At 50.9% G+C, this 115,343-nt stretch carries 97 protein-coding genes and 1 pseudogene (2 of these 98 cut by a window edge); 80 read left to right on the top strand and 18 right to left on the bottom strand.

Going from position 1 to position 115,343, the window contains the following annotated elements; translation table 11 throughout:
• The 3 genes from NYE33_RS24175 to NYE33_RS24165 form a co-directional block, all read left to right on the top strand.
• Window positions 1-444, top strand: the final stretch of a protein-coding gene (locus tag NYE33_RS24175; RefSeq protein ID WP_042137032.1) for an NUDIX hydrolase. The gene continues 468 nt to the left of window position 1, outside the view; the window shows 444 of its 912 coding nt (coding positions 469-912); its start codon lies off the left edge, out of view; its stop codon occupies window positions 442-444.
• Window positions 445-646: 202 nt separating this feature from the next.
• Complete coding sequence (locus NYE33_RS24170) at window positions 647-1,060, top strand: bacteriohemerythrin (protein ID WP_336100633.1); 414 nt, start codon at window positions 647-649, stop codon at window positions 1,058-1,060.
• 67 nt (window positions 1,061-1,127) lie between these two features.
• On the top strand, window positions 1,128-1,544 hold the full coding sequence (locus NYE33_RS24165) for an HIT family protein (protein ID WP_042137034.1): 417 nt from the start codon (window positions 1,128-1,130) through the stop codon (window positions 1,542-1,544).
• 40 nt (window positions 1,545-1,584) lie between these two features.
• On the opposite strand, the gene NYE33_RS24160 is transcribed toward NYE33_RS24165, so the two are convergent.
• On the bottom strand, window positions 1,585-2,187 hold the full coding sequence (locus tag NYE33_RS24160) for a hypothetical protein (protein WP_341067947.1): 603 nt from the start codon (window positions 2,185-2,187) through the stop codon (window positions 1,585-1,587).
• 234 nt (window positions 2,188-2,421) lie between these two features.
• Between NYE33_RS24160 and NYE33_RS24155 the strand changes: the two genes are divergently transcribed.
• The 7 genes from NYE33_RS24155 to NYE33_RS24125 all read left to right on the top strand — a co-directional run bounded on the left by NYE33_RS24155 (window position 2,422) and on the right by NYE33_RS24125 (window position 10,025).
• On the top strand, window positions 2,422-3,612 hold the full coding sequence (locus NYE33_RS24155; RefSeq protein WP_340948948.1) for a metallophosphoesterase: 1,191 nt from the start codon (window positions 2,422-2,424) through the stop codon (window positions 3,610-3,612).
• Window positions 3,613-4,528: 916 nt separating this feature from the next.
• Window positions 4,529-5,071, top strand: coding sequence for a MarR family winged helix-turn-helix transcriptional regulator (locus tag NYE33_RS24150; RefSeq protein ID WP_341067946.1), 543 nt, complete (start codon window positions 4,529-4,531; stop codon window positions 5,069-5,071).
• Window positions 5,072-5,073: 2 nt separating this feature from the next.
• Window positions 5,074-5,910, top strand: a complete 837-nt coding sequence (locus NYE33_RS24145) for an SDR family oxidoreductase (RefSeq protein ID WP_336100640.1) — start codon at window positions 5,074-5,076, stop codon at window positions 5,908-5,910.
• A gap of 84 nt (window positions 5,911-5,994) precedes the next feature.
• Entirely contained in the window at window positions 5,995-6,672 is a 678-nt protein-coding gene (locus NYE33_RS24140) for a response regulator transcription factor (protein ID WP_341067944.1), read from the top strand.
• A 17-nt stretch (window positions 6,673-6,689) separates the two neighbouring features.
• A complete protein-coding gene (locus NYE33_RS24135) occupies window positions 6,690-8,054 on the top strand; it encodes a sensor histidine kinase (RefSeq protein ID WP_341067941.1) in 1,365 nt (454 codons plus the stop codon).
• Between the two features lie 172 nt (window positions 8,055-8,226).
• On the top strand, window positions 8,227-9,351 hold the full coding sequence (locus NYE33_RS24130) for an ABC transporter permease (protein ID WP_341067938.1): 1,125 nt from the start codon (window positions 8,227-8,229) through the stop codon (window positions 9,349-9,351).
• Window positions 9,348-10,025: an ABC transporter ATP-binding protein gene (locus NYE33_RS24125; RefSeq protein WP_042137046.1), complete on the top strand. Its 678-nt coding sequence runs from the start codon at window positions 9,348-9,350 to the stop codon at window positions 10,023-10,025. Before NYE33_RS24130 ends, NYE33_RS24125 begins: the two co-directional genes overlap by 4 nt.
• A 121-nt stretch (window positions 10,026-10,146) precedes the next feature.
• On the opposite strand, the gene NYE33_RS24120 is transcribed toward NYE33_RS24125, so the two are convergent.
• Complete coding sequence (locus NYE33_RS24120) at window positions 10,147-10,569, bottom strand: VOC family protein (RefSeq protein ID WP_042137047.1); 423 nt, start codon at window positions 10,567-10,569, stop codon at window positions 10,147-10,149.
• 294 nt (window positions 10,570-10,863) lie between these two features.
• Complete coding sequence (locus NYE33_RS24115) at window positions 10,864-12,039, bottom strand: YARHG domain-containing protein (protein WP_341067935.1); 1,176 nt, start codon at window positions 12,037-12,039, stop codon at window positions 10,864-10,866.
• A 389-nt stretch (window positions 12,040-12,428) separates the two neighbouring features.
• On the opposite strand from NYE33_RS24115, the gene NYE33_RS24110 reads away from it, so the two are divergent.
• The 9 genes from NYE33_RS24110 (at window position 12,429) to NYE33_RS24070 (ending at window position 28,697) form a co-directional block, all read left to right on the top strand.
• Window positions 12,429-13,637 carry an IS110 family transposase gene (locus tag NYE33_RS24110; RefSeq protein WP_042138433.1) on the top strand — a complete coding sequence of 403 codons (1,209 nt, stop codon included), beginning with the start codon at window positions 12,429-12,431 and terminating at the stop codon, window positions 13,635-13,637.
• Window positions 13,638-14,226: 589 nt separating this feature from the next.
• Window positions 14,227-16,479 carry a hypothetical protein gene (locus NYE33_RS24105; protein WP_076248365.1) on the top strand — a complete coding sequence of 751 codons (2,253 nt, stop codon included), beginning with the start codon at window positions 14,227-14,229 and terminating at the stop codon, window positions 16,477-16,479.
• A 158-nt stretch (window positions 16,480-16,637) separates the two neighbouring features.
• Window positions 16,638-19,640 carry a glycosyl hydrolase gene (locus tag NYE33_RS24100; RefSeq protein WP_341067932.1) on the top strand — a complete coding sequence of 1,001 codons (3,003 nt, stop codon included), beginning with the start codon at window positions 16,638-16,640 and terminating at the stop codon, window positions 19,638-19,640.
• A 142-nt stretch (window positions 19,641-19,782) separates the two neighbouring features.
• A complete protein-coding gene (locus tag NYE33_RS24095; protein WP_042137054.1) occupies window positions 19,783-20,745 on the top strand; it encodes an ABC transporter permease in 963 nt (320 codons plus the stop codon).
• Window positions 20,746-20,821: 76 nt separating this feature from the next.
• Complete coding sequence (locus NYE33_RS24090; protein ID WP_341067930.1) at window positions 20,822-21,721, top strand: carbohydrate ABC transporter permease; 900 nt, start codon at window positions 20,822-20,824, stop codon at window positions 21,719-21,721.
• 72 nt (window positions 21,722-21,793) lie between these two features.
• Window positions 21,794-23,437: an extracellular solute-binding protein gene (locus tag NYE33_RS24085; RefSeq protein ID WP_340945943.1), complete on the top strand. Its 1,644-nt coding sequence runs from the start codon at window positions 21,794-21,796 to the stop codon at window positions 23,435-23,437.
• Window positions 23,438-23,575: 138 nt separating this feature from the next.
• Complete coding sequence (locus NYE33_RS24080) at window positions 23,576-25,141, top strand: response regulator (RefSeq protein WP_340945939.1); 1,566 nt, start codon at window positions 23,576-23,578, stop codon at window positions 25,139-25,141.
• Between the two features lies 1 nt (window position 25,142).
• Complete coding sequence (locus NYE33_RS24075; protein ID WP_340945936.1) at window positions 25,143-26,861, top strand: cache domain-containing sensor histidine kinase; 1,719 nt, start codon at window positions 25,143-25,145, stop codon at window positions 26,859-26,861.
• Window positions 26,862-26,903: 42 nt separating this feature from the next.
• Window positions 26,904-28,697 carry a glycoside hydrolase family 36 protein gene (locus NYE33_RS24070; protein ID WP_340945934.1) on the top strand — a complete coding sequence of 598 codons (1,794 nt, stop codon included), beginning with the start codon at window positions 26,904-26,906 and terminating at the stop codon, window positions 28,695-28,697.
• A 110-nt stretch (window positions 28,698-28,807) separates the two neighbouring features.
• Here the strand turns inward: NYE33_RS24070 and NYE33_RS24065 are convergent, their stop codons facing one another.
• Window positions 28,808-29,683, bottom strand: coding sequence for a LysR family transcriptional regulator (locus tag NYE33_RS24065; RefSeq protein ID WP_076248358.1), 876 nt, complete (start codon window positions 29,681-29,683; stop codon window positions 28,808-28,810).
• Between the two features lie 221 nt (window positions 29,684-29,904).
• On the opposite strand from NYE33_RS24065, the gene NYE33_RS24060 reads away from it, so the two are divergent.
• Window positions 29,905-30,969, top strand: coding sequence for a YeiH family protein (locus tag NYE33_RS24060; RefSeq protein ID WP_445669791.1), 1,065 nt, complete (start codon window positions 29,905-29,907; stop codon window positions 30,967-30,969).
• Between the two features lie 37 nt (window positions 30,970-31,006).
• Here the strand turns inward: NYE33_RS24060 and NYE33_RS24055 are convergent, their stop codons facing one another.
• Together NYE33_RS24055 and NYE33_RS24050 are read right to left on the bottom strand one after the other, a co-directional pair.
• Complete coding sequence (locus NYE33_RS24055) at window positions 31,007-31,861, bottom strand: SDR family oxidoreductase (RefSeq protein WP_042137066.1); 855 nt, start codon at window positions 31,859-31,861, stop codon at window positions 31,007-31,009.
• A gap of 138 nt (window positions 31,862-31,999) precedes the next feature.
• Window positions 32,000-32,677: a GntR family transcriptional regulator gene (locus NYE33_RS24050; protein WP_039292670.1), complete on the bottom strand. Its 678-nt coding sequence runs from the start codon at window positions 32,675-32,677 to the stop codon at window positions 32,000-32,002.
• A 210-nt stretch (window positions 32,678-32,887) separates the two neighbouring features.
• On the opposite strand from NYE33_RS24050, the gene uxaC reads away from it, so the two are divergent.
• Window positions 32,888-34,297: a glucuronate isomerase gene (gene uxaC, locus NYE33_RS24045; RefSeq protein WP_042137067.1), complete on the top strand. Its 1,410-nt coding sequence runs from the start codon at window positions 32,888-32,890 to the stop codon at window positions 34,295-34,297.
• 428 nt (window positions 34,298-34,725) lie between these two features.
• On the opposite strand, the gene NYE33_RS24040 is transcribed toward uxaC, so the two are convergent.
• The gene (locus tag NYE33_RS24040) at window positions 34,726-35,559 is read right to left on the bottom strand and encodes a helix-turn-helix domain-containing protein (protein WP_305954236.1); all 834 of its coding nucleotides are present in this window, start codon (window positions 35,557-35,559) and stop codon (window positions 34,726-34,728) included.
• Between the two features lie 159 nt (window positions 35,560-35,718).
• Between NYE33_RS24040 and NYE33_RS24035 the strand changes: the two genes are divergently transcribed.
• From NYE33_RS24035 to NYE33_RS23985, 11 genes are all read left to right on the top strand, one after another.
• The gene (locus NYE33_RS24035) at window positions 35,719-36,882 is read left to right on the top strand and encodes a Gfo/Idh/MocA family protein (RefSeq protein WP_042137069.1); all 1,164 of its coding nucleotides are present in this window, start codon (window positions 35,719-35,721) and stop codon (window positions 36,880-36,882) included.
• Between the two features lie 70 nt (window positions 36,883-36,952).
• Entirely contained in the window at window positions 36,953-37,729 is a 777-nt protein-coding gene (locus NYE33_RS24030; RefSeq protein ID WP_042137071.1) for a sugar phosphate isomerase/epimerase family protein, read from the top strand.
• Entirely contained in the window at window positions 37,726-38,814 is a 1,089-nt protein-coding gene (locus NYE33_RS24025) for a Gfo/Idh/MocA family protein (protein ID WP_042137072.1), read from the top strand. Before NYE33_RS24030 ends, NYE33_RS24025 begins: the two co-directional genes overlap by 4 nt.
• A 38-nt stretch (window positions 38,815-38,852) precedes the next feature.
• Complete coding sequence (locus NYE33_RS24020) at window positions 38,853-39,878, top strand: Gfo/Idh/MocA family protein (RefSeq protein WP_076248346.1); 1,026 nt, start codon at window positions 38,853-38,855, stop codon at window positions 39,876-39,878.
• Between the two features lie 173 nt (window positions 39,879-40,051).
• Complete coding sequence (locus NYE33_RS24015) at window positions 40,052-40,633, top strand: TetR/AcrR family transcriptional regulator (RefSeq protein WP_052421865.1); 582 nt, start codon at window positions 40,052-40,054, stop codon at window positions 40,631-40,633.
• A 22-nt stretch (window positions 40,634-40,655) separates the two neighbouring features.
• Window positions 40,656-41,090, top strand: a complete 435-nt coding sequence (locus NYE33_RS24010; RefSeq protein WP_042137076.1) for a GNAT family N-acetyltransferase — start codon at window positions 40,656-40,658, stop codon at window positions 41,088-41,090.
• Between the two features lie 95 nt (window positions 41,091-41,185).
• Complete coding sequence (msrA, locus tag NYE33_RS24005) at window positions 41,186-41,698, top strand: peptide-methionine (S)-S-oxide reductase MsrA (protein WP_039292646.1); 513 nt, start codon at window positions 41,186-41,188, stop codon at window positions 41,696-41,698.
• 345 nt (window positions 41,699-42,043) lie between these two features.
• Window positions 42,044-43,402 carry a glycoside hydrolase family 64 protein gene (locus tag NYE33_RS24000; protein ID WP_042213531.1) on the top strand — a complete coding sequence of 453 codons (1,359 nt, stop codon included), beginning with the start codon at window positions 42,044-42,046 and terminating at the stop codon, window positions 43,400-43,402.
• Window positions 43,403-43,479: 77 nt separating this feature from the next.
• Entirely contained in the window at window positions 43,480-44,670 is a 1,191-nt protein-coding gene (locus NYE33_RS23995; protein WP_042137080.1) for a cell wall-binding repeat-containing protein, read from the top strand.
• An 85-nt stretch (window positions 44,671-44,755) separates the two neighbouring features.
• Window positions 44,756-45,514: a response regulator transcription factor gene (locus NYE33_RS23990; RefSeq protein WP_076248338.1), complete on the top strand. Its 759-nt coding sequence runs from the start codon at window positions 44,756-44,758 to the stop codon at window positions 45,512-45,514.
• Entirely contained in the window at window positions 45,504-46,889 is a 1,386-nt protein-coding gene (locus tag NYE33_RS23985; RefSeq protein ID WP_076248336.1) for a sensor histidine kinase, read from the top strand. Before NYE33_RS23990 ends, NYE33_RS23985 begins: the two co-directional genes overlap by 11 nt.
• Here the strand turns inward: NYE33_RS23985 and NYE33_RS23980 are convergent, their stop codons facing one another.
• Together NYE33_RS23980 and NYE33_RS23975 are read right to left on the bottom strand one after the other, a co-directional pair.
• Window positions 46,890-47,567 (bottom strand): DUF1796 family putative cysteine peptidase, encoded by a 678-nt coding sequence (locus tag NYE33_RS23980; RefSeq protein WP_042141169.1) that lies wholly within the window; start codon window positions 47,565-47,567, stop codon window positions 46,890-46,892.
• Between the two features lie 231 nt (window positions 47,568-47,798).
• A complete protein-coding gene (locus NYE33_RS23975; RefSeq protein ID WP_042137086.1) occupies window positions 47,799-48,284 on the bottom strand; it encodes a DUF6803 family protein in 486 nt (161 codons plus the stop codon).
• A 120-nt stretch (window positions 48,285-48,404) separates the two neighbouring features.
• On the opposite strand from NYE33_RS23975, the gene NYE33_RS23970 reads away from it, so the two are divergent.
• From NYE33_RS23970 to NYE33_RS23930, 9 genes are all read left to right on the top strand, one after another.
• Window positions 48,405-49,070, top strand: a complete 666-nt coding sequence (locus tag NYE33_RS23970) for an HAD family hydrolase (protein WP_341067921.1) — start codon at window positions 48,405-48,407, stop codon at window positions 49,068-49,070.
• Between the two features lie 454 nt (window positions 49,071-49,524).
• Window positions 49,525-51,438: a threonine--tRNA ligase gene (gene thrS, locus NYE33_RS23965; protein ID WP_042137090.1), complete on the top strand. Its 1,914-nt coding sequence runs from the start codon at window positions 49,525-49,527 to the stop codon at window positions 51,436-51,438.
• A 44-nt stretch (window positions 51,439-51,482) separates the two neighbouring features.
• Window positions 51,483-52,079, top strand: coding sequence for a GNAT family N-acetyltransferase (locus NYE33_RS23960; protein WP_076248334.1), 597 nt, complete (start codon window positions 51,483-51,485; stop codon window positions 52,077-52,079).
• Between the two features lie 243 nt (window positions 52,080-52,322).
• A complete protein-coding gene (locus NYE33_RS23955; RefSeq protein WP_042137094.1) occupies window positions 52,323-53,828 on the top strand; it encodes a hypothetical protein in 1,506 nt (501 codons plus the stop codon).
• Between the two features lie 11 nt (window positions 53,829-53,839).
• On the top strand, window positions 53,840-54,598 hold the full coding sequence (locus tag NYE33_RS23950) for a DUF6063 family protein (RefSeq protein WP_336100199.1): 759 nt from the start codon (window positions 53,840-53,842) through the stop codon (window positions 54,596-54,598).
• A complete protein-coding gene (locus NYE33_RS23945) occupies window positions 54,585-59,075 on the top strand; it encodes a hypothetical protein (protein ID WP_341067919.1) in 4,491 nt (1,496 codons plus the stop codon). The genes NYE33_RS23950 and NYE33_RS23945 overlap by 14 nt, the downstream gene beginning before the upstream one ends.
• Before the next feature lie 35 nt (window positions 59,076-59,110).
• Window positions 59,111-59,944, top strand: coding sequence for an aldo/keto reductase (locus NYE33_RS23940; protein ID WP_156118783.1), 834 nt, complete (start codon window positions 59,111-59,113; stop codon window positions 59,942-59,944).
• A 126-nt stretch (window positions 59,945-60,070) separates the two neighbouring features.
• Window positions 60,071-61,660 carry a TPM domain-containing protein gene (locus NYE33_RS23935; protein WP_336100196.1) on the top strand — a complete coding sequence of 530 codons (1,590 nt, stop codon included), beginning with the start codon at window positions 60,071-60,073 and terminating at the stop codon, window positions 61,658-61,660.
• Window positions 61,661-61,854: 194 nt separating this feature from the next.
• A complete protein-coding gene (locus tag NYE33_RS23930; protein ID WP_341067918.1) occupies window positions 61,855-63,324 on the top strand; it encodes a TPM domain-containing protein in 1,470 nt (489 codons plus the stop codon).
• A 117-nt stretch (window positions 63,325-63,441) separates the two neighbouring features.
• Here the strand turns inward: NYE33_RS23930 and NYE33_RS23925 are convergent, their stop codons facing one another.
• Window positions 63,442-64,293: an aldo/keto reductase gene (locus tag NYE33_RS23925; RefSeq protein ID WP_341067916.1), complete on the bottom strand. Its 852-nt coding sequence runs from the start codon at window positions 64,291-64,293 to the stop codon at window positions 63,442-63,444.
• A 168-nt stretch (window positions 64,294-64,461) separates the two neighbouring features.
• Between NYE33_RS23925 and NYE33_RS23920 the strand changes: the two genes are divergently transcribed.
• A complete protein-coding gene (locus NYE33_RS23920; protein ID WP_341067915.1) occupies window positions 64,462-64,911 on the top strand; it encodes a MerR family transcriptional regulator in 450 nt (149 codons plus the stop codon).
• 73 nt (window positions 64,912-64,984) lie between these two features.
• Window positions 64,985-65,554 carry a dihydrofolate reductase family protein gene (locus tag NYE33_RS23915; protein WP_042137106.1) on the top strand — a complete coding sequence of 190 codons (570 nt, stop codon included), beginning with the start codon at window positions 64,985-64,987 and terminating at the stop codon, window positions 65,552-65,554.
• Window positions 65,555-65,699: 145 nt separating this feature from the next.
• Here NYE33_RS23915 and NYE33_RS23910 read toward each other — a convergent pair whose 3' ends face one another.
• The 3 genes from NYE33_RS23910 to NYE33_RS23900 all read right to left on the bottom strand — a co-directional run bounded on the left by NYE33_RS23910 (window position 65,700) and on the right by NYE33_RS23900 (window position 67,939).
• A complete protein-coding gene (locus tag NYE33_RS23910) occupies window positions 65,700-66,068 on the bottom strand; it encodes a VOC family protein (RefSeq protein WP_042137108.1) in 369 nt (122 codons plus the stop codon).
• 131 nt (window positions 66,069-66,199) lie between these two features.
• Window positions 66,200-67,150, bottom strand: a complete 951-nt coding sequence (locus NYE33_RS23905; protein ID WP_336100192.1) for a helix-turn-helix transcriptional regulator — start codon at window positions 67,148-67,150, stop codon at window positions 66,200-66,202.
• Between the two features lie 27 nt (window positions 67,151-67,177).
• Complete coding sequence (locus NYE33_RS23900) at window positions 67,178-67,939, bottom strand: DNA/RNA nuclease SfsA (RefSeq protein WP_341067912.1); 762 nt, start codon at window positions 67,937-67,939, stop codon at window positions 67,178-67,180.
• A gap of 214 nt (window positions 67,940-68,153) precedes the next feature.
• Between NYE33_RS23900 and NYE33_RS23895 the strand changes: the two genes are divergently transcribed.
• From NYE33_RS23895 to NYE33_RS23775, 25 genes are all read left to right on the top strand, one after another.
• Window positions 68,154-69,275 (top strand): phosphodiester glycosidase family protein, encoded by a 1,122-nt coding sequence (locus tag NYE33_RS23895; protein WP_341067911.1) that lies wholly within the window; start codon window positions 68,154-68,156, stop codon window positions 69,273-69,275.
• A 118-nt stretch (window positions 69,276-69,393) separates the two neighbouring features.
• On the top strand, window positions 69,394-70,326 hold the full coding sequence (locus tag NYE33_RS23890) for a LysR family transcriptional regulator (RefSeq protein WP_039291538.1): 933 nt from the start codon (window positions 69,394-69,396) through the stop codon (window positions 70,324-70,326).
• Window positions 70,327-70,341: 15 nt separating this feature from the next.
• Window positions 70,342-71,457, top strand: a complete 1,116-nt coding sequence (locus NYE33_RS23885; RefSeq protein ID WP_341067908.1) for a 5-methyltetrahydropteroyltriglutamate--homocysteine S-methyltransferase — start codon at window positions 70,342-70,344, stop codon at window positions 71,455-71,457.
• Window positions 71,458-72,310: 853 nt separating this feature from the next.
• Entirely contained in the window at window positions 72,311-73,864 is a 1,554-nt protein-coding gene (gene lysS / locus NYE33_RS23880) for a lysine--tRNA ligase (protein ID WP_341067907.1), read from the top strand.
• A gap of 94 nt (window positions 73,865-73,958) precedes the next feature.
• Window positions 73,959-74,678 (top strand): YebC/PmpR family DNA-binding transcriptional regulator, encoded by a 720-nt coding sequence (locus tag NYE33_RS23875; protein WP_039291545.1) that lies wholly within the window; start codon window positions 73,959-73,961, stop codon window positions 74,676-74,678.
• Window positions 74,679-74,817: 139 nt separating this feature from the next.
• Window positions 74,818-74,997 carry a hypothetical protein gene (locus NYE33_RS23870; protein WP_042137123.1) on the top strand — a complete coding sequence of 60 codons (180 nt, stop codon included), beginning with the start codon at window positions 74,818-74,820 and terminating at the stop codon, window positions 74,995-74,997.
• 191 nt (window positions 74,998-75,188) lie between these two features.
• Window positions 75,189-75,623 carry an NUDIX hydrolase gene (locus NYE33_RS23865; protein ID WP_076248310.1) on the top strand — a complete coding sequence of 145 codons (435 nt, stop codon included), beginning with the start codon at window positions 75,189-75,191 and terminating at the stop codon, window positions 75,621-75,623.
• Window positions 75,624-75,745: 122 nt separating this feature from the next.
• The gene (locus NYE33_RS23860) at window positions 75,746-76,510 is read left to right on the top strand and encodes a TSUP family transporter (protein ID WP_042137127.1); all 765 of its coding nucleotides are present in this window, start codon (window positions 75,746-75,748) and stop codon (window positions 76,508-76,510) included.
• Between the two features lie 23 nt (window positions 76,511-76,533).
• Window positions 76,534-76,977, top strand: a complete 444-nt coding sequence (locus NYE33_RS23855; RefSeq protein WP_179093642.1) for a GNAT family N-acetyltransferase — start codon at window positions 76,534-76,536, stop codon at window positions 76,975-76,977.
• Window positions 76,974-78,146: an alanyl-tRNA editing protein gene (locus NYE33_RS23850; RefSeq protein ID WP_341067905.1), complete on the top strand. Its 1,173-nt coding sequence runs from the start codon at window positions 76,974-76,976 to the stop codon at window positions 78,144-78,146. The genes NYE33_RS23855 and NYE33_RS23850 overlap by 4 nt, the downstream gene beginning before the upstream one ends.
• Window positions 78,147-78,276: 130 nt before the next feature.
• The gene (locus NYE33_RS23845; protein WP_042137130.1) at window positions 78,277-79,848 is read left to right on the top strand and encodes an ABC-F family ATP-binding cassette domain-containing protein; all 1,572 of its coding nucleotides are present in this window, start codon (window positions 78,277-78,279) and stop codon (window positions 79,846-79,848) included.
• 136 nt (window positions 79,849-79,984) lie between these two features.
• Window positions 79,985-82,336, top strand: coding sequence for an ABC transporter permease (locus NYE33_RS23840; RefSeq protein WP_341067904.1), 2,352 nt, complete (start codon window positions 79,985-79,987; stop codon window positions 82,334-82,336).
• Window positions 82,337-82,383: 47 nt separating this feature from the next.
• Window positions 82,384-83,160, top strand: a complete 777-nt coding sequence (locus NYE33_RS23835; protein WP_042137133.1) for an ABC transporter ATP-binding protein — start codon at window positions 82,384-82,386, stop codon at window positions 83,158-83,160.
• Between the two features lie 22 nt (window positions 83,161-83,182).
• Complete coding sequence (locus NYE33_RS23830) at window positions 83,183-83,863, top strand: response regulator transcription factor (protein WP_042137134.1); 681 nt, start codon at window positions 83,183-83,185, stop codon at window positions 83,861-83,863.
• Window positions 83,850-85,136 (top strand): HAMP domain-containing sensor histidine kinase, encoded by a 1,287-nt coding sequence (locus tag NYE33_RS23825; protein WP_341067903.1) that lies wholly within the window; start codon window positions 83,850-83,852, stop codon window positions 85,134-85,136. The genes NYE33_RS23830 and NYE33_RS23825 overlap by 14 nt, the downstream gene beginning before the upstream one ends.
• Before the next feature lie 214 nt (window positions 85,137-85,350).
• The gene (locus NYE33_RS23820; protein WP_341067902.1) at window positions 85,351-88,059 is read left to right on the top strand and encodes a KAP family P-loop NTPase fold protein; all 2,709 of its coding nucleotides are present in this window, start codon (window positions 85,351-85,353) and stop codon (window positions 88,057-88,059) included.
• Window positions 88,060-88,350: 291 nt separating this feature from the next.
• Window positions 88,351-89,193, top strand: coding sequence for a GNAT family N-acetyltransferase (locus NYE33_RS23815; protein WP_341067900.1), 843 nt, complete (start codon window positions 88,351-88,353; stop codon window positions 89,191-89,193).
• 35 nt (window positions 89,194-89,228) lie between these two features.
• A complete protein-coding gene (locus NYE33_RS23810) occupies window positions 89,229-89,408 on the top strand; it encodes a hypothetical protein (protein WP_042137137.1) in 180 nt (59 codons plus the stop codon).
• A gap of 390 nt (window positions 89,409-89,798) precedes the next feature.
• The gene (locus tag NYE33_RS23805) at window positions 89,799-90,782 is read left to right on the top strand and encodes an aldo/keto reductase (protein ID WP_341067899.1); all 984 of its coding nucleotides are present in this window, start codon (window positions 89,799-89,801) and stop codon (window positions 90,780-90,782) included.
• 9 nt (window positions 90,783-90,791) lie between these two features.
• Window positions 90,792-92,750: a translation factor GTPase family protein gene (locus NYE33_RS23800; protein WP_341067896.1), complete on the top strand. Its 1,959-nt coding sequence runs from the start codon at window positions 90,792-90,794 to the stop codon at window positions 92,748-92,750.
• A gap of 15 nt (window positions 92,751-92,765) precedes the next feature.
• Window positions 92,766-93,167, top strand: coding sequence for an NUDIX hydrolase (locus NYE33_RS23795; RefSeq protein ID WP_341067894.1), 402 nt, complete (start codon window positions 92,766-92,768; stop codon window positions 93,165-93,167).
• Between the two features lie 182 nt (window positions 93,168-93,349).
• A complete protein-coding gene (locus tag NYE33_RS23790) occupies window positions 93,350-93,775 on the top strand; it encodes a DMT family transporter (RefSeq protein WP_042137145.1) in 426 nt (141 codons plus the stop codon).
• Window positions 93,776-93,806: 31 nt separating this feature from the next.
• Complete coding sequence (locus NYE33_RS23785) at window positions 93,807-94,505, top strand: Crp/Fnr family transcriptional regulator (RefSeq protein ID WP_042137147.1); 699 nt, start codon at window positions 93,807-93,809, stop codon at window positions 94,503-94,505.
• 48 nt (window positions 94,506-94,553) lie between these two features.
• Window positions 94,554-95,048 (top strand): DMT family transporter, encoded by a 495-nt coding sequence (locus tag NYE33_RS23780; RefSeq protein WP_042137149.1) that lies wholly within the window; start codon window positions 94,554-94,556, stop codon window positions 95,046-95,048.
• A gap of 144 nt (window positions 95,049-95,192) precedes the next feature.
• Entirely contained in the window at window positions 95,193-95,333 is a 141-nt protein-coding gene (locus tag NYE33_RS23775) for a hypothetical protein (protein WP_341067892.1), read from the top strand.
• Window positions 95,334-95,692: 359 nt separating this feature from the next.
• Here NYE33_RS23775 and NYE33_RS23770 read toward each other — a convergent pair whose 3' ends face one another.
• Window positions 95,693-96,739 carry an anthranilate phosphoribosyltransferase gene (locus NYE33_RS23770; RefSeq protein WP_341067891.1) on the bottom strand — a complete coding sequence of 349 codons (1,047 nt, stop codon included), beginning with the start codon at window positions 96,737-96,739 and terminating at the stop codon, window positions 95,693-95,695.
• 12 nt (window positions 96,740-96,751) lie between these two features.
• Complete coding sequence (locus tag NYE33_RS23765) at window positions 96,752-97,348, bottom strand: ANTAR domain-containing response regulator (RefSeq protein ID WP_039291592.1); 597 nt, start codon at window positions 97,346-97,348, stop codon at window positions 96,752-96,754.
• A gap of 342 nt (window positions 97,349-97,690) precedes the next feature.
• Between NYE33_RS23765 and nirB the strand changes: the two genes are divergently transcribed.
• The 5 genes from nirB (at window position 97,691) to NYE33_RS23740 (ending at window position 102,624) form a co-directional block, all read left to right on the top strand.
• Entirely contained in the window at window positions 97,691-100,117 is a 2,427-nt protein-coding gene (gene nirB, locus NYE33_RS23760; RefSeq protein ID WP_341067890.1) for a nitrite reductase large subunit NirB, read from the top strand.
• A gap of 18 nt (window positions 100,118-100,135) precedes the next feature.
• Entirely contained in the window at window positions 100,136-100,447 is a 312-nt protein-coding gene (gene nirD, locus NYE33_RS23755) for a nitrite reductase small subunit NirD (RefSeq protein WP_042141172.1), read from the top strand.
• A 29-nt stretch (window positions 100,448-100,476) separates the two neighbouring features.
• Entirely contained in the window at window positions 100,477-101,346 is an 870-nt protein-coding gene (locus tag NYE33_RS23750; protein ID WP_341067888.1) for a formate/nitrite transporter family protein, read from the top strand.
• Entirely contained in the window at window positions 101,343-102,110 is a 768-nt protein-coding gene (gene cobA, locus NYE33_RS23745) for a uroporphyrinogen-III C-methyltransferase (protein WP_042137158.1), read from the top strand. The genes NYE33_RS23750 and cobA overlap by 4 nt, the downstream gene beginning before the upstream one ends.
• Before the next feature lie 193 nt (window positions 102,111-102,303).
• The gene (locus NYE33_RS23740; RefSeq protein ID WP_341067886.1) at window positions 102,304-102,624 is read left to right on the top strand and encodes an iron-sulfur cluster biosynthesis family protein; all 321 of its coding nucleotides are present in this window, start codon (window positions 102,304-102,306) and stop codon (window positions 102,622-102,624) included.
• Between the two features lie 71 nt (window positions 102,625-102,695).
• Here NYE33_RS23740 and NYE33_RS23735 read toward each other — a convergent pair whose 3' ends face one another.
• Window positions 102,696-103,454, bottom strand: a complete 759-nt coding sequence (locus tag NYE33_RS23735; RefSeq protein WP_039291601.1) for an SDR family oxidoreductase — start codon at window positions 103,452-103,454, stop codon at window positions 102,696-102,698.
• Between the two features lie 137 nt (window positions 103,455-103,591).
• Here NYE33_RS23735 and NYE33_RS23730 point away from each other — a divergent pair, with 137 nt between their 5' ends.
• Complete coding sequence (locus NYE33_RS23730) at window positions 103,592-104,977, top strand: sedoheptulokinase (RefSeq protein ID WP_042137162.1); 1,386 nt, start codon at window positions 103,592-103,594, stop codon at window positions 104,975-104,977.
• Window positions 104,978-105,080: 103 nt separating this feature from the next.
• Window positions 105,081-105,998 carry a class I SAM-dependent methyltransferase gene (locus NYE33_RS23725; RefSeq protein WP_341067885.1) on the top strand — a complete coding sequence of 306 codons (918 nt, stop codon included), beginning with the start codon at window positions 105,081-105,083 and terminating at the stop codon, window positions 105,996-105,998.
• 27 nt (window positions 105,999-106,025) lie between these two features.
• Here the strand turns inward: NYE33_RS23725 and NYE33_RS23720 are convergent, their stop codons facing one another.
• Window positions 106,026-106,667, bottom strand: coding sequence for an AAA family ATPase (locus tag NYE33_RS23720; RefSeq protein ID WP_042137166.1), 642 nt, complete (start codon window positions 106,665-106,667; stop codon window positions 106,026-106,028).
• Window positions 106,667-107,304: pseudogene (locus NYE33_RS23715) on the bottom strand (LysR family transcriptional regulator). The gene NYE33_RS23720 and the pseudogene NYE33_RS23715 overlap by 1 nt, the downstream one beginning before the upstream one ends.
• Before the next feature lie 428 nt (window positions 107,305-107,732).
• Here NYE33_RS23715 and NYE33_RS23705 point away from each other — a divergent pair.
• The 5 genes from NYE33_RS23705 to NYE33_RS23685 all read left to right on the top strand — a co-directional run.
• A complete protein-coding gene (locus tag NYE33_RS23705) occupies window positions 107,733-108,212 on the top strand; it encodes a GNAT family N-acetyltransferase (RefSeq protein ID WP_341067883.1) in 480 nt (159 codons plus the stop codon).
• A gap of 157 nt (window positions 108,213-108,369) precedes the next feature.
• On the top strand, window positions 108,370-108,822 hold the full coding sequence (locus tag NYE33_RS23700) for a MarR family winged helix-turn-helix transcriptional regulator (RefSeq protein ID WP_340945840.1): 453 nt from the start codon (window positions 108,370-108,372) through the stop codon (window positions 108,820-108,822).
• Window positions 108,823-108,951: 129 nt separating this feature from the next.
• A complete protein-coding gene (locus NYE33_RS23695) occupies window positions 108,952-109,992 on the top strand; it encodes a (Fe-S)-binding protein (RefSeq protein WP_341067881.1) in 1,041 nt (346 codons plus the stop codon).
• A gap of 198 nt (window positions 109,993-110,190) precedes the next feature.
• Window positions 110,191-114,135 (top strand): discoidin domain-containing protein, encoded by a 3,945-nt coding sequence (locus NYE33_RS23690; RefSeq protein ID WP_341067880.1) that lies wholly within the window; start codon window positions 110,191-110,193, stop codon window positions 114,133-114,135.
• A 189-nt stretch (window positions 114,136-114,324) separates the two neighbouring features.
• Window positions 114,325-115,343 carry the 5' portion of a peptide ABC transporter substrate-binding protein gene (locus NYE33_RS23685; protein WP_341067877.1) on the top strand. It continues 544 nt past the right edge of the window, so the window shows 1,019 of its 1,563 coding nt (coding positions 1-1,019); the start codon lies at window positions 114,325-114,327; its stop codon lies beyond the right edge, outside the window.

The raw sequence follows: 115,343 nt of genomic DNA, 5'->3' as shown, positions 1-115,343 counted from the left end.
GAGACCCGCCGCGAAGATTTGGAGCAGGAGCAGGGTATCCGGCTGGAGACATTTGTGGAGATTATTCTGCAGAATGAACAGGCGAGGCTCAGCGGTGTGGTCAAGCTTACCGAAACCATCCGGGGCCATGTCCGCCATCTGGACCGTGAGATTGTCCGGAGCTCGGGATTCTCTTTTGACCATCTGATGATGGTACAGGCTGCAATCGAACGCTTGCGCGGCAAAGCTGAGTATACCGATATTGTGTTCAATCTGATGCCGCCGCTGTTCACCTTGTCCGAGCTTCAGCGTGTGTATGAAATCATCCTTGGCAAAGAGCTGCTCGCCGCCGCATTCCGCCGCAAGATTGCTGAGCGGGTAATTGAGACGGATGAGAGTACCCGCGATGCCGGACACCGCCCATCGAAGCTGTACAGATACAACCTGGAGTGGAATCTAACTTGAGAAGGCGAAATACAGGCTCGTATATGAACAGGTTAATGACTTAGCTATATCGTACTCCTTCCATAACAAACTGCAACGCCAATTCTGCAGAAAGTTGTTTTCTGCTGTCGTGTGATGTTGTTAATAGAAGTTTTATGCGGAAAAGCGGACAATGAATTATGCTTTTCATTATGTAATTTATGGAAAAGGGTAAGGTGAGTCAATGATTAACTGGAAGGATTCATATGACATCGGAGTAGAGAAGATTGACTGCCAGCACAGACAGCTGCTTGTGAAGCTGAATGACTTTTTTGAAGCGTGTAGCAACCAGCAGGGCAAAGAGAAGATCGAAGAAACACTGAAGTTCCTTAAGGACTACACCGTGGAGCATTTCGGCAGTGAAGAGCAATTGATGAAGGACATCGACTTCCCTGAACTGACAGAACACCAGAAGACGCATGCTGAATTCGTACAGACCGTTCTGGATCTGGAAGAGAGTATTAAGACCAAAGGGGTATCCGTATTGTCAACAATCAAGCTTAACCGTACTTTGACTGACTGGCTGATTAATCACATTCACAAATGTGACAAGCTGATCGGGGACTGTATCGCTGCAAAAGGTAACAAAGCCGTTTAACTACATAATCCGGAACACGAAGATGCCGCAGGGCATTTTCTTTTTTTAGAGGGGAGAGAGGCGCAATATGGAATGCCTGGGATGCAGAATCGCTAATGGTATTGAACCAGACCTGAACATTATTTTGGAAAATGAACTTATCACTTGTGTACTTGATATCGCTCCGTTCAATGAAGGGCATACCCTGATTCTTCCTAAAAAACATTACCTGGATACCGACGAGCTGGACCCGGAAACCGCGCATGCGGTTACGGATGCTTCGCAGAAGGTTACTGCGCTGCTCAAAAGCCTGTACAAACCGGACGGAATCAGAATTTGTGCTGACGGCGGTAAATTTAATGATCTGACCCATTACCATATGCATGTTGTTCCACGCTACGAGGGTGACGGATTGGCCTGGAGTGAGCCCTTGCATCCGGATGGTGCAGAGACACGGCTAAAGGAGACTAAAGCGAAAATTCTGAAAGCGTTAAGTGAAGTATAAATGGAGCCTGTTGGGCTCTTTTTTACTGTGCGTACACAGCTTAATAATCTTCCAGCAGCAATTCTTTATCCTCAGGCAGAAGTTTTGCAGCAAACGCTGACGGATCTTGTTTGGTGTGCTCGATCGAATCAACAACCCAAGTATTATTGCTGTGTGTATAGCTAATAATCATTACTCCATCATCGTCTAGCTTATGTTCACTCGTTGCCACCTTTTGCTGATCAGAGTAATTAAACTCCATGAAGTAGGGATCAATTTTTCCCACATCGCTTACTGTACTTTCTCCGATGGTGATCTTGCTGAAGCTATCCAGACTTAACAAATGCGTTAATCTCCATACGTCAGAAACATAGCTGCTGCTCATGTACATTATAAAGATATGACTGCCGTCAGAAACATTTCGTATTTCATAGGAATAGCCTTTCATGCGTCTGGTAATATCGGCTTTTCCCAATTGCTTCTCAATTTCTGCCTTATGAAATGCAAAAGACATGCTCGAACGAATGGAATAGGGGATATTTGAAACGGAGCTTTTGTTAAGGTCTATTGGAGTGGTTTGTATATTTGCACTTGAATCACTGCCGGTTAATACGACAATCAGAATTAATAATGAAATGAATAGAGAAATCTTTGAAAAAGCCATAAACGAAATCTTAAAAGAGTGATCCAAGGAAATCCTCACCTTTCTCCCGCTTAACGTAAATAGTTACTCAAGTGTTACATAGAACGGATTCGTTTTTATTCAGCTAAGTTCCTGCATGTGTCTAAGATTTTTCATAGTGGCGGAGCACAATTTATACCTCACTAATACTTTGTGATATGATCTGAAGTAGATATTATAGAAACTTACCTTAAGGGAGTGAATAGGGTGAAAAACATGCGCATGCTGGCTTCGGGAATTATCATGCTTCTTGTGCTTGGACTTGTTAATTTCTACATTGGATGGCATCTGTGGGTTCTGCTCCAGGAATGGCTGCCGGGTATTCATGCTGCTGCTTACTGGCCTGTCTTTCTTGTGATTGCCTTCTCTTATATTATTGGCAGAGTTCCGTTGCCGAAGGCGCTTAAGCCGGTTGGCCGGTTGTTCAAGGTGGTCGGGTCCTATTATTTGGCCTGTATGGAGTTTGCCGTGATTCTGCTGCCGCTGACCGATCTGGTATATGGAGTGCTGGCGCTCACCGGTGTGGGCCTCTCGGCGTTTGTTACCGAAGCTGGAGCTACTGTGCTGGCACTGCTTGCCGTATTCCTGCTATGGGGTTCACGCAATGCCTGGAGTACAGTGGTGCGGAGCCACAGACTGAAAGTCGATAAGTCTATTGGAACCAGCGTTCCGCTGACGGTAGCTGTCGCCTCTGACCTGCATCTGGGCAACATTGTCGGGAACCGCCATTTACGCCGGATGGTCACGGAGATTAATGCGATGAATCCCGATATCGTCCTTCTGGCCGGAGATGTGCTGGATGACAGCATTGAACCTTTTATCCGCAATGGAATGGACCAGCAGCTGAAGCAGCTTAAGGCACGTTACGGGGTCTATGCTGTGCTGGGGAATCATGAGTATTATGGCGGTTCGATTGCGCAGTACACTGAAGTGATGAATAACATCGGCATTAAAGTTCTGCAGGATGAGGTTGTGGAAACCTCGGGAGTATACGTTGTGGGCCGCAAAGACAAGACGGCGGAGGCGATGGAAGCGGGCGGACGGCTCAGTGTAGAGGCTCTGCTGGACGGACTTGACCGCACGAAGCCGATTATTATGATGGATCATCAGCCGACCGGCTTCGAGCTTGCTGCGCGGGCTGGCGTGGATGTACTGCTGTCGGGACATACCCACCGCGGGCAGATTGCTCCGAATCACTGGATTACGAGACGCCTGTTCGAGCTGGACTGGGGTTATCTGCTCAAAGACAAGCTGCATGTCATTGTCTCCTCCGGCTACGGAACCTGGGGACCGCCAATCCGTCTGGCCAGCCGCTCTGAGCTGATCAAGCTGGAGGTTGTTCTGGAGGGTAGTATGAGCTACAACGAAGAACCAGTGACTTCAACAGCTAAGGCGGTATTGATCTAACGATTGTCTAGTGGAGGCAACATAATTGTACGTGAGTCAGCTACTGTGTTCTGTACCATTTACTGGAACTGTACCATCTATCGGATCTTAATCATCTACCGTGACTTGTACCATCTATCGGATGTGTACCATCTACCGTAACTTGTACCTTTTGACGTACTCCGTGTGCCTTCCGCCATGCCCCCTACCTTCGATTGAAGGATAGGGGGTTTTATATTATGCGAAAAACGGAACATAGCAGGCCTGATCCGATCAAGCAGGGAAATCCTGCAGAAAGTACAACAATTCAAATTCGATCTCGCTAATTTACCGGGAATCTTGCACAAAATACAACAATTCAGTCGGGTAACCCGCTGAATCGTAAGAATTGTTGTAAAAAGTACAACAATAACCAATTTTACAAGTTAATATAGGATAAATCTTGCATTTAGTACAACAATCCAGGCTTAGTCCGGTTAAGTCACCAGTAATTCTGAGCAAGAACGAATGAATAACCAAACGCATGTCCAACCGAATGCCTAAACCAACCGAGTACTGAAATCGTATGATCAAACAAGTATCAAAACTGCATGTCCAAACGCACACCTAAATGCACGCCTAAATGCACAGTTAAACGCACACCCAAACTATGTGTCTTTAAAATGGCTTTTAGTATAAACCCACACCTGCCGGGGGTGCTCTGATGGCAACATTTTGACAATATGAGCTGGTTGAGTTATTCTCTACATAAATATAGTTAAGCTATTAACTAAATTGAGGTTGCGGCGTTAAGAGGCGTTAAGCGGTGTTATGTCTCGTTAAGGGGCGATGTTTCCGTTAAGTGGGGTTATGTCTCGTTAAGTGGTGTTATGTCTCGTTAAAGAGCGATATGGACAAAACTTTGAATGATAGAATGGGTGATCAAATGGGTGAGCGGATGAATAAACCAGCCGACGAACTATTGAACGGACTGATGGATGATTCTATGAATGGACTTATGAATGATCGGATGGATGCACGGATGGATGCTTTGCAAAAGTATGTGCTGGAGCTGCCGCTCCACAATGAGGTTTTCTTCGCTATGGTGGGAGCGACAGCCCATGCAGTAGCCGTATCCGAGAAATACTGGCAGGCTCAAGGGCTGAACGGGGCAAGAATCCGCGTACTGGTAGAGATTGCGAAGCACGGGGGAGCGATACTCCCTTCGCTGCTCGCAGAGAGAATCGGTGTAACCAAAGCCAATATCAGCCTCCTGCTCACTCCGCTGGACAAAGACGGTTATATCTCCCGTGCGGATCATGCCAAGGATGGACGCAAGACGGTGATTTCGATTACTGAAGCTGGCCGGGCCTTGCTGTCTGAACAGCTGCCTGGAAACCGGGAAGCTGTTGCCGGCGTGATGAAGCGTCTGGATGATACGGAGCTGCACCAGCTGCTGGGTCTGCTGAACAAATTGAGCGAACATACAAGGGAGAGATAATAATGAAGATTATGATTACTGGCGCCACCGGACAATTGGGAAGTCTGATCATAGAAAATTTGCGCAGCCGTATCCCCGCAGAACAGGTTGTAGCCGGAGTACGGAAGCTTGAGCAGGCGGTGTATCTCCGGGAGCAAGGCGTAGAAGTCCGTTATGCCGATTACGATGTGACGGAATCGCTGGATGAAGCCTTTCGCGGAATTTCCCGGCTGCTGCTAATCTCCAGCTCGAATACGGATGACACCGTCCGTCTGATCCAGCACAAGCGGGTTGTTGATGCTGCTAAGCGAAGCGGTGTCGGGCATATTCTCTATACGGGTTTTGCTTTTCCCCGGCAGAGATCTGAGCAGAGCAATCCGGACAATGTGCACACGCTAACCGAACAGGTGATTATAGAGTCCGGACTGGAATATACTTTTTTGCGCAATGCCTTATACATTGATTTCGTAGGAGTGCTGGGGCTGAAGGAAGCACTGTCCAGCGGGGAATTGATAACCGCTCCGGGTGAATGGAAGTTCAATTCGGTAACACGTGGAGATCTTGCGCTGGCAACTGCGGCTGTGCTTAGTGAAGGTGAGGCAGGCAATCATATTTATGAGCTGGCCGCTGCACGTACCTGGGATTTTACAGATCTGGCTGAAGTATTAACCGAGGTTGCCGGGAAGCCGGTAGTACACCGTCAGGATACCGCAGCTCAGCACTGGATCTATGCTTTTATGAGCAAGCTGGATACCTCATCCACTTCAGGAGATTTGGAACGGCTAATGGGGCGTCCTGTCACACCGCTGAAGGAGAGCATTATGCCTTTTATTGAGCTGCCGGAAGAACGGATAATGTAGAAATGGACTAAGGCTTGTCTCGAAACTGGTTTGTTGCTAGTATGATGTCATTGAATTCGGCAAGCCCGGAGGGAGAGCTTACAGTTGAAAAAGATTATAGTAGCCGACGATGATGTCCATATCCGCACGCTGCTGCGGCATGTCTTGACGAGAGAGGGGTATCATGTCCTGGAAGCCGACGACGGCCGGGAAGCGGTAACCCTGATGCAGGAGCAGACAGTGGATCTCGCGGTGGTGGATGTGATGATGCCGCACATGGATGGTCTGGAGCTATGCTCGTACATAAGGGAAACTTACGATATTCCGGTGATCCTCCTGACGGCCCGCCAGCAGCTCAGCGACAAGGAGCAGGGGTATCTGCGCGGGACGGATGATTATGTGACCAAGCCTTTTGAACCGGAGGAGCTGCTGTTCCGCATTAAGGCACTGTTCCGCCGTTATTCGATTGCCTCTGACGACAAAATCCGCCTGAACTCACTGGTGATTGACCGTAAGAATTATGAGATCAGTGACGGGAATGAGGTGCTTTTGCTGCCGGTGAAGGAATTCGAGCTGCTGGCCCAGCTGGCGCAATATCCCGGACGGCTGTTCTCGCGCAGTGAGCTGATCGAACGGGTCTGGGGTGCGGATTATGAGGGGGATGAGCGGACGGTGGATGTGCATATCAAACGGCTGCGCCAGCGGTTCAGCGACTACCAGAATGATTTCACGATCCGCACCGTACGCGGGATTGGCTACAAAGTGGACATGGTGAACACATGAGATCGCTGTATGTAAGAATGAGTATTGTGTTCTGCTCGGTTATAGTGATCAGCAGTGTACTGGGGTTCCTCGTTTCCAATCTCTATTATCAGGCCAAAATCAAACCGCAGAACGATGCCAAGCTGACCAAAATGGCCATAGGCTTGCAGCAGTTCATTCAGGACCACCCGGATGCGGTGGAAGAGTATCTGCTGAGTACAGCCTCGTTAGGCTACAAGATGTATCTGTCCAATGACAACGGCGATGAACAATTTTACGGCCAGCCTTTCCGCAAAAATGACCTGCAGGAGGGGGCGCTGCAAAAGGTGCTGGCGGGGGGGATTTACCACGGAGTCGGTAATTTCCCCAGCTCAGCGTTTATCACCGGCTTCTTCGATAATCAGCTCAGTAATTCGATAGGTGTACCTGTTCAGATCACCGGACAGACTTATGCATTGTTCATGCGTCCGGATGCTGAGGTGCAGTTTGGCGAACTGCGGATCTTTTTTGCCGTGCTGATTGGCGTCATTATCTTATTCAGCCTGTGGTTTATGCTCATTACAGTATTCCATGTGGTGAAGCCCATAACGCGGCTGACCGAGGCTACGCTCAAAATATCCAAAGGCAGGTACGATATCAAATTATATACCGCCCGTCGTGATGAAATCGGCCAGCTGGCCTCCCATTTCATGACGATGAGCCGGGAGCTGGAACGGACAAACCGGGCGCGTCAGGAATTTGTCGCCAATGTCTCGCATGAAATTGAATCCCCGCTGACGTCCATCCAGGGTTTTGCCCATGCGCTCAAAGACGGTGCGCTGCCCGAACCCCAGAGGCTGGAGTACCTGTCGATCATTGATGAAGAGAGCCGCCGGCTATCCGTGCTCAGCAAGCAGCTGCTCACCTTATCCTCACTCGACTATGAAGAACATGCCCTGCAGAAACGAAGCTTCGACCTCCGTGCCCAGCTCCGCCAGGTCATGCAGATTATGGAATGGCATCTTACAGAGAAGGAGCTTGCGGTCCGGCTGCACGTAGCTGACATTACACTGGAAGGCGACCCTAACCTGCTCTATCAGGTATGGATGAACCTGGTCACGAATGCCGTGAAGTATACTCCGGCGGGCGGCACAATCAGCATAGCGGCACGTGCAGACGATCATACGTGCACTGTAACGGTGACGGACAACGGTGAAGGGATTCCTGCGGAGCAGCTGCCGATGATCTTCGACCGGTTCTACAAAGTGGATCAGGCGCGCACCCGTGACAGCAACAGCAGCGGGCTGGGGCTGGCCATTGCACAGAAGATTATTCAGGCTCATAACGGTACGATCGAGGCGGCAAGTACAGTTGGAGAAGGGACTACCTTTACAGTCTCCCTGCCCTGCCACAATACAGATTGAGCAGAGGTATAGTAACAGATGAAAGCAGCGGAAGTCCAACATTCACCGCAGTTGCGCTTAGCATCAGTTATGGAAAGTCTATAGTTCAATCTGTATAATGTAATTCTTTATTCATACTCCGTTCATTTTCATCCTCTAAACTGTGGATATACAGATTAGAAGGAGTGGTTATATGTTTTTGGCTTTACGGGAGATGAGGCACTCCAAAGCACGCTACAGCCTCATAATGGTGATTATGCTGCTGGTTTCGTTTTTGGTTCTGTTCGTAACGGGCCTGGCCAGAGGACTTGCCTATGCGAATATCTCGGCACTGGAGAATATGCCTGCGAATTATTTTGTCGTGCAGAGCGACGCTGACCATACGTTTAGACGTTCACAGTTAGGCGAATCGGAGCTTGCAGCAGCCCGTGCGGTAGCCGGGGAGGCGAAGGCAACTCCGCTTGGCGTGCAGACCAGTACTATTACTGCTGCCGATGCGGATGTGAAGGCGGACATTACTTTTTTTGCCATAGATATGGCGGGTATGCTGGCTCCTGAAGTGACGGAAGGTGCTGGAATCACCAATGAAGTTCAAGGGAGTGCCGTGGTAGATTCGAAGCTGGAAGAGTCCGGTGTCACGATCGGCAGTACAATAAGTGATCAGGCAACAGGCATGAGCTGGACGGTTAGCGGTTTTGTGAAAGACAGCTCTTACAGCCACACTCCGGTTGTATATATTAACCAGCTGGATTGGCAGGCCATGAAGCAAGGGGCGGTTCAGAGCGGCAGCTCAGACAGCACAGGCAATGCTCCTTACAACGTTATCGCGATAAAAGTATCTTCTGCACAGGCATCTGAAATTGCCGGACAGCAGCAGGCGGTAGAGGTGATTACCCAGAAACAGGCGATTTCCAGTGTCCCCGGATATGCGGCTGAACAGAATTCACTGCTTATGATGATAGCCTTTCTGTTCATTATTGCTGCAGTTGTACTTGCCGTATTCTTCTACGTCATCACAATCCAGAAGACCAGCCAGTTCGGTATTCTTAAGGCAATGGGTACCAAAATGTCCTATTTAGCCTGGAGCGTAGTCGGCCAAGTCCTGATTCTGTCTGTAGCCAGTCTGGCACTGAGCCTGCTGCTTACGTTCGGAATGAATATGGGGCTGCCGGATGCGATGCCGTTCCAGCTGGACGGGCAGACGATGATTCTGACCAGCCTGCTGTTCATCGGAATGTCGCTGCTGGGTTCACTGATTTCTGTAGCAAGAGTAGCCAAGGTGGATGCCTTGGAAGCGATAGGGAGGACTGGAGCATGAGTGCCAAATTAATCATGAAGCAAGTGACCAAAACCTACGGGGACGGAGACGGGGCAATGACTGTTTTGAATAACCTGGATTTTACGGTGAACGAGGGTGAATTCGTAGCAGTACTGGGGCCTTCGGGGTCCGGCAAAAGCACTTTTCTCTCTGCCGCCGGTGCTCTGCTCACCCCAACAAGCGGGGAAATCTTCATCGATGGTGAATCGCTGCGTGACAAAGACAAAGGGGCTTTGACGGAGCTGAGGCTGCAGAAGATCGGCTTCATGTTCCAAAGCGCACAGCTGCTGCCTTTCCTGAAGGTGGAGGAACAGCTGCTCTATGTTGCCAAGCTGGCTAAGCTCACCACGAAGGAAGCCAAGGTTCGGGCAACCTATCTGCTGAAGCGTCTGGAAATCTGGGAGCGGCGCAACCAGTATCCCGAGCAGCTGTCCGGCGGTGAGAAGCAGCGTGTGGCCATTGCCCGGGCGTGGATGAACAAACCGGCTATCCTGTTCGCAGATGAGCCGACAGCGAGTCTGGATTACAGCCGCGGAAGAGAAGTAGTGCGGATGATTGCTGACGAGGTGCGGAGCGAAGGCAAGGCAGCCGTCATGGTAACGCACGATGACCGCATGCTGGAGTGGTGCGACCGTGTGCTTCATCTGGAGGATGGCGTGCTGGTTCAAGTTTAGGTTAGAACTGAAATGGTAGTCGAGACTGAATCCTGGTAACGGGGTTCAGTTTTTGTTAGTTAGGAAATTGGATGATCTTCGTTATTAGTGAAACTCTAGAAGAACTCTAAATGAAAAGATATCACCGAACTCGTTTGGAAATCGGATGATCTTCATTCATTTCCAGTAGGTCCCACAAATTACCGTATAAATCTTTGAATACAGCAACTATTCCATAAGACTGTTCTTGGGGCTCTCTAACAAATTCTATCCCCCTGAGAACCATTTCATTATAATCTCTCCAAAAGTCGTCGGTGTTTAGAAATAGGAATACCCGGCCACCAGTTTGGTTGCCAATAAACAGCTCTTGTTCAGGTTTTGATGCTCTAGCAAGTAAAATCGTAGTGCCGACAGAACCCGGAGGGGAAATCACTACCCACCTTTTATCTTGCTCTGGCTGATAGATATCTTCAACTAAGGTGAAATTCAACTTTCTTGTATAAAATTCTATCGCTTCATCATAATCTTTAACCACCAAAGCAATATGTACAATGGACTGAATCATTTCTAAATCATCCTCCAATTCAAGTAGTATTATCTTATTACATCGGGAAGAAGTTAATCAAACTATCCTCCGCCCGTCATTTGTCTAACCTTCTGGAATAATAATGAACTTGGAAGAGTTAAACGGCCCGTTCTTTGAACAAAGGGAGCTGACCATGTTGATCGGCTGCCTTCTGTTATTGAGCTAACGTTCTCCGTTAGTTTAACGGTTGATTCTCGTCAATCCGTCACCAGTGAGATTAAATAAATGTTCATCTCTACTTGTAGCAACGGGTCCTATGCCGAAATACTCCGTCTAATCATATAATATTAGCCCGTCAAAAAAAATACTATAGTCGACGTACTCATCACCCGTGGTGTACCAGACTTCCTTACCCGTGCTAGTCTGAAGCTTGATATGGCCCTGCTTGTCGTCACCCAGGAATTTCACGTTGTCTCCTGCTTCCAGGGAAAAGGCTTCGTCCGTGCCATCTTTATGAAACTGCACGGCAATTTCCTTTTTGATCGTTAAAGGCGTCGGTGGTTCCATCGGATAAAAATCCTGTTGCTCTTCATGGAGAGAATGTTCGGCATCCAGACGGAATACCAAATTACGGAACCAGGTCTGAAAGTTATTGCTTTCTTTTGCGCTGACCACTCTCCCATGGCCGTCATACATTGAGCTGTGTGCCGAGAAATCGGGAAGCTCACCTATTTGCTTGAGGGTTTCGCCGTCATAGGCATAGAAAGATGTTGATCGTAAAGAGACCATCTGCGAATCCATTTGAAGTGCAATCTCGAAATATGGATCGTCAATATCCAGATCGACAATATCCACATAAGGAAGCAGCTCACTGTCCACCTCCATCGTGATGTTATTCACTTTCAGCTTGAAGACCCCTAATTCCGTTTCCGGCGGTATTAGCTGGATATCTTCTTCACGACCATCTCCGTTCAGATCCACTTTCATCTTCTTCTGTTTAAAGCCCGAATCACCTATGTAACCTCGTAAATGGACGTCATCTGTATGAGAAGGTTCGAGCTTATAGCCAGCGTATTTGGCTTCGTAGTCACGAAGTAGCGCAACGTTCTGTTTCTCAATCGGGCTAAGATGCTCCTTGTAGGCAGAGTCTGCATGATACCAAGGCTTGGCGGCAAAGTAGTCCTTCAAATCCTTCTGTTTAAATACATACCCGTGCCTTGCAAATATCTCGTTGCGCGCAAGCTTCAGAATACGGTTGTCCAGACTGCCGATCTTTTCAGGGGACAGCAACGCATTCGAGCTGTCTTTCAAAATATACTCCCGTATTGCAAGTGCAACAGTAGAAGGAGCCGCAGTTGACTCTTTTGCCGCAACTAGATCACTGACCGCTCCTTCAGCGGCTTTCTCTTTTTCCGCATAAGTACAGCCAGAAATGATTAATGACAGGGCAATTACCCCATATGTAAGCCGAAACTTCCGAAAATCCATTTTGTTGACCCACTTCGTCATAGGAATTTGATTTGATAATCGCATTTAAATATACCATAAAGTGGTATTTAGCGTATAGGAAAATGAGCCTTCCACTTCTGAGAAATCCGCGAATGTTTGTATCGCCTTTTGATTTGAATGTTCGCTATCCTGCCCGTTCGTATTATGAGATCAACCAGTTCTTTCTGGTTGATCCTTTTTTCATTTGCATAGAGGATTAAAGTAGCCTGGTCGAACGTACCTGCCCGTGGGACTTGATCCCGAGCGCTATAATGTTCACCCTACTTGTCATGACCATGATTGAGGCTGGTTGGGACGTAAGATCCCGTATAACAAGCGATGCTATGGAGCGACAAGAAGAACCGTAGGGATGCCGGTGAATTTAAACTTACAGGGAGAGATGAGATGAAATGAATCCAGTTGTCGGTCTAGATATTTCAAAAGAAGAAAGTCATGGACAAGCCTTTTTAGCGCGCGGAAAGCTCTTCAGAGGGACATTCCACTTCGAGCACACTCGTGATGGCCTAGCAAATCTACATCAAGTTTTAAAGGACGTTGAATCGGTATCCAAACAACGTCCTTTGCTTATTCTAGAAGCAACAGGACATTACCAAAGCCCTGTTGTTCAGTTCTTAGAGGAACATCACTATATTTACATTGTCATTAACCCGCTAATCTCCAATCGGCTTAGAAAGTCTCAGCTTCGTAAAGTAAAGACGGATGCTGCTGACGCTTACCTATTGGGTGAGTTGTACTACAGGGAAGAGTTTGAACCTTTTAAGAAAAGAGGTGTGCAACTTCTCAATCTGCGCTATCTTACAAGGCAATATGAGACTCTTTCAAAGATGTGTGTATCGACTAAACTGCAATTCCAAGCTGTTTTAGATCAGGTTTTCCCGGGTTATAAAGGCGTGTTTGGAGCTATGTATTCCGGTGTTTCACTGCGGTTTTTAAGTGAATTCCCAACCTCATATTTAGTTTTACAGACGGATGAAGATACACTTAGAGCTAAGATGAAAGAACTGCTTTCTTCGAAACGGGGGCGTTCAGAGGACTGGATTAACCAACGGGTTCAACGATTAGTAGATGCGGCAAAACAAAATCCATTTCAGCAAACCATGTATGCAAGTCATTTAATCAATATGAGAGTTCTTATTACCCTTATTCTTCAATACCAAGAGCATCTTGCTGAACTGGAACAGAACATAGATGCTCTGGCTGAAGAAATTGAAGAGTATGAATTAATTCAGTCGATTCCCGGGATTGGGCATAAAATTGCTGCAACAATTTTATCCGAAATAGGAGAAGTCGAACGATTTGATCATCCTAAGAAGTTAGTCGCCTTCGCAGGCATTGACCCGAGTGTCTTTGCTTCCGGTAAGTTTACAGCGACTCGAAACCGAATCACGAAACGTGGTTCCAGGCAGCTGCGTTACGCACTGGTGATGGCTGTTCAGTGTGGACTTATACGCTCCCGAAATATGCGAATCAAAGCGTTCTATGAACGTAAGAGAGCTGAAGGAAAACCACATAAAGTAGCTCTAATCGCATGTGCAAATAAACTCGTCCATTGGCTCTATGCGATCTTAAAAAATAAAAAGGAATTTCGTCCAATTTAAAAAATATTATTGGCATAACCTTCCAAGACACAAAGAAAATTGGAGGGTTTTTTGGCATGCCTCATTTTAACTATACCACATGATTTAGAATCACTTTACTGGTAATGTTGACAAGCTATTAGCTGGTATAGTCTAATGAAACACCTGCCCGGGGCGATGTATGCGAAAAATTGAATACAATGTGCTTCTACGAAGGTAATCGAGCCAGATGTATGCGAAAAACCGAATATAATGAGCTTCCGTTAAGGTAACCGGGCCAGATGTATTCGAAAAACCGAATACAATGAGCTTCCGTTAAGGTAACCGGGCCAGATGTATTCGAAAAACCGAATACAATGTGCTTATACGAAGGTAACCCGGCCAATGTATGCGAAAAACCGAATACAATGTGCTTCCCCGGATGCTGCTCCCTAATAAGTCTGAATGACAGTAATGTAAGGTGAACTTGCCCTTGAATTTGGAAAAGAAGCAGCTTTGTACTGCGATTCACATTCCTTGTTCAGCGGTAGATATCGTTGCTGCCGGGGATGCCGCTCTGGTCAGCTCCAAGTTATGCTTAGAAGAACTGGAGCGAGGGGGAGAAGCTGACATGGGAAATTCATTGAATCTGCCAGGTGTCTTGCTGCCGGCGGCGCTGGGCGGAGGCGGTTATATTACCGGCCTGCTGCAGCATCCGGCGGACAACCGTGTATTATATGCCCGCTGTGATGTGGCGGGCGTCTTCCGCAGCAGTGATGGCGGGGAGAGCTGGGAGACCCTGAACCGGGGGATGACCCAGGCTTACCACCATCAGGTGCAGAGCTTTGCCATTAGCTGTCATCACCCGGAGGTGATGTTCCGCTGCTGCGGCGAAGTGAGGAGCAGGACCTTCTACGGCGCGGTGCACAAATCGGCAGATGGCGGGAACAGCTGGTATGAGGTCTGCGGCGGGATGGGCTTCTACGGCAACGGGCCGACCCGGATGTACGGGGAGGTCATTGCCGTAGATCCCTTTCATCCCGGTATTGTAGCGGCCGGAGGGTATACCGGCGGACTCTGGATCAGCAGGGATGAAGGAGAGAGCTGGGAGCAGAGCAGCCTTCCGGAGGAGCGTTTCGGGTGTGTAGCTTTTCACCCGGATCAGCAGGGTATGTTATATGCCGGAACGATCAGCGATGAGGAGCTGAATATGGATTATGCCGATCCGGGGGAGTACGGCATATTAGGACTGCTGCAGGACCGCCCGCGGGGGAAGGCGGGCAGGCTGTATCTCAGCTGTGACTCGGGACAATCGTGGGAGCTGCTGGTTGAAGGTCCCAGCTTTGCCGGGCTGTCATTCGACAGCCGGGACCCGCAGCGGCTGCTGGCCGCCTGCATCTGGGGCGGCATCAAGAGCAGTGCAGACGGAGGGCAGACCTGGCAGTCTGCCGGAGAAGGTCTGCTGAAGGGAGAGCAGCGGTACGGGACCCTTGTCCAGGATTGGCATGTCCCGGAGCGCTGGTATACAGCACCTGATCTGCGCCCGCAGATGCAGGACATCCCGCCGATACCGCTGTATGTTACAGACGATGGCGCGGAGCGGTGGAGACTGCTGCATCATCACAGTGATAATGATTTAAGCGGCTTTCCGGCATACATGGACAGCTTTAACGGAGGTTCACGGGCTTCTGCTGCCGGCTGGGCGATCTCTAAGATTATCGTAGACCGGTTCACACCAGGCCGCCTCTATCTCTGCAACTGGTATGGGGTAGCCTACAGCGGAGATGGCGGAATGACCTGGCGGGCCGGGCAGTTCCGGGGGCTTGAGACCACCTGCATGGAAGCGGTGGTAGCAGATAAGCTGCAGCCCGGCAAGTTCTGTGTCACCATGGCGGACCATTCTCCGAAGGTGACCGAGGATGGCGGTCTCTCCTTCCGCAATCTGCCCGGACTGTCCGGCTATTCCGGAAGCTCTGCGGCTGTTAATTCCGCAGCAGATCCGGGATTGTATCTGTACGGCCTCATCGGCCACGGCAATACAGCCTGTATCGCTGTATACCACGATGGTGAAGACCGTGCCCGAGCAGCTTTAACACTGGGTCCCGGGTTATTCGTGCAGGCTTTGCGTGAGGACGGCAATCAGCCGGGCACCTATTATGCCTATGTGGACGGGGCAGTCAGTGCAGGCGCAGGAATCTACCGGTCGCGGGACGGCGGCACTTCATGGGACCGCACAGCTTTTCGGCCTCCGGCTTATGTGGAGACACTTCCGCATCAGAAGCGCTGGATTGAAGCCGAGCTGCTGTCCGTTGTAGTCTATCAGGTTAAGAATGCCTGCGGGTCCAACCAGCTCATGGATACGAATCCGCATCTGGCAGGACAGCTAATTGCCGGAGAAGCCACGGAGGGGATTTGGCAATCCTCAGACCATGGGGACACCTGGGATTTCATAGGAGAGGGGCTTCCTTTTCAGCATGGCGGCCCGGCTTCAATACTGAGCGCAGTGGCGTACTCCCCCTCCTGTCCGGGGACAATCTATGCGGGGTTTATTTCGGAAGGGCTATGGCGCAGCAGTGACGGCGGACAGAGCTGGCACAAGCTGTTTCCGGTTATGGCAGGCAAGCTCTTCAATGTATCAGCACTCTGTGTTGGGCGGGGTGAACACGGAGAGGATGTGCTGATATCGGCCAGCGAACCGATGGTCCGGTCCTCCACAGAATCTGAAATGGCCTGGAGCCGGGATGGGGGAGATACCTGGGAGGAGTGGGAGCATGCCCCGCTTGGAGCTGTCCGCTGGAAGGGGATTGCGCTTGATTGTGAGGTCAGACAAGTGCTTGCCGTCACCTGCGGCAACGGTGCTTTCCGCGGGACAATCAGCCTGTAGCGGGTATTGCTGCTTTTAACTGCGTTGTCATTGCTGAAACACAGTTTTCGTTGCTGCGGGTTCTTGTTGAGTCTCAAGGAAAACGCTTACATTTGATGGGCCGGACGATGTAATCATCGAATATAATCCGGCTCTATTCAAATGGAGGACTGAACAAAGTGGCTGCACGAACGAGCAAAAAATGGTTGCATGGTTGCCTGGCCCTCGCTCTGTTTGTTGCATCAATTCTCCTGCCGCCAGCGGTATCTTATTCGGCAGGGGAGAATCTGCTTGGAAATCCCGGCTTCGAAGCGGGAGATGTGTCGTGGGAGAAATGGGGGAGTCCGGTGGTGACAACCGCCGAGAAGCATGGTGGCACGAAGAGTCTTCAGGTGAAGCGGAATACAGGCGGGGCATCTGCGTCCGTAGCAGTGCAGGAAGGTAAAACCTACAGGGTAGGCTTGTGGGTCAAATTCGCAGGAACGGGAGTGACGAGTGCGGCGATCGATCTGGATGCCTTCGGCAGTCAGCAGACGAAGCAATATCTCTATTTCTCCGGTTCGACCCAGTGGGAGTATAAGCAGCTGCTGTACACACCGGCTCCCGGGGTGCAGTACATCCGTTTCTCCTTCTGGAACAGCACCAGCAAAGATTACTATATTGATGACGCTTTGATCCGGGAGAATGTTGACATTGAACGGCCGTCAACTCCCGGAACCTGGACAGCCGAGCATGAGCCGGATTCACTTAAGCTGACCTGGGCGGGCTCTACAGATGATATGGCGGTCGAATCTTACCAGCTGTCTTACAAAAAAACAGAAGACTCCGGCTGGAATACCTTATCGGTTCCCCATCAGGAGACCGTCACATCATACACCTATACTTTGCAGAATCTTGATCCATTCTCTGTGTATGCCATTATGCTGCGTTCCAGAGATACGGCCGGCAATACTTCCGGTGCTGTGATGGGGATGGAGGCGACACCGGGAGTGAATCTGCTCACTAACGGCGGTTTCGAAACAGCTTCGATCAGCCCGTGGACCGAAACGGGAACAGTGCAGACAACAACCTACGGAACATACGCTGGACAATATGCGGCGCGCCTGACGGGCAATTCGGCAATCAGAAGCGAGGAGATTCCTGTGGACGGGGAGGGCTCTTATCTGGTTTCCTACTGGACCAGGTCAGCAGCTGTACCCCCGCAAGCATCTACCGTAAGCCTCAGTGTCTATCAGGAATCCTCTGAAACTGAGCATCCGCTGATCACAAATACTGCTTCGGTATGGGCACGCTCGGAGAATCAGCTGCGGACAACAGGTACCACCGAATATATGCAGCTGACAGCAAAGAATCAGACAGGGACGGATCAGTTCCTGGATCAGGTATATATCGGCAAGCTGCCGGAGCTTCCAGAGGACCTTGCACCTGGGGCGCCAGCAGAGTTTACCGTGAACCGTGCTGATGGGGTGTCCGCAGATCTGGAGTGGCTGGCAGCTACGGGTCCTTTTGGTGTGAAGAATTATAGCATTACCTTCAAAAAGGCGGCGGATACTGAATGGAGCAGTATAACGGTGCCTTATGTTCCTGGTCAATCCTTGTATGCCTATAAGCTGGAAGGTCTGTCACCTGAGAGTCTCTATGAGGTGAAGGTGACAGCAGTCAGCGAAGGGACGGCAGTGTCGGCGGCGAGTTCACTGGAGCTCACTACCGGCAAGATGTTCCCGGTGAATCCGGGAGCGTCGGAGGAAGCGGCAGCACTTCTGGACCGGCTCTATGCCACGGTTGGCAGCGCCGTGTATACAGGCCAGCATAATTATTATGAAGCGCCATCCCTTTGGTATGATACGGCAGCAGAATTAACCGGATATTATCCGGCGATCTGGGGTTCGGATTTCGCCTATTATACCGGCGGGGATTTCAGCGCCCTGCGCCAGGCCATGATTGACGAGGCTATCAACAAAGGTCATACGGGCAGCATTATTACCCTGACGTATCATGAGCCCCGTCCTATGGATTCTGCCACCGCCGGATGGGAAAGTGTCACAGGAGATGTAACGGCAGCTCAGATGACGGAGATTGTTACTCCGGGGACTGTACTCTACAATCAGTGGGCTGCTCAAGTGGATGAAGTTGCAGGATATCTTGCCCAGCTGAGAGACGAAGGCATTCCGGTGCTGTGGCGGCCTTATCATGAGATGAATGCCGAATTCTTCTGGTGGGGCGCGCGGCCGGAGCTGTTCAGGCAGCTGTGGGACAATATGTATGACCGTTTCACCCATCTGCATGGTCTGGATAATCTGATCTGGGTATGGAGCCCGAATGCCGAGAGCTCATGGGCCTATGATTCTGCTCCTTATTATCCCGGTCATGATGCCGTAGATGTGCTGGCGATGGATATCTATAACAACGATTACCGGGATACGTATTACAACAAGCTTGTGCAGCTTAGCGGCGGCAGACCGATTGCTATAGGAGAGAACGGGGAGCTGCCGGACATGGATATGCTAATGGAGAAGCAGCCCCGGTATGCGTATTTCATGACCTGGTCACAATATTTGACCGACAAAAATTCACTCAGTGCCATTCAAGCGCTCTATAGCAATCCGCGTGCACTCCATAACGGCGAAACAGGCAACGGCCCGTATGTACCGCCGCCTGCGGACAGTTATCTCATTGATGATTTCGAACAGTATGGCAGCTCGAACAGCAGCCTGCGTGCCAAATGGCAGCGGAATGTCTCCGGTAACCTGGCAACGGTCACGCTGGACACTTACCATCTGAACAGCGGTACCTACGGGCTTAAGCTGGACTATACGGTAGGCAATCCCGGCTATGCGGGGTTATACCGCAGCATGGGCAAGGAATGGCCGGGGATGGAAGCCATCTCCTTCTGGCTGCAGCCGGATGGCTCGAACCGGCAGCTTGCGGTTCAGTTTCATGAGACGAACGGTGAGGTATGGGAAGCGAGTATTCCGGTTCAAGGCACAACTCCAGTGCTTGTTAGCATTCCTTTTACCGAATTCCTGCGGCCCGGGTGGTCTACCGGCGGCAACGGCGTCATCGATCTGGGTTCCATTAAAGAGTTCGCCTTCTATATTGCCCAAGGCAGCGGGACACAGGGAAGCGGAACACTGTATATAGACGATGTAAAAGCTATCAAATTGCCCGTGGAGGAAGAATAAGCCCACTCTAACTAACTCTAACTAACCAAAGTGAACCCTAAAAAAATCTCCGTTGCTGGACCACAGTTTTCGTTGGCTGCGCTACTGGTAGCTCCTTCCTGGAGATCATAGAATGAAGGTGTAAAGCAAAGAAACAGGAAGGATGACCAATGTGGAAATCGAGCGGAGATTGCCCGTCCGGAAGAAAGGAAACGCAGTATCCTGGTGGAATAACTGGATCAGACAATGGGATCTTCAGCTGATGGTAGTGCCTGCTTTGATCTTCATCTTTATTTTCAGTTACCTGCCCATGTACGGAGTTCTAATGGCTTTCCAGGATTATCAGCTGTTCGGCGGATTTTTACACAGCCCATGGGTGGGCCTGAAGCATTTCGAGGCTTTCTTCAATTCCCCGGACTTCTGGAGAGTCATGCGCAACACGATGGTGATCAGTCTGCTGAAGCTCTGCTTCGGCTTCCCGGCACCGATACTGCTGGCGCTGATGCTGAATGAAGTCCGGAGTATGATGTTCAAGCGGGTCGTGCAGACCGTCAGCTATCTGCCGCATTTTCTCTCGTGGGTGATCGTCGGCGGTTTCGTAGGCTCGATGCTGTCGACTGATAATGGAAGCGTTAACATGCTGCTGATGAGCCTGAATCTAACATCTGAACCGATCAGCTTTCTGTCTGTGCCGGAGTATTTCTGGGGTATTCTCGTAGGGACGGGGATGTGGAAGGAGATGGGGTTTGCCGCCATTGTCTATCTGGCTGCCATTGCCGGAATTGATCCGCATCTGTATGAAGCCGCTTCCATCGACGGGGCGGGGAGATTCAAGCAGATCCAGCTGATCACACTGCCTTGTATCCGGCCGGTCATTATCATCTTCATGATTCTGGCGGTGGGCAATATTCTTAACGCCGGGTTTGAAGATATTCTCATTCTGGCCACGAATCCGATTCTCCGTGATGTGTCGGATGTGATCGATACCTATGTGTACCGGATGGGGATTCTGAATAACCGCTTCTCATACGCGGCAGCAGCAGGGTTGTTCAAGGCAGTTGTCAGTGTAACACTGCTGGCGCTGGCCAATAAGGCAGCCAGAAAAATGGGCTCCAGCCTATGGTGAGCGAAGCAGCATCAAAGCAGTATAGATGCAGAAATGTTCATGAAATCAGACGCTGCGGGGAAAGGGGTTACAGGATATGATGAAGCTGTCAACGGGGGATAAAGTGCTGCAGCTGTTCATTTATATCGTTCTGATCCTGCTGGGCTTCGTCACCCTGTATCCCTTCTGGAATTCCCTGGTTATCTCCTTCAATATGGGCTCAGATACATCGCTGGGCGGCATCACGTTCTGGCCCCGGGTCCCAACGTTTGATAACTATGAGGTTGTCTTCCAGGACAGCCGGATCGGGCAGGCGTTCATGATATCCATTCTGAGAACGCTAACCGGGACGATCCTGTCCGTGCTGTTCACAGCCATCCTGGCTTACGGGCTATCGCGTCATGAGCTGATCGGGCGCAGGTTCTATATGGTCTTCTGCATTATTACAATGTATTTCAGCGGCGGCTTAATTCCTACCTTTCTGCTGCTGCGGGAGTTTGGCATGATGGACACCTTTTGGGTTCTCGTTATTCCCGGGTTAATCAGTGTATATAATATGATTATTTTTCGGACCTTCTTTCTTGGCCTGCCGGCGGGACTGGCGGAGTCGGCACGGATTGACGGCTGCAACCATATCGGTGTGCTGATCCGTATCATCCTGCCTATATCGGGTCCCGTTGTGGCCACCCTGTCCCTTTTTACCGCCGTCTATCACTGGAATGACTGGTTCTCAGCCAGCATTTATATTAACGACCCCAGCCTGATTCCGATCCAGACGCTGCTGAAGCAGATCCTGAGCTCCAATATTGTGACTGATCAGCTTCAGTCCGTCGGCAATGCAGCAGCCCAGGACCGTCTGGCTCTGGTGCAGTCTGTCACCACCAAGTCGCTGATTATGGCTACCACTATGGTGGCAACGCTGCCAATCATTATGGTGTATCCGTTTCTGCAAAAATATTTTGTCAAAGGGGTACTCATCGGTTCCTTGAAAGAGTAGCGCAGATTTCTTGAACTCACATGTAGAGAGGGGTTACTTAATTTGAAACGGACGACCAAACGATGGACACAAATGACGGTTGTATTATGCACGGTGCTGCTGATGGCCGGGTGCGGCGGAGGGAATAACGCAGCAGTTCAGAGTACGGCAGAACCCGGTAAAGAAACGGCGGCAGCCACTGCTGCAGCGGAAACGGCGGTACCCGCAACTTCGGAGGAGCCTTCCACAGACGAAGTAAGTACAGTGAAGCCGGTAACCTTCAGCTATTACAGCAATTATGACTGGGATACTACTGAGCAGTGGGGCGCCGACTCAACCACACGCTGGATTGCCGATACCCTGAAGGTCAACATGACTCCCGTTCAGTCAAGCGGCGCTGCCGAGACGAAGTTCAGCACCATGATTGCTTCAGGCAGTCTGCCGGATGTCATTATGACGGACCGCGGTGCAAGTGTCGAGCGTCTGCGGCAAGGCGGAATGCTGGTGGCACTGGATGATTATCTCGACAAATATCCGAATCTTAAGAATAACGCCGGGGAAGCCACACTCGGTATGCTCCGCTCAGACGACGGCAAGCTGTACCAGTTCCCGAACTGGTATACCTCAAGCCCCAACGGCAACGGCGGATGGATCATCAACAAGAAAATTTATAAAGAGCTGGGCTCGCCGAAGCTGGAAACCTTTGATGATCTGTATGCCTATCTGAAGCTGGTGAAGGAGAAATACAGTGATGTTGTTCCCCTCGAGGTTGGAGCCAAAGGCCGGGGCATTGATACCATGTATGGCGGATGGGCGGAGAACAAACCTTATCTGACGAGAGCTAATCCTGTAGGCAATGAACTGAAGCCGATCTTTGAAGATCCGATTTTCATTGAGAACATGCAGTATGCCAGCAAGCTGTTCCGCGACAAGCTGATTTCACAGGACGTATTCACACAGACCGGAGACCAGATTAACGAAAAGCTGAAAACGGGCCGCGTTGCAGTATACGTGGATGGCGATGTGGTCAATCCGGGCCGGGGAGCGGACGGTGCCCTGAAGGCAACCGATCCGGAAGCGGGCTACGAGATCATCTGGCCGATCCACAAAGCCGGCCTGGATGCCACCAAAATCACTCCGAATAATTACAATTCCCTCGGCTGGAATGTGCTCGTGATTACGAAGAATGCCAAGGACCCTGAAGCGATCTTCTCATACCTGGACTGGTTGACCGGGGAGGAGGGCCAGCGTATTATCAACTTCGGACGTAAGGGGCTCTACTGGGATGAGACTGACGCAGATGGAGTACCGATTCTGAATGCCGGGGGACTTAGCACAGAGCAGGCAGGGAAAGACAAGGAAAGAATCGGCCGCTTCAACTGGGTAGGCAACACGACATTCATCGATCAGACCAAAGCCAAGATGGATGCGCAGCTGCCGGCTGACAAGCAGAACTGGACAACGCTGGCCCAGCAGAAAGTGACCTGGAAGACTTCCCGGAACTTCACGGAATTCGTGAACCTTGATCCGCTTCCGGATTCGGAAGAAGGAACCATTGCTACTGCCGTTAACGATATCTATCAGGAGGCATTTGCCAAGACGCTGTATGCCAAGAGTGATGAAGAGGTGCTGAGCCTGATTAACCAAGCGAATGAAGACGCCTCAAAAGCGGGTTACGGCAAGCTGCTGGCGTACCAGACGGAAAGATGGCAGAACAACCTCAGCAAGATGAAATAACAATAGAGTCTGCCTGGGGCGTGGGGTATACTGAAGCCAAGTATACCCCATTATTTGGGAAGGGGCTGCCTTCCGCCTTATGGGGATAACCTCCGCTCTTGCGCCTTGGCAGCAAGCGGGTCCGAAGGAGGGGATGGAATGTATAAGGTGCTGCTGGTTGACGATGAGCTGCTGGATCTGAAGGGTCTGCAATACTTCATGAACTGGGAAGACATGGACATGGAAGTGTGTGCAGCCGCAAGCAGCGGCTTCGAGGCGCTTGAAGTGCTGGAAGCGCAGCAGGTGGATATTGTCGTCACGGATATCAAGATGCCGATTATGACCGGGATGGAGCTTGCCCGCAGAGCACTTGAGCTGAATCCGAAGCTGAAGATAGTTTTTGTCAGCGGCTATGAGGATTTCCAGTATGCCAAGCAGGCCATTTCCATGAGTGCCTGCGGTTATGTTCTGAAGCCTGTGGACGATGAGGATATGCGGCGGACGTTGATTGATGTGAAGGAGGCCCTGAACAAGGAACGGGCGCATAGCCATCTGGAGCATTATTTCTCGGAGTCGGAACCCCTGCTGAAGCGTGAGCTGTTCATGCAGCTTCTCGATGGAACACCGGATGAGGACCGGGTATTGCCGCTGCTTCAGCGCATGGGGATTGCTTGGCAAAGATCCCGCCTGTACACCGCTCTGCTGGAACCGGATGACCTGGCCTGGAAGCTGAACGGCTATAGTGAGGAGGCCCAAGCGGCAATAGAGCGGCAGCTGAGCCTGTCTGTTGAACAGTTCTGTGCGATGGAACGGATTCAGGTCTGCAGACTGGATCAGTTCCATTTTGCTCTAATCCTTGAAGAACGTGTTGACCATGGACGGTTAAGGGAATTCATTCATCATGCGGTCAGCGGAACTCCGCTGACAGTGACCATTGGAGCAGGACCGCTGGTGAACAGTCTGAAGGAGCTGCATTACTCCTTCCAGCGGGCCAAGGAAGCCCTTGGATTGAAGCTGTTCCTGGGCAAAGGCAAGCTGATCCTGCACACGGATGCCAGAGGGCCGGTTACGGCTGAAGCCAAGGATCTTGATGATATTCTCCAGGCCTTGTTTCAGGCCATGTCCTCTTACCGGCTGGTTGATATCGACGATTGTAATGAGGAGCTGTTCGTGTGGGTAGGTCATATGGAGACCAAGCTGGAGATCTATCAGCTGTTTCTGCATGTGGTGTCGAAGCTCGATGCCTATTTGCATACGATTAATGAGGACTTCTACGAGGTGCTCGGACTGGACCGGAAGCATCTGAGCATTCTCTATCATTTCGAGACTACCCAGGATATGAAATCCTGGCTGCGCCGCCGTATGTTCGAGCTGTCGGAGCATTTGCAGCGCAAACGGCAGGGCAAGAAACGCAAGCTCGTGCAGGAGATTGAAGCTTATATAGAGGAACGTCTGGAGCACAACGTGATGCTGCGGGATGCTGCCAATCATTTCTCCTTCTCGCCTAATCATCTGGGGCAGATTTTCTACGAAGAGAAGGGAATTTATTTCTCCGATTATGTCTCTTTAAGACGGCTGGAACGGGTGAAGCTGCTGCTTGGTGACCCGAAGCTTAAGGTTTATGAAGCTGCCCAGCGGGTCGGCTATAAGAATCTGTCCCATTTCAGCAAGCAATTCAAGGATTATTACGGAGTCAGCCCGGGTGATTATAGGAGACATCTGTAATATGCGGCGCAGATGGAGTATGCCTTACGGATACAAGCTGATTCTCCCTTATGTGGTCTGCCTGCTGCTAGCTGTGGGTACAGTGGGCTTGTTTGCTTACAGTCATTCCGTGAACTCGCTCAAACAGAAGACGCGCGAGAACATCCAAGGCACACTGCAGCAAATGCGGGATAACATCACCTACCGTACGGATAATATTGAACGTATCTCCAGCACTCTCTATTACAACTTCAATCTGCAAAGTGCACTGCGGCGTTATGAGCAAGGCTGGTACAGCTATGAGACGATGACTAAGACTCTCATGCCTACGCTTGAGAATCTGCTTAATTACACGGCAAGCAATGTCGGGTTATCCCTGTACCTGGAGAATGATTCTATTCCTGAACTATACTACAGCGAGATTGGACCCAATCCGCTGCTCTCGACCAAGCGGTATGAGATCTTTCATCTGCAGAGAATCCGGGGAGAAGACTGGTATCATGACCTTGTGGCGCCGGAAGCTAAACCGGGTGCCGGTCAATGGCGTCAGATTCTGCGCGATGAAGAGAACAGCAATATCTCACTGATCCAGAGGATGGATGATATCCAGAAGCAGCGGAGCATCGGTCTAATCCGGGTAACGGTGCAGATGCGGGATCTGCTGGATTCGGTGGATTACCGCAAGATCGGCGAATATGCCACCCTTGTGGTGACCGACCGCAGCGGCAGAATGGTGCTGGAATCTTCGCCGGAGGGTGCGGAAGCCGCCAGCCTGCAATCCGCCGGCAACCTGCTGCAACTGAGAGAGCCGCTGGAAGGCATCGGCTGGGAGCTGCAAGCCTATATTCCGAACAGCCTGTTCGATGAAAGTGCAAGCGAAGTGCGGAGAATGACACTGCTGGTCTGTCTGGCCAGCGCACTGGTTCTGGCCTGTCTCGGCATCGGAGTATCCAGCTATTTCTCCCGGCGGATTCAAAAGATCGTCGGATCGCTGAACGCTTTTCACGATGGAGACTTTCACAAGAGAATTAAGTATAAGGGCAATGACGAACTGGCACAGATTGCCGTAGCCTTCAACCGGATGGGCAGCAATATCGAAGAGCTGATTCACAAGAATTATGTCGCCAATCTTCAGAAAAAAGAAGCGGAGCTGGAATCGCTACAGGCGCAGATCAATCCGCATTTCCTCTACAATACACTCTCCTCGATCAATCGTCTGGCCCAGTTCGGAGATATTCAGAAGCTGCACACCCTTGTTCAGGAGCTGGCCAAGTTCTACCGTTTGTCTTTGAACCGGGGCGGAATTATCACAACCGTGGGCAATGAAATTGAGCATGCCAAAGCTTATATTGCCATTCAGGGCATCAAATACGGGGAACGGATGTCGGTATATTACGATATTGACCCCGGGGTGCTGGAGTATGCGACGGTGAAGCTGATTCTGCAGCCGATGATTGAGAATGTGCTGGAGCATGCCTGGTTCGGCAGCACCATCGGAATCCGGCTGGTGGCGGAGAAGAGGGAGGACAGCATCATATTCAAGATTATAGACAATGGGGTAGGCATGAATGCGGATACCATCCGGCAGATTCTGGCCCCTGAGGGGACCCGGATCGGCTACGGCATCCGTAATGTAGATTCCCGGATTAAGCTGCATGGCGGCAGTGAATACGGAGTGCTGATCGCCAGCCGTTCCGGAATCGGCACCTGTGTGCAGATTTCTATTCCCTGCCGGTTATAACCGTATAAGCAGTCAATCGGCTACAAAGGAGCTTGGACCGTATTGAAGACCATTCACACAGGAGATTACGAGATCCTTCTTGAAGGAAGCAGTCCGGACTTTCAATCTCAGCTTCATGTGGAGCATGGAGTAGATGGCGTTGCCTACGCCATCCTGACACTCAGTGCTCTCGTTCCGGCAGCTCCCCCCAAGCTAACCCTTCGCTGGAGCTGCCAGGCTATTGATATTCAAGGAATGTGGCATCCGGCAGCGGAACGAAACAGGGGACTGATTCCCGACTGGCGGGAGGGGTTCCTGTCCAGATCCACTTTCTCTGCACCAGTTGTCAGCCTGTATGGCAGCAGGGGGAACAATGTTCTGACCTTTGCCTGCTCAGACGTCTTGAATCCGCTGGAGCTGCGTGCGGGGCTGAATGAAGAAACGTCCAGCTTTCAATGTGCTGTAACGTTGTTCGCAGGCGATGTCTCTCCCATAACACATTATGAGCTCATCCTGCGGCTGGATTCCCGCAGCGTTCCTTACTATGAAGCACTGGGCGCAGCGGGGAAATGGTGGGCAGGCTTGAAAGGGAGTGAGACGTCCCCGGTTCCTGATACCGCAAGGGAGCCGGTGTATTCCACCTGGTACAGCTTCCATCAGCAGCTGAAGCCGGAGATCTTAGAGCTGGAGTGCAGACTCGCAGCTGAACTGGGCTGCGGCGCGGTAATTGTGGATGACGGCTGGCAGACGTCAGATGAAGCCCGGGGGTATGCATATTGCGGAGACTGGAAGGCCAGTCCGGACAAAATCGCGGATATGCAGGCACATGTTGCCCGTGTTCATAACCTTGGCATGAAATACCTGCTGTGGTATGCCGTGCCGTTCATCGGCAAGCATAGTGAAGCCTGGCTGCGCTTCAAGGATAAGTTACTCTACTATAGTGAGAGCTTCGGAGCAGGCGTGGCCGATCCCCGTTATCCGGAAGTCCGGGAATATTTAATTTCCTTATATGAGCAGGCATTGCTGGATTGGGATCTGGACGGCTTCAAGCTCGACTTCGTGGATAGCTTCTATACGGCCCGGGAGGCGGCGGACCAGAAGGATGACGACTGGGGCAGCCGGGATACAGGCTCGGTTCCGGAAGCCGTCGATCTGTTGTTAAGCGGAATCCTCTCACGCTTGCGGCAGCTGAAGCCGGATATTATGATCGAATTCCGCCAGAATTATACCGGACCGCTGATGCGCAAATACGGCAATATGTTCCGGGCAGCAGATTGTCCAAACGATGCACTTCAGAACCGGATGCATACAATCGATATCCGGCTGATCTGCGGGGATACCGCGGCACATGCCGATATGCTGATGTGGAATCCGGAGGAACCGGTCGAGGCAGCGGCATTGCAGTTCATTAACATTCTGTTCGCTGTGCCGCAGATATCCGTCCGGCTGGATACTCTGCCGGAGCCGCATAAGGCTATGCTGGGCTTCTGGCTAAGCTTCTGGCGCGGGCACCGGGATGTATTGCTGGACGGAACATTGGAGCCGGTGAGTCCCGAGCTGCTGTATCCGCTTGTCATCGCCCGGACCGCGCAGAAGTGGGTGTTTGCCGCTTATCATGATACAGTAATCCCTTTAGCAGGGGATTTGCCCGGGCTGGTTCTGGTAATCAACGGGACGCTGAACCCGCGCCTGGTACTGGAAATGGACCGCGATCCGGGTCTGCTTCTTGTGAATATCCTCGGCTGCCGGGGAACGGTTGTAGCGGATCACAGGCTGCTGTGGAATAAAGGAGTGCATGCACTAGAGGTGCCGCCGGCAGGGGTAATCATGATTCGGCCTGCCAGAATAGCTGAATAATTAATCTTACAAGACGCCTGGTCCCCCACACATATTCCAGTGGGGGGGCCAGGCGTCTTGAAGCTGTTCTGGTCTGGCTACTGCCAGCTGATTAATGGGAGCAGAGTAAATCAATCCAGCAGCTTCCCGATAAAGACCCGCATAGCCAGTGTATCTGGAGCATGCTTCTGCCGGATGATCCGGAAATCCCTTTCAGTCAGCGTATGCCTGATTCTTAGTTCACTTAATTCGCCGCTGGCCAGCTCTTTGCGTACAATCCATCTGGACAGCAGGGACAGTCCAAGTCCGGCGCTGACCGCTTCCTTGACACCCTGACTGCTGTTGAATACATAGGAGCGTTTGACCTGAATACCTGATTCCTGCAAAAAACGGTCGCTGAAAGCCCGGGTGCCGGAACCCGGTTCCCGCAGCACCCAGACTTCATTATGCAGCATCTGATCCTCTACAGCGAGTTCACTGCTTAGCGGGTGAGCGGAGGGCGCGACCAGAATCATCTCGTCCTTCATATACGGGATAATGGACAGATCAGAGCCCGACGTTTCACCTTCGATGAAGCCGATATCCAGCCGGTTAGACCGGACCGCAGCAATAATCTCTTCCGTATTGCCTATGGTGACCTGGAGACTGACCAGCGGATATTGCCGGGCGAAGTCGGCCAGGCGGGCCGGGAGCACATATTCCCCAATTGTGAAGCTGGCTCCGATCTGCAGGGTGCCGGTCACTTCGTCCTGCAGCAGCCGGATTTCCCGGCCGGCCTCTTCATAATGCATGAGCATCTGTTTCGCATGCTTATATAGAATGGCTCCGGCTTCAGTAAGACGCACTTGCTTGGGGGAACGGTGCAGCAGCTTCACTGCGAATTCGTTCTCCAGATTGCGGATATGCAGGCTGACTCCGGGCTGGGAGAGGTTGAGCAGCTCGCCCGCCTTAGAGAAATGCTGCTGCTCTACTACGGTAACAAAAACGCGGAGCGCATCAGTAATCATAATAATCCCTCATTTATTGAAGATGGATGTAGCTGTAATTACGGTTTTTTACTATTTTAACATAGTGAATTCGCCTAAGCATAAGTATTAATAATGATTGAAATAGCAAACCTGTATTTCACATTCCGTAAGCATGCTTATATAGTAAAGCTATAAAAGCGGTGTTATAACGAAGTAGTGAATGGGGCGCGGGACGGATGAATGGAAGCGGAAGTTACAGATTGCAGCGGAGTAATCATAGATATGTCTACTTTGCCGGCGGGATTGTTGTTACACTCACTCTGGCGGTTGCGGCGAAATATTTAGCCATGCTGCCGGTCATCGGCATTATGGGCCAGCTGGTGCTGGCCATTCTGCTGGGGATTGGCCTCAGAGCAGTAGCCGGTGTTCCGGAGCAGGCCATGGCAGGCGTACGGTTCTCGGGCAAAAGACTGCTCAGAGCAGGAATCATTCTGCTGGGGATGAGACTAAATCTGGGGGATATCGTACAGGCGGGTCCAAAAGTGGCCGGGATTGCTGCTATTAACCTGGTGTTCACGCTGTTCACTGTGTATGGTTTGGCGCGTTGGCTGAAGATGGACAGAAGACTGGGGCTGCTGACCGCGTGCGGAACAGCCATCTGCGGCGCAGCAGCAGTAGCTGCCATTGCCCCGCAGATCAAAGCGACAGACAACGAGACGGCAGTAGGAGCGGCAACAGTGGCGATTCTGGGAACTGTTTTTACACTTGTATATACGATTCTATATCCATATATGGGCTTAAGCGCTTCGGGATACGGAATCTTCGCAGGAGCAACCCTGCATGAGGTGGCACATGTCATCGCTGCAGCCGTACCTGCCGGGCAGCAAGGCTCCGATCTGGCAGTACTGGTGAAGCTGACGCGGGTAGCAATGCTGGTTCCGGTCGCTCTGATTCTGGGCCTGATAGAAGGCCGCAGGGAGCGGAAGCTACACCACCGCATGAAACTGTCCAATGGAGCAGAAGGATATGCCGCCGAAACGGAAGGAAACCGGGAGCGCAAGAAGCTCCCGGTCCCCTGGTTTATTGCAGGCTTTCTGTTGATGAGCGGCATTAATACACTTGAGGTCATCCCTCAGCAGCTTGCGTCAGACATGATCACGCTTGCCTATCTGCTGCTGGCCATGGCGATGGCGGGACTTGGACTCGGGATAGACCTCAAGACCTTCAGCAGCATGGGGCGTAAGCCGGTAATCGCCGGATTCATAGGTTCGGTATTCATGTCGCTGCTCGGATTTGGGCTGGTACATTGGTTGGGATTATCTTAGTCCAGTGGAACGGAACACATCACATCATAGATCACGCTCAAACCCCTGAGTAAGCCATGAATCCGCCGTCCACAGGCACGGTGATTCCGGTGACGAACCCCGACATTTGCTCATCTGCCAGCCAGAGCAGGGTGCCGAGCAGATCCTTGGGCGTACCGAAACGGCGCATCGGGGTTTGGGAGATGATTTTGCGGGAACGTTCTGTCAGCTCTCCATTACTGTCCACAAGCAGCTGTTCATTCTGAGCGGTTACGAAGAAGCCCGGGGCTATAGCGTTAACCCGTATTCCCGCGTCTGCCAGATGGACGGCCAGCCATTGCGTGAAGTTGTTAATCCCCGCCTTGGCAGCACTGTATGCCGGAACTTTGGTCATTGGCGAAGCGGCACTCATGGAAGAAATGTTGATTACCGTTGTTCCGGTTCGCCCGAGCATCTGCTTGGCGAAGATCTGGGTCGGAATTAACGTTCCGGTCATATTTAAATCAAGGACATTGCGGAACCCGCTTACAGACAGATCGAAGAAGGAGACGATATCCGGATTCTCCAGGTCTCCGTCCGCGAAGGTCTCATGGGTCGTAATTGCCGAAGGCTGATTACCGCCGGCCCCGTTAATTAATAAATCACAAGGCCCCCAGTGCTTCAGAAGTTCATCGGCTGCCTGCTGCACATTGCTGGAATCCATAACATCACAGGCCAGGGAAAGTGCTTGTCCTCCGGTTGCAGTTATCTGCGCAGCCAGAGCGGCGCCTTTGTCCGCAGTGCGGTTCAGAATAGCGACCCTGGCGCCTTGACGGGCTAATTCCAGGGCCATCACGCTGCAAAGTGCGCCGGCTCCTCCGGTAATCACGGTGATTTTGCCTGCCAGTTGAGGCTGTAATGCCAACTCAGACATAGGTATCCAACCCTTCTCTAATGTAAGTATGATCCTAAGTAAGGACTAAGTCTGTTTACTATCGGGCATCATTACCCGCCGGGCGGGGCTTCTATTCAGTTCCCCGGATTCCTTGTTAAATGGACGGCAAAGCCGTTTCTACTTGTAGTACTGCGGGTATTTCTCCATCAGCATCTCCTGATCGGCAATGGTTAATGCCATATGCTCCTGCATCATATGATCACCCTGCGAAACATCATGTGTCTGAATCGCTTCATAGAGGCAATAATGCTGCTGATACAGATGCTCCCAATTATGATCTGCCGTAAGCTTAAGCATCCGGCTGCGGTTCAGATGGACCTTGATCTGCTGGACTACTTCCCAGGTATTCTTCTTGCTGCAGCCTGTAAAGATCAGATGATGAAATTCTTCATCCAGCATGAACATTTCCTTATAGTCCTGATCTTCAATGCAGAGTCTCTGTTTATCCAGATTCGCCTTAAGATCTATAAGATGTTTGGCCTGAAAAGAGCTGCAGGCCTCGCGCATAACCGCCCGCTCCAGATGCTCGCGCATGAAGCGGGCTTCTTCGACGAGGCCGGAATCAATAAGAGAGACAACCGTTCCGCGCTGGGGATAGACATCGAGCAGGCCCTCTTGGGCCAGCCGGACGAAGCTCTCTCTGACGGGAGTGCGGCTAACATTGAATTTAAGTGAAATTTCTTTCTCCGAGATGCTGGTGCCGGGAGGGAGCTCCAACAGCAAAATCTGATTCTTCAAAGAACGATACACGATGTCCCGTGTGGAAACCGCTTGTGTACCGATAATGTATTCCATCGCGTAGCCCTCCTGTTAAGTTGTTCAGAAGCACTACCATACTACCATACAAGTATGGTAGTATGGTAGTGCAAACAGGCAGAAACGGCTAATACCGTCCTTACCAGGACAAATTTCCGCTTCTGCGGAAAAGATAAGAACGTTATATTGCGAGTAGCTTATACATTCTTATCTTCTAAAATACGGTATGACGAAAGGCTGGAGAACACATTGAGTACCTCACCTTTTATTCATGAAGATTGGCTGCTCCTGAACAAAAGTGCACAAACCCTGTACCATGACTATGCTCAAAAAATGCCGATCTACGATTTCCACAGTCATCTGAATCCTCAGGAGATCAGCAGCAACCGCAAGTTCCGCAATATCGCCGATCTGGCGTTATCGGGGGACCATTACAAGTGGCGTGCGCTGCGCTGGCTCGGCATCGATGAACAGCTGATTACCGGGAACGCTCCGGACAAAGACAAATTTATGGTCTGGGCGCGTTCAGTACCCGAGATGCTGGGCAATCCGCTGTACCATTGGACACATCTGGAGCTGAAGCGCTATTTCGGCATCGATGAGCTGCTCTCGGCCGATAATGCGGAGAGCGTCTGGGACCGCTGTAATGAACAGCTGCAAGGAGACGGCATGACTACACAGGGCATCCTTAAGAAGCAGAATGTTGACGTCGTCTGCACAACGGATGATCCGGCTGATTCCCTGGAGCATCACATTCTTATTAAGAACGACAGTGCACTGGAGACCGTTGTTGCTCCAACCTTCAGACCGGACCGGGTGCTGAATATCCGCGATGAAGGTTTTGCCGGCTACGTTGCCACGCTCAGTGAAGCCAGCGGAATGGAAGTTCACTGTTATTCCGAATTCATGAAGGCTGTGACTTCGCGGATCGATTATTTCCACAAGCATGGCTGCCGTCTGTCCGATCAGGCCTTCGGTGAGCTTCCGCACGCACATTCAACCGAACATGAAGCAGCTTACATATTTGCCCGTGCCTTCAAAGGCGAGGAGATCAGCGCCCAGGAGGAACAGAAGTTCCAGAGCTACACACTGCTCAAATTAGGCCGGCTGTATCACGAGCGGGGCTGGAGCATGCAGCTGCACATCGGGGCGCTCCGTAATAACAACTCACGGATGTTCGATGCGCTCGGCAAGGACAGCGGGTTCGATTCCATTCTGGACTTCAATATGGCCCGCAGCCTGAATGCCTTGCTGAATGATCTGGATGCCAGCGGACAGCTTCCGAAGACCATTGTGTATACGCTGAATCCGTCACAATACGAGATGATTGCAACATCGATCGGTAATTTCCAGGGCTCGGGGATCAAAGGCAAAGTGCAGATGGGCTCAGGCTGGTGGTTCCATGATCAGAAGGAAGGCATGCTGCAGCAATTGAAGGCGCTCTCCAGCATCGGCCTGATCAGTCCATTCGTCGGCATGCTGACCGACTCCAGAAGCTTCCTCTCCTTCACGCGTCATGAATACTTCCGCCGGATTCTATGCAACCTGTTCGGCACATGGATTGAAGAGGGCGATCTGCCGCGCGATTATGCTTTTGTGGGCCGGACGATCGAGAACATTTGTTACAACAATGCCGATGCATATTTCGGGATAAAATAGTATGTAGCTACAAAAAGGAACAATCCTATCAGCCATCATATGGCTTGGGATTGTTCCTTTTTTATTGAGCGCACATGTTATGGTGACTTAAACTCGTGATAACCAATTTGATAATTCGCTTGCTGCGTGGTTGCAGTGACCAGATTAAGTTATGTCCTCATAGGTCCCGCAATTTTTAATTGCACTTTGTACAACTAAATCGCCTGATTTACAACCGATCATCCGTTTAGTTGTATTTCGTACAATTAAATTATCGGTTGTAGCTGGTTATCACCGTTCCGTGCAAATTTAGTTGTACAGAATACAGTTATAAGATGTGGGCAGCCTTTATCGCAGTTTTTAACTGCACAATCTACAACTATTATGAAATCAAGTTGGATTTTGAATGCAAGGATAGCGTAAATCATACTCCAACTAACAAATCCCCCCTACTTCGTACTGCTCCGGTAAGCAGAAGGAGAAACACCAGTAGTCTTCTTGAACACCTTGGAGAAATGGGCAAGCTCCATGCCGACCTGCTCGGCGATATTGGAGATGCTGAAGTCGGTGTACGAGAGCTGCCTTTTGGCGAGCTCCATCCGTTTCAGCTGAACGTACTGCATCGGAGGGACGCCGATGAATTTCTTGAAGTAGGGAATGAAGTAGTTCGGATGCAGATGGACGAGCTCCGCCAGCTCCTCCACATCAAGCGGCCGCATCAGGCGCTGGTCAATGTAAGTCAGCACATTCGCCAGCTTCCCCTGATCGCTGGTATGTGTCAGGTCATCCAGGAAATTGCTGTAGCCTCCCGATTCCAGACACAGTGCCAATAGCGTGAGCAGTGAAGCCTGAGTGCGCAGAGTCGCCAGAAAGCCGGTATCCTGAAACAAATCAATCATTTCCGTGAAAATCGCCCTTACCGCATCCGGATCCGGCACATCGCTGATATAGAGCTTATTGGCAGAATGAAACAGCGGCCATTCCCCGATCTGCGCATCAAAGTGACAATAGTAGCGTGTGTAGGGATCATTGGGCGAGGTGTCCGTGGTCTGGGTAGAGCCGGCCGGCATGATCATTAATTGCCCGGGTCTGGGATAATACGCCACGCCGTTGATAATCACCTTGCCTTCGCCGGAATCAATATAGTACAGCCGGTTGAAGGAAGGGGTCTCGTTCGTCCTATTCCATCCGGGGTATCTGCTGGTCAACTGGGCATGCGTAACGGTAACGGTCAGATTCTGCAGCAGGCGTCCGGTCAGATTTCCGCTGGCATACATATTCATAGGTTTAGCTCCTTTACAACGCTCATAAATTCATTATACCGCTTTCATTTATCTAATACATCTTATTTATATACAAAAACACCTTAATTACAGTCATGTTCACCGGAGGCGATTAAGGTTATCCTCATATCATAAACTGTAATAGGAAGTGATTGGGAGATGGAAAAGGTACGATTTGGCATTATCGGAGTGGGCAATATGGGGCGAGCGCATGCGCAGAGCCTGCTGAGTGATATTAAGGGAGCCGAGCTGGCAGCCGTATGTGACACCAGCCCGGAAAGGCTGGACTGGGCGGAAGAGCATTTGCCGGATAGCGTGCAGCGGTTCCTGTCACCGGAAGAGCTGTTCAAGTCCGGGACCATTGATGCTGTGCTGATTGCTACACCGCATTATGACCACCCGCCGCTCGCGGTTGAGGCACTGGGTTACGGGCTGCATGTTCTGATTGAGAAGCCAGCAGGCGTGTACACCAAAGCTGTTCAGGAGATGAACGACGCTGCTGCGAAGTCTGACCGCAAGTTCGGCATTATGTACAACCAGCGGACCAACCCGCTCTATCAGAAGCTGAGAGAGCTGATCAAGTCAGGAGAGCTTGGAGAGATCCGGCGTACGAACTGGATTATCACGAATTGGTACCGCTCTCAGAGTTACTATGACTCCGGCGGCTGGCGGGCGACCTGGGGCGGAGAAGGCGGCGGTGTACTTCTTAACCAGGACCCGCATCAACTGGATCTCTGGCAGTGGACGACCGGAATGATGCCGAAGCGGGTACGGGCTTTTTGCCACTTCGGGAAGTACCGCAATATTGAAGTTGAGGATGATGTGACTGCCTATGTGGAATATGAGAATGGCGCAACGGGGCTGTTCATCACCACTACAGGGGAGGCACCGGGAACGAACCGGTTCGAGATCACAGGCGACAACGGTAAAATCGTAATCGAAGACGGCAAGCTGACGTTCTTCCGCCTGCGCACACCGGAGCCGCAATTCAATGCTGAATTTACCGGAGGATTCGGAGCACCCGAGTGCTGGAAATGCGAGATTCCGGTAGCACCAGGTGATGGGGATCAGCATAAAGGCATTATGCGTAATTTCACCAATGCCATTCTCCATGACGAGCCGCTCCTGGCGCCTGGCGAAGAGGGGATTCACGGATTGACTCTTTCCAATGCGATGTACCTGTCAGCGTGGACGGATAACTGGGTGGACCTGCCGATCGACAGCGACCTGTTCCACGAGAAGCTGATGGTGCAGGTGCAGAATTCTACTTTTCAAAAGGCACCCGTCAGCCAGAAAGCGCTGGATGTATCGGGAACCCACTAGCATCACTCTTTAATCTGCAGGTATAGCATCATCTAACCAAATCAAACTAATCTGGGAGTGGATGAATGAAATGGAACGTTCAACGATTGCCGCACAAATGTATACCTTACGTGAATTTACCCAGACCCCGGAGGGGTTAAGAGAAAGTCTGCGGAAGGTGAGCGAAATTGGCTACCAGGCCGTGCAGATCTCGGGAATTGGCCCGATGGACCCTAAGCTGGTGAAGGAGTATGCGGATGAATACGGTTTGAAAATATGTGCAACGCATGTCCCCTGGAACCGGCTGGTGAATGATCTGGATGCGCTCGCAGCTGAACATAAGCTGTGGAACTGCAAGTACATCGGCCTTGGCGGACTACCGGCAGAGTATCAGACCAGCCAGGAAGGATACCGCACCTTTGCCAAGCTGGCATCCGGTATTGCGCGTACCCTGAAGGAGCAGTATGGCCTGCAATTTGTCTATCATAATCATGATTTTGAATTTGAACGTTTCGAAGGTATGACTGGTATGGAAATTCTGCTGCAGGAAAGTGATCCGGAGGTGTTCGGCTTTGAGCTGGATCTGTACTGGGTTCAGGCAGGCGGCGGCGATCCTGTAGAGTGGATTCATAAAGTGGAAGGCAGAATGCAGGCCGTGCATTTCAAAGATATGACGGTTCTGTCGCGTAAACCGATTTTTGCCGAAATCGGCCAGGGGAACATGAATTACGGAGCGATTATTGAAGCCTGCCGCAAGACAGGTGTGGAATGGCATATCGTGGAGCAGGATGTGTGCCAGCGTGATCCGTTTGAGAGCCTGGAGATTAGTCTGAACTATCTGCACGCCAAGCTGGAGGTTGAGGCATGAGCCGCAAGGATGGGATGATGTATGCCCCTGTGCATGAGGCCAAGCCTGTGGTGGGGCCGGGTGAATTCGTAATTGCCGCACTGGCGCTGGATCATGGGCATATTTACGGGATGTGCAACGGGCTTGTGGAAGCAGGAGCACAGCTGAAATGGGTATACGATCCTGACCCGGAGAAGGTAAAAGTGTTCCAGAACACCTATCCCGGCGTCCGGGCCGCACGCTCGGCTGAAGAGATTCTCGAAGATCCTGAAGTCCGGCTCGTAGCGGCGGCGGCTATTCCGTCAGAGCGTGGTCCGCTGGGTCTGCGCGTCATGGCACACGGCAAGGATTATTTCACGGACAAAACACCGTTCACCTCACTCGATCAGCTGGCGGCAGCACGGACTCAGGCGGAACAGACGAAGCAGAAATACATGACTTATTTCAGTGAGAGACTGCATGTGGAGAGTGCTGTGTATGCAGGTCAGCTTGTGCAACAGGGTGCGATCGGGCGTGTACTTCAGGTAATTGGAATGGGGCCTCACCGGTTAAATGCTCCGAGCCGGCCGGACTGGTTCTTCCAGCGTGATAAATACGGCGGCATTCTCTGCGATATTGGCAGCCATCAGATTGAACAGTTCCTCTTCTATGCCGGCTGCCGCGATGCCAAGATATTGCACAGCAAGGTAGCGAACTATAACAATCCGTCATACCCGGAGCTGGAGGATTTCGGTGATGCCACGCTGGTGGGCGATAACGGGGCAACCCAATATTTCCGCGTGGACTGGTTCACTCCGGAAGGATTAGGGACCTGGGGCGATGGCCGGACGATTATTATGGGCACCGAAGGGTATATCGAGCTGCGCAAATACAGCGATATTGGCCGCTCCAGCACGCCTGACCATGTCTACTATGTGGACCGTGGGGGGGAACATTATGAGCATGTGGCCGGCAAAATCGGCTTCCCGTTCTTCGGTGAGCTGATCATGGACTGCCTGCAGCGTACAGAAAATGCCATGACCCAGGAGCATGCCTTCAAAGCGGCCGAACTATGCCTGGAGGCGCAGCGGCAAGCGCTCAATCTGACCCCGGATACTCTCAAATAGTTGCATCACAGCTATCAGAAGAACGGAAGGTGTATAAGATGAATCCAATTGGAGCAGCGATTATCGGCTGTGGTGCAATTGCTCCGCTGCATGCCAGGGCCATTGCTTCTATAGATTATGCGCGGCTGCTGGCCGTGGTGGACAGTGATCCCGTTCAGGCAGCGCAATCCGCCCAGGATTACGGATGTGAGGGCTTGACGGATTACAAGCAGCTTCTGGAGCGGGCAGATATCGGAATTGTCCATTTGTGCACGCCCCATCATCTGCATGCCGGGATGGCGGTGGAACTGCTGAAGGCCGGCAAACATGTATTAACCGAGAAGCCGATGGCGCTGGATGTACCTTCAGCCCGGTTAATGCAGGCAGCAGCGGATCAAGCGGAGGGGCAACTCGGTGTAGTCTTCCAGAACCGTTACAATGACCCTTCGGTCCGGATCAGGACGATGATAGATTCCGGCGAACTGGGAGCCCTCATTTGTATGAAAGGGGTGGTTACCTGGACCCGGAGTGAAGATTATTACAAGAATAGCAGCTGGAGAGGCCGCTGGGCTACTGAAGGCGGAGGTGTGCTCATCAACCAGACTATTCATACTCTGGATCTGCTGCAATGGTTCGGCGGTGAAATCTCTTCCGTGAAGGGCAGTGTTACCACTGATGTGCTGAATGATGTTATTGAGGTGGAAGATAGTGCACATGCCTGCATCAGCTTCAAGAATAAGGTGCGCGGACTCTTTTACGGAACCAATGCTTATGGGGTGAATTCTCCCGTTGAACTGGAGCTGGTCTTCGAGCAGGGAACGCTGCTGCAGCGTAGGGATTGCCTGTATCTGTTGAAGGACAGGCAAGAGACGCTGCTCAGCGAACCGGCAACCGGCAGCACCGGAGGTAAATCGTATTGGGGGACCGGACATTCACGGTTAATTCATGATTTCTATGCCCACATCCGTGATGGCCGAAAGTTCTGGATTGACGCAGCAGAGGGCATTAAGGCGCTGGAGCTGATCGATGGAATCTACAAGTCCTCGGCGGGCAGAACGGGTCTGACGGCAGGACAGTATGTGTAGTACTGGACATGTGTGAGATCATACATTCTTGATAGCCAGGGAGAAAGGATCACGTGCTGTGATCCTTTTTTTTTTGCGTGCTGTAACGGGAATACAAGGCAGGTAACCACCCGATTGACAAATTATAATCTGCATGTGATAATTACCTGACGATCGTCAGGGGGGCTGAAGAGATGACTGCTAACGCGATACTGCAGGCTGCATGTTCACAATTCGCCGAGAAGGGCTTTGAAGGAGCATCATTGGCCGGCATAGCTCAGGCAGTAGGGATTAAGAAGCAATCCATTGCCACCTATTTTCCGAAAAAAGAAGATTTGTTCATGGCCGCCTTCGGCGAAATGGCCCGGCATTACTATGAATTTCTTGAACAGCTGTATAAGGGCCTCAGGGATACACCTATAGAGATGAAGCTGCGTGAGATCATGTATAAGAACTATTATTACAAAGTGGAGCACCCGGTATTGACCGCATTCTATAAAATGGCCGTGCAATTTCCGCCTCCTTTCTTCCAGGACTTGCTGGAGGCGCAGATTGCGGGGATGGAGCAGCGTTCCGCTGTATTGTACCGGGCGATTTTTGAGGAAGGCATGAACACGGGGATCATACGGCAGCAGCGGGCAGATAGTCTGCTCTCGGCTTATTACTGTTTGCTTGACGGGATCGCCATGCAGATGTTTTTTTACAAGCAAGAGGAATTTGAACAGCGCCTGGAGGATATCTGGGGGATTTTCTGGGCGGGCATTAAGCAATCTTAACCGGAAAGGGAGGCAGGATGATATGCGTGTAGACAAGGTTACGAATGAAGCAGGATTACAAGAGGCATTCCGGATCAGACGTGAAGTGTTTGTGGAGGAGCAGGGCGTACCGCTGGCTGATGAATTTGATCATTATGAGAGCCAGGCAGAGCATATATTGGTGTTTCATGAGGCGGAGGAGGCTCCAGTAGGGACAGCCAGATTGCGGGTTGTGGACGGATGGGCCAAGCTGGAGCGGATTTGTCTTCTGGCCCCGTACCGCCGAAGCGGGCTAGGGTCCGTAATTATCGGCACACTGGAGGCAATGGCTGCAGAGCAAGGACTCCGGCAAGCCAAACTGCATGGCCAGAAGCAGGCCGAAGGCTTTTATCAGAAGCTGGGCTATGAGACTTCCTCGGCTGTCTTTATGGAAGATGGAATCCCCCACGTCATTATGGTTAAAAGCTTGCAGGTCTAATCTCTCAAATTGACTTTATGACCAGCAGGCCTTATCTTCAGTACATGTGTTAATATATGAATTGCAGATGAGAGACAGGGAGAGGGATTAAGCTTATGGAACAGGCAATGTTTGCCGGAGGCTGCTTCTGGTGCATGGTTACACCGTTTGAAGAGCTTCCAGGAATTCACGGAATCGTATCAGGGTACGCCGGAGGCACGGTAGAGAATCCTACATACGAACAGGTCAAGACAGGGACAACCGGTCACTATGAGGTGGTTCAGATTACGTTTGATCCGGCACTTTTCCCCTACGAGAGACTGCTGGAGCTGTTCTGGCCGCAGATTGATCCGACGGATGACGGCGGACAGTTTCAGGATCGCGGAACACAGTACCGGACAGCGGTATTCTACTATAATGAAGAGCAGCGGCTGGCGGCTTTGGCTTCCCGGGAGCAAGTGGCGGTCAGCGGCAGATTTGAGCTTCCTGTGGTGACGGAGATTCTGCCTGCACCCCATTTCTATCCGGCTGAGGACTATCATCAGGACTATCACAAGAAGAATCCGAAGCATTATAAAGAGGACCGTGAGCAATCCGGACGGGATACCTTTATTTCGCAGCACTGGTAAAAGCGGATAATGAAATTAGGTTTAAAGAAAGCCTTTAATCACCTGGCATCTGGGGATTGAGGGCTTTTTGCTATTTTCGCAGCAGTCTGGAGGTGAAACGGAATAATTTAAGGCATAAAACCAAAAAATGGGAACCTAAATCCGAAATTCCGAGCCTACTAAATGAAGATTTGTCCTACTATAATCATATTTGTAAACGCATACAATTATACATGATTCTGGCTTTGATCCGGGGAATGGAGGAGGGTGGAGGCTTTCTGAAATGCTGAATGATCTGTCTGTAGCTTCCGGTTGCCAAAGGTAATGATTATAGCAATGCCAATATAATTAAGGAGGAATATTACGATGCCTAAAAAATGGCTAATGTCCATGCTTGCGTTCGTGCTTCTGCTCTCTTGCCTGCCTTTCTTTGGTTCCAAAGCTGCCGCCGCTGATTATACACAGGGAGTAGATTTGTCGGGAACTACAGCGACAATCTGGTTCAAATCTACAGTAAGCACCAGTTGGGTGGATGTACATTACAAGGTCAATTCCGGAACGCAGCTGAATTACCGTACAACCTACAACAGCAGCAAAGCCCGATATGAGCAGGTGGTCACAGGCGTTGCCAGCGGAACCGTTCTCACCTATTTCTTCACGTACAACAATGGAACACCGGCATATGATACCGGCTGGTTTACGTATACCGCCGGAACGGCGCCGACCACCCCGCCTGGGGGTTCCTCTGCTTCGATCTATTCCATAGCCGCCTCTTCCATTCCCACCCCGCCGGGAGGTTCCGTGTCGGTGAAGGTCATGAACGGCACGGGCGGGGCCTATCCTGACAACCAGATATATTGGGGGGTGATCGGCATCAATCCGGCCAACGGCAAATGGAGTTATCTGGATCTGAGCGGCAATCTGCTGCCAATCTCTAATGCGCTGAATGATGCCTCCGGCCATCTGACCAAAAACGGCGTGAATTACGCGAATATCTACCATACCGTAAGTCAGGCTTCCTGGGTAACGATGCCCAAAATCACCTCCGGCCGCATGTTCCTCAGCGTAGGCACGCCGCTGTACATCAAGACTTATGATGACGGCTTTGCCGGACCGGATATTGATAATCCTACCGATCCTAACCGTAATCTCTATTTCGATTTCGTTGAATTCACGGTGGATGCTACAGGCTATCACGGCAACACGACGCGCGTAGATGCCTTCGGATTTCCGATCCAGCACCGGCTGGTTGGCCTGTCTGGAGGCTATGATAAAACCGTAGGCGAGCTGGAATCGGAGACACGTGCCGGAATCTTCAGCAAATACCAGAATGAAGTGCCATCCGCCTTTAAATCACTTGCTACGGATCAGGCACCTTACCGTATTATCGCTCCTGTCCATGGATCGTTTAAAGCCGGCGGGGCCAACAGCAATTATTTCGCAGGTTATTCCAGCTACAGCACCCAGGATATTCTCCGCAACGATGGCTCGCTCATTGATGCTGCCACCAGCGCTGCCATTAACCGCCATGTCTACACCTCCGGCAACTGGAACAATGTCGCGGACTATTACAAAGCGGCTCCAGCCAATTACTATGCGAAGTTCTGGCATGATCACAGCATTAGCGGGCTGGCCTACGGCTTCCCTTATGATGATGTCAACGGCCAGGCGGCCTATCTCGAAGTCGGCGATCCCAAAGGCCTGATTATCCGCGTGGCCTGGTAAGGAGCTTCATTCTTTCTACACATTTGTCCTGTACACTTCTAGTTATTCGCGAGAGCAACTGAAGTGGAGGGACAATAATGAAGAGAAGACTGCTGACGGCGACCTTTATCCTGCTGCTTGGAGCAACATTGGCGGGTTGCAGCCCGGGCGCGGATAACAAGGAAGAATCAAGCGCTATCACTGCACAAACAGCGGTAACTACACCTTGGATCGCTACCAAGAATACAACACGGATCAACACCTCTGACCCTGTTCAGGCGGCTGTGCTGGTCTCCCGGACCTTATGGACGGCTGAAACGAAGAGCAACCGGCCATCGTCTGTAGTCCTGACAAGTGTGGATAACTGGCAGATTGCCGCAGTAAGCACGGACCTGATCCACCATCCGAGCAACGGGCCGGTGCTCTTTTTCACCAAAGACGGTGTGCCGGATGAGACTCTTACTGAATTGAAGCGACTGAAGCCGCTTGGTGCGGACGGCAATGACGGCATTCAGGTTGTAATTGTCGGGCCATCGTCTGAAGCTGTCGAGACTCAGCTCAACTCGCTTAATCTGAAGCTGGACAAGATTGAAGGGGATGATCCAGCCGCAGTGGCAGGCGCTGTTGATTCTTACTATGCAAAAGTGTCAGGCGAGCTGCCGCAGAGTGTAATTATCGGCTCGATGGATAGTCCTGAATATACCCTCCCGGCTGTGAACTGGATCGCTCATATGCCGGAGCCTTTACTATTTGTGGAGAAAAGCGAAATCCCGGCTGCAACAGCAGACGCGCTCAAGGAACGCGGCGGCAGTGCAGCAATCTATATTCTCGGTCCCCAATCTGTCATTTCAGCAGATGTGGAGGAGCAGCTTAAGCAATACGGAACGGTTACGCGCATAGCGGGTGAGGATCCTTATGAGAATGCCATTGCCTTTGCCAAATTCAAGGATACGGCAAACGGATTCGGCTGGGGAATCACTACTCCCGGACATAACCTGTCCTTGTTGACTACGGATTCAACGATGCTGGCAATTGCCGCTGCCCCCTTCTCCCATCTGGGCAAACACGCGCCGCTGGTCTTCATGAAGCAGGACGGATTGCCGGATTCTCTGATGAATTATACGATGGAGCTGCAACCTAAATTCAAGGATTCACCGGCTGAAGGCCCGTATAATCACGCTTGGCTGACTGGCGATGCAGAAACGATCAGCGCCGCGGCGCAGAGTGAGATCGATGACATGCTGGAGATTTCCTCCGCCTCCGGTGATAATCCGCACTCAGGGCATTAGAAGAGCAAGCCGGCAGCGGGACCCGCTGCCGGCCTCTTTATTTATAGAACAAGTAAGAAAGCATAACCGTTTCCACTTGGGTATAATGAATGCACGAACTATTAACCAGTCCACGAAAAGGGTGAACGGCTTGTCCAAATCTCAAATACTTATAGTAGACGACGAATGGAATATGCGGAATTTGCTGCGTATATATCTGCTGAACGAGGGGTTCAGCACCAGAGAAGCTGCAACGGGGCAGGAGGCCATCCGCATGGCGGGGCAGCACGCGTTTGATCTGATTCTGCTCGATGTGATGATGCCTGACATGGATGGCTGGCAGGTCTGCCGATTGATCCGGGAGCAGAGTCATATCCCCATCCTGATGCTCACCGCGCGTTCGGAGATTAAGGATAAGGTGCAGGGTCTTGGCATCGGCGCAGATGATTATCTGACCAAGCCGTTTGAGCCGGAGGAGCTGCTGGCCCGGATACATTCGCTGCTCCGCCGTTCTGCACTGACGCAGTCACTGGCGCCCCGGGAAGAAGTACTGGAGTATCCCGATTTGCGGATTTACCCGGAGGCACGCGAGGTGCGTGTACAGGGCCAGAACGTTGATTTTACATTAAAAGAGTTCGATCTCCTGGCCTTGCTGGCGCGTAGCGGACAACGGGTATTCACCCGCGACGAGCTGGTCGAACGGCTGTGGGGCAACGATTACGGCGGTGAAACCCGGGTCATCGACACCCACATCAAGAATATCCGCGAAAAGATGCAGAGAGCGGGCCTGGCGTATAATCCGGTGCAAACGGTATGGGGCCTCGGGTATAAATTCCAGGTCACGGGTAGTCCGGATGAAACATAATATCATCGGCTCCAAGCTTGGGCTGGTCATTATGTCCGTATTCCTGATCGTGCTGCTGTCGCTGGGCATGGTGATCGACAGGATGTTCACCAGCTTCTATTACAACGAAATGCAGACGGAAACGGAGGAGCTGGCCTCCCATTTCACGGTCATGGCCCAGTCCAAGGAGTCCACGACCAGCCAGATGATGACGACGTTTGCTGAATTCTCCAATGTCAGTATATTTAACATTCTTCCTGATGGCCGTACGAATCTGCATTCAGGCGTTCACGATTCTGCGGACCGGGCGTTCATCCGGACCGGTGATCTTACAGACATTTTTACCGGCAAAACAGTCAGCTTCCTGTACAAAGATCCAGCGGGGCACCGGTATTTCGTCACTGGACAACCTATCACAGGTGAGGATGGGGTCAGTTCGGCGCTGTATGTAATGTCCTCTACCACGAATATGGAAGAATCGCTGGCTTCAGTGCGCAATATTCTGCTGCTCGCGGGGATTGGCGCGTTCACTTTGGCGCTCGGCATCACCTGGATCATTGCCGTGGTCCTGTCCCGTCCGCTTCTGCAGATGCAGAGAGCCACCCGCAAGATCGCCGCCGGTGAACTGGAGACACGCCTTACCATCCGCGGCAAGGATGAGATTGGTTTCCTCGCAGGAGCCATTAACGATCTGGCCGTTGACCTGCAGCGTTACAGGGATACCCGCCAGGAATTTCTGGCCAATATCTCGCATGAACTGCGGACACCGATTACTTATCTGCAGGGGTATGCCAAGGTAGTGAAGAGCGGGTTATATGAGACGGAGGAAGAGAAGGGGCTGTATCTCGACATCATCGATCAGGAAGCACACCGGCTGCAGCATCTGGTCGATGACTTGTTCGAGCTGGCTAAGATGGAAGAGGGCAGAATTCCGCTGAACCTGGAACAGGTCAATCTCAGACAGATCATGGATCAGGCGGTCCGCAGGGTGGAATTACCGGCGAAGGAGAAAGGTCTGCTGCTGACAGCTTCGTACGATGACGGGCAGGAGGTAAGAGTATTAGGCGATGGCAAACGGATGGAGCAAATCGTGATGAATCTGCTGGAGAATGCTGTCCGCTATACCGAAAAGGGACAGATCAAGGTGAGTCTAAGATTCACTCCGGACTCAGCAATATTTGTTGTGGAGGATACGGGAATCGGTATTCCGGAGGCAGAGCTTCCCTTTATTTTTGACCGTTTTTACCGGGTAGAGAAATCCCGCTCGCGGCAATACGGAGGCTCCGGCCTCGGTCTTTCCATTGTGAATAAGCTGGTCGAGCTGCTCGGCGGTACGATTGTGTTTACAAGTAAGGTGGGCGTAGGAACACGCTGTGAGGTTGCTTTTAGGAGATAACTAAGAATGATTTAGACTTATACCTTGCAGGATGTAATCCCAATTCGCATAATCATTCATATCACCGGGCACTTCCAGAACGCAGACATTGCCGATACCCCATTCCGCTTCTCGTGTTGCACTAAGGCCGGGTATAGGATTAAGAATGAGGATTGTAAATTTCTTGTTATTTAATAGCTTTGATAAAATCATATGCAGCTCCAGTACCTGTTCAGCGCTTGCAAACCATCTGACAAATAAACTATCGTCGCTGCTGAGCAGACTGTTCCAGAACCGGCCGATCCGGTATTCCAGCTTCAGTCTGTAGGCGGGATAGGAAGCGCTCCAGCCCTGACCTGTAATAATCGGGAAATCGTGGGCGGAGATGATGTTATACAGTGAGTCCCGTATGAAATAAGATGGTGACAGATTGTTCCTGGAATGATCCAAATACACGGGATCTCCATCATCCAGCAAAAAATGGGTCTCATCCAGCGGATGCAGATTTCTGAAATCCATAAAGTTCCTGAACTCATTCTTTAGTAGCCGGTTGACATCGGCCAGTGAATACGAAATCATCCAGTCTAGAGGCATTGAGAATTTCCGTAGACCGTATCTCTTCAGGTTAATTGCCGGCGCACAAGATGAACCTAAGCTGACGATCAGTTCATAGTCCTTTTTGACGTCTTGTAGTTTCATGAATTCACCCATCTCTATCCAGTCTCCATCGTTAGTAAATCATATACGCGATGCTCCGGGATTGATTGGACGGATGAGACAAAATTCAGCAGCACACATGCTTCGGATAGCTGGTAGCAATCTCATTCTGACGGGTTTGTGCGTAATGAAAACCAAAAGGCGCCCGGGCAGCTATTTCTATAGCCTCCCCGGACACCTGTCAATCTTTTATAAACTTAGGTGACTCAACTCTTAGTGGTTCATTCCAGCCATTCCGCCCATAATTTCCGGATTCACCATTCCGAAGATCATCGCGATGTGGGCAACAACGAGGAAGCCGCTGATTAGCAGGAAATGTAGCTTAAGCTTACTCTCTTCACTGCGTTTGCGGGCGATGAGACCGAGATCCAGCAGGGCCAGAGGCAGCAGGAAGATGACTCCGCTCAGATAAAAGCTTACCGCAACCACATCCACCCAGGTGTGCCATTCGCCATTTGCGGTGAGCGGGATGAAGGCGGTAGGGAACAAGTACAGGAAAACTCCGGTGAAATAGAGTCCGGCAAGAATACTGCATACCCGGTTGAACGCTCGGAGCGGCCCGTTCAGCTTCTTGGTGAACAGAATAATAAACTCTGTAACCGTAATCGTCTCGGCAAAAATCACGGGAATCGCCATAAAAAGAATCAGATTCCATGGCTGATTGTCCGCCAGCAGGGACATATAATGCGTCATGTTCATGTTACATCCTCCAGGTTCAAATATAGCTTACATAGTGATGTTAGTAGACAAGTGTGTGGAAAGTATGAAGAAAGGAAGGTATGATGAACAAAGTTAAACAGGAAGGGAGCACGAACGGAAGTGAAGGACGCGATGCATCATATTTTATTTGATCTGGACGGCACATTAACCGATCCCAAAGAAGGCATCACCAAATGCGTGGAATATGCGCTGCACAAGCTAGGGATCGAGGTGGAGCATCCTGACCTGCTGATCCCGTATATCGGGCCGCCGCTCTATGATTCTTTTGTTCAAATCCAGGGGCTGACACATGAAGCTGCCCTGCAGGGTGTGGACTTCTACCGGGAGCGTTACCGGACGCTCGGCATGTTCGAGAACAGTGTGATTCCAGGCGTTCCGGAGTTACTGGAGAACCTGCGGAATCAGGGATTCAGCCTGTATGTGGCGACATCCAAACCCACGGTCTTTGCTGAGGAAATTCTCCGCCATTACAAGCTGGATCACTTCTTCAGGTTCACCGCTGGCAGCAATCTGGACGGGACACGCTCGAAGAAGCGCGAGGTGATCCAGTATGTGCTGGACCAGAATGATATTCCTGCCGCACAGGCGCTGATGATCGGGGACCGGGAGCATGACATTATCGGGGCGAAGGCCTGCGGTGTGCCTTCCATTGGCGTGTTATTCGGCTACGGTTCGGAGGAGGAATTATCGGCTGCCGGAGCGGATTATATTGCTGCTACGGTTGAAGAAACGGGTATGATTATTTCGCGGATTTCAAGTGAATGATATTAACGGATAGATTGCCGGGGGACAGCGGCATACAACTATTTTTTCACCGCAGTATTGACTTTTAGCGAAGGCATTCAGTATTATGTAACCAAGCAACACCATATCTAAGGCAATGACCAGAGACAGGATATCCTCCCAGGACTGACCAGAGAGAGAAGTGCAAGGTGAGAGCTTCTTACAGAGACCAGCCGGATGTTACCCCTTTGCAGCCGTGACACTGAACCCTCCTGCTGTTAGTGAGGCTGTAAATGCCACCGCCCCATCCCCGTTAACGGATGCCATGAGGATTGTGCTTATCACGTTTCCGCCGAACAGCCGGGGGTCCGTAGATACATAGTCGAATTAGGGTGGAACCACGAGCTTAGACGCACTCGTCCCTTTCCGGGATGAGATGCGTTTTTTTGCGTTCAAATCACACTAACAGAAACCTGAAGAAATGGAGGCCACAATCATGGAGATTCAAGTGAAACTGCCGGATGGAACAATTAGGAGGTATTCGCGTAACACCACAGTTGCGCAGGTTGCGGAGTCAATCAGTGCAAGTCTGAAGAAGAATGCGGTAGCCGGTAAAATCGACGGCAGGCTCGTTGACCTTGATCACCCGGTTGAACAGGATAGCCTCGTTGAAATTATAATGGCGGACAGCATTGAGGGTCTAATGATCCATAGACATAGTACTGCTCATCTGATGGCCCAGGCTGTCAAACGGATCTACGGGGATCAGAATGTTAAATTGGGTATCGGTCCGGTCATAGAGGATGGATTCTATTACGATATTGATATAGCACGGCCGTTGTCCGTGGAGGATTTGGGTGCGATTGAGCGGGAAATGGAGAAGATAATCGGAGAAAATCTGCCGATTCTGCGCCGGGTTGTCAGCAGAAGTGAAGCGATGGAACTGTTTCGGCAGCTGGAGGAGCCCCTTAAGCTTGAACTGCTCCGTGACCTGCCGGAGGATGCAGTGATCAGCTTGTATGAGCAAGGTGAATTCACTGATCTGTGCCGGGGGCCGCATATGCCGTCAACTGGCCGGATCAAGGCCTTCAAGCTGCTTAGCGTAGCGGGAGCCTACTGGCGCGGGGATTCAGATAATCAGGTGCTCCAGCGGATATACGGAACTTCATTCTTCAAGAAATCCCAGCTGGAGGAGCATCTCCACATGCTGGAGGAAGCGAAGAAGCGCGACCACCGCAAGCTGGGCAAGGAACTTGGGCTGTTCATGTTCTCCGAAGAAGCGCCGGGCATGCCGTTCTATCTGCCGAAGGGCATGATCATCCGTACAGAGCTGGAGAACTTCTCGCGTGAATTGCAGAGGTATAGTGATTACGATGAAGTCCGTTCACCCCTGATGATGAACAGAAGGCTATGGGAGCAATCCGGACACTGGGATCATTATAAAGACGAGATGTATTTCACAAAAGTGGATGAAACAGATTTTGCGCTCAAACCGATGAACTGCCCCGGACATATGCTGATCTACAAGAACAGCCTTCGTTCCTACCGGGAGCTGCCGATCCGGATTGCTGAATATGGCCAGGTCCACCGCCATGAATTCTCAGGGGCGCTGAATGGAATGATGCGCGTCCGCACTTTTTGCCAGGATGATGCCCACCTGTTTGTCCTGCCGGAACAGATTGAGGATGAAATTAGCCGGGTGCTGGAGCTCATTGATCAGATGTACAAAGTATTCGGTTTCGAGTACAAGGTGGAGCTGTCCACACGTCCGGATGATTATATGGGGGCTGAAGAACTCTGGGATCAGGCGGAGCTATCGCTCGAACGCGTGCTGAAGAATAACGGGATCGAGTATCGGGTGAACGAGGGAGACGGCGCTTTTTACGGGCCCAAGATCGATTTCCATGTCCTTGATGCCTTGAAAAGAAGCTGGCAATGCGGTACAATCCAGCTGGATTTCCAAATGCCGGAGAAGTTCGATCTGACTTATATTGGTGAAGATAACGGAAAGCACCGTCCGGTAGTCATTCACCGCGCTGTATTCGGCTCCATTGACCGGTTCATGGGCATTCTTACAGAGCACTTCAGCGGAGCATTTCCGCTATGGCTGTCTCCCGTGCAAGTCAAGCTGCTGCCTGTATCCGGGGTTCATGCTGATTATGCCTTCGAGGTTAAAGAGCAGCTGCAGGCGGCCGGACTGCGGGTTGAGCTGGATGCGCGGGATGAGAAGCTGGGCTACAAAATCCGTGAAGCGCAGCTGGAGAAAGTGCCTTATATGCTCGTACTCGGAGATCAGGAACAGAACAACGGTACAGTTTCCGTACGGGGCCGTGCGGAGAGTTCACAAATATCGCTCAGCGTACAGGAGTTCATTCAGCTGCTGGCCGGCCAAATCGCTGAGCGGAAATAAATTGCTTCATTAAATAGGTAATCAAAAGTCAGGAGGGCTGATACATGATTTCGAAGAATGCTGAGCAACTGGAGGGCGGCGTGATCAGGCTTGTGCCCCTGATGGAAGAGCATAAGTCGGAGCTGGTTAAGGTGCTGAACGATCCGCTGATCTGGGAATATACCTGGAGAAGGATCAGTACAGAAGAGCAGGTAGGACAATTGATAGACGCGGCATTGGTGAACAAGGCCAAAGGTACGGATATCCCTTTTGTCATCATTGAGCAGGCTTCCGGCCGGATTGCCGGCACTACACGGATCATGCATCTGGACCGGACGCACCGCAATGCAGAGATCGGCTGCACCTGGATTTCGCCGGATTACTGGAGAACCGCAGTGAACACGGAGTCGAAGTCGCTGCTTCTGCAGTACTGCTTCGAGGCACTCGGATTAATCCGCGTTAACTTCTGTATTGTCAGTACCAACCTCCGGTCGCAGCGGGCGGTTGAACGGATTGGCGCTGTCCGGGAAGGCGTGCTGCGCAAGCAGCGCCTCACCTCTGACGGCATGGTTATGGATAATGCGCTGTACAGTATCATTGATGACGAGTGGCCTGCGGTGAAGGCTAATCTTGATTATTTGTTGAATGTGAAATATAAGTAGCTGCATCCATCCGGGTGCCCAAGCGAAACTTAGAGGGGTCCCATTGCGGGCTCCTCTATTATTTTTTGCAAATAGCCAGATCTGAGAAACATTGATATAATAGAAAGACATGAGGATAGAAACATACATTCCCCAATATATCGTTTATCGTAATCCTAGCCCATACTTCACCCTTCGGGGCAGATGTGGGTTTATGTTATGTTGTGAGGTAAATTATGAAGTGATGGCGAGGTTGGCTGGAGCATGAACTGGAATGATTTTGGAGAACGGAATAAACGGCTGAATCCCCTATGGAGTCTGGGGGCAGGCATGAATCTCGGCGAGCTTCAGCCTTATAAGGAAATGATTGCTCTAAGCGTGCTGCTGCAGGTCTATTATCTGGAGCTGGAATCGAATGAGCAGAGATCCAGGGAGGACCTGGTCGAATTGACGTGGAGCTCGCTTGAACGCTTCGGCATCGCGAGGCTCGGAAGTCCGGAATCGGTGGAACGGCTGGTGGACGGGCTGCTGTGGAGCGGAAACGGCGGGGATTTCGAGGCCAATTATTACGATGATCAGTCCCGTCAGATGGCGGTGCAGAAATACAAATATTTCACAGTGGATGAAGATGCTACCCGGACCAGCTGGGAAGAGAACGGGACCACAATCTACCGGCTCTCCGAATATGCGATGGAGCTGATCTTCATGAGCCATGAGATCATTGACGAATTTCAGATCAGCATCAAGCTGCTCGAGATTCAGATGCATATCAAGCATGGACGGGTAACGAGGGCGATGCAGGATGTGAATGAACTGATCTCCCGGGTGCGGAAGATGACGCAGCAGCAGCAGGAATACCGCAATGCGCTGCGCCGCAATCCGAAGCATATCTTCAGCGAATATGGCGCTCAGCGGCACCAGCGGCTGGAGGAGATTCACCAGCAATTTGACGAAGAACGCAAGCATTTCGATAATATTCACCGCTCGCTGGCCCGGCTGGCCAATGATGAGAAGGATGTCATCGACTTCAACGAGCTGCGGCTGCTCTCCGAGCGGGTCGAACTCTCCCGTCGGGTGCATGATGAGCTTGCCGAAGTGGTACTTAGCATTTTTGAAGCGGAAACCAATCTCAGGCTCAACTTCCCGGAGCTGTTCTGGGGTGCCGCCGGCTTCAACTTCCGTACCCATGTCTGGGAGGAATGGGTGAAGCCGGAAGGGTTGCCGGATGGAGACAGCATGGAAACTCTGATCAGCGGGCTATTCTCTCCCAGCCAAGACTTTATTTATCCGCTGGCCTGGGCCTGGGAAGAGCAGGATGTCGGCTTCCTGCCTGACGAATTGCCGGACGACCCGGATGAAGCCGGGGAGGAGGAAGAACTCCACTATGTCCCCAAAAGCATACCGTGGACCGAGGTGTCTGAGCTTTGGCTGCCGGTCTTCGCCGGACTGGCAGAACAGGGAAGCTTTACATTCTCGGCAGAGGCTTTCACGGAGGATGAACAGCGGCGCTGGGCGGTTACTCCCAATGCGGTGGACCTGTGGGTTCAATTTTTCCATACCGAAATTAAGGTGCAGGAGCAGGAAGCGGAAGGTCACGGCGGGGCCGACGAATGTCAGAAGCTGATTGGGCGTCTGATCGCGGACCACCCGGAGCTTGAGACCTTGCGGGGCAAAGTGCTGCAGACCAGGATTGCTAACGGGCAGCAGGACAGCATCCGCTGGCCCGGCCTGGAGATCAGTCCTTATACCATTACTATAGTAGAGAAGTGAGATGATTCAGCATGAGTTATTCGTTAGAGCAAGTACAACAGGCTTCACGGCTGTTCTTCGACCTGCTTCGCCGCAAGGTGATATCACTTGATGATCCCGCTGCGGCCGAATGCCTGCAGGATACCGTTGCTTATGATGCCTTACAATATGTAGCCAAGGAAGCCGGCTGCCGGATTATGAACTCCGGGCATCGTCTGCACCTGCTCGTGAGTCCAATGGGCTCCGGCTTTGCCAGTAACTTCACACAGCTGCGCAATAAATATTCGCGCATCGAACGCAAGACGCATATGCATATCATCAACGTAATCATTCTGGTGTTCCTGGCTGAGATGGATCAGGATGAACAGCATTTCAAGCCGGGTCAGGACAGCATGTCCTACATACAGCTCTCGGATCAGGTATCCGCCCTGTTCCAGACATGGATGGACATGGACGAAGACGGCAGCTTCAGCAAGCAGTGGCGGCTGGATATTCAGGCGATGCACAAAGTATGGAGCAGCCTGTATATGCAGACCAAAAGCCAGGAGGAGGGCGATTCGCTGACCCGCGGCGCCGGCTCACGGATCGGCCTGATCCATGAGGGGATGAAGCTGCTGGAGGAAGAGCATCTGGTATTCATCTCCGAGAATGAGAAGCGGATTTTCCCCCGGGAAGAGCTGTATGAGCGGATGCGTTATCTCTATCATGATGTGGACCGCTATAAGGAGCTGAAGGCCCTGATTGGCCGGACACTCAGCGAGAAGGAGGAGGAAGCCCATGCCGCGCATTGAGCGAATCCGCATCGCCGGACTTAAATATGAGAAGATGCTGAAGAAATATGAGGATATGATCCTCGACCTGTGCAATGAGGAAGGCCCGTCCAACACGCTGATTACGCTGATGAACGGCGGAGGAAAGGGCGTGCTGCTGCAGTCGATATTCCAGCTGCTGATGCCCAAGGCTGCCTGGGGTAAAGATAATGAGAACCAGGTAGAAGCCTTCTTCCATAATCACAAAAAACAGCTGAAGCCCTATACGTTCCACGTTGCCATCGAATGGCGGCTGGACGAGCCGGAACGGACGGAGTACATAACCACCGGAATCGCAATGACTGCCCAGAACTCGGTGGATCAGCTGGAGATCAAAGTAGATTATCTGCTCTATGCGCTGCTCAATTATGATGAGAATGCGGAGCTTACATTGTCTACCCTGCCGCTCTATGATCACGAGCTGAACACTCCGGCCAGCTTTGAAGCGATTCAGCAATTTGTCCGTGAGCGGCGTAATGAGATCGTTGCGTATGGCAGCCACAGCTCGGACCTGAAGAAATATTATGCTTTTCTGGCAGACCGGGATATTCATATTGATGAATGGCGGAATATGCGGAGAATCAACGGCGAGGAGGGCGGAATTAAAGGCTATTTCCAGAAGAATGATGCCTTCACCAACCATAATCTGTTCGAGAAGCTGATTATTCCGGAAATCGGGTCCAGTCTGAACGGCAGCATGCGCGAGGATGAAGGCTCGCTTCAGCGGATGTTCATAGATTCTGCTACGGTTGCACAGCGGCTGCCGATGCTGGAGCAGAGAGAACGGGCTTTTGCCGAATTCACTTCACTTGCCGCCCCGCTCTACGAGGCTGTCAAGCAGGGGACGGAGGCTGACCGCAGCTTTCAGGAAACGGAATTGCTTGGACGGCAGCTGTACACCGTGATCTATGATGAGCTGAAGAATGCCGAAGACAAACGCCGCAAAACTGCGGATGAGTTAGCCGGGCATTATCAGGAAGCGAAGCAGCTGAAATTTGAGACGGATAATCTGAAGTATCTGAAGCTCAAGGAAGAGCGTGACCGCAAACAGGATGATTTCAAAGCGGTCTCGGATAATCAGGCACGGGCTAAGCAGCGGCTGGAGGAATCGAAGATCAAGGAAAAGGATCTTGAGGTTGCCCATTATTTAGCCAGACGCAGACTGCAGATCCGCCAGATGGAGCAGTGGCAGAAGGAAATTGAAGCCATTGAAGGCTCCCTTGCGATGAAGGAGCGTCAAGAGGTTATCCAAGCGGCCAAGCAGGAGCTTCGCCTGCAGTGGGATGAGGTCTACCGGTTGTGGCAGGCGCGAATGCTGTTCTTCAGCGGCCGCCAGCAGGCTCTGGGTGCAGAAGAGGCCGTTCTGCGCAAAGGCCGGGAGGCATTCCTGCTTGAATTCGGCGGACTTGAGGGCAAGATTCATGAATTGACGGCGCTCATCCGCCAGTATACCGAAGATCTGGGAGTGTTCGCTTCCCGCCACGGGCAGGAGGCTGCCCATTCACCGGCAGCCGCCCTTCAGCGCACGCTGATTGCAGCCAGAAGCATTGCCGAGAATATCGTTGTCCTGAACGAGCAGCGCAAATCCGCAGAAGAAGAGAAGCTTGCTCTGCATACCAGACATACACGGCTGACTGAGAAGCTGCTGGGGGCTGCAAGCCAGGCGGAGGAGCTTACGGACCGGATTGAAGGCCAGATGGGCAAGGAGTCACAGCTCTGGTCACAGCTCGTAGTTCTGCTGGAAATGTATGAAGAACATCAGCTGCTCGGGACGACGGCATTGTTCGAGGCCCAATCACTTATCCAGGAACGGTTCATCCGCAGGCTGGATGATGCCGAGCAGCAGACGAAGCGGCTCAGACGGGAATACTATAATCAATTGCTGGATGTAGAGCTGCAGCAGGAAGCCTATTGGCTGCCTAATAATGATATCCTGATAGTGAAGGATGCCCTGGATGCCCTTAAGATCAGCTCCATGATCGGTAGTGCATATCTGAACGACCAGTCTTACCTGGTCCGTGAAGAGGAGCTGGAACGTCACCCGCTGCTGCCTTACGGGCTGATTGTAACGAAGCGTGAATCGGCTAAGCTTCAGCCTGAGCTGCTTCAGGAGCTTCTGCTCAAATCGCCTGTCCCGGTCTTCGTGCGTGAGGAAATGGCGGATGCCACAGGAGCTTCATTCCTGCTGCTCTCCCATCAGGGGCCACAGATGGTGCTGCAGCCGGAGCGTTTCCTGGACTGGAAGCAAGGGATCGCCTCCCGGCTCAAAGAGCGGGAAGAAGAGCTGCAGGATGCGGAAGGGTATCTGGCGAAGCTGAAATCAGCCAGACAGGAGTATGACCGGCTGCTCCAGAGTGAACACACCGTAAGTCTTCGGGCCAGACAGAAGGTATTAGAGACCCTGCAGCAGGAGCTTGGCAAGAGTCTGAATGAGTTGAACGCTGAAATGTCGCTGAATGAAGAGACTCTATCCGGAATTTCCAGAGACCTGGCTGTCAGTGAGGCCGAGAAAACCGAGCATGAGGCCAGGGCAGCGGCGCTGCGTGAGTGGGCGGAGCGTAGCCGGAAGCAGGAGCAGGATTACAAGGACAAACAAAAGTCAGTTGAATTGAAGACAGGCTTAAGCAAAGAGATTGCCGTTAAGGAACAGCAGCTGGCACATTTAAAGGCAGATATGGACAGCCTCGCCCTGCAGCGTGAGAAATGGCTGGGAGAAGCTAAATATTCCTTGTTCCCGCGGCTGCAGAACTGGTTCCCGGAGATCCACTTCCCAAGTGAACATGGCGGTGCTGCACAAGATACTGTGCAGGAAGAAGCAGTGCCGGATGAGGCTGTACAGGATAAGCTGCTGCAGCTGCTGAGTACCGTGGAAAGTCTGCAGCAGTCCCTCAGCCAGAATGAGCTGGAAATCCGCACACGGGCTGCCCAGATCAAAGCGGCAGGGCAACAGCTGGTTGACCTGGAAGCAGCAGTACAGCAGGTCGATGACGGATGGCAGTCCGCACCTGAACCGGACGATTCGCCCGAGGTTATTCAGTCGGCCAGAACGCGCCAGAAGAGTGACACGGGAATTCTGGATGAGGATTATCAGCATATCCGTGATTCCTACATCCGTTGTATGGCGGAGCTGGATAACCTGCAGAAGGAGCTGGGCAAATCCGAGAAGGCCATCAAGGAGAAGCACGAGCGTGCTGTAGAGCTCTGGCATGAGCCGCTGGCGCAGAAGGAAGAAGAGCTCAGTGCGCGCTTCCGAGAGAATGAGTATTTGCTGAATACAAGCAAGCAGGCGCTTGCCTCTATGGATATATGGCTGCAGACACTCTCCAATCAGAGCAAGGTCATGGATACCCATGTCGAGAGCCGCGTACAGCTGCGGGATGTTCCGGAAGAGGTGCAGCTGGATGTGCGGGAGAACTGTGAGCAGCTGGTTGCAGATTGGCTCCTGCGCAGCAAGGAGAGCCGCAGCCAGCGTGCGGAGATCTCGCGCAAAGTCAAAGAAGAGAAGACAACACTCAGCGGCAGACTGGCCAAGTCCGGCTGGAACGCAGAGCTGGAGACCAAAATTCAGGATCGCCTGAACACGGTTCACTGGGATGATTTCTCGATTGCACTGCAGGTACTGGACTCCATGCTCCAGAGCTCACGTGATCAGATTGAAAGTATCCGCAGTGACAAGGAAGATATGGAGCTGTCGCGCAAGCTGTGGGTAGGACGTGCCGCGAAGCGGGTCGTGCAGATTACCGACATTCTCAAGCGGATGGAACGCCGGATGATTATTCATAATGAGAACGGGCATGCCTTCCCGCTGGTCCGGCTGAATTACAAGAATATTATCGTTCCGAGAACGACAGATGACATCGAACCGCTGGTCAGTGAGTATTTCAACCGCTGCATCAGCAGCCTGCTGGAGAAGTTCCCGAAGATCGAACAGGTTCCGGCTTCCGCAGTCAGAGAGCTGATTAATGACGGGCGGATGGTGTATGCCGCGCTGCAGAACCGCTTCCCGGTGCTCCAGGTATATAAACCGGTGACCGAGAATTATTTCCTCTACGCAGCACCGGAAGAGTACCATTACTCGGATTGGGAGGTCATTAACCGCGGGGCGCTGGATGAGGCCGTCGGCAGCGGCGGTCAACGCCAGTCGGTTCAGCTGCTGGTGGCGATGATGATTATGACCCACAAGCGCGTCAACCGTGAGAATAAAGGCTGGACGGTCTTCCTGTACGATAATCCGTTCGGTGAAATGGTCTCCAATAACGTGCTTGATCCGGTATTCGAGATTTCCAAGGCGCTGAAGTTCCAGTGGCTGATCGTTACGCCGCCGGAGCTGGTGAAGAATGATGTCAGCATCCGCTTCGGCGTGTACTGGCAGCTGTATTTTGGCGGTGATAAAGGAGATGCACTGGATTCAACCCTGATTAAGGGCGGCCGCAAGCTGATCCCTGCCTCATTGTTCTAGCAACAATCCAAATTATATAGATGGGTGGTATTCTTATAATGATGAATCTAAAATCGGCAACGAAGTTAGCTAACGGTGTAGAAATGCCTTGGTTTGGTCTGGGAGTGTTCAAGGTCCAGGAAGGTCAAGAGGTTGTGGATTCTGTCAAAGCAGCAATTAAGGCCGGATACAGAAGCATTGATACAGCAACTGTGTATGGTAATGAAGAGGGAGTCGGCCAGGCGATCCGTGAATCCGGGGTTGCCCGCGAAGAGCTGTTCATCACCACCAAGGTATGGAATAACGATCAGGGGTATGATTCTACGCTGGCGGCATTTGACCTGAGTCTCAGCAAACTGGGATTGGACTATGTAGATCTGTATCTGGTGCATTGGCCGATCCGAGCCAAATATAAAGACACCTGGCGTGCACTTGAGAAGCTGTATGCGGATGGCAAAGTCCGGGCGATCGGTGTCTCGAACTTCCAGATAGATCATTTGGAAGATCTTTTAACTGAAGCTAACGTGAAGCCAATGGTTAACCAGGTCGAGCTTCATCCGCTGCTTAGCCAGCTTGAGCTTCGTGAGTTTTGCCGGGCGCAGGGCATCCAGATTGAAGCGTGGGCTCCGCTGGCCCAAGGCCATCTGCTGGACAATGCGGTGATTGCTGACATTGCGGCACGCCATAACAAAACGCTGCCTCAGGTCATCCTGCGCTGGGATCTGCAGAACGGTATCGTGACTATTCCTAAGTCGGTCAAGGAAGAGCGGATTATCGCGAATGCCGATATCTTTGATTTCGAGCTGTCAGAGGATGAAATCAGCCGCATTAATGCGCTGAACAACAACCAGCGTTTTGGATCGCATCCGGACAGATTTAACAACGAGTAACCTCCGGGCAGTCTCTTTTGAATATTTACTAGATTCGGACATAAGTATAAAGGGAATGGAACTATATCCCATTGTGTGCTTAACCGATATAGTAGAGTAGAGATATGAGTAGCCGGAGGGGTATTAATGTATGGGAAAACTTTAAAAACTGCGCTTATCGCTATCCTGATGATCCTGCTACTGCTGCCGCTGGCGCCAAGCCGCACGGAGGCGGCTGTTCCGGCACATTCGGAGTCCTTTTATGTGAATGACTTCGCGGAAGTCATTGATCAGAAAACAGAGAATTATATGGTCAATTATGGCGTGAAGCTGCATCAGCAGACCGGTGCACAGGTTGTACTGGTAACAGTGGATTCTACAGGCGGAACATCGATGGAAGATTACGCGACTTCGCTGTTCAATGCATGGGGAGTCGGCTCGGCGGATAAGAACAACGGAGTCCTGCTGCTGCTCTCCACCCAGGATGATGATTACTGGGCGGTACCGGGCAAAGGTCTGGAGGATACACTGAACGACAACGTGTTATCTCAGATTCTCTCGGAGTCACTGGAGCCGGATTTCGCGGCGAAGAACTATAGCGCAGGTGCGCGCAAAACCTATGGATCATTAATTCAGGAGCTTGGCGGAATCTATTCGGAGCAGGTCGGCTCCAAGAACTATGTCGCAGACAATGCCGGAGTCTTCAAGCAGGTAACGAAGGATTATCTCAACCAGTCCAGTAACCGCTATGCGGCAACGACCGGAAGCGGGATCTATGTAGTGACTGTCAAGAATTCCGGTGATACTAGCCTGCAGGATTATACGTATGCGAAGTTCGCCGGCGTAGCAGCTGGACCTAGGGATGTAATGCTGGTGCTCGATATCGGCGGAGATAATTATCATGTCCTTCAGGGTAAGGATATCGACAATCTGTTGACTAATGATATGATCGGCGGGATTCTGGATACTGCGCTTGAACCGAAATTTGCGGCAAAAGATTACGCCGGCGGGGCAACCGCTACGGCGAATGCCTTCTACAACTTTTTCCTGGCCAGAGCGGATCATAGCCAACAGTCTGCAGTTCAAAGCGCTGAGTCTGCGGAGGTAAACACGTTGCCGGCAGCGGACAACCCTTCGAAAGTGCAGGTGCGCACGTATCCAGCCTCCAGCTATGATCCGCTAGACAAAGATCCGGTTGACCATTTAGACGGGAGTGCTATTATTCTTTGTTTTCTAATATTGGTGTTGGGCTTCAGCGTATCCGCCTCGCGCCGCAACCGGAATATTGCCCGGTACGGAATCGGAATTAACCCGCATCACCCCGGCAATATACAGCGCTATGGTGTTTGGACGGGGCAGCAGGATTATGGCATCAGGCGTAGGAGCTATACCCAAAGAAGCTATACCCAAAGAAGCCATAACCAAAGAAGCTATAACCAGCGGCCTCAACCCCGCAGCTCATCGTCCCGTAATGAATCACGGAGCAGCTTCTGGGGCAGTAATTCGGGAGGCGGAGGTTCAACAAACGGCGGGGGCTCGGGCCGCTCTTCCTCCTCCAGTAGAGAAACGAATCATGGAGGCGGAGGCTCGTCAAGCGGAGGCGGCTCAGGCCGTCATTCCTCGGGATCTTCCAGCAGCAGCGGAGTGGGCCGCCACTCCTCTGGTTCTTCTGGGGGCGGCAATTCCGGCGGAGGCGGCAACGCAAGTGGCGGCGGTGGTGTAGGCAGACACCGGTAATCTGTTCTTTTCAATTCTTATATCTGTAATAGTCTGACTAGAGACAGCACAAATACAACGGCAGCGCCTCCCCTTTTGCGGGCTGGCCTGCCATTTTTTTGCTTCATACATAAGTACAACCGGAATGGAACTATATACCATAATGTGCGTAACCGATATAGTATAGAAGAGATATAACTAGCGGAGGGGTACGAATGAATCGTAAAAGTATACTAGCAGCGTTTACCGTCATCCTGATGATCCTGCTTCTGCTGCCGCTGGCGCCAAGCCGGATGGAGGCAGCTGTTCCCGCTCATTCGGAGTCCTTTTATGTGAATGACTTCGCGGGCGTAATCGATCAGAAGACAGAGAATTATATGGTCAATTACGGCGTGAAGCTGCATCAGCAGACTGGTGCTCAAGTTGTGCTGGTGACGGTGAATACTACGAACGGAACACCGATGGAAGAGTATGCGACCTCGCTGTTCAATGCATGGGGAGTCGGCTCAGCGGCTAAGAATAACGGAGTCCTGCTGCTGCTCTCCACCCAGGATGATGATTACTGGGCGGTTCCGGGCAAAGGCCTGGAGGATACGCTGAACGACAATGTGTTATCCCGGATTCTCTCGGAGTCGCTGGAGCCGGATTTTGCCAAGAAGGATTACAGTGCTGGCGCGCGCAAAACTTATGGTGCGTTAATTCAGAGTCTTGGCGGAATCTATTCGGAAACTGTCAGCACCAAAAACTATGTATCGGATAATGCCGGAGTCTTCAAGCAGGTAACGAAGGATTATCTGAACCAGTCCAGCAACCGTTATGCGGCAACGACCGGAAGCGGGATCTATGTAGTGACAATCAAGAATCCCGGTGATAAAAGCCTGCAGGATTATACGTACGCAAAGTTCGCCGGTGTAGCCGCAGGGCCTAAAGATGTGATGCTGGTGCTCGATATCGGCGGAGATAATTATCATGTATTACAGGGCAAGGCAATCGATGGAATCTTGACCAATGAACGCATTGGCGGAATACTGGACACGGTGCTTGAACCCGAATTTTCCGCAAAAGATTACGCCGGCGGGGCAACCGGGACGGCGAACGCTTTCTACAGCTTCTTCCTATCCAGAGCAGATGCCAGTCTGGAGGCTGCGGCGGCGGGCACCAAATCTACCGCTGCAGCAGCAACCCAATCACCCGTAAAATCGCATATTAACGACAAACCGAAACCCGTCAGCGCATCTACAGGATTAAAGATTATGGGAGTGTATCTGATAATCATTGCTCTATTCAGTCTTGCTGCTTCCGGCCGCAACCGTTTAATTGCCCGTTTCGGATCAAGGCTTAATCCGTTCAACCAGCAGAATATGAACCGCCTCGTTACCAGGTTCGGCTCAGGTTCTACAATGAGACAGAGGCGGCACCGCCGTCATGAGCGGCATCGGAACGAAGCCTTGAATCACAGCAGTTCGCAGAGCAGCTTCTGGGGTAGCAATGAGGGAGGCGGCGGTTCATCAAGCGGAGGCGGAGTAGGGCGCTATTCCTCTTACGAGGATGAAAATGAGGGGGATGGCGGTTCTACCAATGGTGGTGGAGCGGGGCGTTATTCTTCCTATGATGACGATGACGATAATAATTCCGGCGGAGGCGGCAGTGCAAGCGGAGGAGGCGGTGTAGGCAGACACCGGTGATTGGCTGGAGTTGCAGACTAAGAAAATAATGAAAAAAGGACAGTGGCCGTGCGGCCGCCCTGTCCCTTTTTCATAGATAAGGATAAAGATGTGATGAGCTTACGGTATGATCAAGGTTTACAGATCGACTCTCAAGGTGCCCAGCATCTTGACGAACTTCGGATCGTGATAGGATAAGAAGAGGCTATCCCGCGTATCGAGGGCGGTAATTTGTCCGATGTCATCTACGCTCAACTCAAAATCGAAAATATTGAAGTTTTCCGCGATCCGCTCTTTTCTCACTGATTTTGGAATCACAACGATACCACGCTGAACAAGCCAGCGCAGCACGACCTGGGCGACAGACTTGTTGTGTTTCTCAGCAATTGAAGCCAGTACTTCGTTGCCGAACATGTTGCCCAGTCCTTCAGCGAACGGCGCCCACGACTGGTGCTGCACGCCCTGATCTTTCATAAAAGCAGCGCTCTCGGCCTGCTGGTAGAACGGGTGCGTTTCGATCTGGTTGACAGCGGGTACGATTTCGTTATGCACAATGAGGTCCATCAGACGGTCGGGCAGGAAGTTGCTGACACCGATCGCCCTGATCTTGTTTTCGCGGTACAATTCTTCCATCGCACGCCAAGCGCCGTAGTAATCCCCGAACGGCTGGTGAATAAGGTATAGATCGAGATAGTCCAGCTGCAGCTTATTCAAGGATTTGGCGAACGCCAGCTTGGCACTCTCATAGCCGGCATCCTGAACCCAAAGCTTGGTCGTGATGAACAGCTCCTCACGCTTCACGCCGCTACGCTTGATTGCGCGTCCGACCGCTTCCTCGTTGAGGTAACCAGCCGCTGTGTCAATGAGGCGGTATCCAGCCATCAGAGCTTCATATACGGCGTTCTCGCATTCTCCAGCATCCGGGATTTGGTAGACACCAAAACCGATGATCGGCATTTTCACACCATTGTTTAAGGTTACGTTTAGCATTATAATTCCTCCAAGTATTCAGATGTGTAACAGCAAACGGTGTGTATCCGGAAGAAGGATACTGCAGCGGGGGTTCCACTTCCATCCGAGTTGCATTACAATAAGCCTATCGCCTTCGTGTAACACGAAGTCAAGCGGTCTTATCATATTTTTCAAGGAGGATCACACATGCATACGGTCAAAGAAGCCGCCCAGATTACAGGACTCACTGAGCACGCTGTACGCTTTTACACCGATAAAGGGCTGGTGCCCAGCGTACAGCGAAACCAGAATAATATCCGGCTGTTCGATGAAGAATCGATCAACTGGCTGCATGGCGTCAGATGTCTCAAGCAATCCGGGATGCCGATTGAAGTTATCAAAATATACATCGGTCTCTGTCTCGAAGGAGATTCGACCCTACCGCAACGCAGTGAACTCATAATGAAGCATAAAGAAGCAGCGCTCATTAAGCTTGAAGAAGCCAAACGGCATATAGCCCATCTGGAACAAAAAACTGCCCTATATCAGGACATTCTGGAGCACGGTGCACCTGACACGACCAATCCTGGCAACTGGGGCGAAATCCAGCATATGCATGCTGACGTGTTGTACTCGCCCGCTGTCCGGAAGGCGTGATATGCTCAGAACGAACGGATTTGCACAATATTATTATCTTTGAAGAGAATTCGAAATCGGAGGAGAAGCAAACATGAGAAAACTCGTATTGTTCATGCATGTGTCACTGGACGGGTATGCATCGGATTCGAATGGAGGACTAGATTGGATTCCGTATAACGAGGAATTAGAGAAATACGCTGAGGAGGTCGTAACCGAGGTCGGCTCTCCCGTATACGGACGCACGACATATCGGATGATGGAGAGCTACTGGCCCTCGGTGCTGGACGATCCGAATGCGTCGAGGCACGATACGGAGCATGCCAAATGGCTGCAGGATGTTAAGAAGATCGTTATTTCCGGCTCGATGGACATTGTGGAATGGAACAATACGATGCTGATCAAGGATAATATCGCAGAGGAAATCAAGGCGCTCAAGGGACAGCCTGGCAACAATCTCGTTATCTTCGGCAGCCCGGGGGCGGCGAAGACGTTGCTTGAGCTCGGTCTGATAGACGAATTCCTGCTGACGATTTGTCCGGTCATTTTGGGCAGTGGGAAATCAGCATTCCACGATGACGGTGAGAAAATCAGGCTCAAGCTGCTGTCCAGCCGAACGCTCAAGTCGGGCATTATCGCGGCCCGCTATGAGTTGGAGAAATAGCCTTGCCGTACAAGGTGTTCCACTTAGCTTGACAATTCGCCAACATAAAAAAACTCCCCATAAGGTAGACAGGTTGTATGATCTCACCTGTCTACCATATGGGGGGCCTATCACTAGTTATTATTAAGCTGAATACTTTTGCGTATTAGCCTTTACTGTGAAGAGTAACCTGATAACCGTCCGGGTCGGCAAATGAAAAGGTTCGCCCGAAGGGTCCGTCTATTGGTGCAGATGTAATTGTTACGCCTGCTGCAATAAGCTTGTCGTGGATGTCTTGCGTATCAGGGGCATGAAGCCACAGAGCGACACCAAGTCCAGGTTGAGTCCCTGCACCGAGTTCTGTTCCAGGCATTAGGTCACGAAGAGCAAATGCTATAGGCTTGGTATCAAAGACTACAGCATGAGGTGGTCCTGCTTGAGAGCGTACCAGTCCGAGATAGTTTTGATAGAATTCCGCAGAGCCTTCAAGATTGCTCACCTGAATTGAAATGAAGTCGGGTCCAATTGCTGACATAATAATGTCCTCCTGTTTATGTTATTAGAATAATCATCTGACTCGCCATCGCCTCAAAATCAGCATTTGCAAATCTTCAATGTACTATTCGTATGTCTTGATTATACAAGCCCCCTACTGCCAACAGCATGTCAGTAGCGTTCTTTCATTTTTCCGATTTCTTCTCTTATCCGGTTTTTGAAGGATTCAGGTTCAGTGACTACTACATCTGCCCCCCATCCAAGCATCCAGCTCAGCAATTCTTCCGGCTCGTGGACACGAAAAGTGACATGGTAACCGTCCTCTTTAGATTCGGCAGTCTCCATATAATAGTTATTAGCTTCTTCAACTCTATCTGTGATGTCTGGATTAAAAATGGCACAGACCCGTATGCTGCGGGTATCCTTCGGCCGGTAGGACTCAAGGTTGAAGTTATCGGGAGTCTGAAACGTATCCTCAGTCACGGTAAGGTCACTGATCCGGGAGACCCGAAAATGGCGGATATCCTCCCTTAGGTCGCAGAAAGCAAGTAACAGCCAGCCATTCTGCTCATCATGTGCCAATCCGTATGGCGATACAGTTCGCACATTTACCCGGTTCCCACCAGCTTCAGCCACCCGCTTGTGATAGGTTAAACGAAGTTTCTTGCCCTCCAGCATGGCTTCACGAATGATTCCCAAGTTTACTTTCTCCCGGGCCATTTTGACCTTTTCATCCCTTTGAAGCAATCGGATGCTCCCTTGTATTCGGGTTGTCTCTTCACGCATGGGCCGGGAAAGAATGGCTTCTATTTTCCTGCGGGAAGAACGGGCACTATTGCGATAAGTCGGATCAAAACGTTTCTCTATGAATTCAGCTCCAATAAGAAGTGATACTGCCTCTTCTGTGGTAAAACTGATGGGTGGAAGAAAATAGCCTTCCATTAAGGAGTATCCTAATCCTGTCTCACCGATGATGGGAACTCCCGCTTCACTCAGAGCCTGCATATCACGATAGATCGTTCTTACACTAACCCCTAAGACCGCTGCTAATTCATCAGCCGTATGCAATTTGCTTCGCTGTAGTTCCATCACAATCGATAAAAGACGCTCTGTTTTATTCAATGGAAGCTGCACTCCCTTGTTTAGAATTCAACCCTTGATCATATCTTTCGTGGTTTCAAAATAACGTATGAGATTTACTTCAGTAGGGGTTATTTTGAAATTAACCTGCCACACTTCAACCCCTTGGTTTATTGATGATTGCACGGAATTCCGGATATAGCTGCTATACTTCCCGCCCGATGAGCCCATATATTTAGAACTATCATAGATGAAACATACCAACAGGATTGCTTTGTCATTTTTATTTAAACTATGGGCCAGTTCCCCAATATGTTTTATGAATCTTTCAAAGGAAGTGAAGCTGCTTCCTTCCTTAGTTTCGATATGCTCCTTAACCTCGACCTGTAATCGCGTAAGGGGTGTTTTGACCTCAATGTAAGTATTTCCTACAAGAAAATCAAGTTTGGAGTTGCCGACTTTTTGTTCTCTTTTTATTGCTTCACCATTATTCACCATACCAGAAAGCTGGCCGTTTTTAATAAAATGCTCTACATATCTATTTGCTGCATTCTGATTGATTCCTATCCATGATTTAGTGGCATTGGATGGTAAATCAACTGATATGGCCTCCACTGTATAAAGGGTCTTTCTTGATAAATTATTGCTTAGTGAAAGCAGGCAAGGAACATCACGCAAAATGATGTCACCAATACGGCCTGTCGTGGGACAATGGCAATCATAAATGACTCCGTCAACCTCGACTTCCATAATGAACCGGTTACGCCGTCTGCAAATCACACCTTCAATGAGAGGTGTTTCAAAAATAAATGGATTGTTATTAGTTTGCATAGTAAGTTCTCCTCAGTAATCTCTTTAAGCAATTATACAAAAATGCTACTGACAACGGAATGTCAGCAGCCACATGGATGAGTTAGAAAATAACAGATAATGGGCAGAGAATTGACCAAACTGAAACTTTTAAACTTCTATATTGGTCTATTATGAGATATGTGAGTTTATAGAAGTATACAACAAAAGGTTTGTTTAGGGAGGATATTTAGAAGTGAATTCTTCATCATTACCGCAACGTTCCATTGTCCGCAAGAAGAAAAAACCGGCCCGCAAGCGCAAGAAAAGGGGCTTTTTCCGTACAGTCTTCAGAGTATTTATGTTCTGCCTCATCCTGCTGATTGTAGCCGGAGGCTGGCTCTACCTTGCACCGTCTGCCCAGAACACCCGCTATCTTATCGCTGATACGCTGATTACGACACAACACCGGTATATGGCCAAATACATTATTGGTGAAGATGAGCTCAAGAACCGCGTCAGCGAATATACAGAACGGTTCCAGGAGATGGGCGATGAGGTGGATACCCATGTGATTGAGCCGGAGCCCGTGGTCCCGGAGGATAAACCGCTGGTCGAGATTGAAAAGGTGAACGGCAGCGGGTACGCAGGTTATGTGATGATTGTTAACGATCCGAAGAAGGTTCGCCTCGGTGTACCTAATAAGATCGGTTCAGGGGAAAAGGTATCCAGTATGGTGGCGCGGACTGGCGCAATCGCCGGGGTGAACGGCGGAGGCTTCGCCGACCCGAACTGGAAGGGCAATGGCTTCAAGCCGATCGGGCTGGTCGTCTCGCAAGGGAAGCTGTACTATAACGGACTTGGCGGCAAGAAGTCTACGCAGATTGTGGGTCTCGATAAAGAAGGCAAAATGATTGCCGGAAATTACACGTTAGATGAGCTGAGCAAGATGGGTGTGCAAGAGGCGGTGACTTTTCAGCCGCGGATTATCGTGAATGGCAAAGGCCAGATCAAGAATGCCGCTGAAGGCTGGGGGATCGCCCCAAGAACGGCTATGGGCCAGCGGGCGGACGGTGCACTGATCTTCGTGGTCATTGACGGGCGGCAGCCGGGCTACAGCATCGGGGCGAACCTGTATGATGTGCAGCAGATTATGCTGAAGCAGGGTGCTGTGATCGCAGCCAATCTGGACGGGGGATCATCCACTGTACTGGTGAAGGACAACGAGATTCTTAACAAGCCTTCTTCACAATACGGGGAGCGTTATCTGCCTACGGCATTCCTGGTGTTTGAGAATCCCGAGCAGGCGGATATCAAGAACATCTGGGAAGGACTGGATCCGTCCAAAATCGATGCAGGCAAGAAGCGGACCCAATAACTTCAGCTTTTCACGCTGCATATTCCCTAGTAGATTGGGCGCGGCAAGGTGTGATAGGATAACTATTAAATTCTTATTTGTAGCATAGGTGAATTCCTTGATCAGAGGGGGAACAGGTTTGACATTGCAGCAGCTCCGCTACGCAATTGAGATTGCGAACAGCGGCTCTATGAACGAAGCGGCCAAAAGGCTATTTGTGTCACAGCCCAGCCTCTCGAATGCTATCAAGGAGCTGGAGAGCGAGCTTGGCATTACAATCTTCGAACGCAACAACCGGGGGATCAGCATCTCGGCGGAAGGCATGGAGTTTCTGGGCTATGCCCGGCAGATTATTGAACAAACGGAGTTTATGGAGAACCGCTATACCGGCAAGAAACGCAGTCCGATCTACTTTTCGGTATCAACGCAGCACTATGCTTTTGTTACGGACGCATTTGTGAAGCTGATGAAGGAGAGTAAGATAGCGGAATACAATTTCAGCCTGCGGGAGACGCAGACCTATGAGATTATTGAGGATGTGCGTACCCTGCGCAGCGATATTGGTATTCTGTATATCAATGAGAGTAACTATAAGGTAATGAACAAGCTGTTCAGCGACGGGAACCTGAAGTTTACACCGCTATTCAATACGAATCCGCATGTATATGTTCGGGCAGGACATGTGCTGGCCGGCAAAGAGAGAATCACTATTGATGATATTCTTGCGTTTCCTTATATTACTTTTGAGCAGGGGGATAACAATTCACTGCACTTCTCGGAGGAAATGCTTAGCTTCACACAGATTGAGAAGAATATTAAAGTTACCGACCGGGCCACACTGACTCATCTGCTGCTCGGAAGCGACTCGTATACGGTAGGCACAGGGATAATGGCCTCTGAGCTGAATGATGCAGGACTGGTCACTATTCCTTTTGACAGCAAAGAGGTGTTCTCTGTCGGCTGGATTGCCCACAAGGACCGTAAACCGAGCGAGATTATGTCGGGGTATATTAACATTCTGAATGATCTGGTGTCGGATAATTATTTCGAGCTTGAATCATTCCTACTTTAACAGCAGGAGGGACGTATGAGTAGTCCAGTTATCGGATCGACAAGAAATGCACCGCCCTTTCGCTATGACATTGTCGGAAGCTTCCTGCGGCCAGAGGCGCTCAAAGCTGCGCGCAGCCTGCATGCCCAAGGTACCATGACCGCCGGGGAACTGCGTGAGGTGGAGAACATAGAGATTGCCAAGCTGCTCCAGCAGCAGAAATCCCTGGGGCTGCATGCCGTAACCGATGGCGAGTTCCGCCGCTCCTGGTGGCATCTTGATTTCTTCTTCGGGGTACAGGGGACGCAGAAGATCACACTCGGGCCGGCCGGCAGCTCCAAGGAACCGGTGAACCGGGCCGAGAGCTTCAAGATTACCGGGAAAATCGCATTCGGCGACCATCCTATGGTGGCAGACTTCAGCAGTCTGCAGCAGATGGCCGGAGACACGCTTGCCAAAATGACGATTCCCTCACCGGCGCTGTTTCATTTCGTGCAGGATTATAACGGAAACGAGGTCTACTCGGATTCCGCAACGCTGTATGGAGATATCATCCGGGTGTACCGGGATGCGATACAGGCCTTCTATGATGCCGGCTGCCGGTATCTGCAGCTGGATGATACCACGTGGGGCACACTTTGCAGCGGCAAACACCGGGCGCATCTGCGCAGCAGAGGCGTCGATCCCGACCAACTGGCGAAGGACTATGTCCGGCTGATTAATGAGAGCATCGCTGCGCGCCCTGCGGATATGACGATTGCGCTGCATGTGTGCAGAGGTAATCTCCGCTCGACTTGGTTTGCTGCCGGGGGGTACGGGCCAGTTGCCGAAGAGCTGTTCGCTGGCGCCGAAGTGGACGCGTTCTTCCTGGAGCATGACAATGAACGTTCCGGTGATTTCGAACCGCTGCGCTTTATTCGTAACCAATTTGTTGTGCTGGGGCTGGTCACCACCAAGCATGGCGGCCTGGAGAACAAAGAGCAGCTCAAAGCCCGGATCGCCGAAGCATCACAATACGTGGATATTAATCAGCTTTGTCTCAGCACCCAATGCGGCTTCGCCTCCTCCGAGGAAGGGAATATCCTGACGGAAGAAGAACAGTGGGACAAGCTGCGGCTGGTGATTGAGACGGCGGATGAGGTTTGGGTGTAGAAGGTATATGCTGCATAGAGAGCGGGGTTGTACGAAGGGGTGACCTGCTCTCTTTTTTGAGGGGAGATATAAGATATATGCTTCGCCAGGACCTGATGGGATGGGGGGGTGACCACCACCTTGGGCCAAGCACCACGCGCCGGGATGAGGACCCGGAATTAGTTGGATTTAATCCACTTGCTGATGAACAAATGGTCCCTGTCAAGGTAGCAGTTGGAAAAACAACACTTAAATGATCATCTTTCACCCAGAGCAGCAAAAACCAATAGTATTAGATGTCATTTATCCACTTGCTTTCACTAATACTTCAGAAATGGGGAAATTAAGATACGTTTTTCCACTTGCTTATCGTGCGAGGCGGTACCCAAACAGCTTCCACACCGGCATCTCCCCAAGGGGGGGACTGTTCCCGGTTAATGCTTTGTTATTGACAGAACCCAGCTCCCGCAGTACACTTGCAAATAATTACTTACATACACACAAGCGATGAAGAGAAGAGTAGGCAGGCGGCAGCGTTCACAGAGAGCTCCAGAGTGGTGAAAGGGGGCAGCGAAGCGTCTGATCTGAAAAAAGTCTCTGAGCTGCATACGGAATTGGGCACGGCGCCCAAGGATGCTATGCCGGGATCTCCCGTTACAGAGATAGGGTATAAGCGTAATGGCCGTACCCGAAGAGGCGGGCCTGGCAACATGTCCGCGAACAGAGGTGGTACCACGAAGCTTATTCAAGCTCTCGTCCTCAAGATAACAATCTTGAGGGCGGGAGCTTTTTTGCGTTCCCGGGCGGCCGGGCGTCGTGCCAAGTCAAACAGGCTCCACATGAACTCCATACTAACAGTAGAGGTGATTTGCCAATGCATTGGGCAGAAAAAATTGCAGGCCAGTTAATAGAAAACCATCCGGAGCGGCAGACTTTTGTATGTGCATCGGGGATCAGTCCGTCCGGATCGGTCCATATCGGAAATTTCCGCGAGATTGTGACCACTTCGTTTGTAGCCAAAGCGCTGCGGCGGGCGGGGAAGGAGGTACGGTTCATTTTCTCGTGGGATGACTTTGACCGGTTCCGGAAGGTGCCGAAGCTTGTGGACCCTGCGTTCGGACAATATATAGGGCTGCCATATTCGCAGGTTCCCTGTCCGCATGGCTGCCATACTTCGTACGCGGCACATTTCGAGGCGGAGTTTGAGCAGGCGCTGCAGGCATTTGAGATCGAGCCTGAATTCATCTATCAGAGCCGGGAATACCAGTCACACCGCTATAATCCGGCAATCCTGCATGCCCTGCGCCACCGGGAAGAGATCTACGATATTCTGATGTCGTTCAAAACTGGCGAGAGCTCTGCGGAAGACCGGGCAGCTTTTTATCCGGTGAATGTATACTGCGGACGGTGTGGAAAAGATGCGACAACGATTCACAGCTTCGACGACAGCGCAGAGACCGTGGTGTACAGCTGTAAGTGCGGTCATGCCGATACCATATGTGTTCCTGAGGCTGACAACATGAAGCTGCACTGGAAAATCGACTGGCCGATGCGCTGGAACATGGAGCAGGTAGTCTTTGAGCCCGGCGGACGTGATCACTCGTCTGAAACCGGAAGCTATAATGTAGCCGCAGTGATCTCGGAGCGAATCTTCGGGAACCCGCCGCCGATGTATGTGCCTTATGAATTTATCAGCATTAAAGGCAGCTACGCCAAAATGTCCAGCTCTTCCGGGCATAATTACACACCCGATGATCTGCTGAACATATATGCCCCGGAGAATATCCTGTTCCTGTTCGCCAAATACCAGCCGAATGCGGCTTTTCATATTGGACTGGATGAGGATGTGCTGCGCAATTATGCGGAGTTCGAGCGATATGCTGCTGGAGTTCATGCCGGAACATTAACGGGTGATCTTGCGGATGCGCTGGAGTTATCGTTGCTTAGCGGCTCTACCGGAACGTCCCCGAGCTTCAGTCAGGTGTCCAGTCTGCTGCCATTAATCAACTTCGACCGGGAACTGCTCCGGGATATTCTCACCAAGAATGGGGAGAAGGCAGATGAGCATCAGCTGCTGCTGACGGCGGACCGGGCGGAGCACTGGATCAGAAACTGGATGCCGCACAAGCTGATTACGGTCAATTCTTCGCCGGACTTAGCCTATTATCATACACTGGACGCGGCAGAGCTGAAATGGCTGCGCACCCTTTGCAGTCTGCTAAGAAACTGTGAGCTGGATGAAACGCAGAGAATGACCCAAATCTACGCCATCTGTCATCATGAGGACAAAAAAACAATGCGGACTCAGCAAAAAAGGCTGTTCACCATTATCTATCAGCTGGTTCTGAGTGCGGATGAAGGCCCGCGTCTGCCGATGCTTATTCAGGCTGCGGGGACGGAGCGGATGCTGTCTTTACTGGATTTATGAATGGAGCCGGACGGCCCTTTACGGGATATATCGAACAGAGGTATAATGTACAGGACTGTTTTTAATCAAATGTTGGAAAGCGAGCGGTAACGATATGGGTCGTAAGTGGAATAATATTAAGGAAAAGAAAGCATCCAAGGATGCCAATACAAGTAAGGTCTACGCCAAGTTCGGTGTAGAAATCTATGTTGTTGCTAAGAAGGGTGAACCTGATCCCGAATCCAACCGTGCACTGAAGGTGGTTCTGGAACGGGCCAAAACTTACAATGTGCCGAAGGCGATTATCGACCGCGCACTTGAAAAGGCAAAAGGCAGCGGCGACGAAAATTACGTGGAGCTTCGTTATGAAGGCTTCGGGCCAAGCGGTTCGATGATCGTGGTCGATGCGCTGACGAATAACGTTAACCGTACAGCTCCGCTGGTACGCTCCACCTTCAGCAAGAACGGCGGCAATATGGGTGTCAGCGGCTCGGTAACGTATATGTTCGATCCGACAGCGGTAATCGGTGTAGAAGGCAAAACTGCGGATGAAGTGATGGAGCTGCTGATTGAAGCAGACCTGGATGTCCGTGATGTGCTGGAAGAGGATGAAGCAGTGATCGTATATGCCGAACCCGACCAGTTCCACGCTGTACAGGAAGCTTTCCGCGGCGCAGGCATTACGGAATTCACCGTAGCCGAGCTGACTCTGCTTCCACAGAATTATGTGGCCCTGCCTGAAGATGCACAGGCGCAGTTCGAGAAGCTGATTGACGCTCTCGAAGAACTGGACGATGTGCAGCAGGTCTACCACAACGTGGATTCGGAAGAATAGAATAAGCTGCTTTGCTAAGCGGACAAGCCTATTTCGGGCTTGTCCGCTTTTTTACTTCTGCCATGCTGTGTATATTCTGTACCGATCTTTGCCAAAATAAACCGAACCGAGCAGCACACTACGTAGAGGAGGCAATATAGTGGAGGAATTTACAACACCGGATAAGAACCTGGTTAATACCGTCAAGGAGCTTGATCAGGACCCGGTCACCAGTCAGGAAGCGCAGCAGATGGAGCAGAAGAAGAGTGACATCCGCAAGGAATCCCTGAGGGATGACAAAACGACCTATAAGAAAAATGAGCAAAATACGTATAAATGATTTGTTCCTGTAAATGTAGCAGGGACCAAGCGGGCGGTGAGGGTAACCTCACCGCTTTTTTGGCTTTCGATGAAGTAGACAGTACCATTCCCGTCTGACAAAGCTCACCCTGGTATGCTATAGTCGATTGTAAATATGCAAACTAGCGTTCTCTTTAATTGGTTGGCTGATCAAACAGGAGGAATTAATAAATGGAACCTTTCCGGTTGTTGAGTGTAGTCCATGTATTTCTGATCAAGGATGGGCAGATATTGCTACTGCGGCGCTCGAATACAGGGCATCACGATGGAGAATACGGTCTGCCTGCGGGCAAGCTGGAAGGAGGAGAAGAGCTTCATTCCGCCGCCATCCGTGAAGTCCGGGAAGAGTGCGGAGCTGTTATCGCGCCTTCTGACCTTGAAATGCTCGGAGCGATGCATATCCGGATTTCCGGAAATGAACGGATTGATTTCTTCTTCAAAGCGGAGCATTGGAGTGGTGAGATTAGCAACACCGAGCCTGATAAATGCGATGATTTACGCTGGTTCCCGCTGGATGATCTTCCGGAGAATATCATCCCTTTTGTGCAGGAGGCATGGAGCAAATTCAGAGACGGTGTCTGGTTTGCTTCACATGGATGGGCGTGACAGAAGTAACCAGAGCCGAGCGCAATTTCACAAATCTATGGTGCATCCCGCCAAAATTGTGTATGCTGAATGAAGTTTACTGAAAACAAATGTAAAGTACATAGCAGGGGGATTTCCGCAGGATGGAAGATTGGACGATTGGCATGGTGGCAGTATTGGTGCTTTGCGGTTTTTTGGCCGGATTAATTGACTCTGTGGTAGGCGGGGGAGGACTGATTGCAATTCCTGCACTGCTGTCTGTAGGGATTCCGCTTCCTCTGCTCCTGGGCAGCAGCAAATTAGCCGGGTCAATGTGCTCGCTGACCAGTACGGCCTCTTTCGTGCGCTCCGGCAAAATCAATTTCAAGCTGGTCCGGACACTGATTCCGTTGTCCATTATAGGTGCGGTGGCCGGTACACTTACCGTCCGCCAGGTGCCATCAGAGTTTCTAAAGCCGCTGGTCATTGTGATGCTGGTAGTGATAACGGTCTATACTTTGTTCAAAAAAGCATGGGGAGACGTATCCACCTTCTCCGGCAGCAATGGCAGAACACGGCTGATCGGGATTATCGCGGCACTGGTCATAGGCTTCTACGATGGTTTCTTCGGACCGGGAACCGGATCTTTTCTGATCTTTGCTTTTCTGATGATGGGCTTCGAATTTGTTACGGCCGCCGGCAATGCCAAAATGCTGAATTTCGCCAGCAACATCACGAGTCTGCTTACGTTTATTGCCCTCGGCTCTGTCAGCTATACCCATGGGCTGATCCTGGGCATTCCGATGGTGATCGGAGCTATTGTCGGCTCCAGAATAGCTATCCGCAATGGAGCGGCTTACATCCGCCCGCTATTCATAACAGTTACTGTTATATTGATCGGCAAGCAGATATGGGATACGATGCATTAAGTACATATAATGGAGTGGATGAGATGGAGATCAGAATCATACAGAAAGAAGAAGCATGGAAACTGAGGCATGAAGTGATGTGGCCCGAGCGTGAGCCGGATTACATCAAGCTGGCGGATGATGAGCTGGGCGTGCATTACGGGCTGTATCTGGGAGAACAGCTGGTGTCAGTGTTATCCCTGTTCATTAATGGTACAGAAGCACAGTTCCGCAAGTTTGCTACGCTGGAGCTGGAACAGGGTCTGGGCTACGGCAGCAGACTGCTGCAGACCGTACTGAAAGAGGCAGAGCAGGCAGGGGTACAGCGGATCTATTGCAACGCAAGAACCTACAAAGCTGGCTTCTACAAGAAATTTGGAATGCAGGCGACAGAAGAAGTGTTCAGCAAAGGCGGCAAGGACTATGTCGTAATGGAAAGGTTCTTCACGCCCGCTGAAGACGACAAACAGAAAGGAGTTTACCCATGACTAAGAAGCTGTATTATGAATCAGCTTATTTGAATGAATGGAGTACAACTATAAGCGGAACCTTAGAACGTGAAGACGGGATTTATGTGACGCTTGCGGAGACAGCCTTCTATCCCCATGGGGGCGGACAGCCTTGTGATACAGGGTACATAGGTGAACTTCCAGTGCTGGATGTAGTGCTGGAAGATAATGAGGTGCTTCATAAGGTAGCGCAGCTTCCTGCGCATACAGAGGTTAACTGCAGAATCGACTGGAACCGGAGATTTGACCATATGCAGCAGCACAGCGGACAGCATCTGCTGTCGGCGGTCTTCCGTGATTTGTACCAGGCCATGACCCTTAGCTTCCATCTAGGAAGTGACTATGCCACGATTGACATCGGGCTGCCGGAGCTGTCTGCTGCGCAGATGGCGGAGGCTGAACAGGAGGTCAACCGGCAGATTTACCTGAACCGGAGCATTGTCAGCTACTTCGTAAAAGCAGAAGAAATGGCCAGGCTGCCGCTTGTGAAGCTGCCTAAGGTGACAGAGGATATCAGGATTGTTGAGATAGAAGGTGTCGAACACAACGCCTGCGGGGGGACGCATGTAGCTTCAACAGGAGCCATCGGCATGATCAAGCTGCTGCGCTCCGAGAAGCAGAAGGGCAACACCCGGATTACCTTCAAATGCGGAAGCCGCGCACTGGATGAATTCAATGACAATGTACGTATTCTGGGGCAGCTGTCAGCCAGGTTCAATACGGGTAAGGACGAAATTATCGGCCGGTTTGAGAAATGGGAGCATGAGCAGAAGCTGGTGCAGACTGAACTGGCTGCGCTTAAGGAACAGAATGATATCTATCTGGCCCGGGAGCTATTATCCGCCATGGAACCAGGCAGCCGGGTGATTACGCATATCTCCGACACCAGAACGCTGAAGGATTTGCAGAGTCTGGCTGTGAAGCTTACTGCGCTGACCGACCTTCCTGTTCTGTTGCTGAGCGCGGTGGAGAATAAGGTGGTACTCGCCCGCAGCGGTGCTGCGGATCTGTCCTGCGGGGCCTTCTTCAAAGCCCATCTCGGCGAATACCAGGGCAAAGGCGGCGGCAGCGACAAGCTGGCCCAGGCCGGCTTCCCGGCTTGGGGAGCAGCAGTGGCGTTTTATGATTTTGCCCAAAAACAACTCTAATTTCAAGTGAAAAGGCCGCAGATCGCGGCCTTTTGTGTAATCGGAGAACGGGAATACGGATTTAATGTTATAATCACCTCTGTGTGCGGATAGATGAATTCTGATGTTATGAACCAGAGGGGCGATAGGTTTGAGTGTAATACGTATGGAGAACGTGACTAAGAAATATGAGGATACATTGATCTTCAGAGATATCTATTTCCGTGTAAGCAAAGGCGAACGCATAGGTCTAATCGGACGCAATGGTGCAGGTAAATCAACGGTGTTCAAGCTGATCATGGGACAAGAACAGCCAACGGCCGGGAACGTGGAGCTGGACCCGAAGGTTAAGATCAGTTACTTTTCCCAATTCTCGGAGCTATCCGGGTCCTTGTCTGTTCAACAGGAGCTGGAGCTGTGCTTCGGGCAGGTGACGCTAATCGAACAGGAGCTGCATCAGATCGGGGAACAGCTTGGGCAAGTAACGGATGATAACCAGATGAATACCCTGTTAGAACGGCAAGCGGAGCTTTTTGAACAGATGGATCATTTGGATGGCTGGAATGTCTCGGTGGAGATTAATACGGTGCTCACTAAACTGGGATTTGATGAGAGATCACGGCATCAGCCAGTAGAGGAGTTATCAGGAGGGTGGCGGAACCGCGCGGCACTGGCCAAGGTCTTAATTGAGGTGCCCGATGTCGTATTGCTCGATGAACCTACCAACTTTTTGGATATGGAAGGAATCGTATGGCTCGAGCAGTGGCTGCACCGTTTCACCGGGGCGATGCTTTTGGTCTCACATGACCGGCAGTTTATTGACAGGGTAGTTACACGGACCATAGAGATCGAGAATTATCATTTTCAGGAGTACGAAGGCAATTATACCGATTATGTTCAAAAAAAGAAGATGCGCAAAAAGGTGCTCGACCGTCAGTTTGAATGGGAAGAAGAACTTCTGCTTATGGAGTCTGAAGCCATTGATACCCGGGGCCGTAAAAAGTCTCCCAAAGACCGCCTGTCGCGCAAGCTGACGGAGATCAAAAAGCGGGTGGAGCCGCATCCGGTGAATGTCCTGATTACCGATATTTATAGCAATTTGCGTTTTCCGGACAAGCTCGGTGAAGTGAAGGGAATTGGCCAGACGTATGATGGCCGGACTATCTTCCAGAACATTAGCTTCGACATCCAAAAGGAAGACCGGATGGTCATAGTCGGCCCTAACGGAAGCGGGAAATCGACGCTAATCAAGGTGTTGACGGGTCAGGAGGAGCCGGATTCCGGGGTTGTGACCTGGGAGCGAGGTGTCAGTTACGCGTATTTCAATCGTATGTGGGACGAGCTTGATCCTAAAGATACAGTAAGTCATGCGGTTAATGTGTATGGTCTGGGACTCGATGCGCCGCGGAAAAAAGTGAACAAATTCCTGTCTATGCTGCAATTCTCTGAAGTGGATTTGAGTAAAAGGATCGGACATCTATCCGGCGGCCAGCAGGCCAGAGTAGCGTTAGCGAAATGTCTTCTCTCCGGTGCTGCTGTGATCATCCTGGATGAGCCTACCAATCATCTGGACCTGACCAGTATTCAAGTGATGGAGCAGGCACTCATTCATTTTCCCGGAGCGGTAGTTACGGTCAGCCATGACCGGTTCTTTATTGATAAAATAGCGACGAAGATGCTTACCTTTGACCCGGAATCGGGGATCTCGGAGCAGGACGTTTAGGCTGGAAGCAAGCAGAGAGCTATGGATCATTCCGTAGCTCTTTTTTTGCGCGGACTTCTTTTGCAGCGACTTAAGGATTATTTAATAATTGACCCGCTATACTCAGGACAGAGCTTGACGAAAGGAGAACAACATCGTGTTCCTGAAAATACTTAAAAAAGATCTGCGGCGTAAAAAAGTGATGAATACCGTTCTATTGGTACTCATTATTCTGGCTTCAACGCTCGTAGCAAGCAGCTCCAGCCTGATGTATTCGACGTCCAGTGCCCTCGACAGCTTTATTGACAAGAGCCGTGTGGCCGATCTTAATATCACACTGGCGGATAATCCCGAATATAACGGGGCGGTCCAGGACTGGGTTCGGAATGAGAAGAGAGTGGAGACGGCGTATACGGAGAAACAAATCAGTCTTTCACTGGAGCAAATCAAGATGCCAGAGGGGCGTACCAGCTTTTCCGGCAATACAAGTCTTGTACTGTCCGCCATCCCGGAACAGGTGAACCTGATTTTCGGCGCAGATAATGAGCCCTATACCCTTCAGCAAGGGGAGATTGGACTGCCTACGAACCTGATGCTGACTAGCGGCATCCAAACCGGAGACCGGATCAGCTTCCAGCTGGAAGGGATTACGAGAACTTTTACCGTCAGCGGTTACTTCAAGGATGCATTTATGGGTTCGAATCTGCTGGGCCTCAAACGTCTGATAATCTCCACAGAAGACTTTAACGAAATTGAGAAGACGCTGGCGGAGAATTCCCGCGTGAATTTATGGAGTTTCAACGCTGTTCCGGGTATCGAGCCTACTGAACTGTCCGGAGCCTTTGCCGGTGCGGATCTGCCGATTAACTTCGAGGTCGACAAGTCGCTCGTTGCGATGTCCTATATGACAGACCGGATCATCTCCGCAATGATGTTTGCGATTAGCCTGTTCCTGATCTTCATTGCCTTTCTTACCCTGCGCTTCACGATTGTCTCTACATTGCAGGATGAGTACAAGGAGATCGGTGTGATGAAGGCGATTGGCTTCAGGAACCACGCGATCAAACAGCTCTATTTAACGAAATATATGGGGCTGTCCTTGCTTGGCGGCATCATCGGACTTGGAATCAGTCTTCCGCTTACAGGGCTGATGTCCGGCAGGACTTCGCAGTATATGATTCTGCCGGGCGGCAGTATCAGCATCATTATATCCGCGTGCAGTACTGTAGCCATTATAGGTTTCATTCTGCTGTTCTGTTTGCTCTGTATGCGCAAGATTAACAAGGCTTCCGCCATTGACGCCATCCGGCAAGGCCAGACAGGAGAACGCTTCAAGGCTTCCCGCAGAATTCATTTACATAAAAGCCGCTACCTGCACACCGCATTCTTCCTGGCGCTGAGCGATGTGCTGAACCGGTTGAAGAGCTACACTTCACTCATCCTGACTCTTGTCCTGAGTACAGCGATCATCCTCATCCCGGTTAATCTGACCAATACGATCGTTACCCCTAAGTTTTTAGAGTATTTCGGCACAGTCGGGGCGGATTTCTATACCAAAACGGAAATGACTGAGAAGTCTGTGGATGAGATCCAGCGGGAAAAGGCGATACTCAGCCAGAGCTTCCGCGATAAAGGCTTCGATGTCTCGCTCACGGCCAACTATGCGCTCCTGATCAAATATATCTCAGATGACGGTCAGGATAACCGGCGCATCAACGCCCAGAAGAATGATCAGGATGAGTCCATTCCATATCTGGAGGGCACTGCCCCTATACTTAAGAATGAAATTGCCATAACGAGCATCATGTCCGAGAAGTACGGTAAGCAGGTAGGGGATACTATTGAGTTTGAAATGGATGGCAAGCAAAGCACTTTCATGATAAGCGGACTGTTCCAGAGTATCTCTAACGAAGGTTATGGCGTCTGGATTGCACGGGATTACAACCCGAAGGTTATATCAGCTTACCTGTTTTCTGGTAATATCCATGCCCCGGAGGAGCAGAAGGCTGAAATTATTAAGGACATTCAGAGCCAAATCAGCGGACTTAACATCAAATCGGGGATGGAAATGCTGGGAGAGACTACCGGAGGGTTCATGAGCCAGCTGCGCAGCCTCAATGCACTGCTCACGGCGATTATCTGCATTATTACGTTCTTTATTACGAGTCTGTTCGTCAGGTTGATGATTACGAAGGAAGTACACGGCATTGCGGTCATGAAAAGCATCGGCTTCACGAATTCAGCCATCCGGCTGTGGCAGGTACTGCGCATTCTGATTATCATGGCTGCCTCATTAATCCTTGGGGTGATCGCAGCGAATACCCTTGGAGGACGTCTGCTCGGCATCATCTTCAGGATATTTGGTCTGACGAAGCTGGACCTCGTCATCATTCCTCTTCAGGTCTATGTCTTCTATCCGCTCCTGATGCTTGCTGTCGTCATGCTGGCGGTATACACCAGCTGCGGACAAATCAGGCGCGTGCAGATCTGGAATATGAATAAAGAATGAGTGAGTATTAGCGAACTGCAAACAACTACCCAAGGAGGAATACAGAAATGGCAGCCGTACTGGAAGTAACCAATCTATGCAAAACCTATATTGTAAACAAAGGACAGAATAATGTCCTGCGGAATATTAATCTTACGCTTCATGAAGGAGAGTTCGTGTCCGTAATGGGACCGTCCGGATCGGGCAAATCAACGCTACTCTATACTGTCAGCGGGATGGACCGGCTCACGGCGGGGGAAGTGGTGTTTGACGGGCAGAGCCTCTCACAGCTCTCCGAGAAAGAGATGGCCGGGCTGCGCCTGCATAAGATGGGGTTCATCTTTCAGCAGATGCATATGCTGAGCAATCTGTCCGTTTATGATAATATCATTCTATCGGGCTATCAGGCGCTATCCGGCAAAGGAAGCGGGCGCAGCCGCAGCGATGTCAATCAGTACGCCGATGCTCTAATGCGGAAGCTGAATATAATTGAAACTGCGGCACATGACATTACAGAGGTATCCGGGGGACAGCTGCAGCGGGCCTGTATATGCCGGGCGCTGATTAATGAGCCGGCGATGCTGTTTGCCGATGAGCCGACAGGTGCGCTCAACTCAAAAGCAGCCCAGGAAGTAATGAATGAGCTGTGCCGGATCAACCGTGAGGGAACAACCGTTATGATTGTAACCCATGATGTGAAGGTCGCCGCACAGAGCGATAAGGTATTATATATGGTGGACGGAAATATTCAGGGCGAGCATGTCCTGGGCAAATATTCGCCGGAGCAGGGTTCGAGGGAACGTGAGCGCAGCCTGACGGGCTGGCTGATGGAGATGGGCTGGTAACAAGCAGCAGGAGGAGATAGCCGTGGCGGATATTCTGATCATTGAAGACAATGCGGAGCTGGCGGAGGTGATTAAGGATTTTTTGCAGGTGGAGGGTTATTCTGTATTCATTGCAGACACCGGAGAAAAGGGACTGGCATATCTGGAAGTACACGCGGTCAAGCTGTTGCTGCTCGATATTATGCTGCCGGAGCTTGACGGCTTCGCCGTCTGCAGACTCGCCAGAGAGAAGTTCAATTTGCCGATTCTGATTATGAGTGCACGCCATGGGGATGACAATAAGATTATCGGTCTGGAGCTGGGTGCAGATGACTATCTGGAGAAGCCTTTTTCGGTCAACCTGCTGACAGCCAAGGTCAAAGCACATCTGCGGCGCAGCTATGAGATGAACGATGATAAGCAGCTGCTGGCTGATGGAGACCTTACAGTTAACCGGACCTCGATGACGGTGTATAGAGGCGGGCAGCCGCTCGGGATGACGGCCAAGGAATATGAGCTGCTGGTGCTGCTGATGAATAACAAGGGAAAGGCTCTGCGCAAAGAGTGGCTGTTCCAGCAGGTATGGGGAGCAGACAGCTTCAGTGAGCCTTCTACGCTGACGGTACATATGAATAAGCTGCGGGACAAAATCGAACTGAACCCCAAAGAGCCGAGGCGGATTGTAACCGTCTGGGGGGTAGGATACAAATATGAAGGCATTTAACCGGCTGATTCTCTGGACATTACTCGCCGGGTTCATCGTGATTGCCATTCTGAATGGATATGTATCCTACCGGGAAGTACGGGAGCCCGGCAAAGCTTACCGGGTGGAGATCAACCGGATTATTGATCAGGTGCAGCGCGGGGTGCTGCCGGAAGAGATTATACTTACTCCGGGAGATTATACATACGTTAACGGATTAAGCTGGATAGATCAGGGGGCGGAAGCACAGGCTGTTGAGCGGTTTTTTGCCGGAATAGGTGTAGCGGATTCATACGAATTCACGGTCAAACCTGTCTATCTGGAGCAGCAGCTGACAGGGTATTTAAGGTTCTCATACCGGTTGCCCGGTGCGGATCACAGCGTGTTCCTGATCCTGAATGTGTTCCTGCTGGCGGCGCTTGGGGCGGTGACTGCACTGCTGTTCTATATCCGGAGGCAGATCCTGCAGCCGTTTCACACCTTACAGGAGTTGCCTTACGAGTTATCCAGAGGCCAATTAAATACAGGCATGAAGGAGCACCGGAGCCGGTTCTTCGGCCGTTTCGTATGGGGGCTGGACCTGCTGCGGCAGACACTGGATGCCCAGAAGCAGACCAATCTCCGCCTGGAAAAAGACCGCCAGACGCTGGTCGCCTCCCTGTCACATGAGCTCAAAACACCAGTCGCCGCAATCAGGCTGTACGCCAGTGCCCTAGACGGCAGCCTCTATGACAGTGAAGAGAAACGCCAAGCGGCCGCCAGGCTGATCGGCCGGAAAGCGGAGCAGATGGAGCAGCTGATCGGGGATATTATCACGGCCTCGGTCTCCTCCCTGCAGGAGATGGAGGTCGTGCCGGGAGAGTTCTACATCAGTGAGTTGATCAGGAAGGTTGTCCCGGGTCATAAAGAACGGCTGGAGCTGCTGAAGATAGAGCTGAAGGTGGGGCCTTATCAGGACAAGCTGCTGTTGGGTGATATGGATAGGCTGCTTGAAGTACTTAATAATCTTATCGAGAATGCGATAAAATACGGCGATGGCGGTACGGTCAGCATGACCTTCCGGGAAGAGGAGTACCGCCAGCTCATCGTCATTGAGAATTCAGGCGAACCGCTATTGCTGGGCGAGCTGCCCCATATCTTCACCAGCTTCTGGCGCGGCTCCAACGCGGACGGGAAGCCGGGCAACGGTCTCGGCCTATTCATCTGCAAGCAGCTGCTGGTGAAGATGGGCGGCGACATCTTCGCGGAGCCTCTGGAGCATGGGATGCGGTTTGTGGTGGTGCTGCGGTACTGAGGTATGTGCCTCATATTAGCCTTGTTTCGTTGACAATCTTAAAGGAAGCTGACAAAAAAACTCAAACCTAGGTTTGAGTTTTTTTGTCAGTAGGGAGACTGGGATTTCGAATAAATACTGGTGTTAACGGCAGTACTCAACCTATAATATGATTACTGGGATTTTATGCAATCTTGAACCCATCTACTTTTAATAACAAAGGGTGAATTTAGGATTGAAAACGATTTTTAAGTGGCTCAATCATATTAAGTTTTGGGCAATTAAGCTCCTTCCATTGATAATGACAACAGCTTTCATTTATTTCGGGCTACTGGTTTTAAGGGTTTCTGGAGCAGCGTTATTCGGCAGGGATTATGCAGGTTATGACAGGCAACTGATTATATTTGTTTATTCTTTTATTGGATTATTTATGGTGTGGGGTTACTTACGGGTACTCTGGTCTTCTGGCCCATGGAGTGATAACCCGCTAACCAAAAGAAAATTGCTTCGCATTAATGGCGTAGCGCTAGCGATTTTATTGGATCATATAATGAATGATCATAATTCTGGTTTGAACAAACCGTTGTTTTCCATTTTATATGATGTGACTTACATTTTTGCTGGATTGTCACTAGTGAGGTTGGAAATTTCTTTTCTGCTATTCTCAATCCTTAAGTATGAGCAGGCCGATAGATTACGCAGGCTTGCCTACCGGATGGAATTCTTAAAAAGCATTATTGCGGATAATAAAGGTACAGGCGCTGGTACAGATAACGATAAAACTCAGAAACCCGGTTTCAACACGGAAGGTTCACTCGGAAAGGAAGGAAAGGATAAACTTAATCGTGAAGAATTTGCCAAGCATGTTGCCCAAACCATTGAAAAACATATAAGTACTGCTAATGAAGGGGCATTGACGATTGGATTATATGGTCCTTGGGGTTCAGGGAAGTCCTCAATTTTTGACATGATGGAAAGGGTGTTTGTCAGTAAAGAGGACAAGCCGGTTATCGTCCGATTTCAGCCCTGGTTCTTTGGGAAAGATTATATGAACCTAATTCCCGAATTTTTGAATAAACTCATAGATTCCATTAAAGAGCATTCCCCAGATTATGATGCCGGGCTAATTCATGATCTGAAAACATACAGGAAATTCCTGACTCCGATAAGCCTGAGACCTCCCGGACTGATCATTAACCTTAAGGATTTTCCAACAAATACAGTATTCAGTAAAGATTATCAAGATGCTGAAGAGTTGCGTGAACATATTGTAAACCGGCTGAAGAAGGCCAAAATCAAACTTGTTGTTTTTATTGATGATTTGGACCGGCTGGATAATAAAGAAATTCAAATGGTATTCAAGTTAGTGCGTATGATTGCAGATTTCCCCAAGACTACCTATGTTATTGCACTAGATGAGGAGATTGTCAGCAATTCGCTGGCACAGCTCTATTCCAAGGATTTCTCGAAAAATGTTGGGAAAGAGTATTTAGAAAAATTCATTCAAGTTCCGTTATACATTCCAGCCTGTGATCCTGTGCTCTTGGCTAAGCTTGGTTGGGAGATGATAAAGCCGATATTGGTGGCAGAAGAACTTGAGATTAACCAGAGACAGATCAGTGAAATTCTAACAGAACTGAAAGTCTCTCCGCGCAATTTGCAGCGCCTGACTAATTTGTTACAGCTATTTCTGCCATTACTTAAGAAAGATGTATTTCCACTTGATCTGATTAGATTATTAACCATCAAAGTTAGTAAACCGAATTTATTCGATTTTATTGTGGAGCATGGTGATTTCTTTCTCGGTAAAACTGAAGATGAAGAAACGCAGTCTGTATTACGTAAGGAATTAAAGAAAGATTATGCTCAATATCTGTTCGTGATAAAGAAGCTTTTCCCTTTAATGGATACCAATCAGAGAGATGAGAAATGGAAGCTGCAAAAACGGATAGGCGATCCTGAGTACTTCTGGACCTATTTCATGTATTCAGTGCCGCAAAATAAATTGTCTGAGAATGATATGGATAATTTCTACTCTGCGTTGGAATCAGAAAATTCTAAGGCTAAAGCTGAAGAACAGCAGAACTATCTGGTTCGAAAGACATCACCAGAAGTGTTTTACCGGAAGCTGGAAGAGAAAATCGCTTCGTCTAATGAGAACAGAAATTTGATGCTCCTTATATATTTGACTACTAAATTCAACGCGGAATATGATAAGGAGAAATCTTATACATATAGTATTGAAGGTAAAACGATAACTTCCCTGTTCTCTCATTTATACAATAGTCCTTGGAGAACATCTGCCATCAACATTATATTCGCAAACAATGCTACCAATCTCGCTCTGACGGGGATAGTCTATGCTCAAATAACCAGCGAAGAAGAGCTTAAGAAAGATATTCAAAACTATTTATCGACCTGCTTTTCTTATTCACTGTTAATGGGGCATCATGAAGATGACATAAGAAGAATATATCATGCTTGGTCGGAAACTGCGGAGGAAGATGTAAAACAAAATATACTAAAAAATTGGTCTAGTCAATATGGAATCGAAGCTATAATAAGATTTCTTATGACAGATGTTCCATACGAAGATATGCTACTATTAGAATCTTACATAAATGTACTGAAGTACGTACCATTACACACAATTGAAAAGGGTTTAACAGGTTTAGAACATATTAAATCAGTTTCCAATATGATTGATGAGTTCAATATGGGTGGGAATCGTTATTTGATAATCCTCAGCTATATGCATAATACGATGTATGATTTTGTTCTCAATACGTTGAAGTTGATAGAGGAAAAAGACGGACTGTTAACATTTGAATTTTCACAAAAAGCTACAAGCTTATGTGAGTTGGGCAATTCGGAGCATATCGAAGAGATTATCCGTTTGCAAAACAAGTTATTATTTAATGATATTCACCAGGATTTTGCATAGATACTAAAACTGAACCGGCTGCTTGCCATAGGGGCAAACCATAATCCATACTTAAATCATTATTAAAAGACCTGACTGGCAGCCATTAGCCGGATCAGGTCTTTTAATATGCGGGTCTTATAGAGCGGCTTATTCAGCCTCAGACAGTCACGCCATCAACAATACAGAAGAAGCTTTGATGATAGCCGTAACAGGGGAGCCTTCAAAAGTGAATTTCCATTATTGTCGACAAATATCATAGTAGAGTATTATTGTAAACGGAAACATGGAGTGTATTGGAGGTTTAATGCGATGATTGAGCTGAAGGTAGTGGATTATCCTGCGGCTGAAGTTTATTTTGCCGATAAGAAGCAGCATATTCCCGCATTGTCAGTCTTGCAGGGGAATTATCCCGGACGGGTATTTGCCGATGATGCAGCTGCACCATCCCTTGCCGTGGTATGGGCTACGGGGAGATGGATGTATGCTGCCGGAGATATCAGTACAGAGCTGAACAGGATGAAACTGACAGCATTTTTGCAGACCCAAGTGATTCCGGATTGCCGGCGGCGGCAAAAGAATTGGTTCGAGATATACACGGATGATTGTGATGCATGGACGGCATTATTTAAGCCCGGATATGCCGGACTGCAAGTATATAGACATATGGAATCGGTATATGAGTTCAATCGTGCAAGGTTTAATCCTCCTGAGAGTAAGGTTACGGAAGACGCTTCAGGCAGCGGCGTGACCGTTGACTACAGGCAATTTCCTGTTCTGGAGGAGCATGAAGATGATATGTCTGACATACATAACCGCTTTAGCAGCCTGACAACCACCGGAGCTGTGGTGAAGGTAGAGGGTCAGGCAGTCTCTGTCTGTAAGCATAACGGCTTCACCGTTAACAACAGATATTTCATTGATGCGGATACATACTCAGAAGCTGAGCGCGGCAAAGGATACGCAAAGCTAGCCGCACGGTCACTGATTAGTTATTACCTGGACAGAGGCCAGCTTCCGTTGTGGGAAACCACACATGAGAATACCGCGTCACACAGGCTGGCATTGAAGCTGGGATTCGAGCCTGTGGAGAGCTATCCGGTGTTTGCTTTTGTCATGGAGAGCCTAGAGCTTAAACTTCAGTCACCGGGGTAATATACAATATAATCCAGTGACAGGAGGAGAGTATTATGAGAACTTTTGGCAGAGGGATGTTGTATTCCATTATCGTGGTAGTCATTCTGCTGGCTATTTCGTTCATTATTGGAGATACCGTCACACTTCCCTGGTTTGTCTTCATTCCTTTGGTTCTGCTTGTATGGGGCCTGGCCTTCTATCAGTCGAGAAATGAGGACCGTTCTACCGGATAGAGCTATAATGTTGTGCCGGGATTTAGTGAAAGGCTGTGCTCCGCTATATTGGAGGCGGTCTTTTTTATTGTAAGCAATTCTATGTTGCATTTGGTCAAGAAAGCCAGTGTTGTATGAAGCGGACTGAGAGGACCCTATTTCGTGAGAAAACCACCTTTTGAGGATGAAGCGGACTGAGAGATTCCGTTATCTGGTTAAATCGTGCCCCAAATGCACAGTATCGAGTAATATAAGCGATTCTGAGAACGATTAGTCTGAGATTAAGCACGGGCGGTATAGCTATACAGAGACTGGACCTTCTCGCGCAAACCATTCATAATAATAAGGTCAGTTGTTAACGGTTCCATAGGGTTCATTACATTAAGTACACTCATAAACGGAGGTCTTTCGATGAAATACCGCAAGCTGGGAAATACAGGTTTGTCAGTAAGTGAAGTCAGCTTTGGCACTTGGGCAATCGGCGGAGACTGGGGCAGCAGCAGGGATGAAGACGGGCTTAAGGGCTTACAGCTGGCTATGGAGCAGGGCGTTAATTTCTTTGATACTGCCGATGTATACGGCTCCGGGCATGCGGAAGAGCTGCTGGCCAAGGCAACCAAAGGCAAGCAGGATGAGATACATATTGCTACGAAATTCTGCCGTGCCGGTGATATTCATGATCCGGAGAATTACTCTGCGCGCAGAATAAGCGAATATTGTGAACAGAGCCTGCGGCGGCTGGAGAGGGAAGCAATTGATCTGTATCAGGTCCACTGTCCGCCGATTGAAATCCTCAGAGACGGCAGTGTCTTCGGGGCCCTTGACCAATTGAAGGCCGAAGGCAAAATCCGCCACTACGGTGTAAGTGTAGAAACGATAGAGGAAGGACTGCTCTGCCTTGAATATCCGGGAGTAGAGGCGCTTCAGGTGATCTTCAATCTGTTCCGCCAGCAGCCGGCGCTGGAGTTATTACCGCGTGCGGCTGCCCGCGGCGCAGGGATCTTGGTGCGTCTGCCGCTGGCCAGCGGTCTGCTGACCGGCAAGTTCAAGGAGACCAGTACCTTCCAGGAGAACGACCACCGCAGCTTCAACGCGAACGGCGAGCAATTCAACGTTGGTGAGACCTTCGCCGGACTTCCGTTTGTTACCGGAGTGGAACTGGCCCGCAAGCTGGAGTGGATTGCTGAAGGACGCGGCAATATGGCCAGAGCGTCCATGCGCTGGATTCTGGACCATCCCGCCGTCAGCTGTGTGATTCCGGGCTTCAAGAATGAAACTCAGGTAGCGGATAATCTCGCTACACTTGAAGCTCCTTCCTATAGTTCAACTGAAATGGAGCGCCTGAGCGCATTCTATCAGTCCGAGGTTGTTCCGCATATCCGTGGAGGAGTGTAGCAGCACCTTATGAACAATATAACCGTCGGACTGCTTGCACATGTAGATGCCGGCAAGACGACCTTCGCTGAGCAGCTGCTCTACCATACCGAAACGATCCGCAGCCGGGGCCGGGTGGATCATCAGGATACCTTCATGGATACCCACGAGATTGAAAAAGCGCGCGGAATCACTGTTTTTGCCGATCAGGCGGAATTTGTATATAAGGATTCGCGGTATTTCCTGCTGGATACCCCGGGCCATGTTGATTTCTCTCCAGAGATGGAGCGCTGTCTGCAGGTGCTGGATTATGCAGTGGTCATTCTGAGCGCGGTGGAGGGTGTAGAGAGTCATACGGAAACCGTATGGCAGCTGCTGCGCCAGCATAACATTCCCACCCTGTTCTTCATTAACAAAACCGACCGTGCCGGTGCGGACCCGCAGCGTGTACTCGAAGAGATCCGGCAGCAGCTCAGCGGCAATGCCTTCCTGCTGCCGCAGCTGCCGGGGGAGGCGTTGACTGATGAGCTGAGGGCATTTATAGCGGAGCGTGATGACGCGCTGCTGGAATTGTATCTGGAAGGAGCTCTGCCTGACAACGTCTGCCGCAGTGCACTGCCTGACATGTTGAAACGGGGCGACATCTTTCCTTGTATGCAGGGCTCCGCATTGCTTGATCAAGGGGTGGACGGGTTCCTGGAGGTTCTGAACGCGTTAACCTTCACGGAGTACGATCATGAGCAGCCTTTTGCGGGGAGAGTCTACAAGATCCGCCACGACGAAAAAGGCACGCGTATCACCTACATCAAAGCACTTCAAGGAGTGCTGAAGAACAGGGACAGCTTAATGTACGGACATGGACCGGAACGTGTATCGGCGCGGGTTACCGGAATCCGCAAATATAATGGCACCAAATATATTTCCGCTGATTGGGCTGCCGCAGGGGAACTGTTCGCGGTTGTGGGGCTTACTGAGGCCCTGCCCGGTGAGGGCGTTGGTGAGCTGACGGACTCACAGGAAAGCGGCCTGATTCCTACGCTGAAATCCAAAGTCCTTTTTGAGCCGCCGGTACACCTGAAAGAACTGATGAATGCCTTTGGACAGCTGGGCGCGGAAGATCCTTCGCTCAATGTTAGCTGGGATGAAGAGCTGCAGGAGCTGCATATTCATGTGATGGGCGGAATTCAGCTGGAGATTCTGGAGCAGATCATGGCTGAACGGTTCCGGATCCGGATTGCTTTTGGGCCGCCGGAGATTCTCTACAAGGAGACGATCACTGGCACCGTCTATGGCTACGGACATTTCGAACCGCTTGGCCACTACGCTGAGGTTCATCTGAAGCTGGAGGCAGGGGATCGCGGCAGCGGTATTACCTTCATCAACAGCTGTCACCCGGATGATCTGGCCGTGGGCTATCAGCATCAGATTGAGCAGCATTTGCTGGAGAGCGGCCATCACGGCCTGCTGACCGGTTCACCGCTGACCGACCTGAAGATCACCCTGCTTAGCGGCAGAGCACATAATAAGCATACGAGCGGCGGAGATTTCCGTGAAGCAGCTTACCGGGCCTTACGCCAAGGGCTGGAGCAGGCCGTGAATCTGCTGCTGGAGCCGGTCTATGACCTGAAGCTCCGGATAGATTCAGACTACGTGGGCAAAGTAATGAGTGATATCCAGCAGGCCAGCGGCAGCTTCAACCCTCCTGAGATTACAGAGTCCAAGGCTGTCATTACCGGTACGGTTCCAGTGGCAAGCTTCATGAATTATGGGGTGAGACTGGCTTCCATGACCCAGGGCAAGGGTTCGCTGTCGCTTAGAGTCGCCGGTTATCAGCCGTGCCATCAGACCGAAACAGTAATTCAGCAGCGGAATTATAATAAAAATGCCGATCCGGCTTACTCCTCGACCTCGATCTTCTGCGCCAAAGGCCAGGCGTATCCGGTCCCCTGGGATGAAGCGGAGCAGCATATGCATATTAAAGTACGATGAAGGAGCAGATGAACAATGGCTGAAATCATAGATAAAGTTGCCTGGATATATATCGTGGATGGCAAGGTGCTTGGCGCTCGTTCCAAAGGAAAGGACACCTATTATTTCCCCGGAGGCAAACGGGAGTCTGGTGAGAGCGATGCACAGACATTGATCCGGGAGATCGAAGAGGAATTATCTGTTCAGATCAAACCGGAGACCATTGCAGAATTCGGAAGCTTTGAAGCTCACGCGCATGGCAAAGCTGAAGGCGTTTCAGTCCGTATGACCTGCCTGACGGCTGAGTTCACGGGTGAACTCAGCCCGGCTTCCGAAATCGAGGAATTGGCCTGGTTAACCTATGAAGACAAAGCGCGCGTATCAGCTGTCAGTGTGATGATTATGGACAAGCTGCGGGAAATGAAGCTGCTCTCCTAAACCATACTGTTATAAGCCCGTTTCGAGCCGGAAATCCGGTTCGGAATGGGCTTTTTATCTCTTTACCGGCTGCTTTCGGGCAGCCGCCCGCAGACACTTTTACAATTCAGGACATATGTCCTTCCCGAATCCGGCAAACTGGCTTTTAATTAAAGCAGACAGTATATAGAGGAGAGAGACAGATGAAGGGGATAATTTTCGCATTTATAGGCGGGGCCTGCATTACGCTGCAAGGGGTAGCGAATGCAAGAATCAGCCAGGATATTGGTACGTGGCAGGCAGCAACGATCACGCAGTTCACCGGGTTCCTGATGGCGCTGGTCATTGCGCTGATCGTACGGGACGGGAAGAAACACGGCTTCCGTAAGGTTAATCCGTTGTATCTGATCGGCGGCGGATTTGCCGCATTCGTTATTTTCAGTGAGGTTACGGCGATTCAGAGCATCGGTGTCACCTTAACCATCTCTGCTTTGCTGATTGCCCAGCTGTGCCTGACTTTTGTTATCGACATCAAGGGCTGGTTCGGGGTAGCCAGGCAGAAGATGAAGCTGCCGCAGTTTATCGGGATCGGGATGATGATCCTGGGTGTGGTTGTGCTGAAGTTCTGATGATTAGGTCAAGCGGAGGTGAACCTGTGCGATGAAGGAAATTCAAGATTCCGGGCGGCTGCAGGCATATCTGCAGAAGCACCAGCTCGATCATATTTTCACAGAGCCGCTTAAACAGCTCTTGTCGCTGCTAAGCTACGATCCGGGAGAGCATATCTGCTCCAAAGGAGACCCTTCAAGCACACTCTATGTGCTGGTCAAAGGGAAGCTTAAGATTTACACGACCTCGGCAGAGGGCAGAACACTAATCATCTCATTCAAAACACCGCTGGAGCTTATCGGCGATGTTGAATATATTCAGGGTACGGAAATGCTCAATACGGTAGAGGCGGTATCACCGGTTCACATGATTGCGGTGCCGTACCGCTGGCTGAATAAATATGCGAAGGATCATCCGCCGCTGCTGCATTTTATGCTGGAGATCATCACTCAGAAGTTCTACCGGAAGTCCAGCTTCCTCAGTCTTAATCTGATGCATCCGGTGGATGTGCGGCTGGCCAGCTACCTGCTGTCCATCTCCTACGACGAATCGGATCCGCAATTTACCGGCCAGCTGAATACGATTAATCTGGTGGATACCGCGAATTTCATCGGCACCAGCTACAGGCATTTGAACAGAGTGATCCGGAAGTTCTGCCAGGAAGGGCTGACCGAGCGCAGCTCAGGGGCAATTATCGTCAAGGACAGGGAAGGGCTCTCAGCTCTGGCCAGCCGCAATATTTACGAATAAAACCAGGCAATAAGGCAATACAAATCAGCATATAAGGGAGCAACAGATATGTTAGCAGGAATACTACTCGCGCTGATCGCGGGTGCACTGGTTAGTCTACAGAATATTTTCAATGCCAAGGTCAATGAGCATACAGGCTCCTGGACAACCACCACACTGGTGCTGGGTATGGGATTCGCAGCTTCACTGATTATGGGGCTGATTATGGAAGGGAAGAACATGTTCACGCTGCAGCATATGCAGCCCTGGTACTGGTTCAGCGGTATGATCGGTGTAGGCGTCGTCATCTGTCTGGTCCAGGCCACCCGAATTCTTGGCGCAACGTATGCCATCTCGATCGTCCTGACTGCGCAGCTCGGCTTCGCCTTATTATGGGATTCCTTGGGCTGGCTGGGGCTGGAGAAGGTTCCGTTCTCGTTTAACCAGCTAATCGGCGTGCTCATCATCGTTGGAGGCATTCTGGTGTTCAAATTAGGCGGCAAAAGCGATTCTAAAGACTCCGCCGGAGCCATCGAGCGCCGCAGTGCGCTGCATACGGATTGAATTAAATGAGAGGCGCGCACCCGTTCAAAAACGGACTGCGTGCTTTTTTTTCGCCAGACAAGAATTTATTTGCTTCACACTAGCTGAAAAAATACTGTCTTTATAGGGATGGGTAAGCCGCCGTTTCAGGAGAGATGCGGATAAGTGGAGGGCTTGCTAAGAACGGGTACTGGTGGGGCTGAAGGTACTGGTGGAGCTGGTGGAGTTGGTGGTGCTGGTGGAACTGGTAATGCTGGTGTGTTGGAGGTGCTGGAACTGAAGCTGGCGATGGTGATGTTCGAATAAGTGAAGAAGCGGACTGATATTCCTCTATTTCATGTAAAAAGCTTCTATTGGTGCGTACGCGGACTGAGATTCCGTTATCCTGTACATTCGGACATAAAATAAGCGTGTTTCGGACACTTAACGGAATCTGAGTCCGCGTGTCATGCGATTTCGCCATAATTGCTGAAATAACGGAATCTCAGTCCTCGACATTAGCGAATGAGTCGTGTAGAACCCCGGTATGCTCCCGCAGAAAAAGTGCCTGATTGCCGGTACTCCCGCAAAGCAAAGCAACACCATGCTGCAGCCCGGCGCTTAAGCGCGCGCAAATAGCAGACCGCAATACGGTCTGCCGCCCCTATATACGCCTGCAAAGCAGGCTACACCTGCCCGAGAGAGGCTGCTGTGCTGCCTTGCATGGCGCTTTTCCATTTCGCATACGTGTTCCACGCCTGGCCGTTATCCAGCAGATGCTTGCAGGTATAGACGCCTTCCTCAATAGAGTTGACCCTGCCGGCGGCATGGAGCCTGGCTGCACCATTCAGCAGTGTCTGATTGTAGAACGCCAGATGTCCGCCGCCCTGCAGCACTTCCTCGGCGGTACGCAGCTGTCTTTCGGCTGTCCAATCGACCTCCGGAACGGGCACATCCAGTCCGAGCGACTCCGGATCAATGATATCCAGCTCCGCCGCTCCATCCTGAATGCGGTATACGCGGTTCGGCCGGTCGATATACAGATCCTCCGAGCCTTCCACGCCTTGAACAACCAGTCCCCGCTGATAGCCGAGCTTCACAATCAGCCGGGAGATGCGGTCGAATACCGTATTATGAAAAATGCCGAAGACGATATAAGGTGAACAGGAATAATCAATCAGCTTCTCGGCTGTGTTGAAAATCGTGCGCAGCCCAATGTCTTCACGCAGGCCGCGCAGAGCACCCAGCGGCGGGCACCACTGCTCCGCTTTCGCAAACAGCACACCGCTGGCCTCCGCCGCCTCAATGGCGGCACTGCGGCTCAGACCGGCAATATCAATTCCGGATGCATGAATGATATCCTGCAGCGTAATTCCCCACTTCGGAGGCAAGCCTGCGGAGCCATGCAGGGTAACCGGCAGACCGGCGGCAGACAGCAGAAAGGCAGTAGGGAACGTGGCGATAAAGGAATGCACCTTGCCGTCATAGGGTCCGGCACAATCGATCCCCTGTTGGACAGGTTCCCTTGAGGCATATTTGCGGCAGACCGCAACGAAGGCTTCCAGCTCTTCCAGGCTCTCCAGCTTCATACGTTCGGCGATCAGGAAAGCGCCAATCTGCACCGGAGAAGCAGTCTGTCCGAGAATGGCTTCCGCCGCATATTCCGCTTCCCTGTAGTTTAAATCCTTGGCACCGCGTTTGCCGCGGGCCACTTCTTTCAGAATATTAATCATATGGAAGTCTCCTTAAGTTTGATCCTGCAGCATCTGGTACACCTTGACGATGGAAGTAGCGACATCGACCATCCGTTTCCGTTCGTTCATGGCCTGCTTGCGCAGCAGGTCGTAAGCTTCGGATTCGCTGATGTTCCTGGCTTTGGAGAGAATACCTTTGGCCATGTCGATCCATTTACGCTCCTCAAGCCGGGATAACAGCTGTTCCCGTTCCTTGAGCCATTGCTGGCGCTCGAAGCATTGCCTGGAGCTGAAGTGAAGAATCCAGTGGATCTCCTGGGGCTGCATCGCCGGAGACAATATTCCGTCCACCATAATATCATCTCCACAGGCAGAGACGGATAACGTTGCGGTCCGCGGGGTACACCACCAGAGTACCGGGGCAACCTTGTGCTGAACCAGAATACTTCTCCAATAGCTGATCTCAGTAACGGGGAGATGGAGAATGAAGGCATCCGTGTCACCGATCAGCGGAAAGACCTGATCTTCCGAAGCAGCCGTCCCGATCACATAACCACAGGAACTGAGGATACTGTCAGGAGTTGGGGAGGAGCGTTCTTCTGCGGAATTCTCTGTTCTGCCCGGATCTATAACTAACAGGGAATGCATAGTTGACGACGCTCCTTTTACATATAATAAGGGGATAAGTCTGCACACCAGTGTAGAATAAGTACAGTCGGAATAAAGATGATGTAATATTATATAACACAGTTCAGGTAATTTTGTCGATGAATTAAAATAATAAAATTTTATATGTCATAATTATTGACGTAATTAGGATGGCTGTAGTATAGTCGTTTTAACAAATTCATCAATTCTGCGAATACAACGATGTATTCGGTTGAAGCGGCAATGGCGCCTGCTTTCACTTAAATCGCAACGGAAGAAGTATGTTTCCGGGCGGAGTGAAGCGGGCTATTTCTGTTGTTTACCTGGAGAGGAGAGAGAGACATGTCAGCAATTCGCAAAAAACTGATATTAGTCGGTAACGGAATGGCAGGGGTACGGGCGATTGAGCATCTGCTCAAATTAGCGCCGGAGGCTTATGACATTACAATCTTTGGTTCGGAGCCGCATCCGAATTATAACCGGATCATGTTGTCTTCTGTTCTTGCAGGCGGTGCAAGCCTTGATGAGATCGTAATCAACGACCTGGAGTGGTACCGGAGCTTCAATATTCAGCTGTATACGGGACACACCGTAACCTCCATTGATCCTGTAGAGCGCAAAGTCCATACGGATAAAGGAATTACTGCAAGTTATGATGAGCTGATTCTGGCAACCGGCTCCAACCCCTTCATGCTGCCGATCCCAGGTGCCGAGAAGGAGGGCGTCATTGCCTTCCGGGATATCAAGGATACACAAATCATGCAGGAGGTATCGCAAAAATATGGCAAAGCGCTGGTGATCGGCGGCGGTCTGCTCGGACTGGAGGCGGCAAGAGGGCTGCTGCATCTGGGGATGGAGGTATCGGTAGTCCACATCCATGAATATATTATGGAGCGCCAGCTGGACGAGTCCGCCTCCGTAATGCTGCGCAAGGAACTGGAAGCCCAGGGAATGAAGTTCCTGCTGAAGAAGCAGTCCGAAGCGGTTCTTGGCAAAAAGCGGGTCAAAGGCCTTTTGTTCGCAGATGGCAGCATTGAAGACGCGGATCTGATTGTGATGGCTGTCGGCATCAAGCCGAATGTAGAGCTTGCCCGCAGCAGCGGGATTGAAGTCAACCGCGGGATTATTGTGAACGATTATATGGAGAGCAGTCTGCCCGGCATTTATGCCGTCGGGGAGTGCGCGGAACACCGGGGTATTGCCTACGGGCTTGTCGCCCCGCTATATGAACAAGGCGCTGTCCTGGCTAAAAGGCTGGCAGGTGTAACAACAGAAGGCTACGCTGGTTCGGTTACCTCTACCAAGCTGAAAGTATCCGGCGTTGATGTATTCTCGGCTGGACAATTCACCGAACAGCCCGGCACCAAGGCGCTGCGGTTCCAGGATGAGACCGATGGTGTGTATAAAAAGCTGGTCATTCACGGTGATAAACTGATTGGAGCCGTGCTGTTCGGAGATACAGGTGACGGGGCGCAGCTGTTCTCGATGATTAAGAAGGGCGAGAATATTAAGGGGAGAGAGAAAGAGCTGCTGCTTGGAATATCTGCTGATGCGCTGGCACCCAAAGGGAACCGGCTTGAAGGAATGGTGGATGATGAGATCATCTGCGGCTGCAATGGAGTCTCGAAAGGGGCGATTGCCGAGGCGATTACCTCCGGCGGCTGTACCAGTGTAGGGCAGATCAAAGCCTGCACCAAAGCATCGGCTTCCTGCGGCGGCTGCAAGCCGCTGGTGGAAGGACTGCTGCAGCTATATGCCGGCGAGGCTGCCGTAACGGTCAAAGAAGGAATCTGCGGCTGCACCACGCTCGGGCGGGATGAGATCGTCGCCGAAATCAAGCGGATGAAGCTGATGACCGTCAAGGAAGTCATGAATGTCCTGGAGTGGGGCAACGAAGAAGGGTGCGCCAAATGCCGTCCATCCCTGAACTACTATCTGGGGATGCTCTATCCTGAAGAATATATTGATGAGAATGAATCGAGATTCACCAATGAGCGCTACCATGCCAATATCCAAAAGGACGGTACGTATTCCGTGGTACCGAGAATCTACGGCGGTGTTACCTCTCCAGCTGAACTGATCAAGATTGCACAGGTTGCGGTGAAGTTCGATGTCCCGCTGGTCAAGTTCACCGGCGGACAACGGCTCGATCTGCTTGGGGTGAAGAAGGAGGACCTGCCGAAGATGTGGGAAGAGCTGGATATGCCCTCCGGCCATGCCTACGGCAAGACACTGCGTACAGTGAAAACCTGTGTCGGCTCCACCTATTGCCGGTTCGGCACGCAGGATGCCCTTGGAATGGGTATCCGGCTGGAACAGGCCTTTGAACGGCTGAACACACCGGGCAAAGTGAAGCTGGCCGTATCCGGTTGCCCGCGCAACTGTGCGGAAGCGACGATTAAGGACTTCGGTGTCGTAGCCATTGACGGCGGCTGGGAGCTGCATATCGGCGGTAACGGCGGCGTTCATGTCCGGGCCACGGAACTGCTCTGCGTGGTGAAGACCGATGATGAGGTGATGGAGTGGGCCAGTGCGTTCCTGCAATATTACCGTGAGAATGCCGGGTGGAATGAACGGACTGCCCAGTGGGTGGAACGTGTCGGGCTTGACAGCATCAAGCAGGCGCTGGAGTCCCGCGAGGCACGATTGGCGCTGCAGGAGAGAATTCAGAAGACGCTTAGTCTTACCACCGATCCATGGAAGCAAATTGTGAATACACCGGAGCTGCGCAAAAATTTCGAACCGATCTCCTTGCCGGAGACAGTCTAAGGGGGCTTACAAATGACAATGACCAAGATGCTCATTGGTAACTTGAACGATATTGACATCAAGGGATCGCGTAAGTTACGGGTGGGAGATACCGAGATTGCCTTGTTCCGGTTAAGCAGCGGTGAGGTGCTGGCAGTGGAGAATAAATGCCCGCATAAAGGCGGAGTCTTATCCGAAGGAATGGTCTGCGGTTCCAAGGTGCATTGTCCGCTCCATGACTGGCGGATCGATCTCCATAGCGGTGACGTGCAGGCACCGGATACAGGGCATGTGACAACCTATGAGGTGGAGGTTGATCACACCAGCGGCAGCTTGTACCTAACGATATAATTCATCCGAGTATATAAGGGGGATTCCTAATGGACTATGTCAAACCAAGTGAAGTATTGACCTCAATGATTGAAGCCGGCAAGACCAAAGCGGAACTGGGCATTATGCAGCTGATTGTCCGCGGCAGCCTTGGGGGTGCCATACTGGCCTGTGCCACAACACTGGCCTTTACCGCCACCGCCCAGACCAAGATCCCGATGGTTGGTGCACTTCTGTTTCCTGTAGGTTTTGTGATGATCATTCTGCTTGGGCTAGAACTCGTCACCGGCAGCTTTGCCCTGGTCCCGCTGGCTGTGCTGGAGAAGCGGACAACAATAAAACGGATGCTGGGCAATTTCTTCTGGGTTATTATCGGGCATCTGATTGGATGCGCAGTATACGCAGCTCTGTATGGACTCACAATTACGAAGATGGGGACGGATATGTCGAATCCGCTGATCCAGACATTAATTTCGACCAGTGAGGCTAAGACTACAGCATACAAGAGCATGGGGGCTGAGGGGATGACCCTTGTCTTCATCAAAGCGATGCTCTGCAACTGGATGGTTACGCTGGGTGCGGTAATGGCTATGACCTCGAAGTCCACATCCGGTAAAATCTTCGCCATGTGGCTGCCGATCCTGACCTTCTTCGGGCAAGGCTTCGAGCATACGGTTGTCAACTTCTTCGTTATTCCTGCCGGAATGATGCTTGGCGCGAATGTCAGCTTCGCGGACTGGTGGATCTGGAACGGCATTCCTGTTCTGATCGGCAATTTCGCCGGAGGCCTGCTGTTCACAGGCATTCTTCTCTATCTGTCGCAAAAAAGCTTCAAACCCGGAGCCTCTTCTGAAGCCGGATTGACGCCGGGACGCGATACAGTAATCTCAGCCACAGCCGCCCTGGAGAAAAGCCTATGAAGCAGGGCAGCATATCCATTGTCGGTGCAGGCCCCGGTGATCCCGAGCTGATTACAGTCAAGGCACTGCGGCGTATTCAGAGTGCAGATGTGATTCTGTATGACCGCCTGGTGAATGAAGAGCTGCTGGGCTATGCCAAAAGCGATGTTCTGCGCATCTACTGCGGCAAAGCGCCCGGACTTCACTCGATGCCGCAGGAATCCACCCAGCAGCTGATGATCAACTATGCTGCAGGCGGATGTCACGTGGTACGCCTGAAAGGCGGAGACCCGTTTGTCTTCGGACGCGGCGGAGAGGAAGCGCTGGAAGCCGCTGCAGCGGGAATCCCATACGAAGTGATTCCCGGGATCACCTCGGCGATCGGCGCAGCCGCTTCCGCGGGAATCCCGCTGACCCATCGCGGATTGGCGGCTTCATTCGCTATCGTGACGGGCAGCCGCTGCCATGATCAGGACTCTCCGGTACGATGGGATGCACTTGCCCATAGTGTGGACACCCTTGTCATCTATATGGGAGTCAGCAAACTGGGCGAGATTTGTGATCAGCTGCTTAAGCATGGCAAAGATCCGCTGACACCTATTGCCCTGATTGAGAACGGGACAACAGTGCGCGAACGGACAGTGACCGGAACGCTCGGCAGTATCGGCAAACTGGCAGCGGCGATGAGAATCAGCAATCCGGCCATCATCATTATTGGCGAAGTGGTTAAGGTAAGAGAGGAACTGCTCAGCCTGGAAAAGACAGTGCGCTCACAGATCGGCTAGGATATAGTATATCCCTAATCAGGCGTTGATATGTCCCAAGTACAGGCTTGGGCACGTCAACGCCTGATGATATGTTATATTAATGTCATACCCAAAGTGACTGCTGTCACAGGAGTCCGGGCAAAATACACACTATACTGGACACCTGATCGAATTCGCAGGCATTTTGCCCTACAAAGGAGAGAAATATCTGATGCAAATACAACTAAACCCGCTCACCGAAGAACGGCTTGCGCAGAGCCTTGCCGGCCAGCCCGGTAAATTCAAAATGTTCTATGATACAGAGGATTGCGGCTGCAATGGCGTGCTGGTCATCAGGATTGTAAACGGGCCTTCCCCGACGGATATCGTATTTCAAACCGAACCCTTCACCTTTCTGTGTGACCGGCAGCAGGAATCCCTATTCGATGATGTGATGCGTCTGGAAGCAGAGGCAGGCTACCCAGCCTACAAACTGACAAGCGATTCGACATTGTTCGGGAGTAATATCAGGGTGCAGGATGCACGCAACTAACAACGGTATGTAATAAGGCCATCAACCGTGAATAACGGGAGATGGCCTTTCTTTTGAAGCAGCGCAGACTTTTAATAAGCAGTCCATCCGCCATCAGCCGTTACCACCGCTCCATTAATAAAGCTTGCTTCGTCTGAGCCGAGGAACAGGGCAAGCTGCGCGATTTCCTCCGGTTTGCCTGTGCGCGGGTTAAGAGCCAATCCCGGCTGCGTACGTCCCATACCGAATTCATTAATATGCGTCATGGTAGATCCGATATTGGTCTCCACCCCGCCCGGAGCAATCGCATTGCAGCGGATGCCCTGAGGAGCATACATGAATCCGGTATTCTTGGTGAATCCGACAACCGCATGCTTGGAGGCTGTGTAAGCTGCACCTGCCCGGGCACCAAAAAGTCCGCCTGCGGATGCTACGTTAATGATCACCCCTTGCTGTTTAGCCAAGAAGATAGGGAGTACTTTACGTGTAGCACGCATTACGGATGTAGTATTGACGGCAAAGATGCGGTTCCAGCTGTCATCCTCAATGTCACCTGCCGGTTCAAAGTTATCCATAATCCCCGCGTTGTTCACCAGGATATCTACGGTTCCGTAGGTTTTTACTGTAGTGTCGATCAGGTTCTGGATATCAGATTCATCAGCAACATTTGCTTTCACCGCGAGGGCTTCACCGCCGCCGGACTTAATCTCCCCGGCCACCGTCTCCGCAGCCTCCAAGTGAATATCCGCCACTACTACCTTAGCACCTTCTTTGGCATAGAGAGCCGCAATCGCTTTGCCCATACCGGATGCCGCGCCGGTTACTATTGCCACTTTGTTCTGAAGTCTCACATGTACGCCTCCCGCTTGAATTTATACTTTGTCTGGTCTAGTATCATTTGATCCATGGGGTTTTATGCGCCGGGTTGACGCTATACTTCGTGAAGGCTTACCATATAGGCTATATGAACGGAAAGAGGATGAAGTACATGATCATGATCGGACTGGATATCGGAACCACCTCAATTTCCGGATTGCTCTACGATTTGGAGACACGAACCGTCCTGCATACGATTACTGAGGAACAAACAAGTAAACCATCCAGCCGGAATCATGAATGGGAACGTCTGCAGGAGCCGGGGATTATTCTGCAGCAGGCTGAACGTATCCTTGGTCTCCTGCTGTCAAGGGAGCCGGAAGCAGCAGGAATCGGCCTGACCGGGCAGATGCACGGGATTCTATATATAGACCAGAGCGGCAATCCTCTGGGCCCGCTCTATACCTGGCAGGATGGGAGAGGCGGCCAGCCTTGTGTGGAGGACAGCAGTTACACTTATGCGCAGAAACTAAGCGTACTTGCCGGATATCATATAGCTCCAGGCTACGGACTGGCCACTCATTATTATAATTTGCAGCATCAGCTGGTGCCTGGGAATGCGGTCCGATTCTGCACGATTGCGGATTACATCGCGATGAGGCTGGCAAACAGCGCGGTACCTTTAATTGATGCAACACAGGCAGCCGGCATTGGTGGCTTCAGTTTACAGACGGGCGATTTTGATCAAATAGCACTCATTCAGGCCGGAATCGATGTGGCGATATTGCCGCCGGTCGTCCCTTCAGGGACTGCAATCGGTGCTACACCGCAGGGAATACCTGTGTACACCTCACTCGGGGACAATCAGGCCAGCTTCCTGGGCAGCGTGCCGCAGCCCGCCGGTTCATTGCTGCTGAACATCGGCACGGGCAGCCAGCTATCGGCCTGGCTTCCTGAATACACCCCTGCTCCTTCAGCAATGGAGGTGCGCCCTTATCCGGGCGGTGGAGTACTCATGGTAGGGGCTGCGCTTAGCGGCGGCAGATCCTATGCTCTGCTGGAAGGCTTCATCCGGCAGCTGATCACAGCTTACACAGGAGAAGCACCTGCAGATATCTATTCTCTGCTGGCTCAATTGCTTACGGAAGAGCCATCTGGTGGAAAGAACACTGGCCTAAAGGTGAATACACAGTTTCTGGGTACAAGAGCTGAGCCGGGCAATCGCGGTAGCATCGAGGGAATCACACTAGATAACTTCACACCTGCCGGACTGGCCCATGCTTTTCTCCAGGGGATGATTGATGAATTATACGGCTTCCTGAAGGATCTGGAGCAGCAGGGGGCGAAGGGGTTCACCCGCCTCATAGGTTCCGGTAATGCATTGCGGAGTAATCCTGTGCTGTGTGCCAAGGCTGAAGCAGCATTCGGAGTGCCGCTCACAGCCGGTGCGCAAACTGAAGAGGCTGCTGTAGGAGCAGCGCTCTGTGCAGCTGTCGGCAGCGGGGTGATCTCCAGTTTCAGGGAAGCTGGTGCTTTTCTTGGAGAATTTTATCATTGACAAAATATATTAATTATGCTATAATTTACATATTAATAGTTTGTGTATATAATAAGATTCTCCCGGCCGGGGGAATCTTATTTTTATATGGGAGGATACACGTTTGAAGCAGAATGAGTCCAGTTTGACTTCCAAAGTAGCAGCGTTTGGCCGAGCCTATCACAGTAAATATGACACACCCAAGATTTTCGATGATTATTTGGCCCAAGACTTGATTTCACCGCAGGAGTTTTCAGACATCCGCAAGAATATGGTGCAGGGCATCTCTTTTTTCAACACAGACATTGCAAATCAACATAAGGATGATCCGGACGCCATTCTGAAATGGATTACACATGTACAGCTGTCTCCGACACCGCTCGCGCGTGCTGCTTACTGTGAGGCCCTATTGCTGCATGAGCTAACCTTAGGACTGAAGCAGTATGTCATCCTTGGAGCCGGACTTGATACCTTTGGCTACCGTCATCCTGAATTGAAAGACCTGCTGGAGATATTTGAAGTGGACTATCCGGCTACACAGGAGTTCAAGCAGCAGAGGCTCAGTGACGCCGGGTTGGAAGTTCCGGTCAATCTTCACTTTGTACCCATGGACTTCACCAGGGAATTCTCTTCTTCCAATCTGGTTGGGCAAGGATTTGATTCACAAGCCAAGACCTTCTTCAGCCTGCTGGGTGTGTCCTATTACCTCACGAAAGAGGAGAATGCCAGACTGATTACTGAAGTATTCGCCGGTCTCCCGGCAGGTAGCTCTATCGTGCTGGATTATGCGGATGAGCGGCTTTTTGAAGAGAAGGGACTGTCCGGCCGGGTGGAAAAGATGCTACAGATGGCTGCCGTCAGCGGTGAGCCGATGAAATCCTGTTTCGCTTATCATGAAATGGAGCAGCTGCTGGAGCAAGCAGGCCTGCTGATTTATGAGCACTTGTCACCGGCGGAGATCAATGACAGGTTCTTCAGCAACCGGAGTGATGCTTTGACCGCTTTTGAGACGATTCATTATATTCATGCGATAAAACAATAATAAATATTCGAATTACAAAGGAACCTCTCAGTCTATTATTATAGGCGGGAGGTTCTTTTCGATAAGGAATGCGGAGGAAGATGCCTCCCCGTAAATAAAAGCTTCCACAGCCGCAGCAGCAACGTTCCTGTCCGGATGGGAATTATCGATCTGTGCCACCTGCGAAGCCGGAAGCGGCCATGCCACGGTGCGGCTGCCCAGGGAAGCGCTGAACTCATCCCAGTGTGCGAACTTCCAGGCGTCCAGAGGGGACTGTCTGCCCTCAAGCCGTTCACGGAACGCTGCCGCATCTGGAAGACTGACCATGACAACTTTGACCTCGACCTCCGCCAGTGTACGTCCGATTCGCGACAGTTCACGCCCGATCCATTCCGGGTCGGCCGCCTCCTTGGTGAAGGGACCTACGACGAATATATCGCTTTGAAGGCCGATATTGTCCAGTGCAGCGTCCATTGTAATCCGGTACCCCAGGTCCCGGCATAAGCTTTTATATTCATCCGAATCCCTGTCATCGGGGTCCAGTCCATGCATAGTCATGATCGCGGTAGCTGCCGGACGCAGCAGAATATCCATATCGAATACAGAGGCCGGGCGCCGGGCTGCTATGGTTTTGGCGAGTGTTGTTTTGCCGGCCCCGCCCGGACCGAGGAAAAATACAAGTTTGTTCATTAGACGCTCTCCTTGAAATGTGCAGCATTCTCTTGCAGCTCGCGGATGAAGCGCTTGGTCGCTGCACACATGTATTTTTCTTTGCGGAACACAACGCCTATCCGGCGTGTCGGCGAAGGATTAATAATCGGAAGCACCCGTACCGAATCCTTCTGCAGATGCTCCATTAAGCTGCGGGGCAGAACCGTACAGCCCATGCCGCTCTCCGCCATATGGACAAGTGCCTCTATCGTGGTCATCTCCAGAAAAGGCTTAATTGTGAATCCTAATGATTCACTGTAGTCATTCAACAGCTGCCGGATGAAGAAGTTGTCCGGCAGGAGAACGAGGGGAAGCTCCGCAAGCTGCTTCATAGGGATGCCGTCCTGCCAGGCTTCATAAGCAGCTCGTCGATCGCATTTTTGGATTGATTTAATTCGTAGAAGATATTTTGGCTGTGATGCTTGAGTATTTTTCCCGCTTCGGTCAACGCGATCTTCTTGCCGATCCGGTCGAACAGCGGGGTGCCGACCTCATACTCCAGATTCCGGATCTGCTGGCTAAGCGAAGGCTGCGATATCCGGACCTTGTCCGTTGCGCGGGTAAAATGCATTTCTTCACACACGGCCAAGAAATACTCCAGCTGCTTCATTTCCATGAGGATTCACTTCATTCCTTTGTTTAATTTGCATTGGCTGAAACTATGATAATGATAGCCTATTCTGAATAGAAAAAGCACCTGCCATTCTCTAAAATAAGAGTTGTCAGAAACAACAAAACTTAGAAAAGAGAAATTACAAGGGCAAAAGCGGTGTTTTATCATGCAGGCAGGAGTGAAATCCGTTCCGGCACTTGTCCTGGATGGATGGGTCTATCCTATTAATTTCGGAGCCAGCATGGAGGATGTCAAAAAGTAATCAAAGTATAATCTTTTAGATATTGAGCTGCAAATACATCCTATTCTACAGGTATGAAGGGATGTGTTTGCGGCTTTTTGCGATTTTGTGGAGTAGGAAGTCTGCTGTTATGATAAAGTGAATAGGATAACGGGACATAGCCCGGAAGAATGGCGGGAGGCTTAACAGAATGATGAATATCAGATACATAGAGCGCAGAGATAATGCGGCTATTGAAGGGATTATCCGGGAATGTCTGATTGAATTCGGGGGCAACCGTGACGGTCTCGCCTGGGCTGATGACAGCATGCATGACCTATACACCTATTACAATAGTGCTGCGAACAGGGCTTACTGGATTGTTGAAGAAGATGGGGAGGTGCTTGGCGGCTGCGGAATTGCACCTTTTGATGAGGAGAACGGGATCTGTGAGCTGCAGAAAATGTATCTGTCATCCGCCATCCGCGGCCAAGGAGCTGCTGCAGATTTATTAGGGACGGCACTGGAATTCGCCAGGCAACATTACAACAGATGTTATCTGGAGACGCTGCAGACCATGCAGGCCGCAGGCCGTTTCTATCTCAAACATGGTTTCGGGCTGCTGGATGCTCCGCTTGCCGGTTCAGAGCATTATGCCTGCGACGCCTGGTATATCAAAGAGTTGTCTTAGAAATTCAAACCATTGCATCCACAATCCCCCTTGAAGATTCAGGGGGATTATTTTCATTTTTCAAATTACGCGTCCTTGTGATAAATGACTCTGACAAAAGCTCTCCATTTTGAAATAGTGTATGTACACGATAAATACAACAGGAGGAGAATAATCTATGACAACAACCGGAGACCCTTCTTCACCCATTATCCGCGGTTCTAGTGTCTGCAGCTGTATTAATCTGCGGAGGGCTTCCTCAGCAGTCACAGGAATATATGACGGATTTCTGTCTTCAAGCGGTTTAAATATCAGCCAGTTTTCTTTACTGAAGCATATTTACTCCCTAGGACCGGCAAGTGTCAGCGACCTGGCGCTTGAGATGAGACTGGACCGGACCACTATTGTCCGCAATCTCAAGGCACTGGAACAGATTGGCTATGTGGAGGATATTTCTGCGCAGGGAAGCCGGAACCGCCTGCTGATCCTGTCGGAGAGCGGGAAAGTGAAATATATAGCTGCCGGGAACCAATGGGAGCAGGCACAGAGTTTTTTGCAGGAGGCATTGGGCGATGAAGATATGAAAGTACTTACTACCCTTTTATCCAAAGTGGAAAAACTGATGGCCTGAGCATAATCTCGACTCTTGGTTCATCAAACTTTACGCAGTAATGACGCAACAGCAGTTGCTTATCGCCAATACGTGTATATACACGTTAACTTCCGGATAGAAAGAGTACACTCAAGAGGAGGGAAGACCATGCACCCAGACAGTACTGCAATTAATGAAAGAGCGGAAGAGGAACAGAAGCAGCTCATTATTGAAGTGATGAAAGCCTTTGTTAAGGAGAGCCCATTGAACTGGTCAGATGTACTTCAGGGACCTTATTATGATGAGCCTATCATTCAATTTGCTTCAGCTGACGATCCTTTGTTTGAGGAGTATAAAAGCATTATTGGTCCCGGCCATGCAACGCCAAAAGAGGTAATAGAGCGTTCATTCGGTTCAGGGACCTACAATGGAGGTTCGGTGATCAGCATAGTGCTGCCCATTCATGAATCCATCAGGAAGGCCAACCGCCAGCAAAAGGAAAGAGCTTCACGGGAGTGGGCCCTGCTGCGTACGTTCGGGGATGAGTATTTCTTGAAGGCGGCCCGCCTTTATCTGACAGATTATTTAAAAAAACTTGGCCGCCTTGCGGCTGCGCCGCTGGATACGGATTGGTACGGGATCTCCAGTTCAGAAACAGGCCCAATCTCCAATTGGTCAGAACGTCATGTTGCTTATGCTGCCGGGCTGGGCACCTTCAGTCTTAATGATGGATTCATTTCGGAGAAGGGAATTGCCATACGGCTGCTGTCGGTAGTAACGGATTTGCAGTTCCCGTCTAATCCAAGATCCGCGGCTACTCATACGGGAAATTGTTTGTTATGCAGCAAAGGGAACTGTGGCGTCTGCATTACCCGCTGCCCGGTGCAGGCGATCAGCACAAACGGCCATGACAAAATCGCCTGCATGAAATTTGTGTATGGCCAGGGTTCACGGGAGTGGGCGGCCCAAAGCGGCGGGGAGGCTACATCAGGAGCTGGCTGCGGATTATGCCAGACCAAGGTGCCCTGTGAGAGCAGAAATCCGATGCGAAATATAAGTGAAGTACGAAGCACTTCCCTGGCGGAGGTGCTTTTTTGTCTATTCAGGATGTTTCGGGCTGACCCGCTGCTGCAAATCATCACGATCATTGAATCGCCTATCTTTTCCGTAGAATTAGCTATTATAGATTGCACTGCGTTAAAACTATAATGAGTGTGTATTGCAGTGAGAGGGGGCTGGGCAGAACTATCGCAAGCCGGTTGAGTAGAGGCAATATCAGTAGAGTGGCACCTGCACGTTGGAAGCAAATGATGGATTGGTAAGGATTTAATTTTTTGTAATCGCTATCATTCTAGTACTTCAGAAAATTCTATGTACCGTTCTAACATCAGATTAAGGAGGATTATAATGCGCAACAAGTATGTCGTATGGTCGCTTGTAGTAACGCTGCTAATCTCAACTCTGTTTATGGCCGCCGGACCGCTGACACATTCATCAGCTGCCGGTGGACAGAATCTGACACTTAACAAAACCATTACTTCCAGCGGCCAATCGCAAACGTATACGCCTGACAATGTCAAGGACAGCAACCAGAGCACCTATTGGGAAAGCACAAATGATGCTTTTCCCCAGTGGATTCAGGTTGACCTGGGTGCGCTTACCAGTATTGACCAGCTTGTGCTAAAGATTCCTGCAGGCTGGGAGACACGCACGCAGACGCTGGCCGTACAAGGGAGTACGAACGGTTCCACATTTACAGATATCGTGGCTTCGGCAGCCTATGTATTTAATCCATCGGCTGCTGGCAACAGTGTCACGGTTAACTTTGCAACAGCCAGTACGCGTTATGTGCGCCTGCTCGTAACCGCGAACACCGGATGGCCGGCAGCCCAGTTCTCTGAGCTTGAAATTTACGGCTCCAGCAGCCCAACGGCCACGCCTGCAGTCACTCCTGCTGCAACACCGGTTCCAGCCGGTACCTATGAAGCAGAATCCGCTGCACTCTCCGGCGGGGCGAAAGTGAACACAGATCATGCGGGTTACTCCGGTACGGGTTTTGTTGACGGTTATCTGACCCAAGGACCGGCAACTACCTTCACGGTGAGTGTAGCTGCAGCGGGTTCGCGGAATGTTACGCTGAAGTACGCTAACGCGAGCGGAAGCGATAAGACCCTCAGCATCTATGTGAACGGAGTCAAAATCCGCCAGTCCACCTTGCCGAATCTGGCGAACTGGGATACCTGGAGCACGAAGGCCGAGCTCCTGACGCTGAACTCCGGCAGTAATACCATCGCCTACAAATATGATGCCGGTGATACGGGTAACGTCAATCTGGATCAGATTGTAGTAGCGGCAGCAGTGACCGCCACGCCGACACCTTCACCTACAATAGCTCCAACAACGGCTCCATCACCAACACCGGTACCTACGGCTACGGTGGCGCCTACTTCCACAACTACACCTGCGCCTACCGCAACTCCAGTTCCGACGGCATCTCCAACGCCGACCGCCACACCGGTTCCAACGCCAACGGCGTCCCCTGGAGGGAACATTGCCATTGGTAAGGCGATCAGCGCATCCTCCAGCACACAGAATTTCGTTGCCGGTAATGCCAACGACAACAATACGGCTACTTACTGGGAAGGAAGCGGCAATCCAAGTTCGCTCACGCTTGATCTCGGCGCCAATCATAACATCACTTCGATTGTACTGAAGCTGAACCAGGCCACGGAATGGGGGACACGGACTCAGAATATTCAAGTACTAGGACATAATCAGAGCACGACAACCTTCAGCAATCTGGTCTCCGCTCAGGCGTATACGTTCAACCCAGCCAGCGGAAATACGGTGACCATTCCCGTTACGGCAACCGTCAAGCGTGTCCAGATCAATATTGCTTCCAATTCAGGTGCCCCTGCGGGACAGATTGCCGAGTTCCAGGTCTATGGAACACCTGCACCGAACCCTGACCTGACGATTACAGGCATGTCATGGACTCCGGCTTCTCCCGTTGAGACGAATGAGATTACATTGAATGCCATCGTGAAGAATAGCGGCAGTGCCGCAGCAGCGGCCACGACAGTCAATTTCTATCTGAACAATGAGCTGGCAGGCTCGGCCCCGGTAGCAGCTCTTGCAGCGGGTTCTTCGGCAACCGTGTCATTGAATGCCGGTACCCGAACAGCTGCCACCTATCCGCTCAGTGCCAAGGTAGATGAGACTAATCAGATCATTGAACAGAATGACAGCAACAACAGCTACAGCAGTCCTTCATCACTTGTTGTTGCTCCTGTATCAAGCTCTGACCTTGTAGGTACGACATCCTGGACACCGGGCAATCCGGTAGCTGGTAATAGCGTATCCTTTGCAGTCAATCTCAAGAATCAGGGGACGATTGCTTCCGCAGGAGGTGCGCATGGAATCACTGTAGTATTGAAGAATTCAGCTGGCTCCACCGTGCAGACCTTCACCGGATCCTACAGCGGGGCGATTGCTGCCGGTGCTTCTGTGAATGTCTCCATCCCGGGGACATGGAGCGCTGTCAACGGCAATTACACCGTCACCACAACAATTGCTGCAGATGCGAATGAAGTTACGACCAAGCAGGCTAATAATGTGAATACCGTTAATCTGGTTGTATATGCCCTGCGCGGAGCAAGCGTGCCCTATGCCCGCTATGATACGCAGGATGCGACCCGTGGCGGATCTGCTGCACTGAAATCTGCTCCAAACTTCGATCAGACGCTGATTGCTTCAGAAGCATCGGGTCAGAGTTACGTAGCGCTTCCTTCGAATGGCTCTTATGCCCAGTGGACCGTCCGTTCAGGTCAAGGCGGCGCCGGGGTCGCGATGAGATTCACCATGCCGGATTCGGCTGACGGTATGGGTCTTACCGGAGCGCTGGATGTATACGTAAACGGCACCAAAGCCAAAACAATCCCGCTTACATCCTATTACTCCTGGCAATATTTCTCCGGCGACCAGCCCGGTGATGCACCAAGTGCCGGACGTCCGTTGTTCCGCTTCGATGAAGTACACTGGAAGATGGATACACCGCTTCAGCCGGGCGATACGATCCGTATTCAGAAGAATAACGGGGACAGTCTGGAATACGGGGTAGACTTCCTGGAAATCGAGCCTGTCCCGACAGCGATTGCCCGACCGGCCAACTCGGTATCGGTAACCGAATACGGTGCAGTTGCGGGTGATGGACAGGATGATCTTGCAGCCTTCAACAGCGCGGTTACAGCAGCAGTCGCAGGCGGCAAATCACTCTATATTCCAGCCGGAACCTTCAATCTAAGCAGCATGTGGGTGATTGGCTCTGTCAGCAATATGATCAATAACTTTACGGTTACTGGTGCTGGTTACTGGCATACCAACCTGCAGTTCACCAATCCTAATGCTGCGGGCGGCGGGATCTCGCTCCGCATCCTGGGTAAGCTTGATTTCAGCAGTGTCTATATGAATTCGAACCTGAGATCACGTTACAACCAGAATGCCATCTACAAAGGCTTCATGGATAACTTCGGCAATAACTCTATCATCCATGATGTCTGGGTAGAGCATTTTGAATGCGGCATGTGGGTGGGGGATTATGCACGGACCCCGGCAATCTTCGCGAACAATCTGCTTGTGGAGAACAGCCGCATCCGCAACAATCTGGCTGACGGCATCAACTACTCCCAGGGTACCAGCAACTCGACCGTCCGCAACACCAATGTGCGCAATAACGGAGACGATGGTCTGGCCGTGTGGCCGAGCAACACTTTCGGTGCTCCGGATGGGGTGAATAATACCTTCTCGTACAATACAATCGAGAATAACTGGCGTGCCGGCGGTATTGCCTTCTTCGGAGGCAGCGGCCACAAGGCGGATCATAACTACATTATCGACACGGTAGGCGGTTCCGGCATCCGACTGAACACGACCTTCCCGGGTGCGCATTTCAACAACAACACGGGCATTCTTTTCTCGGATACCACGATTATCAACAGCGGCACCAGCCGTGACTTGTATGACGGGGAACGCGGCGCGATTGACCTCGAAGCTTCGAGTGACCCGATCAAGAACGTAACGTTCACTAACATCGATATCATCAACACCCAGCGCGATGCGATCCAGTTCGGATACGGAGGCGGATTCTCCAATATCGTATTCAACAACATCAACATTAACGGCACAGGGCTCGATGGAGTAACGACCTCACGCTTCTCCGGCGCCCATAAGGGAGCTGCGATCTACACGTATACCGGCAATGGCTCGGCTACATTCAATAACCTGACGACCAGCAATATTGATTATCCAAGCCTGTATTATATCCAGACCGGCTTTGGGCTGCTGATACAGTAGACAGGGATAGTAAGGGGAGGGGCTCAAGCGGGCTCCTCTTTTTTTTATTGAATATAATCCATGATCTTCGATAAATTACGACAGCGTAATATCTGCCCTCCATGCTATCCTATTACTAATACATAATGGCTTTACAAAGGGGAAACGTTGATGAAAAGGTTGCTTCATATCATTTTGGCAGTAAGTTTAATGATGAGTGTAACGCTCACGGGAGAGACGGGCAGTTCATATGCTGCACAAGCTAATAAGGTATTGCGTATTGGTCTGGGAAGTCTTCCAGAGGTACTTGACCCGGCGTCATCGGCAGATAAAAGTACAAATACGGCTGTCAAAGGGTTGTTTGAAGGTCTGGTCCGTTTGAACGAGGCCGGTATTGCTGTGCCTGGAACGGCTAAATCCTGGACACTCTCCAGTGATGGCAGAACGTATACATTTACATTACGTGCTGATGCGAAATGGAGCAATGGGCAGCAAGTGCTGGCCTCGGACTTCGAGTATGCCTGGAAGCGGGCGCTCGCTCCGGAAGCAAAGCATGTCTACGCTTTTAATATGTACATGATTAATAATGCGCAGAACTACAACGAGGGAATTCTCAAGGATGCTGCCAAAATCGGCGTAAAGGCATTGAGTAAAACTACTCTTCAAGTCACATTAAAGGAGAAGAGCTCCTATTTCATCCAGCTGCTCGCGGAGAGCATCTATTTGCCGGTGTACCCGAAGACCGCAAAGGCCAACAGCAAATGGGCAACAGACATCAAATCAATGGTAACTAATGGTCCATTTAAGCTGAAGCAGTGGTCCTACAAAGAAATTATTCTAGGTAAGAATCCGGATTATTATGCGGCCAAAGAAATCAAGCTGTCTGAGGTACGCTTGCTTCTGCCAAAAGCCGGAACCGCAAATCCGACGGCTGCTTTCGTCAATAAAGAGGTGGATTGGGTTGGAGGGGGAGGACAAGAGATTCTGGATTCATCTTCTATAGATTACAGAACCTCCAAGCTTACTTATGAAGCACCTTATGCATCTAATTATTACTATCAATTCAATCTGAATAAGGCTCCTTTCAAGAATCTGAAAATACGTAAGGCATTGGCTATGGCCGTTGACCGCGAAGGACTGCGTTACGGTACTCCTGCATTTGGAGTTGTTCCCCCAAGCATTCACGGGGCGAAGCTGAATTTCAGGTCAGAGGTCTCCGACAAAGCCTA

Origin of the sequence: Paenibacillus sp. FSL R10-2199 (assembly GCF_038000235.1) — a bacterium.
Classification (GTDB): domain Bacteria; phylum Bacillota; class Bacilli; order Paenibacillales; family Paenibacillaceae; genus Paenibacillus_AQ; species Paenibacillus_AQ phytohabitans.
Note: the sequence above shows the minus strand (reverse complement) of the source record. Positions and strands in the feature narration are given on the sequence as shown.

Coding starts and splice junctions, on each gene's coding strand:
- NYE33_RS24170 (WP_336100633.1), top strand. CDS start 647: ATGATTAACTGGAAGGATTCATATGACATCGGAGTAGAGAAGATTGAC.
- NYE33_RS24165 (WP_042137034.1), top strand. CDS start 1,128: ATGGAATGCCTGGGATGCAGAATCGCTAATGGTATTGAACCAGACCTG.
- NYE33_RS24160 (WP_341067947.1), bottom strand. CDS start 2,187: ATGGCTTTTTCAAAGATTTCTCTATTCATTTCATTATTAATTCTGATT.
- NYE33_RS24155 (WP_340948948.1), top strand. CDS start 2,422: ATGCGCATGCTGGCTTCGGGAATTATCATGCTTCTTGTGCTTGGACTT.
- NYE33_RS24150 (WP_341067946.1), top strand. CDS start 4,529: ATGAATAAACCAGCCGACGAACTATTGAACGGACTGATGGATGATTCT.
- NYE33_RS24145 (WP_336100640.1), top strand. CDS start 5,074: ATGAAGATTATGATTACTGGCGCCACCGGACAATTGGGAAGTCTGATC.
- NYE33_RS24135 (WP_341067941.1), top strand. CDS start 6,690: ATGAGTATTGTGTTCTGCTCGGTTATAGTGATCAGCAGTGTACTGGGG.
- NYE33_RS24130 (WP_341067938.1), top strand. CDS start 8,227: ATGTTTTTGGCTTTACGGGAGATGAGGCACTCCAAAGCACGCTACAGC.
- NYE33_RS24125 (WP_042137046.1), top strand. CDS start 9,348: ATGAGTGCCAAATTAATCATGAAGCAAGTGACCAAAACCTACGGGGAC.
- NYE33_RS24120 (WP_042137047.1), bottom strand. CDS start 10,569: ATGATTCAGTCCATTGTACATATTGCTTTGGTGGTTAAAGATTATGAT.
- NYE33_RS24115 (WP_341067935.1), bottom strand. CDS start 12,039: ATGACGAAGTGGGTCAACAAAATGGATTTTCGGAAGTTTCGGCTTACA.
- NYE33_RS24110 (WP_042138433.1), top strand. CDS start 12,429: ATGAATCCAGTTGTCGGTCTAGATATTTCAAAAGAAGAAAGTCATGGA.
- NYE33_RS24105 (WP_076248365.1), top strand. CDS start 14,227: ATGGGAAATTCATTGAATCTGCCAGGTGTCTTGCTGCCGGCGGCGCTG.
- NYE33_RS24095 (WP_042137054.1), top strand. CDS start 19,783: ATGACCAATGTGGAAATCGAGCGGAGATTGCCCGTCCGGAAGAAAGGA.
- NYE33_RS24090 (WP_341067930.1), top strand. CDS start 20,822: ATGATGAAGCTGTCAACGGGGGATAAAGTGCTGCAGCTGTTCATTTAT.
- NYE33_RS24085 (WP_340945943.1), top strand. CDS start 21,794: ATGACGGTTGTATTATGCACGGTGCTGCTGATGGCCGGGTGCGGCGGA.
- NYE33_RS24080 (WP_340945939.1), top strand. CDS start 23,576: ATGTATAAGGTGCTGCTGGTTGACGATGAGCTGCTGGATCTGAAGGGT.
- NYE33_RS24075 (WP_340945936.1), top strand. CDS start 25,143: ATGCGGCGCAGATGGAGTATGCCTTACGGATACAAGCTGATTCTCCCT.
- NYE33_RS24065 (WP_076248358.1), bottom strand. CDS start 29,683: ATGATTACTGATGCGCTCCGCGTTTTTGTTACCGTAGTAGAGCAGCAG.
- NYE33_RS24055 (WP_042137066.1), bottom strand. CDS start 31,861: ATGTCTGAGTTGGCATTACAGCCTCAACTGGCAGGCAAAATCACCGTG.
- NYE33_RS24050 (WP_039292670.1), bottom strand. CDS start 32,677: ATGGAATACATTATCGGTACACAAGCGGTTTCCACACGGGACATCGTG.
- NYE33_RS24040 (WP_305954236.1), bottom strand. CDS start 35,559: ATGAATATGTATGCCAGCGGAAATCTGACCGGACGCCTGCTGCAGAAT.
- NYE33_RS24035 (WP_042137069.1), top strand. CDS start 35,719: ATGGAAAAGGTACGATTTGGCATTATCGGAGTGGGCAATATGGGGCGA.
- NYE33_RS24030 (WP_042137071.1), top strand. CDS start 36,953: ATGGAACGTTCAACGATTGCCGCACAAATGTATACCTTACGTGAATTT.
- NYE33_RS24025 (WP_042137072.1), top strand. CDS start 37,726: ATGAGCCGCAAGGATGGGATGATGTATGCCCCTGTGCATGAGGCCAAG.
- NYE33_RS24020 (WP_076248346.1), top strand. CDS start 38,853: ATGAATCCAATTGGAGCAGCGATTATCGGCTGTGGTGCAATTGCTCCG.
- NYE33_RS24015 (WP_052421865.1), top strand. CDS start 40,052: ATGACTGCTAACGCGATACTGCAGGCTGCATGTTCACAATTCGCCGAG.
- NYE33_RS24010 (WP_042137076.1), top strand. CDS start 40,656: ATGCGTGTAGACAAGGTTACGAATGAAGCAGGATTACAAGAGGCATTC.
- msrA (WP_039292646.1), top strand. CDS start 41,186: ATGGAACAGGCAATGTTTGCCGGAGGCTGCTTCTGGTGCATGGTTACA.
- NYE33_RS24000 (WP_042213531.1), top strand. CDS start 42,044: ATGCCTAAAAAATGGCTAATGTCCATGCTTGCGTTCGTGCTTCTGCTC.
- NYE33_RS23995 (WP_042137080.1), top strand. CDS start 43,480: ATGAAGAGAAGACTGCTGACGGCGACCTTTATCCTGCTGCTTGGAGCA.
- NYE33_RS23990 (WP_076248338.1), top strand. CDS start 44,756: ATGAATGCACGAACTATTAACCAGTCCACGAAAAGGGTGAACGGCTTG.
- NYE33_RS23985 (WP_076248336.1), top strand. CDS start 45,504: ATGAAACATAATATCATCGGCTCCAAGCTTGGGCTGGTCATTATGTCC.
- NYE33_RS23980 (WP_042141169.1), bottom strand. CDS start 47,567: ATGAAACTACAAGACGTCAAAAAGGACTATGAACTGATCGTCAGCTTA.
- NYE33_RS23975 (WP_042137086.1), bottom strand. CDS start 48,284: ATGAACATGACGCATTATATGTCCCTGCTGGCGGACAATCAGCCATGG.
- thrS (WP_042137090.1), top strand. CDS start 49,525: ATGGAGATTCAAGTGAAACTGCCGGATGGAACAATTAGGAGGTATTCG.
- NYE33_RS23960 (WP_076248334.1), top strand. CDS start 51,483: ATGATTTCGAAGAATGCTGAGCAACTGGAGGGCGGCGTGATCAGGCTT.
- NYE33_RS23955 (WP_042137094.1), top strand. CDS start 52,323: ATGAACTGGAATGATTTTGGAGAACGGAATAAACGGCTGAATCCCCTA.
- NYE33_RS23950 (WP_336100199.1), top strand. CDS start 53,840: ATGAGTTATTCGTTAGAGCAAGTACAACAGGCTTCACGGCTGTTCTTC.
- NYE33_RS23945 (WP_341067919.1), top strand. CDS start 54,585: ATGCCGCGCATTGAGCGAATCCGCATCGCCGGACTTAAATATGAGAAG.
- NYE33_RS23935 (WP_336100196.1), top strand. CDS start 60,071: ATGTATGGGAAAACTTTAAAAACTGCGCTTATCGCTATCCTGATGATC.
- NYE33_RS23930 (WP_341067918.1), top strand. CDS start 61,855: ATGAATCGTAAAAGTATACTAGCAGCGTTTACCGTCATCCTGATGATC.
- NYE33_RS23925 (WP_341067916.1), bottom strand. CDS start 64,293: ATGCTAAACGTAACCTTAAACAATGGTGTGAAAATGCCGATCATCGGT.
- NYE33_RS23920 (WP_341067915.1), top strand. CDS start 64,462: ATGCATACGGTCAAAGAAGCCGCCCAGATTACAGGACTCACTGAGCAC.
- NYE33_RS23915 (WP_042137106.1), top strand. CDS start 64,985: ATGAGAAAACTCGTATTGTTCATGCATGTGTCACTGGACGGGTATGCA.
- NYE33_RS23910 (WP_042137108.1), bottom strand. CDS start 66,068: ATGTCAGCAATTGGACCCGACTTCATTTCAATTCAGGTGAGCAATCTT.
- NYE33_RS23900 (WP_341067912.1), bottom strand. CDS start 67,939: ATGCAAACTAATAACAATCCATTTATTTTTGAAACACCTCTCATTGAA.
- NYE33_RS23885 (WP_341067908.1), top strand. CDS start 70,342: ATGAGTAGTCCAGTTATCGGATCGACAAGAAATGCACCGCCCTTTCGC.
- lysS (WP_341067907.1), top strand. CDS start 72,311: ATGCATTGGGCAGAAAAAATTGCAGGCCAGTTAATAGAAAACCATCCG.
- NYE33_RS23875 (WP_039291545.1), top strand. CDS start 73,959: ATGGGTCGTAAGTGGAATAATATTAAGGAAAAGAAAGCATCCAAGGAT.
- NYE33_RS23865 (WP_076248310.1), top strand. CDS start 75,189: ATGGAACCTTTCCGGTTGTTGAGTGTAGTCCATGTATTTCTGATCAAG.
- NYE33_RS23860 (WP_042137127.1), top strand. CDS start 75,746: ATGGAAGATTGGACGATTGGCATGGTGGCAGTATTGGTGCTTTGCGGT.
- NYE33_RS23855 (WP_179093642.1), top strand. CDS start 76,534: ATGGAGATCAGAATCATACAGAAAGAAGAAGCATGGAAACTGAGGCAT.
- NYE33_RS23850 (WP_341067905.1), top strand. CDS start 76,974: ATGACTAAGAAGCTGTATTATGAATCAGCTTATTTGAATGAATGGAGT.
- NYE33_RS23835 (WP_042137133.1), top strand. CDS start 82,384: ATGGCAGCCGTACTGGAAGTAACCAATCTATGCAAAACCTATATTGTA.
- NYE33_RS23825 (WP_341067903.1), top strand. CDS start 83,850: ATGAAGGCATTTAACCGGCTGATTCTCTGGACATTACTCGCCGGGTTC.
- NYE33_RS23815 (WP_341067900.1), top strand. CDS start 88,351: ATGATTGAGCTGAAGGTAGTGGATTATCCTGCGGCTGAAGTTTATTTT.
- NYE33_RS23810 (WP_042137137.1), top strand. CDS start 89,229: ATGAGAACTTTTGGCAGAGGGATGTTGTATTCCATTATCGTGGTAGTC.
- NYE33_RS23805 (WP_341067899.1), top strand. CDS start 89,799: ATGAAATACCGCAAGCTGGGAAATACAGGTTTGTCAGTAAGTGAAGTC.
- NYE33_RS23800 (WP_341067896.1), top strand. CDS start 90,792: ATGAACAATATAACCGTCGGACTGCTTGCACATGTAGATGCCGGCAAG.
- NYE33_RS23795 (WP_341067894.1), top strand. CDS start 92,766: ATGGCTGAAATCATAGATAAAGTTGCCTGGATATATATCGTGGATGGC.
- NYE33_RS23790 (WP_042137145.1), top strand. CDS start 93,350: ATGAAGGGGATAATTTTCGCATTTATAGGCGGGGCCTGCATTACGCTG.
- NYE33_RS23785 (WP_042137147.1), top strand. CDS start 93,807: ATGAAGGAAATTCAAGATTCCGGGCGGCTGCAGGCATATCTGCAGAAG.
- NYE33_RS23780 (WP_042137149.1), top strand. CDS start 94,554: ATGTTAGCAGGAATACTACTCGCGCTGATCGCGGGTGCACTGGTTAGT.
- NYE33_RS23770 (WP_341067891.1), bottom strand. CDS start 96,739: ATGATTAATATTCTGAAAGAAGTGGCCCGCGGCAAACGCGGTGCCAAG.
- NYE33_RS23765 (WP_039291592.1), bottom strand. CDS start 97,348: ATGCATTCCCTGTTAGTTATAGATCCGGGCAGAACAGAGAATTCCGCA.
- nirB (WP_341067890.1), top strand. CDS start 97,691: ATGTCAGCAATTCGCAAAAAACTGATATTAGTCGGTAACGGAATGGCA.
- nirD (WP_042141172.1), top strand. CDS start 100,136: ATGACCAAGATGCTCATTGGTAACTTGAACGATATTGACATCAAGGGA.
- NYE33_RS23750 (WP_341067888.1), top strand. CDS start 100,477: ATGGACTATGTCAAACCAAGTGAAGTATTGACCTCAATGATTGAAGCC.
- cobA (WP_042137158.1), top strand. CDS start 101,343: ATGAAGCAGGGCAGCATATCCATTGTCGGTGCAGGCCCCGGTGATCCC.
- NYE33_RS23740 (WP_341067886.1), top strand. CDS start 102,304: ATGCAAATACAACTAAACCCGCTCACCGAAGAACGGCTTGCGCAGAGC.
- NYE33_RS23730 (WP_042137162.1), top strand. CDS start 103,592: ATGATCATGATCGGACTGGATATCGGAACCACCTCAATTTCCGGATTG.
- NYE33_RS23720 (WP_042137166.1), bottom strand. CDS start 106,667: ATGAACAAACTTGTATTTTTCCTCGGTCCGGGCGGGGCCGGCAAAACA.
- NYE33_RS23705 (WP_341067883.1), top strand. CDS start 107,733: ATGATGAATATCAGATACATAGAGCGCAGAGATAATGCGGCTATTGAA.
- NYE33_RS23700 (WP_340945840.1), top strand. CDS start 108,370: ATGACAACAACCGGAGACCCTTCTTCACCCATTATCCGCGGTTCTAGT.
- NYE33_RS23695 (WP_341067881.1), top strand. CDS start 108,952: ATGCACCCAGACAGTACTGCAATTAATGAAAGAGCGGAAGAGGAACAG.
- NYE33_RS23690 (WP_341067880.1), top strand. CDS start 110,191: ATGCGCAACAAGTATGTCGTATGGTCGCTTGTAGTAACGCTGCTAATC.